A 115,022-nucleotide genomic window follows, 5' to 3' on the forward strand; every position below is an offset into this window, starting at 1 on the left:
TCCAGGTCGGCGAAGTTCTTCGCGTCCAGTACCGGCGACTCCACGCCAGCCTTGATCTGGCTGTCGTAGTCGCGCATCAGACGCAGGCCGACCTTGAACAGCAGTACCAGGGCGATCAGGTTGCAGATGGCCAGCAGGCCCATGGTCACGTCGGCGAAGGCGAACACCGTGCCCAGATCCTGCACCGAACCCCAGAGTACCAGCGCCACTACCAGCACACGGTAGACCATTACCGGGCCGCGCTTCTGGCTGAAGAAGCCCAGGGCGTTCTCACCCAGGTAGTAGTTGTAGATCAGGGTGGTGAAGACGAACAGCAGCAGGGCGACGCTGACGAATACCCGGCCCCACTCGCCGACCACGCTGGCCATGGCGGTCTGGGTCAGGACCACGCCGGACACTTCCATGCCCGGCTGGTAGACGCCGGACAGCAGGATGATCAGTGCGGTGCAGCTGCACAGGATGATGGTGTCGATAAACACGCTGAGCGACTGCACGATGCCCTGGGCCACCGGGTGCTTGACCTCGGCGACGGCGGCGACGTTGGGCGCACTGCCCAGACCGGCTTCGTTGGAGAACAGGCCGCGCTTGACGCCCATGATGATGGCCGCGCCGATGCCGCCGGCAAAGGCCGGTTCCAGACCGAAGGCGCTCTTGAAGATCAGCGCGAACACGGCCGGTACTTCGCCCAGGTTCAGGCCGATCACCACCAGTGCCATGGCGATATAGGAGAAGGCCATGACCGGTACCAGCACGTCGGCGAACTTGGCGATGCGCTTGATGCCGCCGAAGATGATCAGGCCCATTACCACGGTCAGAATCGCGCCGCTGACAAAGGTCGGCAGGCCGAAGGTGTCATGCATCGAGCTGGCCACGGTGTAGGACTGCACGGCGTTGAAGCCGAAGCCGAAGGTCACCAGCAGCAGGATCGACACGACGATGCCCAACCAGCGCTGACCGAGGCCGTGCTCGATGTAGAAGGCCGGGCCGCCACGGTAGGTGCCGTCTGCTTCGCGGCGCTTGTACAGCTGGGCCAGGGAGCACTCGAAGTAGCTGGTGGCCATGCCGACCAGCGCCACGACCCACATCCAGAAGATCGCGCCGGGGCCGCCGAGCATGATCGCCACCGAGACACCGGCGATATTGCCGGCACCGACGCGACCGGCTACGGAAAGCATCAACGCCTGGAACGAGCTGAGCTGACCGGGCTGGTGTTTGAAGGCCTCGCTGAAGATGCGGAACATGCTGCCGAAGTAGCGGAACTGAACGAAACGCGAGGCGATGGTGAAGTACAGACCAAGGCCGATCAGCATCACGATCAGCAGCTTGCTCCAGATCAGATCATTGAGAATATCGAGCATGGCAGGCGAGTCTCTCTCTTGTTGTTCTGGTTGGAAAAATGCGGGAGTCGAATGGTTGAGCAGACGCGTTCGTCGTGCAATTTCGCAGGTCGCGGCGACTTGGTGCGAGTTGATGCTAGAATCGCGTCACTTGCATCATCAGGCCGTGCCATATGTCCGATCACCTCGGCAACAACCTCAAGCTGCTGTGCAGCCACTACCGTTCGATTGCCGAGGTCTGCCGCAAGCTGTCGATCAACCGTGCCCAGTTCAACCGCTACCTCGGCGGGCAGAGCCGGCCCACCGCCTACAACCTCAAGCGCATCTGTGATTTTTTCGGGGTCGAGGAGTACGAGCTGAGCCTGCCCAGCGAGCAGTTCGCCAACCTGATCGGCGCGCGTGCGCCGGGCCAGGCGACGGGCAGTCGCAGCGATGCGCTGATGGAGCTGCTCAAGCCGCTGCGCGCCCATGCCGGCAATCTGTCGCGCTATTGCGGTTACTACTTCGAGTACTCCAACTGCATGTCAGTACCAGGCACGGTGCTGTTGTCCCTGGTGCATTTGTGGGAGGAGGACGGCGACTTTCTGTTCGAGCGCCAGGAGCGCCAGGAGCGTTCCGCCAGCGCCGACGTGCAGGCTGAGGACTGGGTGCGCTGCCGCTACCTGGGTGCCGCGTTCCAGCTGCAGGACCGCCTGTTTCTGTTGGATTACGAGTCACTGACCCTCAACGAGATGAGCCAGACCATCCTGATCCCCAGCTACAAGAGCCGTATCACCCGCCTCAATGGCCTGAAGACCGGTGTCTCCAGCGGCGACCGGCGCAACCCGGCCTGCACCCGCGTGGTGTGGGAATACCTGGGTACAGAGATCAACCGCATCAGTGCCTACCGCCAGGTGCGCCTGTACCGTCCGGACGACCTGCGCATCGACGACGACGTGCGCCAGCGCCTGGCGGTGGCACCGCTGCAGAATGGCCTGTTCGAGATCGAATAGGCCGCAGGGCTATTTTCTCAAATCTTCCAGGCGCTGTTTCTGCTGGCCCTCGGCATCGAAGTTGTCCGCCGCCAGCCAGCGCTGGAAGGCGTCGCGCACTGCCGGCCAGTCGCCGTCGATAATGGCGAACCAGGCGGTATCGCGGTTGCGGCCTTTGCGCACCATATGCTGGCGGAACAGGCCTTCGGCACTGAAACCGAAGCGCTCGGCGGCGCGCAGCGAGCGTGCGTTGGCGGCATCGCACTTCCATTCCAGGCGGCGATAGCCGAGGTCATCGAAGGCGTGGCGGGCGAGCAGATAGATCGCCTCGGTGGCCCCTGGCGTGCGCTGCATGGGCGCGCCGAAGGCGACATGGCCGATCTCGATGCAGCCATCCTGCGGGGTGATGCGCAGGTAACTGAATAGACCCAGGGCTTTGCCGCTGGCGTTGTCGAGCACCGCGTAGAACAGTGGGTCGTGACTGCTGGCGTTGCCGGCCAGCCAGCTATCGAACGCGGCCCGTGAGTTGAACGGGCCGTAGGGCAGGTAGTCCCACAGCGCTGGGTCCGGCCCCTGCAGCGCGGCCCATAGATCGTCGCCGTGGCGTGCCGGGTCGAGTGGTGCCAGGTGCACGAAGCGGCCATGCAGCTCACGCCGGTCGGGTGTCGGGCGCGGCTGCCAGTGGCTGAGGTCGGCGGTCATCAGAAGAGCTTCCTGTACTGGATAAAACCGGAGCGGTCGGCGATGCGATCGTACAGCTGCCTGGCGTTGCTGTTGCTTTCCTGGGTCAGCCAGTGCACGCGGCTGGCACCGGCGGCACGGGCCTGGGCGTAGACGTGCTCGATCAGCAGCCGGCCGATGCCATCGCCGCGCAGGCCATCGGCGACGAACAGATCCTGCAGGTAGCAGTAATCGCCCACCGTCCAGCAGGAACGGTGGTAAATAAAATGCACCAGGCCCACGGCGCGCCCATCCTGCCAGGCCAGTGCGGCATGCATGGGTTCGGCCGGCTCGAGAAAGCGCTGCCAGGTGATTGCGCTGACCTCGGCGGCGATCTCGGCCTGGTAGAAGTCCAGATAGGCCTGCCAGAGTGGTAGCCAGGCGGCGTGATCGGCAGCGGTGACGGGACGAATTTCAATGCTCATGGCGCTTCCTTGGCTAAGTGTGGGTGACTGATCTGTGCGGCCAGTTCGCGGTCGCGGGGATCGAGGCTGGCGGCCAGACCTTCGCGCACGCCGGCCTGGTCGGCCTGGCTGCGGTTCTGGCCGAGCTTCCATTTGCCCTCCAGGCGTTCGATGGGCAGGGCGAAACCGACGATGGCGCGCAGCATGCTGTCGATGTAATCGCGGGGTGCATCGCTGACCGCCCATGGCTGCGGACGTTCGGCTTCATGCAGTGCGCTGAGACGGCTGACCAGCTGCAGCAGGCGCTCGGCGTCATCGAACACCTCGGCGCGGCCATGGGCCTGCACGCTGATGTAGTTCCAGGTCGGCACCACCTTGCCGTGTTCGGCCTTGGCGGCGTACCAGGACGGGCTGATATAGGCCTCCGCGCCCTGGAAGATCACCAGCGCCGGGCTACCGTCTGCCAGGTCGCGCCACTGCGGGTTGGCCCTGGCGAAGTGGCCGTACAGCGTGCCGTAGGGCCCTTCGTCGGCTTCCAGCAGCAACGGCAGATGGCTGGCGAGCAAACCCTGTTTGCCGTGGCTGACCAGCGTCGGCAGGCGGCTGGCGCGCATCTGCTGGTGCAGGGTGGCGAGGTCGTCCTGGCGGAAGGCGGCGGGTGTGTACATGGGCGGGCTCCTGAGCTGATGAGCCATGCTAGGCAAGATATTGGTCTGTTGTAAGATCCACTTTCTGTGACTTCTATGGAGCCAATCGCCATGCCTGTCCCGTCTGCTCCGCCGCTCCCGGTTGATCTGTCCGGCATCCAGCTCGATGCGCAGCAGGGCCTGGCGCGTCAGCTGTATCAGGCGCTGCGCGAACGCATCCTTGATGGCCGCCTGCAACGCCGCACGCGTCTGCCGGCCAGTCGCGATCTGGCGAGCCTGCTGGGTATCTCGCGCAACACTGTGACCCGCGCCTTCGATCAGTTGTATGCCGAGGGCTATATCGAGGGGCGTATCGGTGCCGGCACCTATGTGGCCGAGTTGAGCGGGGCGACGCGGCCAACTCCAGCGCCCCCAGTGCAACTCTCCGGCAGTCCGCAGAGTGCGGCCTTGCAGCTGTTGCAGACGCACCATCTGAACCCGCCATTAAGCGGCGCGCCACGGGCGTTTCGGGTCGGCGTGCCGGCTTTCGATCTGTTTCCCTTCGAGACCTGGGCGCGCTTGTCCGCGCGCTTCTGGCGCAAACCGTCGCCGGCGCGCCTGGGCTATGGCGACCCGGCCGGTGATTGGCAGTTGCGCGAGCTGATCGCCGCCTACCTGCGCAACAGCCGTGGCCTGCACTGCAACCCGGCGCAGATCGTCGTCACCCATGGCGCGCAGCAGGCCATCAGCCTCTGCGCGCAGTTGCTGGTCACGCCTGGCGCGCGGGTGGCCGTGGAGAACCCCGGCTACCGCGCTGCCGGGCATGCCCTGGCGATAGCCGGGGCGCAGCTGTGCGGCGTGGCGGTGGATGATGAGGGCCTGAACACCACTGCGCTGGAGCAGATCGAAGGCTGTCGACTGGTTTACCTGACGCCGTCGCACCAGTACCCGACCGGCGTCACTCTGTCGCTGGCGCGGCGGTTGCAGTTACTGGAGTGGGCCGAGCGCAATGACGGCCTGATCATCGAGGACGATTACGACGGCGAGTACCGCTACAGCGGCACGCCCTTGGCACCCCTGGCCGCCCTCGACCGTCAGGGCCGGGTGCTGTATGTCGGCACCTTCTGCAAGATCACCTTTCCGGCATTGCGTCTGGGCTATCTGGTCTTGCCGCCGGCGTTGGCCGAAGCCTTCGCCCGCCGCCGCGCCCTGGATATGCGCCATTCGGAAATCGGCACTCAGGCAGTGATGGCCGAATTTATCGCCGCCGGGCATTTCCAGCGGCATATCCGTCGTATGCGCAGCGCGGCACGCAGCCGGCGCGATGCGCTGCTGGCCGGTTGGCCTGCGGATGTGCCGGGCTGTGCGCCGCTGCCAACGGTGGAGGCGGGGCTGCATCTTTGCGTGCGGGTGGCCAGCCTGGCCCGCGAGCGCGAGCTGATCAGCGCCGCCGCAGGGGTTGGCGTGGAGATGACCGCGCTCAGCAGTTACTGGCTGCCGGACAGCAGCACGCCGGAAGATCAGCGCGCCGGGCTGGTGCTGGGTTTTGCCGCGGTGCCGGAGGCGCAGATCGCCGAGACCCTTCAGGCGTTGCGAAGGGCCTGGGGCCTCTAAAAGAACTATCGTTTCGCCAACGCCTGCGTGTAGCGCGCCGCGCACACCAGGTAGCAGATACCCGGTTGTCGCTGGTGCGCATGGCGCACCCTACACCGCTACGTCGCAGCCGTTTGCTTAATGATCACTGCCCCAGTGGCCCGATTCAGCACAGCTCAGGGTTTTTCGCGCAGCTGCCGTAGCCTTCGCTGCGCATCTGTTCCAGGGCGGCCTGCAGGCGTTCGACCACTTCGTCGGGGGTGTCCTTGTTCAGCGCCAGGTACAGCTGCGAGGTTTCGAAGCTGAGCAGGGTTTGTAGATCGTCGACGCCCTGTTCGCGGGCGTAGAAGCGCCAGACCGGGTCGGAAGTGGCCCACAGGTCGATCTGCCCGCGTTGCAGTTTGCGGATATTTTCCTGGTCGCGCAGGGCGTTCTGCGGGGTAAAGCCCAGGCGCTCCAGATGCTGGCTGACCGCCGCGCTCTGGTAGGCCCCGATGCGGTAGGCCTTGGCCTGTTCCAGATTGGCCAGTTGCGGGCTGCTGCCCTTACGGCCGACCAGCACGCTCTGGTACTGGGCGATGGGGCCGACCCACTTGAACAGCGGCTTGCGCGCCTCGCTCAGGGAGGTGGAGAACAGGCCGTGGTTGGGCTTGCTCAGGGTCTGCTGGTAGATGCGGTCCCAGGGGAAGCGCAGGGTCAGGCTGTAGTCGATGCCGGCACGCTTGAACATCTCGCGCACGATATCGGCACTGAGGCCTTGGATATTGGCGTCGCGGGCGAAGTTCTTGCCGTTGCTGGCCATATTGAAGGGCGGGAAATTCTCGGTCAGCAACACCATCTTGTAGCCGGGCGGCAAGGCGGCCTGACTCAGGGGGCTGAGCAGCAGGCAGAACAGCAGGGCAGCGAATAAAGGGCGGCGCATGGTCTGGCACTCCGATGGGAGAGGGCCGCGCGAGCCGATGGCCGTGGGCCCAAATAAAAACGCCCGACTCTAGGCCGGGCGTCGGGGCTTAACGCTGATGTGCGGTGTTGCCGATTTCCACATGGTTGCTGGTCACCGGCTTGGCAGCTGGTGCTGGATTCGACCAGACGCCTGGGTCCAGATCCAGGTCGGCGAAGTTCTTCGCGTCCAGTACCGGCGACTCCACGCCAGCCTTGATCTGGCTGTCGTAGTCGCGCATCAGACGCAGGCCGACCTTGAACAGCAGTACCAGGGCGATCAGGTTGCAGATGGCCAGCAGGCCCATGGTCACGTCGGCGAAGGCGAACACCGTGCCCAGATCCTGCACCGAACCCCAGAGTACCAGCGCCACTACCAGCACACGGTAGACCATTACCGGGCCGCGCTTCTGGCTGAAGAAGCCCAGGGCGTTCTCACCCAGGTAGTAGTTGTAGATCAGGGTGGTGAAGACGAACAGCAGCAGGGCGACGCTGACGAATACCCGGCCCCACTCGCCGACCACGCTGGCCATGGCGGTCTGGGTCAGGACCACGCCGGACACTTCCATGCCCGGCTGGTAGACGCCGGACAGCAGGATGATCAGTGCGGTGCAGCTGCACAGGATGATGGTGTCGATAAACACGCTGAGCGACTGCACGATGCCCTGGGCCACCGGGTGCTTGACCTCGGCGACGGCGGCGACGTTGGGCGCACTGCCCAGACCGGCTTCGTTGGAGAACAGGCCGCGCTTGACGCCCATGATGATGGCCGCGCCGATGCCGCCGGCAAAGGCCGGTTCCAGACCGAAGGCGCTCTTGAAGATCAGCGCGAACACGGCCGGTACTTCGCCCAGGTTCAGGCCGATCACCACCAGTGCCATGGCGATATAGGAGAAGGCCATGACCGGTACCAGCACGTCGGCGAACTTGGCGATGCGCTTGATGCCGCCGAAGATGATCAGGCCCATTACCACGGTCAGAATCGCGCCGCTGACAAAGGTCGGCAGGCCGAAGGTGTCATGCATCGAGCTGGCCACGGTGTAGGACTGCACGGCGTTGAAGCCGAAGCCGAAGGTCACCAGCAGCAGGATCGACACGACGATGCCCAACCAGCGCTGACCGAGGCCGTGCTCGATGTAGAAGGCCGGGCCGCCACGGTAGGTGCCGTCTGCTTCGCGGCGCTTGTACAGCTGGGCCAGGGAGCACTCGAAGTAGCTGGTGGCCATGCCGACCAGCGCCACGACCCACATCCAGAAGATCGCGCCGGGGCCGCCGAGCATGATCGCCACCGAGACACCGGCGATATTGCCGGCACCGACGCGACCGGCTACGGAAAGCATCAGCGCCTGGAACGAGCTGAGCTGACCGGGCTGGTGTTTGAAGGCCTCGCTGAAGATGCGGAACATGCTGCCGAAGTAGCGGAACTGGACGAAACGCGAGGCGATGGTGAAGTACAGACCAAGGCCGATCAGCATCACGATCAGCAGCTTGCTCCAGATCAGGTCATTGAGAATATCGAGCATGGGGTCTCTCCCTTTTTTGTATTTATCGGGGGATTAATGGTGATGACGCCGCAGCGCCGCCCGGTTAGGGCGACGCTGGCGGACGGCACGGGTGCTCCGTGTACCGGGAGCCCGAGCAGTCGGTCGGTGGCGAGGGTTGTGCGCCGACACAGAAACCCCGCGATGGCTAATGGCATGCCATAAACCGCCGCAGGAGGATTCGCCAGCGAGCCGACTGAACCGGCTGTCAGGCACTAGGGCAACGGGGGTGGCCCGTTGTCTGGCGGAGAGAGACGACCGGGGTCGAATGCGTTCATGTGTTCACCCTGTGTGGTTATTTTTATTGCCCTGGATGCCGATGGGCATCTCGTTGGCTGCCGGCTCCTGCCGGCGCTGCCGCTGCGCCGGGTTGGCGCAGAAGCCCCGCACAGCCTTGTGCGGGTGTTGCCCGTGAGCAGCGTCGCGTTATTGCGCGTTGTCGCTGTTGTAGATGTCGCGATCCAGCGCCTTCTCGCTGCTGCCAATCAGGGTGGTGGTCATCAGGTCACCGGCGACGTTGACCGTGGTGCGCGCCATGTCGAGGATGCGGTCGATACACAGCGGCATACGCCGCACAAAGCCCAGGGGAAAGGTCGTGCTCTGACTCATGTGGTTCATCCGAATTGTTGTTGTAGATACAGCTGTCTGCGCAGCCGTGAGTGCTGTCGCCGGTCAGGCGAGGGTGGAAAGCACCGCGCCGCACAAAGCGGCGGCGCGGGGTATGACTCGGTTATCAGGCCTTGAGGGGCACCAGGCGCGGCGCGATCATGTTTTCGGGCCGCAGGATGTCGGCCAGGGTGGCGTCGTCCAGCAGGTTCTCTTCGCGGACCAGCTCCAGTACGCCGCGGCCGCTGTCCAGGGCCAGCTTGGCGATGCGGGTGGCGTTCTCGTAGCCGATATAGGGGTTGAGGGCGGTGATCAGGCCGATGGAGTTTTCCATCAGCGCGCGGCAATGCGCCTCGTTGGCGGTGATGCCGACCACGCAATGCTCGCGCAGCATGTCCATGGCGCGCTGCAGCAGACGGATCGAGTCGAAGATCTTATAGGCGATCAGCGGCTCCATGACGTTGAGCTGCAACTGCCCGCCCTCGGCGGCGATGGTCAGGGCCAGGTCGTTGCCGATGATCTCGAACGCCACCTGGTTGACCGCCTCGGGGATCACCGGGTTGACCTTGCCGGGCATGATCGAGCTGCCCGGCTGGCGCGCCGGCAGGTTGATCTCATTGATCCCGGTGCGCGGGCCGCTGGAGAGCAGGCGCAGGTCGTTGCAGATCTTCGACAGCTTGACCGCGGTGCGCTTGAGCATGCCGGAGAACAGCACGAATGCGCCCATGTCCGAGGTCGCCTCGATCAGGTCGGCGGCCGGTACCAGCGGTTGGCCGCTGATGGCGGCGAGACGGTCGACCGCCAGTTGCTGATAGCCCGGGTCGGCGTTGATACCGGTGCCGATCGCGGTGCCGCCCAGGTTGACCTCGGTGAGCAGCTCCGGGGCCAGGCTCTTGAGGCGCGCCAGGTCTTCGCCGAGGGTGGTGGCGAAGGCGCGGAATTCCTGGCCGAGGGTCATCGGCACGGCGTCCTGCAGCTGGGTGCGGCCCATCTTCAGGACGTGGGCGAACTCCTCGCCCTTGGCCGCGAACGCGCCGATCAGGCTGTCGAGGCTGGCCAGCAGGCTGTCGTGGCCGAGCAGCAGGCCGAGGCGGATGGCGGTGGGGTAGGCATCGTTGGTCGACTGCGCCATGTTCACGTCGTTGTTCGGGTGCAGGTGCTTGTACTCGCCCTTGGCATGACCCATGGCCTCCAGGGCGATGTTGGCGATCACCTCGTTGGCGTTCATGTTGGTCGAGGTGCCGGCACCGCCCTGGATCATGTCGACCACGAACTGCTCGTGGAAATCGCCGCGGATGATCCGCGCGCAGGCTTCGCTGATGGCCGCGTGCTTGGCCGCGCTCAGGTGGCCCAGTTCGCGGTTGGCATCGGCGGCCGCCTGCTTGACCATGGCCAGGGCGGTCACCAGTTTCGGGTAGTGGGCCAGGGGCACGCCGGACAGGCGGAAGTTGTGCACGGCACGCAGGGTCTGGATGCCGTAGTAGGCCTCGGCCGGAACTTCGAGGGTGCCAAGCAGATCTTTTTCGACGCGGAAGGATGCAGCAGCGGACATGATGAGTATTATCTCGGAAAGTGCGGCTAATGCCGCGATGCCCCGTAGGTTAGGGCTCCTGGCGCGATGCTGGCCAATGCTGTTAAACGCTGGGTCATGCACAATCGGCATAATGTCGGCGTGACGTCCTGAAGTCGCCGGACGTATAGGCGTAGGGTGGATGAGTAGTAGGGTGGGTTAGCGACGCCGTAACCGATCTATATCCCACATGCGGTTGTGGCGCGGCGCGTAACCCACCAGGCGATCAATCGTGTTGCGCCTGTGGTGGGTTACGCCGCGTCTCAAGTGGCGTGATGTTGGCAATGGCGGCAAGCGGCTAACCCACCCTACGCGCCTCCCACAGTGCCTTGCCTCGAACATCGACCTTGTGGAGACGAGATGAACCTGGAAACCAAATGGCTGGAAGACTTTGTCGCCCTGGCCGCTACCCGCAGCTTCTCCCAGGCGGCGCAGAAGCGCTTCGTCACCCAGCCGGCCTTTAGTCGGCGGATTCGCAGCCTGGAAAACATGCTCGGCCTGACCCTGGTCAACCGCGCCTGCACCCCGGTGGAGCTGACCGAATCGGGCCAGCTGTTTCTGGTCACGGCGCGCAGCATGGTCGAGCAGCTCGGCGAGGTGGTGCGTCATCTGCACAACGTCGAGGGCCAGCAGGGCGAGGTGATGCAGATCGCCGCCGCCCACTCGCTGACCCTGGGTTTTTTCCCGGAATGGATCGCCAGGTTGCGCCGCGAAGGCCTGCCGCTGAATACCCGGCTGGTGGCGACCAACGTCGGCGAGGCGGTGCACTCGCTGCGCGAAGGCGGCTGCGACCTGATCCTCGCCTATTACGATCCGGATGCCGCGCTGCAGATGGACCCGGAGATCTTTCCCTCGCTGCACCTGGGGCGCACCGAAATGCTTCCGGTGTGCGCGGTGGGTGAAGATGGCGCGCCGCTGTTCGACCTCAACAGCGGCCAGAGCGTGCCGCTGCTGGCCTACAGCGCCGGGGCCTTTCTCGGCCGCTCGGTCAACCTGCTGCTGCGCCAGCGCGGGCTGCGTTCCACCACGGTGTACGAAACCGCGATGGCCGACAGCCTGAAGAGCATGGCCCTGCAGGGCATGGGCGTGGCCTGGGTGCCGCGGCTGTCGGTCACCGCCGAACTGAGCCGTGGCGAACTGGTGATCTGCGGCGACGAACAGTGGCAGACGCCCCTGGAAATCCGCCTGTACCGCTGCGCCCTGGTGCGCAAGGCGTCGGTCAGGCTGTTGTGGCGCAAGCTGGAGGGTGTGGTGGGCGCGGCCTAGCTGGCACGTTCGACCACGCCAGGTCCCCAGCCGGCGTTGTGCTGGTCAACGATGTGGAGGGTGGCGGGGGTCAGGTCGTCGCGGGGACTTCCAGGCGGTAACCCATGCCGCGCACGGTATGGATCAGCTTGATCTCGAAGTCGTCGTCGATCTTGGCGCGCAGGCGGCGAATGGCCACCTCGATAACATTGGTGCCGCTGTCAAAGTCGATGCCCCACACCTGGGACGCGATCAGGGACTTGGACAACGCCTCGTCACGGCGGCGCAGCAGCAGTTCGAGCAGCACAAACTCGCGGCTGGTCAGCTCGATACGGTGCCCGCCACGGCTGGCCTTGCGCGAGATCAGGTCGAGTTCGAGGTCGGCCACCGCCAGCCGGGTTTCCTGGGGTTGGTTACCGCGGCGGCGCAGCAGGGTATTGACCCGTGCCAGCAGCTCGGTGAGGGCGAAGGGTTTGATCAGGTAGTCGTCGGCACCCAATTCCAGGCCCTTGACCCGATCCTCGACCAGGTGACGGCCACTGAGCATCAGCACCGGCACCTGATTGCCACTGGTGCGGATGCGGCGCAGCACCTCCAGGCCATCCATACCCGGCATCATCACATCGAGAATCAGCAGGTCATAGCTACTGCTCTTGAGATAGGCCAGCACATTGACGCCGTTGGCCACCGCATCCACGACAAAGCCCGAGGCCATCAGGCTGGTGCGCAGGTAGGCGCGCAGCTCGTTATCGTCTTCGGCAATCAGCAGCTTCATGGTGTAACCCTTAATGCCTATCTCTTACGGACCTGACTCCGCGCAGGCCTAAGCGCTGCCATACCCACATCCTGGTTGCAATGGTGCCCGATCAGCAGGGCAAAGACAGTTGCTCCCCCCGCTATGGGGGCCACAGGGAGCTTACGCCGATGAGTTGCTCCCTCGCTATGGGGCCGCAGGAAGCTTACGCCGATGTAATGATGATGTCAGTTTGATGTCATGGTTCCAGCATTAGACTCGCGCCCCATCACCTTAGCCGAATGATGCCTCAGCGCAACAGCGCGGTTCTGACCACTGTCTTGCATGGCCCGCTGCCCCCCCCCCCGGAACCCTCAACCATGTCCAATACCTCTGCTTTTGGCCTGCGCAAATGGATCTGGCGCGCTTTCCTGCAAAGCGCCCTGATCCCATTACTGCTGGTGGAGACGGTGCTGATTGGCACCTACCTGCTGACCAATAGCGAAATCCGCGATGCTCAGATCGGCCACCTGCGTGAGACGGCGCTGGGCGATCTGCAGACCACGGCCCGGCGCGAGTCCCACATCGTGGGCGAGCAACTGGTGCGGATCGATGCCCTGGCCCGACTCTACACCGAGCTGACGGCCAAGGCCCTGAGCAGTCCGGCTGCGGCGGCAGCCGATAACCTGGCCCTGAGTGCCGAGGGGGTGCGCTACAGCCCAGAGGATCTCGGCGGGGCCGCGGTGTTCTATTCCAATGCCACCCCGGCGGCGCGCCAGGATCTGGACAAGGTCGCCCGTCTGAGCCGCCTCGATCCGCTGATGCAGCAGATTCAGGCGCAGAACCCGCTGGTGGCCAGCATCTACTTCAACAGCTGGGACAGCCTCAACCATATCTATCCCTGGTTCAACACCCAGGAACAGTACCCCCATGACATGGTCATCCCCGACTACAACTTCTACTACCTGGCCGATGCCGGGCGGAACCCGACGCGGGATGTGGTCTGGACCGATGTCTACCTGGATCCGGCCGGCCATGGCTGGATGATGTCGGCGATCGCGCCGGTTTACCGTGGCGATTTTCTCGAGGGGGTGACCGGGCTGGATATCACCGTCAGTGGCCTGCTCAGTCAAATCGGTCAGCTGCAGGTTCCCTGGAATGGCTACGCCATGCTGGTCGGCAAGGACCTGAGCATCATGGCCATGCCGCCGGCCGCCGAGGAAGACTTCGGCCTGGACGAATTGACCCAGCACAGTTACGAGGAGGCCATTCGCCGCGAGCTGTTCAAGCCCGAGGATTTCAACCTTCACCAGCAAGCGGCCACCGGGGACCTGGCCAAGGTCATGGCGCGTCAGCCCGAGGGCGTCGAGCGGGTGTTTTTTAACGGGCGCGCCCATCTGGTGGCTTGGTCCACCATCGCCCAGACCGGCTGGCACCTGCTGACGGTGGTCGAGGAAGCAGATGTGTTTGCTCAGACCAACAGCCTGGCCAGCTATTACCAGCAGATCGGTTATCTGCTGATCGCCGGTCTGGCGCTGTTCTACCTGTTGTTCTTCAGCTTTATGTGGTGGCGCAGTCTGAAACTGAGCCGCCAATTGCAGCGCATGATCGCCGGCATTTCGGCCATGATGAAGGAAATTGGTGCCGGCCATTGGCACCCGGCGCACGCGTCCATGGCGATCCGCGAATTCGAGGAAGTGGCTGAGCATGCCCTGAGCATGGGCGCGCAGCTGGAGCAGAGTGAGCAGGAACGCAGCCTCACCCAGCAACGACTGGAGCTGGTGCTCGACAGTGCCACCGAGAGCCTCTGGGAATGGAACCTGGCCGAGCAGCAGATGCAACTGCGCGGGCGTCTGGTGAATCGCCTGGGGGTTGGCGACCGCTTCAATGACCCTGCGGCCTTTATGCAACTTATTCATCCCGAAGACCGGGAGCAGATCGAGGCCGTGCTGGCTGAGCTCGACCGGGGCAGCCGTGATGACTACCAGACCAAGTTCCGTATCCGCGATGCCTCGGGCCAGTATCACTGGCTGCTCAGTCGCGGCCGGGTGCTGGCGCGTGACCCGCTTACTGGCGTAGTCAGCCAGTTGGCCGGTACCCATATCGACATCGACGACCTCAAGCGTGTCGAGGAGGAGCTGCGCCGGGCGACCCTGCAGGCACAGGAAGCCAGCCGGGCCAAGTCGCGTTTTATCTCCAGTGTCAGCCACGAGCTGCGCACCCCGCTCAATGCCATCCATGGCTTTGCCCAGCTGATGCGCATGGAACGCCAGGCCGGCCTGGCTACTGAGCATGCCGACTATCTGGATGAGATCCTCAAGGCCAGCCAGCACCTTGATCAGCTGGTGGCTGATGTACTGGATCTGTCCGCTGTACAGGCCGAGCGGCCGCAATTGGCCTTGCAGGTGGTGGATGTGGGGCCGCTGATGGCCGAATGTGCCGATCTGGTGCGCCTGCAGGCGCAGGATCAGGGTCTTGCCTTCAACCTCGATCGGCCTGGCCAGCCCGTGCAGGTCATGGCCGACCCCCGACGCTTGCGCCAGGTGCTGCTCAACCTGCTGTCCAATGCACTCAAGTACAACCACCCGGGCGGACAAGTGACGCTCAGCTACCAGGTGGCCGCAGGTCATATCCGTCTGCTGGTGGAAGACACAGGCCTGGGCATTGCACCGGCGCTGCAGGCGCAGTTGTTCGAGCCCTTCCAGCGCCTGGGGCGGGAGAACTCGGCGATCCAGGGTACCGGCATCGGTCTGGCCCTGTGCCGCGAGTTCGCCGAGCTCATGGGCGGTCATATGGGCCTGCACAGTGAGCCGGGCATCGGCAGCAGTTTCTGGATCGAGTTGCCCCTGGCCGAGCAGGCCAACCAGGTGCCTGCTGTGCGAGTGCAGTCCGCCGCCGGTCTGCCACGGCTGTTCTACGTCGAGGACAACCCGGCCAGCCAGTTTCTGGTGCGCAAGGCCCTGGCCGACCTGGCCGAGGTGGAGGTGATCGGCGATGGCCGTGAGGCCCTGTGCAAGCTGCTCAGTAATCCCCCCGAGCTGCTGTTGCTGGATATCAACCTGCCGGGACTCGATGGCATCTCGCTGCTTGGCGAGTTGCGCCGCAGCCCGCAGGGGCGTGCGTTGCCGGTAATCATCCTGAGCGCCATGGATAACCTGCAGCGTCTGCATGAACTGGACTGCCAGGGCCTGCTCAGCAAGCCCCTGGACCTTGAAGAACTGCGCGGCCTGGTAAGCGCTCTGCTGCACGAGACGATCGAACATGCTCAGTGAGTTCCGCTCTGCCAAGGTTGTTGTGATTGACGACATTGCGGCCAATCTACGCCTGCTCGAATCCAGCCTGCGCGCCTGTGGTCTGCGCCAGGTACAGGGTTTCACCGACTCGGCTGCCGGCCTGCAGTGGCTGCAGAGCAACCCCTGGGATTTGCTGTTGCTCGACCTCGACATGCCGCAGCCCAGTGGTTTTGAGATTCTCAAGGCCCTGGCCGGGCGTGATCGCATGCGTCAGCCGGTTATCATCGTCACCGCCTTGGGCGATCCTCAGGATCGCCGCAATGGCCTGGAGCTGGGTGCCAACGACTACATCTGCAAGCCGCTCGACCTGCACGAGCTGCTCTTGCGGGTCAACAGCAACCTGCAACTGAGCAGCGCCCGGCGGGCCTTGCTGGAAGAGCGCGACGGCCTGGAGCACAAGGTGGCTGAGCGCACCCGTCAGTTGGAGGAGAGCTTTCAGGCGGTGATTCGTGGCCTGACCCGTGCTGCCGACTACAAGGACAATGAAACAGGCAGTCACATCATACGGATCGGGGCCTCGGCTGCACGCCTGGCTGAGGCCCTTGGTGAGCCATCCGCCTGGGTTGAGCTGCTGCGCCTGGCTGCTCCCATGCATGATGTGGGCAAAATCGGCATTGCCGATTCGATTCTGCTCAAGCAGGGGCCGCTAACCGCCGAGGAGCGAACGGTCATGTGCCAGCATGCGCAGATCGGTCACGATATCCTGCGCGACGAGGTGCGTTCGCCCTTGCTGGAACTGGCCGCCGAAATCGCCCTCAACCATCATGAGAAATGGGACGGCAGTGGTTATCCGCGAGGTCTGGTAGGGGAAGCTATTCCGCTGTCGGCGAGGATTGTCGCCATTTGCGATGTGTATGACGCTCTGCGTTCGAGTCGGCCTTACAAGCAACCCTGGAGTGCCGAACGGGCCCAGGCCTTTATCCGCGAGCAGGCCGGCCTGCACTTCGATCCGCTCCTGGTGGAAGTGATAAGCAGCCTGTTCGAGGAGTTCGAGGCCATTCAGTGCGGGCTGGCCGAACCGCCCTGCGAACCAGCCGGGCAAACCTGGAGCCACTCTGCCGGCTAGCCAGGCAAGGATGTATCGGCCGTGCCAGCCCCTGGTGAGTCAGCCCCAGGGCTTGGACCTGGGGCGGCCGGCTCAGGTGCCCGACTTGATGGTGTTCCACACCCGGGTGCGGATGCGTTCGACCTTCTGCGGCAGCGGCTGCAGCACGTAGAGGGTTTCTTGGGCTGCGGCGGTGGGGGTCAGGCCGGGGTTGTCGCGGATTTCCGCGCCCACCAGCGACATGCCGTCCTTGTTCGGGTTGGGGTAGCCGAGGAAGTCGGAGATAGGCGCAACCACTTTCGGGTCGAGCAGGTTGTTGAGGAACTCGTGGGCCTCGCTGACGTTCTTCGCGCTTTTCGGGATGGCGAAGGAGTCGTACCACAGCGGCGCGCCTTCCTTGGGCAGACGCCAGTCGACCACCACGCCGTTGCCGGCTTCCTTGGCGCGGTTGGCGAACTGGTAGAAGCTGCCGGAGTAGCCGATGGCCACGCAGATGTCGCCGTTGGCGATATCGGTCATGTATTTGGCTGAGTGGAAGTAGGCGACATAGGGACGGATCTTCAGCATCAGCGCACTGGCCTTTTTGTAGTCCGCCGGGTTGGTGCTGTTGGGGTCCAGGCCCAGGTGGTGCAGGGCGATGGGCAGGATATCGCCGGGCGAATCGAGCATGGCCACGCCGCACTGCTTGAGCTTGCTGATGTTCTCTTCCTTGAAAATCAGGTCCCAGCTGTCCACCGGCGCATCGGCACCGAGCACGGCCTTGACCTTGTCCGGGTTGAAGCCGATCAGTACGGTGCCGTACATATAGGGCACGGCGTACTGGTTGCCGGGGTCGTTGGCGGTCATCAGTTCGAGCAGGCCTGGGTCCAGGTGCTGCCAGTTGGGCAGCTTGCTCTTGTCCAGGGGCTGGAACACCCCGGCCTTGATCTGGGTGTCGAGGAAGGTGTTGGTCGGCACCACCAGGTCATAGCCGGAGTTGCCGGTGAGCAGCTTGGCTTCCAGGGATTCGTTGGTGTCGAACACGTCCCAGGTCAGCTGGATGCCGCTCTTGGCCTGAAACTCCTTGGGCACCGAGGGCAGCATATAGTCGGCCCAGTTGTACACGCGCAGTTCGCGCGGCTTGTCTGAGGTTTGCGCCTGGGCCGCGGTGGCCAGCAGGGTTGCGCCGCAGATGGCGACGGCGAGCAGGTGTTTGATCGTGTTCATCGTGTCTCACCCCTGAATCATTATTGATGGTGTGTTGGCTGCCGTGCTTTGCGCGTGCGGCCTATGCGTTAGCTGCTTCGAACCCTTCCAGCACATTGACCGCGTTGACGCCGATCGCCTCGACCGCATATCCGCCCTCCATGACAAACAGGGTCGGCTTGCCGAGGGCGGCGATGCGCTTGCCCATGGCCAGGTAATCCGGGCTGTCGAGCTTGAACTGGGAGATCGGATCGTCCTTGAAGGTGTCCACGCCCAGCGACACCACAATCACTTCGGCGTCATATTCGGCGATGCGCTGACAGGCTTCATCCAGCGCCGCGCTCCACACTTCCCAGGGGCTGCCCATGGCCAGCGGGTAGTTGAAGTTGCAGCCTTCACCGGCCCCGATACCGTGCTCGTCGGCATAGCCGAGGAAGAACGGAAATTCTTCGGCCGGGTCGCCATGGATCGAGGCGAACAGCACATCGCCGCGCGTATAGAAGATGTCCTGGGTGCCGTTGCCGTGGTGGTAGTCGACATCGAGGATTGCCACGCGCTGCTTGCCCTGGTCGAGAAAAGCCTGGGCGGCGATGGCGGCGTTGTTCAGGTAGCAGTAGCCGCCCATCAGCTCGCCGGCGGCGTGATGGCCCGGTGGGCGGCACAGGGCAAAGGCGCTATGGGCACCATTGGCAATTTCCTGCTGAGCGCTAAGGGCGACTTGCGCGGCGCTGTATGCCGCCTGCCAGGTGCCGGCGGTAATAGGTGCGCCGCCATCGAAGCTGTAATAGCCGAGCTGGCCGTGCAGATCTTTGGGGATCACCTGGCGCAGGGTGCGCGCCGGCCAGGTAAAGGGCAGCAGGTCGCCGCTGCCGTTCTGCGCCAGCCAGCGATCCCAGGCCCCGGCGAAGAAATCCAGGTAGGCGGCGCTGTGGATACGTTCGATCGGCCCGCGGCCGAAATCCTCCGGCGGGCGCACTTCGCCGAGCTGGCGATCCTTGACCCGCGCAAGGATATGGTCGGCGCGTTGCGGTTTCTCGAAACAGGGCATCAGCTGGCCATCGATCAGCTCGCAGCTGCCGTGGTGCAGGTGATGGTCGTCGCTGTAAAAGGTCAGCATGCAGGTGGCTCCCAGGCTTGTTGTTCTGGCAGCCATTGTTCGCCGCTAATGCGCGGTGAAAGAACGCTGATAACGGCCAATAGGGGATCGAAGTGGCCAAAAAAATCGCCGGGAGCGATTTTTAAAGTCGCGCAGCGATGGCCTGTGGGTGGCCGCCATCAATTTCACGCCCAGGGTGGTGCTCTGTAGGAGGCGCTTTAGCGGCGAGCTTTTCCGGGTCGCGGCTGAAGCCCCTCCCACACATGCGCCTCTCTACCATTCAGGCGCGAAACCGGCTGGGCGGCACCCCGCTCCAGCGCTGGAAGGCGTGGCGGAAGCTGGCGGTTTCGCTGAAGCCCAGGTGTTCGGCGATGCGGCAGATTGGCCAGTCCTCCTGGCTCAGGAGGTCTTTCGCCTGTTCGAAACGCAGCTCGTCGAGCAGCTCCTGGTAGTGGGTGCCGAGCTCCTGCAGATGCCGGCGCAGGGTGCGCGGCGAGCAGTGCAGCTGCTGGGCCAGCAGTTCCAGCCCCGGTGGCGTGCTGAGCTGGTCGCCGAGCAGTTGGCGTACCCGCGCCAGCCAGGCCTGGCGGGTAGTGAATTCGGCGTTCTGCTTGCGGCAACGGGCGAGCATCTCGCGGTGGGTCACCGGGTCGGCCAGGGGCAGGCGCTTGTCCAGCCAGGCGGCGGGGAAGGCGAAGGCGTTGCGCCGGGCGTTGAACTGCAACGGGCAGGCGAAGCTCAGCGGGTAGCGGGCGCTGTAGGTCGGTTCGGCATAGCGGAACTGCGCGGCACTCAGCTCAAGGCGCTGGCCGAGCAGGTCGTCGCAGATCAGCTTGAGCGAGGCCAGGCACATTTCCAGGTTGAACACTTCCAGGGCGGCGGCGTGCCGATAGTCGTCGGCGCTGACCCAGGCCAGTTCGCCTTCCACCTGCAGGTCCAGCCTGAAGTAGGTGCCGAGCAGGGCCGGGTACTGCAGCAGCAGCCGCCAGGCGTCACCAAAAGTGGCACTGGAGAGGGCGGCGTAACCAACCATGCCATAGGCCGAGATATGCATGCGCCGGCCCAGTTCGAGGCCCAGGTCGTTGCGCAGCAACAGGGCGTTGGCGCATACCTGCAATTCCTGGGTGCGGGTGATGCGGGTGTCGGCGCAGCCCAGGTCGGCCGCGGCGATGCCGCTGTCGGCCAGCAACTGCTCGGTTAGTTCGGGCTGCTCGGCGAACAGATCGAGAATCAGGGACACCACATGCAGGGTGGTCAGGTGGGCATGCAACATCGGAGATAACCGCAATAGTTCGGAATGCCCGAATGAAGCAAGAACTATGCCGCGGCATCGCAGCGGTCGGGCGTGATTCGGGCCGCTGCGGTTTCAATCATAAGCACGGCGCACTGGCAAAGCCGGAAGTGCGGCAAGCGCTGGACCTGGTCATCGACAAGAAATCGCTGGTGCAGGCCGTCCGTGGCCCTGTTTGGCAGGCGCTCTCAGCGCGTTGGGGGCGTTTTTACAGCTGCATGACCATCCGACCTTCGATCTGCCCGGCACGCATCTGCTCGAAGATGCTGTTGATGTTCTCCAGTTTGTCGGTGTGGTAGGTGGTCTTGACCAGGCCCTCTGCGGCGAAGTCCAGGGCCTCCTGCAGGTCGGCGCGGGTGCCGACGATGGAGCCGGTGATGCTGATGGCCTTGAGCACCACGTCGAAGATCGGCGTGGGGAAATCACCCGGCGGCAGGCCGATCAATGCCACTGTGCCGTGCCGCCGCGCCATGCCAATGGCCTGGCCGAAAGCGCTGTTGGACACTGCGGTGACCAGCACGCCATGGGCACCGCCGATATCGCGCTGGATCACCTCGACCGGGTTTTCCTTTAGTGCATTGATGGTCAGGCTGGCACCGAGTTTACGTGCCAGTTCCAGTTTGGCGTCGTCGACATCGATGGCCGCTACATGCAGGCCCATGGCCTTGGCATATTGCACTGCGACATGGCCGAGCCCGCCGATACCGGAAATCGCCACCCATTGGCCCGGTCGCGCGCCCGTTACCTTCAAGCCTTTGTAGACGGTGACGCCGGCGCAGAGAATCGGGGCGATTTCCGCGAACTCGATATTTTTCGGCAAGATACCGACGAAGTTCGGGTCAGCCAACACGTACTCTGCGTAGCTGCCATTGACCGAGTAACCGGTGTTTTGCTGGCTTTCGCAAAGGGTTTCCCAGCCGGTCAGGCAATGCTCGCAGCAGCCGCAGGCGGTATACAGCCACGGCACGCCGACCCGGTCGCCTTCTTTGACGCGCTTGACGCCGGAACCCACCGCGGCGACATAGCCGACGCCCTCGTGACCGGGGATAAAGGGCAGGCTGGGTTTCACCGGCCAGTCGCCTTCGGCAGCATGCAGGTCGGTATGGCAGACACCACAGGCCTCGATTTTTACCAGGATCTGCCCAGGGCCGGGCAGTGGCACCTTGACCTCCTCGATGCGCAGCGGCTGGCCAAAGGCATGGACGACGGCGGCTTTCATGGTTTGGTTCATGGTGCGATCCTCGCTTGATATACAAAAGAGACAAGCACTGTGTACCGATGAGGACTGCAGGTGTTGTTTCAGCGCAATGTTTTGGCTTGCGTCGGGTAACTCTGGATAAACGGTAGGAGTGGCTGCTCGCCAAGCCTGGCTTTACGGTATACTGCGCGGCCTTTTTCGCACACAAGCCACGCCGGTCATCCCGCGTGGCTTGTTGGTTTTGGACGCGCCGCCACAGCGACGCACACTTTTGCTGCGCCGCGAGGCGCCCGATAGAAGAGGCACGACGATGAGCGCACTGGTTGGCGTGATCATGGGCTCCAAGTCCGATTGGTCCACCCTTAGCCACACCGCCGAGATGCTGGATAAGCTGGGCATTCCCTATGAGGTCAAGGTGGTGTCTGCCCACCGCACCCCGGACCTGCTGTTCCAGTACGCCGAACAGGCTGAAGAACGCGGCATTCAGCTGATCATCGCCGGTGCCGGCGGCGCGGCGCATCTGCCGGGCATGTGTGCGGCCAAGACCCACTTGCCGGTACTCGGTGTGCCGGTGCAGTCGGCGGTGCTTTCGGGGGTCGACTCGCTGCTGTCGATCGTGCAGATGCCGGCCGGTATTCCGGTCGCCACCCTGGCCATCGGCAAGGCCGGTGCGGTCAACGCCGCGTTGCTGGCCGCGAGCATCCTCGGCCACCAGCACCCGCAGTTCCATGTGCGTCTCAAGCAGTTCCGCCAGGAGCAGACTGAGACCGTGCTGGATAATCCGGACCCGAGGGACGCGTAATGAAGATCGGCGTAATAGGTGGCGGCCAGCTGGGCCGCATGCTGGCTCTGGCGGGCACCCCGCTGGGGATGAACTTCGCCTTCCTCGATCCGGCCCCGGATGCCTGCGCCCAGGCCCTCGGCGAGCATATCCGCGCCGATTACGGCGATCAGGATCATCTGCGCCAGTTGGCCGACGAAGTGGACCTGGTGACCTTCGAGTTCGAGAGCGTGCCGGCCGAGACCGTGGCCTTTCTCTCCCAGTTCGTGCCGGTCTACCCCTGCGCAGAATCGCTGCGCATCGCCCGCGACCGTTGGTTCGAAAAGTCGATGTTCAAGGACCTGGGCATCCCCACGCCCGAGTTCGCCGATATCCACTCGCAGGCCGACCTCGACGCCGCGGCCGCATCCATCGGCCTGCCGGCGGTACTCAAGACCCGCACCCTGGGTTACGACGGCAAGGGCCAGAAGGTTCTGCGCCAGCCTGACGATGTAGTCGGTGCCTTTGCCGAGCTGGGCAGTGTGCCCTGCATCCTCGAAGGTTTCGTGCCCTTTACCGGCGAAGTGTCGCTGGTGGCGGTGCGCGCCCGCGATGGCGAGACGCGCTTCTACCCGCTGGTGCACAACCGCCACGACAGCGGCATCCTGGCGCTGTCCATTGCCAGCAGCGATCACCCGCTGCAGGGCTTGGCCGAAGACTATGTCGGCCGGGTGCTAAGCAAGCTCGACTATGTCGGCGTGATGGCCTTCGAATTCTTCGAAGTGGACGGCGGCCTCAAGGCCAACGAAATCGCTCCGCGGGTGCACAACTCCGGGCACTGGACCATCGAAGGGGCCGAGTGCAGCCAGTTCGAGAACCACCTGCGCGCCGTCGCCGGCCTGCCGCTGGGCTCGACCGCCAAGATTGGCGAGAGTGCGATGCTCAACTTTATTGGTGCGGTGCCACCGGTCGAGCAGGTCATTGCCATCGACGACTGCCATCTGCACCACTACGGCAAGGCCTTCAAGGTCGGCCGCAAGGTGGGTCATGCCACCCTGCGCTGCGCGGATCGCGCGACCCTGGACCAGCAGATCGCCGCAGTCGAGGCGTTGATCGCCAAAGGCTGAACGCCACGCAGTATTCATGGCTAAGCTCTTGCGTATGGCCACACCAAGAGCTTCGTCATGAAGTACCTGCTTCTGCTGTGTTTGCTGTACCTGCCGCTCTGCCATGCCGAACAGCTGTTACGCGCCGATTACCGTGAGCGCCCGCCGGAAATGCAGGCCCTCGACGCCCTGCCTGTCGGGCCGCTGATCGAGGTGCTGGATACCGCGGCCCGGCGCGTGGACGCGCGTATCGAATGGCGATACGCACCCTTCGCGCGCAGCCTGGAAGACCTCAAGACCGGGCGCATCGACCTGGTGCCGCGGGTGCTGTTCACCACCGAGCGCACGGCCTATGTGCACTACCTGCCAGCCATCGGCACCCAGCGCAAAAGCATCCGCTTTATCGTCAGACCCGGCCAGGAGACCAGCCTGCGTGACTATGCAGACCTGCGCGAGCGGCTGATCGGGGCCAAGCGCGGCACCGCCTATTTCGAACCCTTCGACAGCGATAAGCTGCTGCGCAAGAGCCTGGCCACTGACGACTACCTGCTCGCCGGGATGTTCCGTGCCGGTCGCCTGGATACGCTGGCGGTGCTGGATGCCGAGGCCATCGAGGCGCAGTTCCACAAGATCGGCTTCAGCGATTACCGCTATGCCGACTACCGCTACGAGCAGTCCATCGGCAATTACTTCGGTGCCTCCCTGCGCCTCTATCAGGGCCAGAAGCAGGCGCTCTACGACCAGCTGGCACAGCAACTGCGGCAGATGCGCGACAGCGGTGAAATCGCCCTGATCTACAATCGCTATGGCGTGACGCCGCCGGGCAGCGTCGAGTAGCTCGGCCACCCGGGTGAACGGCCCGGCACTTGAACGGTCTGATCAACGGTAACTTCAGTACAGCCTATCCCTACTCCGGAGCGACTCGGCATGAGCATTATCGGCACTATTCTTATCGGCCTGATCGTGGGCCTGATCGCACGTTTTCTCAAACCCGGCGATGACAGCATGGGCTGGATCATGACCATCCTGCTCGGCATCGGCGGTGCCATTGCCGCTACCTACGGTGGCCAGGCCCTGGGGTTCTACCAGCCGGGCCAGGCGGCAGGCTTTCTCGGTGCCGTAATCGGGGCGGTGGTTTTGCTGGTAATCTATGGCGCAATCAAAAAGAACTGACCCCAAGCCCTCTGCGACCGCGAGCCTGTCCATGCGCCATCTGTTGTTGCTGCCCCTTGTGCTGATAAGCAGCCTGGCCTGCGCCGAGCTGCCGGAAACCGACTGGCTCGAACTGATGCCGGAAGAAGACCGCCTGGCCCTGGAAACCATGCCGGAAATCAGCCACGAAGGCGCGGAAATGGAGAGCGGCTTCTATATCCCCGGCGGACTCAAACAGCAGACCGCCGACCTTCCCGCGGTGATGTACTCGACCAAAACCGTCCCCGCCTTCGACGGCAAACAGATTCGCCTGGGCGGCTACCCCGTCCCCCTGGAAACCGACGCCGCCGGCCGCAGCACCCTGTTCTTCCTGGTGCCATACCCCGGTGCCTGCATCCACGTCCCGCCACCGCCACCCAACCAACTGGTGCTGGTGCGCTACCCCAAAGGCATCGAACTCGAAGATATCTACGCCCCGCTCTGGGTCAGCGGCACGCTGAAGATCGAACAGGTCAACAACGACCTGGCGGATGCGGCGTATGCGCTGGAGGCGGGGGTGGTTAGGGTGGTGGAGGAAAGCGATCTGTAAGAGTCATGTGCTGGAGTCTTCCGGCACATATTGGTTACTTCTACTGGCCGAGCAAGATGGCAAGCAGAAGAACAATGTAATAGCTCTTCCATGTGTGAGTCATGGACACTCTCCGATTACCTTCAATAGCCGACTCATCACCCGTTCAGAACTAATGCCACTGTCTCCATTGAAACGTTCTATTAGTGGTTTATGCCGAGGTCATGTTTAAACTCTTCTTCCTTAAGTATCTCAAAGGCCGGAGCGGTTATGCTTGCATCATTTCTACATGACTGCGAGAAAACTTTGGCGTTATGTTTCAAAACGAACAATCCGGATTTAAATTCAGGATACTGACCACTTTCGTCGCTTTCAGTTTTTGTTATGTCATACAGATAATAGTCATGTTTACCTATAGTGAACCGAATTCTATTTTCCCCGCCGCCAGGGTATGGGGTTGTGCTTAATTTAAATTTTTCGGTAGAGCCTTCTTCGTTTTCTGGATAGGACAACTCTATCTTTCGGTTAGTGCCGTATTTGTATTTTATATGGATGTTTCCCTCATGCCGCCGCAAGCATAGAGAAGCGGTCTTTTTCTCGGTAAGGCATGTAAATATACTTTCCTCATTGGAGTTGCAGAGACCGTTTCCTTGCGCTGTATTTGTGCCGCTGTTAAGCAGTGTTGATCCTTCTTGGCTGCAAGCAACAGTAGAGGTTGAGGTCAGTAATATGGTTATGGATATTTTTAATAAACGTCTCATGGGGGGGTCTCATAGGCCCATATGGGCTTTTAATTTTTCTAAGCACTCAATGCGTTCGTCATATCCATTCAGGCCGCCATTGATTGCGATGGTAAGACGTTCAGAGTTGTCTGCGTCGGCTATTTTATTGGCATTTACCATTGCCCAATAAACGAACCCTGACTCGACGCCATATTTTATGGTGGTTATGATCAGGTCTGGGTTTTCGACAAAGTCTTTGACGTCACTTGGGGTTGCGCTGTTGTGTATTTCTGTGTATTTTCGGTAATTATTCTTGCCGGTAAGTTGAATAATTCCTCTGCCGCGGAATTTATACCCTTCTTCACTTGCTTCGTCTCCGTTACCCATCCTTGATGAATATACAAAGCTAAGAAGTTTTCTTGGGTTGTTCGCGTATGTCGTTTCGTCTGTCCATAGTTTGTCTCTCAGACGTCCAAGGGAGCATTCGTCCGTTGCCTTGTTGTAATTTTTTTTGCCACCGACACATCCGAATATTTCGCGCATTCGTGTCGCACTATAGTCGCCATCTTCCGATCGAACTCTGAATCCGCTTTCGTGCCCAACCTGAGCCAGAAAGTGAGCAATTCTAATCGGCGTATTAACTTCGTAGGCGACTGCGTATTCGTTGAGGTATGGTAGGATTTCTTCATAATACGAAGAGTCGCTGCTTGGTTTGGTTATTTGCAACATCTCCATTGTTATTAAGTTTGTGTCAGATTTATAAAAGCATCCGATTGTTCCTGTAGGATGAAAATGCCAAGCCACCCCATCCGCTGCAATCCCAGGCTGGCCAGCCAGCTCCTTCCACCAAGATAGCGCCTTAATTCTTCCCTTCTCCGCGACCCAGTCCGAATTGGGGTCTGCGGGGGTGTGGTCCATCAGTTTGTCCAACTGATTCCACTTCCCTTCGTTCCAGAACCACTCGCTTTCGTGCTGGCTGATCAAGAGAGAAAGCTGTTGTGCCAGCCAGGGTTTGCCGAGGGCGGCTTTGAGTTCGGCTGGGGTTAGTTTTTTGTCGCGGGTTCCCTTTTCGTCCGGCAGGTCGATGACGTCGTATAGCTCGCTGAGAATCTCGCCGCGTTCCGCTTCTTCGATAAGCGCGGCGTAGCCTTGAGCTTCTTCTTCAGTGGTGCGCCCGGTGGCGTCCAGGGTTCTTGCCAGGTGGGCATCCAGGGGCAGTTTGTCTTGGATGGTGCTGAAGCCTGGCCATTCCCAGGGCGAGTGACGGCTGACGACCAGGTCTTTTTCCGCTGCCCAGCCGGAGATGTCGTTACCTTTCAGGTCGCCGACGGTGACATACCACCAGTGCACCTTGTCCGGGTCGATGGCTTTGCGTTCGTCGGGCAAACCGTCCCAGGAGGCGGCGGGCAGAATGCGCGCATAGCCGCAGGGCTGGCCTTCGATGCGGGTATGCAAGGGGAAGGCGCTCCAGGCGGCGAGTGCGCCGGCGGTGCTGGTGCGCTGGCCTTGGGTGTTGAGGTTGGAGCGCTCCACCCAGACGGGTTCCCCTACCGCCGCACCGACTTTGCGCCATGGATGGGTCGTGGGGATGGTGCCTGTGTCGTAATCATGGGCGTCGCCGCCCTCGACCGAGTTGAAGTAGACCTTGAGGAAGTCGACCTGATCCGGCATGTCGGCAACGTCGATGCCCATTCTTGCTGCCAAGGTGGCCTTCTGGGTGATGTTTAGCGGATAGGTGGCGTTAGCGTTGTTGAATCTGCCCAGCTCGGTGTTTTTGTCAGCGTTGCAGATGGCGTACTTTCGTACCTTGGCCCAGCGACCGGCTTTGGGTGAATCGCTGCAGATGCATACGTCCGTACCCGTTTCGATTTGCCCATCGGCGGCTGCGGGCTGGATGATCTTTGAACCTTTGTCCACCTTGATCAGGGTTTTCTGTTCGGCCGGTAGCTTCTCCCCAACCGCACGGCTTCGCGCAATAAATGCGGGAACGTCCTCGCTGGTGAATACTTCAAGGTGCAGCATCGCGCGGGGGCGGGCGTCGTCGAAGTTCTGATATTTGCCGAAATGCCCAACCAAATCGCCAGCCTTGATGGGATAGGGCTGGGGCAGCAGATGCACGGTATCGAGCGTGGGGACGGCTTGGCTGGCTTGCAGTGAGGCGAAGTGAACGAAGCCCTGAATGTTGTGAACACTATTGGCCGATAGCGGCGCGATGTCTTGCCCTTCGACGATTTGCTGCAGTTCGCGGTATGCAGCTGTTCCCGCTTTGAGCGAGAACTTGGCCCCTACAGGTAATAGACCGGTTATCAAGCTGCCGCTATTGGCCGCTTTTCTAACATTCAGGCCCGGCTGTGGGGCTAATGTCGCCTCCTTGTCCTTGGCATCGTCCGCAACCAGAAAGGTATCCGCTTCACCAGCCACTGCTTGCAGCTCGCTGGTGTAGACCCAGCCCAATTCTTCGCCCGTTAGTGCAGGGATAGCACTGCCTTCGAGAATGCTAAGTAGCTTGCGCCATGCTGGTGATCCTGCGTCCACATCACCGACTTTGACCTTGGTCCCTTTCGGTAACAGTGCGGTGACCGCGCCATCCTTGGGCGCTGCGCGTACGCGCAACCCGAGCACGCCATCGCTAGCCTTATCGGGCTTTACGCTGTACAGCGTTTCTCCGAAAAACGCTGGCGGGGGCGGCGCATCCGCATTGCTGTAGCTCGCCCAGTCCGCCAGGTGCATATAGAGGCTGTAGAACGTCAATGCGCTGCTAGCAGGAGCCGCCTCTTCGGTTTCGCCTGCCTCCGCGGCAGGAGCGCTGGGCACTGGTGGCAGCTCCAACCTGTGTTTGACCAGCACGAAACTGGTTGAGAATGGCAGGTGTTTGACCGTTGGACCTTCACCGTACTGAGTGGTGGGGTAGCGTTGATCGATGCGGTAGGCGATTACCTCGCCGTCCGCGATGCAATGGATCGCGGACTGATCGAGGCTAGCAGCGGTGCCATCATCGAAGTGGATGCCCCCATGCCAGAGGCCATTGGTGCCCATGGGATAGAAGCCATCTTTGGCCTTGGCCAAAGCATCGTAATAACTCTCGGCAGTAACGCTGCCTTGGCTGGTTTCGCCTTCGGCTGCCGCCTTGGATTTGAACGGATACGCCCAGTTGATCGGTTTGCTGTCTGCCATGATTTTCCGAATCCCTAATCCTTGTTTGCAGGCGTGACGACAGCCCGCGCTTGATCCCTGTTAACCGGAGAAATTGAGCATGCGTTTGCGCTTTGTTGGCGCACTGATCAGTTCGTTCCCTTGCGTCTGCGCCAACACATCCCCGGCTTTATCGCTATCCGCCATCCCTGGCAGCACCGGCGGTTTGATCTTGATACCCGAGCCTTTGCCCGGCGAGCCGCCGGCGTTGATCTTGGCCAGTGGACCGCTGAGGGTGATGCCGCCGGGGTCGAGTTTGATAAAGCTGCCGCCGGCTTTGAGGGTGAGTTCGGTGCCGGCTTCGATGACCATTTTCTGCCCGGCTTTTAGGTGGATTTCGCGGCCGGCTTTGGTCAGTTGGGCGGTGCCGAGTTTGATGTGCTGGTTCTGGCCGACGGTGAGGTGGTCGTCGGGTTTGACTTCGGCCTTGCGCTCGGCTTTTACCGTCAGGTGTTCTTCGGCTTTGAGTTCGGTGTAGCTGTTGGCCTCGACGGTGTCGTGGCGTTCGTTACCGACACGGATCTTCTGGTCGTGCTCGATGTTTTCGTCCCAGTCGCGCTCGGCGTGCAGGTAGATTTGCTCGGCCCCTTTCTTGTCCTCGATGCGCAGTTCGTTGTAGCCGCCACCGCCCGGGCTGCTCAAGGTCTTGAACAGGCTGCGTGTCTTGTTCGCCGGTAGGTCGTAGGGCACGAGGTGTTCGGCGTGGTACAGGCAGCCGGTGACCAGCGGCTGGTCGGGGTCGCCTTCGAGGAAGGTGACCAGCACTTCCATGCCGATGCGCGGAATGGCGATGCCGCCGTAGCCATCACCGGCCCAGCTGTTGGCCACGCGCAGCCAGCAGCTGGTTTTGTCGTCGGCCTGGCCATGGCGATCCCAGAAGAATTGCACCTTGATTCGGCCGTATTCGTCGCAGTGGATTTCTTCGCCGGCGGGGCCGGTGACCAAGGCGCTCTGGCTGCCCAGTACGCGGGGTTTCGGGTGGGCCAGGGGTGGGCGGAAGGGCACGTCCCAGGGGGTGGCGGTGAAGCGGTTGCGGTAGCCTTGGGTGAAGTCGGTGTCGCCGTTCCCCTCACCCCAAAGGGCAGAGGGGGATTGTATGGCGTCGCCTGAGGTAATCGACTCTTCCAGCACTTGCGGTTGTTTGCCCTGGTGGATGACTTCGTGCAGCAGCCAGAGGTCGTTGTAGTCCTGGCGTGGGTGGTCGGAGAGTTCGAGGAAGTGGCCGCTGAGCAGTTTCGGTTGATCGCCACGGCCTTCGGCCAGGCGGTAGTCGGCGCGGTGGCGTTCGAGGTGGCGTTGGCTCAGGTGTTTGCCACGGGTCCGGTCGACGAAGCGGCCGGGGTAGTCGTAGTCCTCCAGGTCCGGCAGCGGTTTGGCCTCGGGCGGGCGATCTTGCTTGAACGCGGCCTCCAGCAGCAGGCGCGGTTGTTCGAAGTCGTAGTCGCGGCGGGTCGTGCGGCTGGTGCGGGTTTCCAGGCGTACGGCGAAGCGTTTGATCACCGGCTCATCGGCGGTCATGCCGTTGTCCTGCAGGTAGGCGGTGGGCTGGCCGAGTTTGCCGAAGGCGCTCTGGTCGTCGCCGAAGACCAGCACATGGCCCTGCTCGCTGTGCTGGAAGTGGTAATGGATACCTTCTTCCTCGCACAGGCGCTGGACGAAGTGCAGGTCGCTCTCGTCGTACTGCACGCAGTAGTCGCGCTTGGGGTAGACCGTCGGGCCGAGCTGGAACTGGTAGGCGTTGGCCTGGATGCCGTGCTCCTCCAGGACCGTTGCGACGATCTGCGGCACCGTCAAGTGCTGGAAGATGCGCTGATTGCTGCGATGAGTCAGGTAGCTCAACTGCGGCACGATGGAGAGGCTGTAGCGGGTCAGGCGCTTGCCGGCCTCACCCTGGGCGACCCGGTAGATCAGCCCGTGAATCCCCAGGCCGTCGGGGCTGAAGGCGAGAAAGGCCGGTTGATGCAGCAGGCTCTGCAGGTCGAGCTGCGGGTTCTCGCTGATCAGTTCCACCTCGAAGCGATAGGGCTGGCTGATTGCCTCGCGGCCGCTGAACTCGAGTACTTGCAGGTCGTGTTCGAGGCCTTCGATGGTCAGGCTGAAGTGGGTTTCATTGGCCGGGTTGAACATGCTGGTTTCCTTGTAAAAAGATCATCCATTGATGCCGCGTATGGCTATTGGCCAAGACCCAGCCAGCGTTGCCAGCGCCCGGCTGGTGGCCGGAGAAACGCCCTCAGCAGCTCGGCGCAGTCCGCGCTGCGCTGGGCCTCGTCGAAGGCCAGGGCGGCGCGCAGGGCCGGCCAGCAGTGCGCCGGCAGCTGCTCCGGGCGTTGCAGCTGCTTATCCAGTTCCATGGCCTTGGCCTGCTTGGCGCTGAGGCGACGGAACGGGTGGCGGCCGCTGGCCAGTTCATACAGCACGCAGGCCAGGGCGTAGACATCGGCCGCGGCGCTAAGCGGCGCGCCGTCGAGCAATTCCAGCGCGGCATAGCGCGGCGTCCAGGCGCTGAAGCGGTTGCGGCACAGCCGTGGCAGGCCGGGCAGCAGGCCTTCCACCGGTTGGCCGAGACCATAATCGAACAGGCGCAGGCCGTCTTCGGCGAGCATCACATTGCTCGGCTTGAGGTCGCCGTGCAGCACGCCGAGGCTGTGCGAATAGCTCAGGGCCTCGAGCAGCGGCAGGGCGATCCCTTGCAGCTCGGACCAGGGCAAACCCGTGGGCCGTTCCGCCAGCAGCTGGTCCAGGGTCAGGCCCTTGAGCAGTTCGAGGATCAGGAAGGCGCGCTGGCTCGGTACGTCCACTTCGAAGCTGAACAGCCGCACCACATGGGGATGATTGAGCCGCGCGGTAAGGGCGAACTCGCTGTACATCAGCGAGTTGGCGTCGGGGTATTCGGCGAAGTCGTCGCTGAGGGTTTTCAGCGCCACGTAGGGCTCGGGGTCACCGAACTGCTCGCGCAGCAGGTCACGGGCGCGATACACCGCGCCCATGCCGCCGACGCCGATCAGGCGCTCGATGCGGTAACGGCCGCCGAGCACTTCCGGCAGTTCGCTGAGCACCGGCCGTGGCGCTTGCGCGGTGGCCTTGGGCGTCGGTCTGGCGGCGGTGGCGGCGAAAGCGAAATAGGTCAGGTCGCTGGCTTCGCTGCTGACCGGCGCGTTGTCGTCGAGCAGACGTTCACTCATCCTCGGTTCCTCATCGGCGGATCACCACCGCGCTCAGGTTGTCCCGCGCCGGTCCGTGGAGGGCCTGCTGGAACAGCCGGTTGAGCGCCAGCAACGGCGACGGCAGGTTGAGTGCGGCCCCCAGTGCGTCGGCGGACAGGCCCTGATAGAGGCCGTCGCTGCACAGCAGAAAGGCATCGCCGGGCAGCACATCCAGTTCGAGTATTTCCAGCTTCAGCTCCTCGCTGGCCCCAATGGCGCGGGTCAGGGCGTGGGCCGCCGGGTGACGGGCGGCTTCGGCGGGGCTCAGCTGCTGCTCGTCGATCAGCTGCTGCAGCAGCGAGTGGTCGCGGCTGAGCTGATACAGCCGGCTGCCGCGCCACAGGTAGCAGCGGCTGTCGCCGGCCCATACGCAGGCGGCGCGATCGTCCTCGATCAGCAGCGCCACCACGGTACTGCCGATCACCGGGTCCGGTTGCGCGGCGGTCACCGTCAGCTCCTGGCCGAGGCGGCGATTGAGGTCGTGCAGGCGCTTGCGCAGCTCGGTCAGGCGCTGCTGCAGGTCACCCTCGCTGGGCTCGGCCAGGTACTCGACGATCAGGCGGCTGGCCAGGGCCCCGTTCTGGTGCCCGCCCATGCCGTCGGCGACCACCCACAGGCCCTGCTCAGGCTGCGCCAGAAAGGCATCCTCGTTGCGCGCACGTACCTTGCCGGTGTCGGTGCGCGCGGCGCTGCGCCAGGCGTTGGCCACTTCTGTCATCAGAGCTTGGCCGGCAGCTTGAAGCCGCGCAGCAGACTGATGTCGAAGGGGTTCGGCGAGCGCTGGCTGTGCAGCAGGTAGTTGGCGTGCAGGCCGCCGAGGTCGGCCTTGAGCATCAGCACGTCGCGGCCGCTGTGGTAGTCCACGCTCATCAGGTCGAGCAGGCGGAACAGCGACCAGGGGCCGGTGTTCTTCTCGATGCCGACCTTGCGCCCGCCGAGCTCTTCGACCACCAGGCTGGTACGGCCTTCGTTGCCTTCGGCCGGCCAGCTGAAGGCAGTCTGCACGATCGGCCCGTGGCGGTATTCCATCTGCTCGCTGCCGAAGCGGAAGTTGGCGCGGCCGAGGCTGGAATCCAGCGAGTAGGGTTCGAGCTTGAACAGCACTTTCGGCTCGTTTGGGTTCTCGGCGAAGAAGCTGCGGCGGATGGTTTGCACATGGCTCATCTGCAGCAGGAACTCGCGCGACAGCGGCATCCCGCGGCCATCGACACGGCGCGGCTGATACTGGCCGGCGCTGCCGCTGACGAAGGGCTTGAGGTAGCCGTCGAAGAAGCGCTCGGCGATGCCCTGGGCCTTGAAGAACTCGCGGAAGTCGGCAATCGCCACGTCGCTCTCGCTGTGCGCGCTGAACGGATAGCGCTGTTTCAGCGAACCGTTATAGGCGGCGTACAGCTCGCTCTTGTAGCGCTGGTTGAGGTAGTGATAGGCATCGCCCAGCACCAGCATCCAGCTGTCTTCGGCGAGCAGGCCGAGCCAGTTGCCGACCGGCTGCGGCAGCCGTGCGGCGCTGCTGCGCAGCTGGTTGATGGCGTCGCGGCGGCCGCTCATGCGCGCCTTGGCCAGTTCGAACGCCGCCTGTTCCGGGGCGCTGGCGTGGGCCAGGCTGGCCAGTTGCAGTTGCAGGGCATCCAGCGCCTGCAGGGTCATCGCCAGTTCCGGGCCGGCCCCACCGTTGTCGTCGAGCAAGCGGTGCAGCGGTTCGAAGCGACGCTCCAGGGTTTTACGGGCGGTGTCCGGCAGGTTCTTCAGCATTGCCGCCTGCGCCTGCTCGGCGGCGGCACCGGCGAGTTTGGCGACTTTACCCAGCTTGCCCTTGGCACCTTCCAGTGCCTCGGCGGCTTCACCCGCGCTGTCCGCGGCTTCGGCCATGCCCTTGAAGCGGGTGTTGTCGCGCACTTCCACCAGCAGTTGCAGCAGCGGCGAGTTGGCCGCGGTGAGGCCGGCCAGTTGCAAGGCACCCTGACCGGCGTTGCCGATCGGTTCCAGGGTCAACTGGGCCAGGGCTTCGCCCCAGTAGTTGGCGTAGTCGCGGAAGTACAGTTGCTCCATTTCCACCAGCAGACGGCCGAGGTCGTTGCTGCTGAGGGTGTCGCCTTCGCCGAGTACCCAGTTGTCGCGCAGCAACTCGCGCACCAGGTCGGCACCCTTGGCGGTGAAGGTTTTCTGGTAGCCGACCTGGGTGTAGAAACCCGGAATTGTGTAGTCGCTACCGGCGAACAACGCGCCTTGCGGACCGAGTTTCTGGCTCAGGCGATAGTCCGGCAGGCTGCGCGCCTGTTCGCGAAGCATGCGGTAGACCACGGTCGCCAGCGACTCGCTGCGCAGCACCTGGCGCGCCTGGGCCACCAGCGGGGCATTGAGCGAGTAGGGCGCGAACGACTCGGACAGCAGGCGCTCGAAGTGCTGATTGAGGCCACGCTGGCCGACGCTGTTGCCGGCATAGCGCAGCGACCAGTCGGCGGCCAGCCATTCCTCCAGGAAGGCCTGGTCGCGACGTTCTTCCAGGTTGAGCATCAGGTAGGCGCGCAGGCTGTTGAGCAGGCGCTCACGGTCACCCAGATTGGCCCGTACCTGGGCTTCCAACTGGCGACCGACGCGCGGCAGCAGCAGGTTTTCCAGCTCGGCGCGGTAGGCGCGCTGCAGGCTCGGGTCGACCTCTTGACCTTGATACAGGCCGCCGCGCTGCAGGTAGGACACCTCATCCACCGGCGGGAACACCTGGGTCGCGGCATAGCTGCTGTCCAGGGCCTTGAGGGTCTGCAGGGCATCGTCCTGTGCGCCGATGCTGCCATGTTGCTGGGTCAGTTGCTGGGCGATCTCGCGCAGCTGCTCGAGGCGCGCGTGGTTGCCGGAGAAACCGCTGGCCCAGACCACGCCGAACACCCCAAGCACCACCAGCGCGGTGGCGTACATGGCGCGCTGGCCCCAGTCGATACGGCGCACTTCCTTCTGGTCGAGGCCGGCCAGATCCGCTTCCGGGAAGATCACCCGGCTTAGCAGATGGTTGATAAAGCGTGCACGGCCGGTGCGGAAGGTCGGCAGGGCGCTGCTGGCCAGGCCGAGGTTGCGGCCGATGCCGCTGGTGCTCGGGTCGAGCTGGTTGTTCAGCTCCGGCGCGCTGGTCAGGTAGAAGCCGCGCAGCTGGCTGGCGCGCTGGTAGCGGTTGCCGCTGAAGGCCAGTTCGCTGAACAGGCACAGGCGTTCACCGATCAGGCCGAGCTGATGGGGGAAGTCTAGGATGCGGCCGCGGCGCTGGGTGTCGCGCTCCTGGTGCATGCGCAGGATCACTTGGCTGTTGAGGCGACGCAGCAGCTCTTCGAACTCCTGGCGGATCACCTGCACATCGGTGGCGTTCTGTTCCTTGCGGAAGCTCGCGCCGAGCACCTGATCGCTTTCCTCGCGCGACAGTTGGTCGAAGAACTCGTCGAAGCCGAGCACCTTGTCGGCCTTGCTCAGCACCAGGTACACCGGCACATCGGCACCGAGGCGCTGGTGAATCTCCTGCAGACGCTGGCGGGTCTGGCGAGCGAGGTTTTCCAGCTCGACTTCGCTGCCGCCCTGGAGCATTTCCACCGGGATATTGACCAGCACGCCATTCAGCGGGCGCGCGCGGCGCTGGCGCAGCAGGCCGAGGAGGAAGTCCCAGGCGCGGCTGTCGATGGCCGGGTCGGGTTGGTTCAGATAGCGGCCGGCGGTGTCGATCAGTACCGCGTGATCGGCGAAATACCAGTCGGCGTAGCGGGTACCGGATACGTCCTTGGTCAGGCGCTGTTGCTCGCCGCGGTTGAGCGGGAAGTCCAGGCCGGAGAAGTCCAGCAGGCTGGTCTTGCCGCTGCCCTGGGGGCCGAGCAGCAGGTACCAGGGCAGCTCGTTGCGCCACTTCTCGCTACGGCCGCGGTACAGGCTGGAACGCTTGAGGGTGTGCAGCGCCTGCTTGAAACGCTGGCGCAGTTCGATCTGCTCCTCGTTGATCAGGCCTTCGCGGCGCAGACGCTCCTGGGCGTCGGCGTCGTCTTCCTCGGCCTTCTTGCGCGCGGTGGCCTTCCAGCTGGCGAACACCATGGCCAGGCCCCAGAGCAGGAACAGCCCGCTGATGGTCAGCAGGCGGCTGGTGGCCGATTCCCAGAACTTGTAATCGTTGACCGCCAGCAGCGGGCCGGCGAACCACACCAGCAGCGCCAGGACCAATACCAGGCACAGGCTCCAGACCCAGGTCTTGCGGAAAAAGGCGGCTAACTTGCCGAAAAAGCTCTTCATTTCAGATCATCCATGAGTGCACCCGCGGACGGGTCGAGTTGCTCGTATGGCTGCAAAATGGTCTCGCGCTGTTCGCCCAGGACCCAGGCGAAGCCGCCATACATCACGGCCAGGCAGACCAGGGTGAACAGCGCCACCAGCCACCAGGGCACGATGCGCACCAGACGCCGGCGGGTGTCCTTCAGGCCCTGCCAGTGCGGCGAGACCTCGCGCGGCACGTCGCCGCGCATCTGGCGGATCTGCCGATAGAGGCTGTCGCGCACCGCTTCCAGTTCGAGCATGCCGCGCGGCAGCACGCGGTACTTGCCCTCGAAACCCAGGGACAGGCACAGGTACATCAGCTCGAGCATCGGCAGGTGTTTGACCGGGTTGCGCGACAGGCGCTCGAGCAGCTGGAAGAACTTCTCGCCGCCGAAGGTTTCGTTGTGGAAGGAGGACAGCAGGCTCATCTGCGACCACTCGCTCTCGTTGCCCCAGGGCGTGGTCACCACGGCCTCGTCGACCACGGTGCAGAGCACGTAACGGGCGGCCATCACCTGGCTGCTTTCCGCGCCTTCGTGCAGGGCGCGGTGCTCGAACAGCTTGATCGCGCTGGCCAGGCGCTGGTTGAGCGCGTGCATGTCTTCGCTGTCGAAGCTGTGCTTCAGGCGCACCACTTCCGAGAGCAGGGTGGCGGCCGCGGCGACCAGCGGGTTGAGGCTGATATTGAAGGTTTCCGCCGGGCGCAGACGGGCGGCGTAGATCATCCGCTCTTCCAGCTGCTCGAATTTCGGCGGCGCGGCGAAGTCGGTCAGCGGGCTGTGCGCCGGGGCATCGCCCTTGCGGTTGAGGATGACGGTCTTGTCGTCCTGGCCGTATTCCATTTCCTTGGTAGTCATCGTCAGTTCCTGATCGCCCAGAATTTCATCTCAAGCCCGGAGAACTCGCCGGACACGTGGAAAGCGAAGCCGCCGGAGCGTTCCAGCTGCGCCAGTTCCTCGGTGCCCAGTTCCAGGGCGAAGTAGGTCTTGCCCGAGTGGAACGGGATCTGCCGGGGTGCCACGGGCATGGGTTTGACCTTGATCCCCGGCAGGTGCAGGTTGACCAGCTGGCGGATCTGCTCCACCGGGCCGACCTTGAGGTGCGCCGGCAGGCGATTGCGCAGCTCTTCGGAGTCGCACTGGGCGCTGGCGGCGAGGACGAAGGTAGAGGTGGCGAGCAGCTTGTGGTCGTGCAGCGGCGACACCTGAATGCCGTACTGACGCTGCTGCAGGAGCATCTCGATGGCGTGCTGTTCGAGCACCATCGACAGCACCTGGCGGATCGCATCCATCAGCTTGCGGAAGCTCAGGCCCTGGTCGCTGTGCAGGTAGCGGCCGTCCAGGCGTGGGCGTTTGATTTCGCTGGAGAAGGTCGCCAGCTCACCGAGCAGGCCCAGTAGTTCGCGGTAGATCTGCTCCGGGTGCACCTGCTCGATGCCCAGGTAATGACGCAGCACCGGCTCGAAGCGGTTGATCAGCTGCAGCATCATAAAGTCGCCGACTTCCGCGCCGCCGACCTTGCCGGTGGCGCGAATCCGTTCGGCGAGGATGTCACCACGGTGGGCGAGCATGCTGATCACTTCCTTGAGGCAGCTGAGCAGGTAGCCGGAAGCCTGGAAGTTGACGTAGGTGGGAATGAATTCCGGGTCGAGACTGATCACCCCGTCCGGGGTGGTATCGAGCACATCGCACAGCTTGAGTTTCACATAGGCCTGGTCGCTCTGTTGCTCGCCGAGCAGCAGGCGGAAGTCCGGGCGGCCGCAGCTGACCTGGCTGGAGGCGCTGTCGCCGGCGTTGGAGTCGGCGATTTCCTCGTCGAAGGCGGTGAAGCGCGCCAGTACGTCCTGCTGCTCCGGGCGGCGGCTCTCGATATGGTTACCGGTGACCAGTGGCAGGGCCAGGTAAATCGGGGTATTGCCGGTGTTTGGTGGCACGTCGAGGGCCAGCGGCTCGCGCTCGGCACCGATATCGAACAGGGTGCCATCGGGCAGAATGCCACTGGCCTTGCTCACCACCAGCTTGCCCATATTAAGGAACTGGCGATCGATCTCCAGCTCGAAAAAGCCCCAGGCGTAGCTGTCGAGCTTCTGCGTGCGGGTCTTCAGCTGGTAGTCGTAGTAACGGTCGTTTTGCTGGAAGTGCTGCGGGCGCAGCAACATGCCTTCCTGCCAGACCACTTTATGCATGGCCATGGCTTATTCCTCTTCCTTGCTGGCGTCATCCTGGGCCTTGATGCCGAGGGCATCGAGGCTCAGCACGCTGCTGTTACGCTCCTGCTCCTGCAGCGGAATCACCACGCGCCAGTTGCTTTCCGGCAGGTCGCGGTAGGCCGCCAGCACGCCGACATAGCGGCTGCCCGGCTGTACCGACAGCTTCATTTCGCGCTGCTCGCCCGGGCGCAGCTCCAGCTCTTCGAGCACCACCATGTCCGGTGACAGGGCTTCTTTCGGGCGCTGGTAGAGCGAGAAGAAATCGGCGGTTTCAAAGGCCACCGGGTGCTTCAGTTCGATCAGGCGCAGCACGATCGGCGAAGGGCGGCCATTGAGGTCCGGGTTGAGCTCGTCGCTGCCGTTGAGGGTCAGGTCGAGCTTGGTCATATCCGAATAGGGCGAAAGCGCCGAGCAGCCGCTCAGGCTGAGCAGGGCGGCCAACAGGGCCAGGCAGGTGAAACGGTGCATGGAGATCATCCTTGAACGTCGTTGTTGAGGGTGGCGATCAGGCGAACCTGTTCTTCATAGGTGTGGGCGAAGTCGCGGGCGAACAGGCGGTCGCTCCAGTCGTCGTTCTGCTCCAGCGCGCTGTGCAGACGGCGGTAAGCGCGCCAGCGGCTGCCGGCGGTGGCGATCAGCGGCTTGCGGCCTTCGCGCTCGAAACGCAGGCTCAGCTGCTCCGGCGACAGTTGCTCGAACATGCCCTTGAGCGCCGCGCGGCTGGCGGCGAGCAGCGCCACTTGGTGCGCCTGCAAGTCACGGAAGCTGCGGCTGATGGTCTGTTCGGCGGACAGCGCGCCGGGCTTGCCGCCACGCAGCAGGGCGGTCAGCGCTTCGCTGTTGTCGGCGCTGTGCTTGAGCGGGTTGTTGCCGGCGCTCTGCACCGTGGTCAGGGCCAGGCGTAGCTCGTTCTTCAGCTCGCTGCGGGTACGCAAGGCCTGCTGCAGGCTGCCGACGCTCTGCTTGAGCAGCTTGGCGCTGTGCAGGGCCAGGGCTTCGCGGGCCTCGTCGTCGAGGTCATCCAGCTTGACTCCGAGGGCCTCGCCGAATTTTTCCCAGAAGGTGGGCGGCAGGCGTGCTGGCGCAGGCACCGGTTTGGGCTGCGGCTCGGGCGTCGGCATCACCAGTTCGGGCACCAGCAGGTTTTCTTCATCGATCTGCGCATAGTCGCGTTGCTGCGCCTGGACGTTATGCGGGTGCAGAATCGCGGTCAGATCATCGACCTGGGCGTACACACGCTCCTGCTGATCGAGGGCGGTCAGCGGGTCGAGGTCGAGAAAGGCGTCATCCGGGATGATGCTGCCGGCCGGCTGCGCACGGCCGATATCGCCAGCAAACAGCGCCGGGTCCTGAATCAGCCGCGCACGAATCTCGAAGTCGCCGAAGCAATACACGCTGCCGTGCTCGATACGCTGCGCCTGGCCCTTGCGCAGGCTGGCACCGCTGTCTTTGAGCTGAATGCCATTGCTGCTGGTGTCGGTGAGAAAGAACGAGCCATCGCGGTAGCTCACCTCGGCATGCCGGCTGGACAGCACACGCTTGCGATCCGGAATCACCCAGTCGCACTCCTCCGCCCGGCCAATAATGCCGCCGGCTTGCTTGAAGGTTTTGGTGGTCAATAGACCTGGCACGAACTGCTGTGCACTGACCACATCGAAGACCAGTTCCATGGTGTTTAACTCCTTGCGGTCAGTTGCCGCGGGTTTGAGCTTGCGGGTCGCCCAGCGGGCGGTATTCGTCGTCACTGAACTTGTAATTGCCGCTGCAGGCGGAGAGGGACAGGGCCAGGGCGAGCAGTGCGGTTGGGTAGAGGCGTTTCAGCATTGGGTGCTCCTTGTATTCAGTGGGCAGAGGGTGAGCAGTGGCTGAGCAATCAATTCAGAGCGCCGTGTGCAGTGGCAGCAGATCGCGGTCTGCAAGGCTGACTTCGATGGCGTTGGCCGCCTGGATATGTGCTGGGTTGCGTACGTCAAAGACCGCATCGCAAACGCTGGCGATCAGTGTTCCAAGCTGTGTCTCTGCGCGAGAGACTGGGAAGAGGCCTGCGCTAGCGGGGAGTGCGTCTTCTGCAATGATTTGCGGTAAGTACAGAATCCAGCCGGCCCCCAGGCGATCCCTGAAGACCTGATGCAAGGCGAAATAGCGGGTAGGCCCAATAGAGGCCATGGTCACAGGCCAAGGCCATGTGCTGATCAGTCCACGCAGTAGTTCAATCAGTGGCTCAAGTTGGTCAAGGCTAGGCAATGATTTGGTTTGCAATGTCAGGGTGCAAGGTGAGCCGGGCATGGTCGACAGGGTCAGGTCGAATGCAGCAGCGCCCTCTTTCTCCAGCCCATTCCAGACTCCCAGGCTGCGCCAATTGCCTACCAAGGCATTGGGCGAGTCTTTTTCGGCCTGTAAGGCGGCGTCTACAAGTGCATGCGTGGCACCGCTTGGCTCGAACGCTTGCAGGGCTATGGATGCCTGTGGCGTATCCGCTGGCGGATGCCATTGATACTCTGGCAATCCATAACGTTTCAGCAGTTGCGCCACCTGCCAAAGGGCATCGGCATGCTCCTGGGCAGTGGGCAGTGAGGTGGTCAGGCGAAAAGCCAGCGATAAATTGATACTGCTCATGGCTGCAAGAAGGTCCGAATGATGGGGGCGGAAACCCGGAAGCGGCTGCTGAAGTGCAAATAACTGAGCTCCTGCATGAAATACCAATGCAGGCTGCTGGGCGGATTGGCCTGTACCACGGCGCTTTGCGCCGCAGCCTGCTGTAAGACTTTGGCCTCGCCGCTGATCTTGAAGAAGAATTTTGGCTGACCATCTTCTGGATCGAAGAATTGGTCATATTTGGCTTTGGCTTCTTGTAGCAGGCACTGAGAAGCCTGGAATCCGTCAAAATCCAACGATGCGAAATTCCATTCGGTAAACGGCGCAAAACCTGTAACTCGCGCTTGGTATTGGCGGGATATGTCAGACATGTTCCATTGGCGCGTAACCAACGAACCGCAATCAGGGGGGCACTCTTTGCATGCCTGACGGGTTGAGGTCTGGCTGGTCGTGGTAGCTACCGATGTGCTTCGCGACTGCGCGGCCGCATCGCTGCGGCGTTTTACTTCTTCATTAACCACCACTCCGCCGCCCGCAGCGGCACCTGCGGTGGCGGCACCCTGAGCGGTTCTGTTGGCAGCAGCGCGGGCAGCTGCACGTGTAGCGCCTTGAACGAGGACGCGTCCTGCGGCACCTAGCAATGGCGGCGCGAGTAATACCAGTGGGCCAGGCATTTAGTGTGCTCCTGAGGCGAGTTGCGCCTGCATGGTGGCTAACAGATCGTTCAGTCGTTGCTCTACGGGTTGTCCGGGCTTACGCAGCCAGGTGTCAACCTGAGGGTCCAGGTAGAAGTCCGGTGCTATGGCTTCGGTATAGAGAAACTGGATCAGTGCGGCCTGATCGCCGAGCCCCAGTTCGCCCGCATGGTCGTTTGCGGCCTGTAAACGGGACAGCAAAGGCTCGTCTTTGAGCGAGGGAATGTCCTGAACAATGGCGTCGCGCACCTGAACCAGAAAGTCATTAGCTTCCAGCTGCTCCAGATGCCGTAATTGTTCTTCACGCAGCCTAAGCATGTTCACCTCCATGGCGCTTAAGTTGCCCATCTTCCAACCAGAACCAGGTGTGGGCGGCGTTGAAAAAACTATGACGCTGCTCCTCGTCCAGCACCTGCTGCAGTTTGCTGAGTACGCGAGGGTCATAGAACCGCAGTAGGGCGCGCTGGCCGTCGGGGAGCTCGGTGTCGAGGCGCGCCTGTAACAGTTGGGCAAGGGTGTTTAATGGTTTTTCAGTGAGCAACCAGATGACGGCCGGCCGTTGCTGACTAAGGTCTTCGAAAACACCAAGCCAGCCGCGATCCTGCTCCAGATCAAACAGCCAGGGACCTGCATCTGCCAGGGCCTCTCCATCGGTATCGCGCAACAGAGGCATATTCAGGCCACGCTGGCTATGCAGCGGAAAACCGCGGTGTTGCTGGTATTGCAGACCATCGACCAGCGCGTAAAGACGCAGTTCTGGATTTATGATTTTGAGCTCATCGCAATGGCTCATCAGAGGAAACATCATGTTCATCCTCGAATCACCAGCGAAGCGCCTGACTTGGCGGCCTTGACCAGGCAGCTGAGGCAGATTCCCGATTCAAACGGCGGGTTGACCAACGCCTGCTGTAACTTGGTTCCCGCCTTATCCGCATCCGCTGCGCCCGGAATAGTGGGCGGCAGAATCGCGATGCCCGAACCCTTACCCGGTGCACCACCTGAATTGATCTTGATGGTCGCGCCGCTCAGGGTGATGCCGCCGGGGTCGAGTTTGAGGAAGCTGCCGCCGCCGCTGGCGGTGAGTTCCATGCCGGCGTCGATGACCACTTTGCTGCCGGCGTAGTAGTGGATTTCCTTACCGGCTTCGACGAATTGGCCGGTGCCGATTTTCACGTGCTGGGTCGTACCGACCGTGAGGTGGTCGTTGCTGCGCGCTTCCACTTTGCGGTCGGCGTGGGTGGTGCGGTGTTCTTCGGCTTGAAACTCGCTGTAGCTGTTGGCTTCGACCGTATCGTGGCGCTGGTTGCCGATGCGGATTTTCTGGTCGTGCTCGATGTTTTCGTCCCAGTCGCGCTCGGCGTGCAGGTAGATCTGCTCCTCGCCTTTCTTGTCTTCGATGCGCAGTTCGTTGTAACCGCCGCCACCGGGGCTGCTCAGGGTCTTGAATACCGAGCGGGTCTTGTTGGCCGGCAGCGTGTAGGGCACCACATGTTCCTTGTGGTACAGGCAGCCGGTGACCAAAGGCTGATCGGGATCGCCTTCGAGGAAGGTCACCAGCACTTCCATGCCGACCCGCGGGATGGCGATGCCGCCGTAGCGGTCGCCGGCCCAGCTGGAGGCGACGCGCAGCCAGCAGCTGGTCTTGTCGTCGGCCTGGCCGTGGCGGTCCCAGTGGAACTGCACCTTGACCCGGCCGTACTGGTCGCAGTGGATTTCTTCGCCCTGCGGACCGGTGACCACGGCGGTCTGGCTGCCGAGCACCTTGGGTTTCGGGTGGTTGAGCGGTGGACGGTACAGCACGTCCCAGGGCGTGGCGCTGAAGCGGTTGCGGTAGCCCTGCTGGAAGCCGTCGCCGGTCTGGGTGTGGCTGGTGACGGACTCTTCCAGCACCTGGGGTTGCTTACCCTGATGGAAGATTTCGTTCAGCAGCCAGAGCTGGTTCCACTCCTCGCGCGGGTGCCCGCTAAGATCGAGGAAGTGGCCGCTGACCAGCAGCGGTTGGTCGCTTTCACCAGTGGCCAGTTCGTAGTCGCTGCGGTGGCGTTCCAGGTTGCGCTTGCTCAGGTGTTTGCCGCGCTGGCGCTCGACGAAGCGGCCGGGGTAGTCGTAATCCTCGAGGTCGGGGGCGAACTCGCTGTTGAACGCCGCCTCCATCAGCAGCTTGGGTTTTTCGAAGTCGTAATCGCGGCGGGTGACGCGGTTGGTGCGGGTTTCCAGACGCAGGGCGAAGCGTTTGACCACCGGGTCCGTGGCGACCAGGCCGCTGTCCTGCTGGTAGGCGGTGGTCGGCAGTTTCGGGAACAGGGTCTGATCGTCGCCGAACACCAGGACATGGCCGTCCGTGCTGTGCTGGAAGTGATAGTGAATGCCTTCTTCCTCGCACAGGCGCTGGATAAAGTGCAGGTCGGATTCGTCGTACTGCACACAGTATTCGCGCTCGGGATAGACGCTCGGGCCGAACTGGAAGGCGTAGGCGTTGCTCTGGATGCCGTGTTCTTCGAGCACCTGGCTGATGATCTTCTCCACCGTCAGGTGCTGGAAGATGCGCTGATTCACCCGGTGCGCCAGATAGGCCAGCTGTGGGCGCAGGGTCACGTGGTAACGGGTCAGGCGCGGCCCGGAGTCGCCCTGGGCGACGCGGTAGATCAAACCATGAATGCCGCTGCCGCCGGGGGCGAAGGCGAGAAAGGCCGGCTGGTGCAGCAGGCTTTCCAGGTCGAGATCCGGACGCTCGCTGATCAGTTCCAGCTCGAAGGCGAACGGCTGGCTGATCGCCTCGCGGCCGCTGAATTCGAGGACCTGCAGGTCGTGGCTGAGGCCTTCGATGCTCAGGCTGAAATGGGTCTGGTTGGCTGCGTTGAACATGCTCTTCTCCTTAAGCCTTACACGTCAGCCGGGCTGATATTCAGCCGCTGCATGCGGTACAGCAGGGTGCGCCGGGGCAGGCCCAGTTCGCAGGCGGCGCTGGTCTGGTTGCCGCGGTTCTTGCGCAGGCAGTCGAGCAGCAGGCTGCGCTCGACCCGTTCCATGCGTTCGCGCAGGTTCATGCCGTTGTCGTCGGGGTTGCTGTCCTGGCGCAGGTTGAAATGCTCGGGCAGCAGTTCGCCGCCTTCGCACAGCAGCACCGCGCGCTCCACCAGGCCTTTGAGTTCGCGCACATTGCCGGGGAAGGCATAGCCGGCCAGATGATCGAGGGTGCGATCGGCCCAGCGGCAAGGATCACGCTGCAGGAAGGCGCTGGCCTTGTCGGCAAAATGCCGGGCCAGGGTGAGGATGTCCTGCTCGCGCTCGCGCAGGGGCGGCAGCTCGATGGGGAACTGGGCCAGGCGGTAGAACAGGTCTTCGCGAAAGCGCCCTTCCTCCACCAGGTTGCGCAGGTGGTGGTGGGTGGCGGCGACGATGCGCACATCGACCTTGTGGGTGGCGGTCGAGCCCAGCGGGCGTACTTCGCCTTCCTGCAATACGCGCAGCAGTTTGGCCTGCAGGCTCAGCGGCATGTCGCCGATTTCGTCGAGGAACAGGGTGCCGCCATTGGCCGCGTCGAACAGGCCCTGGTGGTCGCGGTCGGCACCGCTAAAGGCTCCCTTGCGGTAGCCGAACAGCTCGCTCTCCAGCAGGTTTTCCGGCAGCGAGGCGCAGTTCTGCACCACGAAGGCCTTGCTCCGGCGCAGGCCGCAATCGTGGATGGCGCGGGCCACCAGCTCCTTGCCGGTGCCGGTTTCGCCCGCCAGCAATACGCTGACCGGGTTGTGCAGCACCTTGCCGATCATCTGATACAGCGCGCGCATCGGTGCGCTGTCGCCGATCAGCCCGTAGCCGCTGGCGCAGGGCGCGCTGGAGTAGAGCGTAGGCTGCTCGCTGCGTGGCGTGCGCAGACGCTGCAGCAGATGCAGCTGGGCGATCACGAAGCTGCCAAGGTGGCCGAGCGAGCCGGCGAAACCGAGCAGGTCGCGCGGCGGCTGGCTGGCGAGCAGGAGCAGGCCGTTGACCCGCTTCTGCTCATCCAGCAGCGGCAGGCACAGCAGGCTGCGCCAGGGCTCGCCGGCTTCGGGCAGGAAACCAATCTGGTGCAGGCTGCCGTCCAGTTCGTCGAGGCTCAGCACCTGGTTCTGGCACAGGCAATATTGCAGCAGCTGCTCGCCATCATAGTCGCTGGACAGGCTGGCCCCGGCGCGCGGTTGCAGCAGGCCGTCCTGCCATTCGGCGCTGAGGGTCAGGCGGGTGTGGGTATCGTCCAACAGGTACAGCTGGCTCAGGCCGCAGCCAGAAAGCTGCGCGGCGGCTTCGACCAGGCCGCCGAGCAGGGCCTCGCCACTGGCGGTGCGCGCCAGGCCGGCGAAGCGCTCAAGCAGCGCCTCGGCATAGTGCAGCGGTTGCGGCACCTGATGGAACATCGGCGGCACCTTAAGCGAACTCACAGACCACCGTTCCTTCGCCGTCCAGGGTGGCGTGCACGCGTTGCAGGCTTTCGCCGCTGGCCATGGCATCGAGCAGGCGGTCGACCACCAGCGGCTGCAGGTGCTGGTCGATCAGGTGATCGATCAGGCGTGCGCCGCTGTCGCCGTGGCTGCAGCGTTCGGCGAGGTTTGCCAGCAGCGCGGGGCAGTGGCTGAACTGCAGCTGACGGCGGGCCAGGCGCTCGGCGAAACGCGCGAGCTTGAGACCGACCAGCTCGTTGAGCACGTCGCCGTCGATCGGGTAGTAGGGCACCACGCGCATGCGCCCGAGCAGCGCCGGCTTGAAGTGCTGCGACAGGGTCGGGCGGATTGCCTGTTCCAGATCGTCCGCCGCCGGCCGCTGGCCGCCCTGGCAGAGGCTGGCGATGCGCTCGCTGGCGAGGTTGCTGGTCATCAGGATCAGCGTGTTGCGGAAGTTGATCTCGCGCCCTTCGCCGTCGTTGGCCACGCCTTTGTCGAAGATCTGATAGAAGACGTTCATCACGTCCGGGTCGGCCTTTTCCACTTCATCGAGCAGGATTACCGAGTAGGGTTTCTGCCGCACCGCCTCGGTGAGCATGCCGCCTTCGCCGTAACCGACGTAGCCGGGCGGCGCGCCGATCAAACGGGAGACCGTGTGCTTCTCTTGGAACTCGGACATGTTGATGGTGGTGAGGAAGCGTTCGCCGCCGTACAGCAGGTCGGCCAGGGCCAGGGCGGTTTCGGTCTTGCCGACGCCGCTGGGGCCGACCAGCAGGAATACCCCGACCGGTGCATCGGCGCGGTTGAGGCCGGCGGCGGTGGCGCGCATCGAGCGGTCCAGGGCCTCGATGGCCTGTTCCTGGCCCCGCAGGCGCTGGCGCAGGTCGCTGGCAAAACTCAGCACCTTGCTGTTGTGCTCGCGAGCCAGTTGACTCAGCGGCACGCCGGTCCAGTGGCTGATTACTTCGGCGACCAGGCGCGGGCAGACTTCGAAGCTGACCAGGCGCTCATTGGCCTGGGCGCTGGCCAGTTCGACCTGCACTTCGCGCAGCTCGGCTTCCAGCTGGTGCAGCTCGGTCGCTTGCTCGGTGTTCTCTTCGACGCTCGCCGCACGCGCGCTGGCGCACTGCTTGCGCAGCTCGAGCAGGCGGGTAGCCAGATCGCGCTGAATGGCCCAGCGGGTTTCGATCTGCTCCAGCTCGGCGCGGGCTTCGCTCAGGCGCTGTTCGAGCTGATCGAGGGCGTCGCTATCGATATTCAGGCCGGCTTCCATATCCCGGCCCATGGCCTCGCCCTGGCGCTCGCCTTCGGCGATTTCGCCACGCAGACGTTCCAGGGCTTCCGGCGCGGCGGCCAGGCTGATGCGCACCCGGGCACAGGCGGTATCCAGCACATCGACGGCCTTGTCGGGCAGTTGGCGGCCGGCCAGGTAGCGCGCGGACAGCTCGGCGGCGGCGACCACGGCGTCATCGCGCAGGTAGATGCCATGGCTTTTCTCGTACACCGGGGCGAGGCCGCGGAGGATGGTCACCGCTTCGTCGACCGTGGGTTCGAGCAACTGCACCGGCTGGAAACGGCGGGCCAGGGCGGGGTCTTTCTCGAAGTACTTCTTGTATTCGCTCCAGGTGGTGGCGGCGATGGTGCGCAGCTCGCCTCTAGCCAGTGCCGGCTTGAGCAGGTTGGCCGCGTCGCCGCCACCGGCCTGGCCGCCAGCGCCGATCAGGGTGTGGGCCTCGTCGATAAACAGGATGATCGGTTTGGGCGAGCCTTTGACTTCATCGATCACGCCCTGCAGCCGGCGTTCGAATTCGCCTTTGACGCTGGCACCGGCTTGCAGCAGGCCGAGGTCGAGGCACAGCAGTTCGACGCCCTTGAGCGCGTCCGGCACTTCGCCGGCGGCGATGCGCAGGGCCAGGCCTTCGACGATGGCGGTTTTGCCGACACCGGCCTCGCCAACCACGATCGGGTTGCTTTTACGCCGACGGGCGAGGATGTCGATCATCTGGCGGATCGCCGCGTCGCGGCACAGCACCGGGTCGAGTTTGCCGTCGCGGGCTTGCTGGGTGAAGTTGTGGGTAAAGCGCTTGAGGTTGGATTCGCCACCCGCCGCGGCTTTGCCGGCGGCTTCCTGCGGCTGCTGGGCCATGGCGAAGTCGCGCAGGCGTTCCGGGTTGAGTTTGGCCAGCAGCGCCTGGTAGTGGCTGCCGGCATAACGCATCGGGTTGCGCAGCAGGGCGAGGATCAGCGCAGCCTGGTCGACCTGGTTCTGGCCGAGTTCCAGGTTGGCCACCAGCAGGGCGTCCTGCAGCCATTGCACCAGCTCGGTGGAGAACACCGGGTTGCGTGACTCATTGTGCTCGCCGCGCGGTTGCAGTGCGCGGGCCAGCTCGCTGGCGTCGACTTCGGCGTCCTGCAGGGCGCGGCCGAGCAGGCCGTCCGGGCGCTCGAGCAGGCCGAGCAGCAGGTCTTCGACCAGAATCTTGCTGCCGCCACGCACCACGCAGCGCTCGGCCGCGAGTTCCAGATCGTTCTTGGTGGCGGCGTCGAGGGCCTGTACCAGCTGTTGCAGATCGACGTTGATCATTTCATCAGTCCTTAATGAGTTTTGCTGCCGAGGGTGACCACGCCGTCGGCGTTATCGCGGCCCAGCCAGGTGGTCCAGCCCAGCAGGCAGGGGTTGTCCGCGCCGAGGCGCAATTCGCGTATTTCGTCCTGGCGCAGTTCCAGGCGGATGTCGTAGTCCAGTGGGTCGCGCAGGGTGAAGCGCACCAGTGCGCAGAGCGGCTGGTAGCCGCTGCCGATCGGCAGGAATTCGTGGAAGCGCTGCCAGCCGAGCTGGCGCACATGGATGCGGAATTTGCCGCCGCGGTCACGCACGAACTCGCCGAGCACCAGGCTTTCGCCCAGCTGGCTGTTGGCCAGGCCGAGGCGATTGCGTTGCTCGCCGAGAATCTCCACCTGGCGTTCCAGGCATTGTTCGATATGCAGCGCGGCGTGCTTGAAGTAGTAACGCAGCACCGACTCGATCAGTGCTGCCGAGTGGGCGCGCAGGCTGAGCAGGCCGAGGTAGGGCAGCAGGCGTTTCCAGTTCAGCTCCGAGGCGGCGCGGATCTGCGCGCCGCCGAGGCCGATCAGGGCGAACAGCTGCTCGGAAAAGGGGTCCGCTGCGCCGCTCTGGAAGCGTGCGTGGTAGCGATACTTCTGCCAGGTGGGCAGCAGCAGGCGCTGCAGGCGATTGTTGAACAGGTCGAGAAAGGCTCGGGTCGGATTGCCGTCCTCGCTGTCGCCCAGGGCCTGCTCGCCATAGAAGGCCGGCAACGGCGAGCCGGCCCCGAACAGGCTGACCAGGTTGATGCGCAGGCGTGCGCGTAGCTCGCCGTGCTCTTCGAAGAACTGCACGCGATCGATATCACTGCCGGGAAAACCCATGCTCGGGTTGGCCTGCAGTTCCAGGTGCTGATACAGCGCCTCCTCGTCCAGCTCCGGGTGGGCGGCCTGCAAGCGTTCCAGCACCAGCTGCACGCCCTGGAACAGGCTGTACTCGCGGATGCCACGGCTGAGGCGGCTCAGCCCCGGCTCGGTCGCGGCGCTAGGTTGTTCAGGCGGCGTTGCCGTGGGGATCGCAGTGCTCATTTACACCTCGTAAAGTCGGGTGCGACTCCAAGCCTGTCTGCGTCCGCCGGTGCCATGCCGGCTACCCGCTCGCCTATCTCTGTGCGCAGTTTCATAGCAGGGGCTGCTGCCCCATGCGTGGCGTCCATTGGTACAGCTCTCCCTGGGTGCTCTGCACGCGCAGCTCGTGGTACGAATTCAAGCTGGCGTACAGGGCGAAAAACTCATTGAGCACGGTGGCGAACAGGAACAGATCGCCCTCACCGACATAGCCCTCGGGGTTGATCGTCAGTTGGGTGCGCACCCCGCGCACCGGCAGGCCGCGGTGCAGGCGGTCGACGTGTTGGTGGCTGATGCTTTTCAGGCCGTCGAGCAGGCGTTTGCTGACCTTCTCCGCGTGCTGGTCGTAATAGCGCGGCAGGTCGTAGGTTTCGAGGATCACCTTGAGCGCCTCGACGTTGGCCAGCGACAGGTAGTTCAGCGACATGTTGCTGATCAGCTTCCAGAGGAAATCGCGGTGCAGCGGTGGCGCATAGCTGGGCGTCACCGCGCTGATATTGCGGAAGCTGAGGAACTCCGGAGTGTCCTCGCAGGGCAGGCAGATATCACCCAGGCCGAGCTGACGCGGCAGGTTCTGGTTGGTGCAGGTCAGCTCGATCGACAGGGTTTCGTGCTGGTCGAGGTTGCGCAGACCGAAACTCAGGTAGGTCTCCAGGCCATCGCCGAGCATCGACGGCTGCTGGCGCACGCTGTAATGCGGGCGGGCGTGGGGCACATCGAAGCTGGCGTCGTGCTCGAAGGACTCGAACGGTACGTACTCCTCATAACCCTTGCCGCCGGGCTTCCAGCCGGTCACCCGGTCCACCGAGAACACCCCGCAATGCTCGGAGTCGAGCTCCGAGGGCAGCAGCAGGTACTGATCCTGCTTGCCGTCGAGGCGGATCGGGATGGCGTCGTGGGCGAACAGATTGACCACCGGCGTGCAGTACAGGCGCACGTTATCCAGGGTCGGACGGATGCGCTGCACCCCGGCCTTGTGGATATCGAAGCGCAACTCGATGCCGCGGGCCTGCTTGAGCAGATCCGCCGGCAGACGCTTGAGCGCATCCAGGCCGAGCAGGTCGACGAACAGGAACTTGTCCTGGAAGGCGAAATATTCCTGCAGGTAGCGATAGCCACGGAAGGTGTTGAGCGGGTAGGGGATCAGCGCCTGGTCTTCGTCGAAACCCACCGGCTGCACATTGCTGGCGGGTAGCTGCAGGGTGGCGACGGGCTGTTCGAACGCATCGACCAGGGGCTTGCCTGCGCCATCCAGCAGTACCAGCCGGATACCGCCGAGGTGGCGCAGCAGGCCAAGGTAGAGCAACTGGCTGATATAGCGCTCGCCGGCCAGGTGCAGGCGCAACTGCTTGAGGTCGAGATCGCCCAGGTGGCCATCGGCGCTCATCGCCAGACGCAAGCTGAGCAGCGCACCGTCACCCTTGACCGAGTAATCCAGGCCATTGAGCGCCAGCGGCAGCACCTCGGTGGCGAAGGCCGTGCGGAAGCGACAGGTCACGCCCTGGATCGGCTTGGACTCCACCGGCGTATGGCGCGGCACCGGCAAGGCTGGCCCCGGACGCTTGAGCGGGTCGAACTGCAACATGCTGAACGCCGGCAGCGGGCGCATATAGTTCGGCCACAGCAGGTGCATCAGCGAATGGGTCAGCTCCGGCAGCTCGTCATCGAGCTTCTGCCGCAGGCGCCCGGTGAGAAAGGCGAAACCCTCCAGCAGCCGCTCGACATCCGGGTCGCGCCCGCTCTGCCCAAGAAACGGTGCCAACGCCGGGCTGCGCTCGGCAAAGCGCTTGCCGAGCTGGCGCAGGGCGGTGAGTTCGCTCTGGTAGTAGTGGTTAAAAGACATCTCAGCGGTTCATCCTTGTGGGTGCATCGGGTCAACCGCCAATCAGTACGGTGCCGGAGCCCGCCACCACCACATTGCCATGGCTACCCACGGTGCCAACGGTGGTCGCCGGCTTGCCGTTGATCAGCACTGTCGGGATTACCGCGCTGGCCAGGGCACCGCCGCAGGCCGAGGCGTCGCCCTGGCGGGCGGCGGGCAGGTTGTCGAACAGTACGTTGGGCGAGCCGGCGGCGATCGGGTTGGTGCCATGGCCGGGAATCGGGCAGGCAGTGGGATCGCTGAGGCGGGCGGCGGGTTTACCGGACATGGGGCTCTCCTTAATTGACCTTGACCTGTCCGCTGCCGTCCAGGCGCGCGGAGAAACTGACTTGGCGTTTGCAGCCTTCGACCTGCAGCAGGCCTTCGATGGCAAAGGCCAGGCTCAGCGGGTCGTTGTCGCGGGGCAGGGAAATCACCCGCACATCGCGCAAACGCGGTTCGTACGCTTCGATAAAGCGTTCGATGGCGATACGCGCCTGCTGCAGCGAATCGTGCAGCGACAGGCGCATATCGTTGAGATCGGGCAACCCGTAGTCGGGCAGCGTTTGCACGCTGCCCGCCCGGGTGCTGAGCATTTTCGCCAGGTGGGTCGCCACCGATGCCATGACGGCGACCTCGCGGCTCCAGCCGGCGCGTTGGCTGGCTTCACCGCCGAGGCGTTCGAACAGGCTTCCGTACCCGGCCATAAGGATGCTTACTCCTTGTCCAGCTTGCCGACGAGCGACAGGGTGAAATCGGCACCCATGTACTTGAAGTGCGGACGCACGTTGAGGCTGACGCGGTACCAGCCCGGCTCACCATCAACATCACTGACGATCACCTGAGCGGCGCGCAGCGGACGACGGCTGCGGACTTCGGAGCTCGGGTTTTCCTGGTCGGCGACGAACTGGCGGATCCACTTGTTGAGTTCCAGTTCCAGGTCGGTGCGCTCTTTCCACGCGCCGATCTGCTCGCGCTGCAGCACTTTCAGGTAGTGGGCCAGACGGTTGATGATGAACATGTAGGGCAGCTGGGTGCCGAGCTTGTAGTTCAGTTCAGCGGTCTTGCCTTCTTCGCTGATGCCGAAGAACTTCGGCTTCTGCGCCGAGTTGGCGGAGAAGAACGCGGCGTTGTCGCTGCCTTTGCGCATGGTCAGGGCGATAAAGCCTTCTTCGGCCAGCTCGTATTCACGGCGGTCGGAGACCAGCACTTCGGTGGGGATCTTGGTTTCGATTTCGCCCATGCTTTCGAAGTGGTGCAGCGGCAGGTCTTCCACCGCGCCACCGCTCTGCGGGCCGATGATGTTCGGGCACCAGCGGAACTTGGCGAAGCTGTCGGTCAGACGGCTGGCGAAGGTGTAGGCGGTGTTGCCCCACAGGTAGTGCTCGTGGCTGTTGGCGACGTTCTCTTTGTAGACGAAGGTCTTCACCGGGTTGTCTTCCGGGTCGTAGGGGTTGCGCAGGAGGAAGCGCGGTACGGTCAGGCCGACGTAGCGGGCGTCTTCCTGCTCGCGGAAGCTCTGCCATTTGGCGAACTGCGGGCCTTCGAAGTGATCCTTCAGATCCTTCAGGTCCGGCAGGCCGGTGAAGCTTTCCAGGCCGAAGAATTTCGGCCCGGCAGCGGCGATAAACGGCGCGTGGGACATGCTCGCGACCGAGGCCACGTATTGCATGGTCTTGATGTCCGGAGCGCTCGGGTCGAAGAAGTAGTTGGCGATCAGCGCGCCGACCGGCTGGCCACCGAACTGGCCGTACTCGGCGGTGTAGATGTGCTTGTACAGGCCGGACTGGGTGATTTCCGGGCTGTCTTCGAAGTCATCGAGCAGGTCCTGCTTGGAGGCGTTGATGATCTCCAGCTTGATGTTTTCGCGGAAGTTGGTGCGATCCACCAGCAGCTTGAGGCCGCGCCAGGAGGATTCCAGCGCCTGGAACTCGGCGTTGTGGAGGATTTCGTCCATCTGCCGGCTGAGCTTGGCGTCGATCTCCGCGATCATGCGGTCGACCATGGCCTTTTTTACCGGCTCATTTTCGTTCTGCGGCTTCAGCAACTCTTCGATAAAGGCCGACACGCCACGCTTGGCGATGTCATAGGCTTCGTCGTCCGGAGTCAGCTTGGTTTCGGCAATGATGCGGTCGAGGATGCCGAGGTCGGCGGCGCTGCGACCGCTTTCTACTGCTGCACTAGTGCTCATGAATTAGCTTCCTTGTTAATTGGGATCAGGAGTCCAGCTTGCCTTGGGCGGCCAGGCCGAGTTCGCCGAGTACGCGGTCACGCGAGTCGTCGTCGGCCAGCACGCTTTCGATTGCCTTGCGGAAGGCCGGGGCGTTGCCCAGTGGGCCTTTCAGGGCAACCAGGGCGTCGCGCAGTTCCATCAGTTTTTTCAGCTCGGGGACCTGGTCGACCAGGTTGGCCGGGTTGAAGTCCTTCATCGAGTTGATCTTCAGCTGTACGGCCAGTTCGTCGCCTTCGGCTTCGTCCTGCAGGCGATTGGGTACGCCGAAGGTCAGGTTGAGTTCCTGTTTGGCCAGGACTTCGTCGAAGCTGTTCTTGTCGATGCTGATCGGCTTGCGGTCTTCGATCTTGCGCTCGTCGGCGCGCTGGGTGAAATCGCCGAGCACCATGAGTTTCAGGGGCAGTTCGATCTCTTCCTGGGCACCGCCGGTGGCGGGTTTGAAGGTGACGTTGATGCGTTCCTTGGGGGCTACCGAGCCTTCTTTGGCCATGGTTGTTCTCCTTTGCGTTGATGGCCCGGGGGCCTTTGGGGCGTGCTCAGGGCAGACGACGAGGCGTCACCTGGCCTGAGCGCGCCTACTCCAGCACCACCTCGAGGTCGAGGTGGCACAACCTGCGGTAGATCTCATCCTTGTGTTCGCGCACCGCATGGTTCTGCGGCAGCAGTTCGCAACAGCTGTGCAGCATGCGCAGTACGTCGAGGGCGAGATCGGGTTCCCAGTCGCCGAGGCCGGTGGCCTGCAGCGTCTGGTCCAGCGATTCGAGTTGGGTCTTGGCCAGTTCGTATTTCTTCGCGCTGTAGCACAGGCGCGCCAGAGTCAGTTGCCAGAAGAAGCGCTCGCGGCCGCCGCGCGCCCTGGCCAGGCCGAGCTTGAGCTGTTGCACGGCGCTTTTTAGGCCGTCCTTGCGCAGCTTCGGCAGCACCTCCTGCAGGGCCAGGTCCCAGGCCGGCTGGCTGTCGCCGTCGTGGGTGACCGGGGCGCTGGCGCTGGACGGGGCCTGGAGATGGGGCATGACATGGGAGCTGAGCCAGGCGCGGGTCTGGGCGTCGGCGAAGGCGCTGCCGTCGTGGAAGCGCAGTTCTTCCAGGCCGCTCATGCGCTGTAGAAACAGCGCCAGTTGAATCTCCACTTCGCGCATCGCCTGTTCGGCATCCAGCTCGTGCAGGCACTGCCAGACCAGATGCTGGCCATCGAGCCAGAACGGCGCGCGGGCGATGCTGGCTTCCAGGTCGACCAGCAGGTCGGCGTACTGGCCGTTCTGGTAGCGCTCCTGGTAGCTGGCCAGCTTGTCCGCCGGCAGGCCGCGCAGGGCGGTTATCTGTTCGGCATTGCGTTCCGGCAGGCTGTCGATCGGCAGCCACAGCAGGGTGCGGGCCAGGCGCAGGGCGCGCAGGTCACTGGCCTTCTGCTTGAGCCAGTAGGCGCAGAGCGGTCGCGCCTGGTCCTGCAGGCTGCGCAGGCTCTTGTGCGCTTCCTTTTCGCTTTCGATGGGAGCGCCAGGGGTGAGCATCTGGCTGGCGGCCTGCTTGACCTGGGCAATCGCCGCGCCGACAGAACCGGGCTCCGGCTGACCCTGGCTGGCGCGCTTGACCAGCTCATCCAGGCGGCGGCACAGCGGCAGCAGCAGTGGTGCATCTTCGCCCAGGTGCTCGGCCAGGCAGGCTTCAAGGGCGCGCAGCTGCTCGGCCAGGCTGCGGAACAGCGCCAGTTGCTCGCCAATCGGCACGTGTTCGGCCAGGGCCTGTTCCAGGCGTGGAATCAGCCAGCTGATGGCGGCGGCGCGGGTGCGGGGTTTGCGTGGGTGCAGCTCGGCCCAATGGTTGAGGCACAGGTAGTGCAGCAGGCTGAAACCGGCCTGCAGACCGGGGAAGGATTCGCGCTGGTAAAGACCCCAGATCAGCCAGGCGGCGACGCGCAGATCCTTGGAGTGGGCGCTGAGCAAGATCTCGCTGTTTTCGCGGACCTTTTGCCAGTCAATCGCCGCTGTTTCGTGCAGGGCGGTGGCTTTGCCCAGCTCGTTTTCGAGAACTTCGTATTCGCTGGAATAACGCACGTCATCGCCGGCAAAGTTCCCTTTATCAATAGGGAGTTTGGCCAGCTCTAAATAATGAGCAGTGAGTTTGTTTGAATAGGTCATTCCATGACTCAATGTGTGTGCGCGTACAACTTTGTGAGTTCCGGCCTAGTACAGGTCGGTGATGTTGAAACAGCGCGAGTGCGCAACTTCTTGCGCACTCGGATGTGCAACAACTTGCGCAGATCCCTCGTGAGGTGGGCATCCTAGCCTCATGGGGCAGGGTGGGCAACCATCCAAAGTGTGAAATGTGTATCAGAGGGCGATATTCGACGATTAATTAATGGGACGATAGTTCCTGGAGATTGTGAGAACTAATGCGCAAGTAAATTAATCATGCATTTCATGTAGGGATAGAGCGATCTGACTGTAAGTAATTGCTTACTGGCAAACTAGTGGCACGTCACAGAAGTTGCCTGGATATTGTTGGTTTATGTGCGCCGGGCGGTGTTTTTATCCGGGTCGATTATGCAACGCGAGGGGCGGGGCGTGCATCGGCGTGTATGGCCAAGCGCCAGTGCAATCCGCGGAGCGCTGGCGGCCATACGACCGCCCCCGGATTGCATCCGGGCTACCGAGGCCAGGGGGGCCTGTCAGCCTGGCAACGGTTCCGCCCACAGGCTCAGGTCGAGTTGGTGCTGGGCACCGGGGGCGAGCACCAGCATGTCGTTGAGCAGATTGCCGTGTTCGACGCAGAGCATGCCGGGCCAGGCCGCGTCGTCGAACTGCGACAGGCGGCGAGCCTTGTCGACCCAGGGGGTCCACAGCACCGCCGAGCCTGAGCCGCTGCTGTGCAGCTGAATCCGCCGTTGCCAGGCCGGGTCGCGAATGCTCAGTTGCGCCGGGGTGTCCAGGTAGATGCGGTCGGTCTCGCCGGCAAAGCCCAGTGCGCCGCTCTGCTGGCTTTGCTGCCAGTCTTTCAGGGTTTCGACATAGCGGCAGCCGTGCAGGCCCTCGACCTCGGCCTGGCGAATATCGCCAACCGCGAAGTAGCTGTGCAGCGCCTGGCTGATGGCCAGGGGCGTGTCGCCCAGGTTGCGGTTGCTCAGGCTCAGGTGCAGGCGCTCGTCCAGGCGGATACTCAGCTTGAGTTCGGCGGCATGGGGCCAGCTCGGCAGCGGTTGTTCAAGGCTGTTGAAGACGAACTCCAGGCTGACACTGTCATCCTGGCTGTCGATGCCCAGCAGTTGCCAGTCGAGGCCGCGCACTAGGCCGTGGGCCGGGGCCAGCGGGCCGCCCTGATACAGCGCCTGCACCGCCTGGGGGTTGCGCCGCAGATCGCCGAACCAGGGCCAGCACAATGGCACGCCGCCGCGCACGCTCTGGCCCTGCTTGAATTCGGCCTGCTCGCTGAGCCAGATCAGCGGCCGTTCGCCATGGCGCTGGTAACTGAGGATCTGTGCGCCCTGTTGCGCCACCAGCAGTTCGGCCGCGGCTGTGCGCACGCGCCAGCATGGCAGTTGGTCTATCTCCACCCGCTCGACCAGCGGGCGTTCGGTTCCGTTCATGACTGCGCTCCTCAATTGCTCTTCTTAATGGAAAGTGTGAACCGCTGTGCCGGCAAAGGCCAGACACAGCAGTTCACTGACTTGGCGCATTGTTGCCCGGTTCCCGCTGGCCTAGGCTGATAGCGACTTGTGGAGGGATTGATGGGCAGATCATGGATAGCCGTACCGCTGCTGCTGGGGTTGGCGGCAGGGCTGTGGTGGTGGAATCGGCCGCAGCCGTTGCCGGTGCGCCTGGTCGAGGTGACGCGCGGGCCGGTGGAGAGTCTGGTGGCCAATACCCGTGCCGGTACGCTCAAGGCCTGCCGGCGCACCCTGCTGTCCTTTAATCAGGGCGGCCGGGTCGAGCAGCGTCTGGTCGAGGAGGGCCAGCGGGTGGCGGCCGGCGAGGTGCTGATGCGCCTGCGCCAGGACGAACTGCAGGCGCGCCTGCGCGAGGTCGAGGAGCGTCTGCTGGGCCTGCGCAACCAGCGCGAGCAGCGCTGCCTGCAGGCCGATCTGGAGCGCCGGGATCACCAGCGCCTGGCGCAGTTGCAGGCGCGCCAGCTGGTGGCCGAGGACCGGGTCGACCAGAGTGCCACCCGCGCGCGCCTGTCGGCCCTGGCCTGTAGCGGGGCCGCGGTGGCGATCCGCGAAGCCGAGGCCAGCCTGGCCTTGCAGCGCGCGTTGCTGGATCAGGCCACCCTGCGCGCACCATTCGCCGGGATCATCGCCGAGATCAACGGCGAGGTCGGCGAGTTCGTCACCCCCTCGCCGCCGGGCATTCCCACGCCGCCGGCGGTGGACCTGATCGACGACAGCTGCCTGTATGTCGAAGCCCCGATCGACGAGGTGGACGCCGCCCGGGTCAAGCCCGGCATGCCGGTGCGGATCAGCCTGGACGCCTTTCGCGGCGAGCATTTCGCCGGTCAGGTCAGCCGTATCGCGCCCTTCGTCCGCGACCTCGAGCGCCAGGCGCGTACCGTCGATGTCGAGGTGCGTTTCGACCCGGTGCCGGCCGAGCTGGCCCTGCTGACCGGCTATAGCGCCGATGTGGAAATCCTTCTGCAGCAGCGCCCCGAGGCCCTGCGTATCGCCACCGAAAGCCTGCTGGAGGGCAGCCGGGTGCTGCGCTACGACCCGGCGGCGGGGGTGCTGCGCGAAGTCCAGCTGCGCCTGGGCCTGGCCAACTGGCGCTGGACCGAGGTGCTTGAAGGCCTCAGCGCAGGCGAGCGAATTCTTGCCAGCCTGGAGCAGGAGGGTCTGGCCGATGGCGTCGCGGTGGTACCCGAGGACGAGGCCGGGCCATGATCCGCCTGAGTGCGGTCAGCCGCTGTTTTGTCCTCGGCGATCAGCAGGTCAAGGGCCTGGACCAGGTCGATCTGCGGGTCAGCCGCGGCGAATACCTGGCGGTGATGGGGCCGTCCGGTTCGGGCAAGTCGACCCTGCTGAATATCCTCGGCCTGCTCGATGCGCCGGACAGCGGTGAGTACTGGCTGAACGATGAAGCCACCGCGAGCCTGGACGAGATCCGCCGGGCCGAACTGCGCAGCCGCCATATCGGTTTCGTGTTCCAGTCCTACCACCTGATCCCGCGCCTGACCGCCTTGGAGAATATCGAACTGCCGATGCTCCTGGCCGGTATCGAGCCGGCCGAGCGCCAGCGCCGCAGCGCGCGCCTGGTGGAGCGGCTGAACCTCGGTGACCGGGTTCGGCATCGCCCGGCGGAGCTGTCCGGCGGCCAGCGTCAGCGCGTCGCCATCGCCCGTGCCATGGTCATGCAGCCGGCGCTGCTGCTGGCCGACGAGCCCACCGGCAACCTCGACAGCCATTCCGGTGCCGAGGTGATCCGGCTGCTCGAAGAGCTCAACGGCGAGGGCCTGACCCTGCTGATCGTCACCCACGACGCGGCCCTCGGTGCCCGGGCCCGGCGCTGCCTGCGCATGTGCGACGGGCGCATCATCGAAGATGTGCAACAGGGGCCGGGCGATGCGCGCGGCTGACGCCCTCGGCCTGATGCTCGGGGCCCTCAGTGGGCACCGCTCGCGCAGCCTGATGCTGCTGCTGGCCATGGCCATCGGCGTGGTCGCGGTCAACCTGCTCACGGGGTTGGCCGAAGGTGCGCGGCAGTTCGTCATCGGCGAATTTTCCATGCTTGGGCGCAACACCCTGATCGTCCTGCCGGGGCGCAAGGAAACCACCGGCGGTATGCCGCCTCTGACCGGCCTGGCCACCCGCGACCTGACCCTGGGCGATGCCGAAGCCATCGGCCGCCTGCCCAGCGTACGCAGGGTCGCGCCGCTGCAGGCCGGGCAGGTCGAGGTCAGCGTCGGCAACCGTTCGCGCGAGGCCTTCACCCTGGGTACCAGCCACGAATTTTTCGCCATTCGTCAGCTCGGCGTCGGTCAGGGGCAGATCCTGCCGGTGTTGCCCCTGGACCAGGCCGAAGCGGTCTGCGTGATTGGCGCGACCCTGCGCCGCGAGCTGTTCGGCAGCGGGCCGGCCCTGGGCCAGTGGCTGCGTGCCGGCGATCGGCGCTTCCGGGTGGTGGGGATTCTCGGTGAGCGCGGCGAATCCTTAGGCATGGATTTCGGCGAGATGCTGATCATCCCGGTGGCCAGCGCCCAGGTGCTGTTCAACCGCGAGGGGCTGTTCCGGGTGTTCGCCGAACTGCGCGGGCCGCACTTTATGGTCAGCGGCAAGCGACAGATTATCGACACCATCAAGGCCCGCCACGAAGGCAAGGACGACGTCACCCTGATCAGCCAGGACAGCATGCTGGAGGCTTTCGACGGCATCCTCGGGGCCCTCGGCCTGGCCCTGGCCGGGATTGCCGCGATCAGCCTGCTGGTGGCCGGCATCCTGATCATGAACGTGACTTGGATCGCGGTGAACCAGCGTACCGCCGAGATCGGTCTGCTCAAGGCGCTGGGCGCGCGGCCGGCGCAGGTGCGCCTGCTGTTCGTTGGCGAGGCGGCGCTGCTGGCCCTGGCCGGCGGCCTGATCGGCCTGGGCCTGAGCGAGGCGCTGCTGTGGCTCGGCCGGCAGCTGTGGGAGATTCCTTTGCAGACGCCGGTTTGGGCGCGGATCGGCTCGCTGCTGCTGGCCAGCCTGGCGGCGCTGCTGTTCGCCTGGCTGCCGGCCAACCAGGCAGCGCGCATGGAACCGCTGGCGGCCCTGCGCCCGTCCGGAGCACGCACATGATGCGCTGGCAGGATGGCCTGCGGCTGACCGCCACGACCCTGGTCAGCCGGCCGTTGCGCAGCCTGCTGACCCTGCTCGGGGTGGCCATCGGTATCGCCGCGGTGGCCTTGCTCACGGCCATGGGCGAAGGCCTGCGCCTGTATGTGCTGGATAACTTCTCCCAGTTCGGCACGCGGATCATCGCCATCCATCCGGGCAAGACTCAGACCGGAGGCCTCGGCGGCATTCTCAGCAGCGTGCGCCCATTGAGCCTGAGCGATGCCGACGCGCTCGGGCGTCTGCCCCATGTCGAGGCGGTGGTGCCGATCATCCAGGGCAGCGGCGATATCCAGTACGGGGTGATGAGCCGTAACAGCGACATCATCGGAGGCGGCCATCAACTGGCCGAGGCCTGGAGTTTTCGCGTCGCCCTCGGCCAGTTTCTGCCGGCTGCCCGTGACGGCCGCTCGCCGCCCTATGTGGTGCTCGGCCACAAGCTGCGCGAGGAGCTGTTCGGCGCGGCCAATCCGCTCGGCGAGCCGGTGCGGGTCGGCGGCATGCGTTTCCGGGTGATCGGGGTGATCGAGGAGAAGGGTCAGCTGCTCGGCTTCGACCTGGACGATATCGCCTATATCCCGGTGGACTGGGCGCAGAGCCTGTTCAACCGCGACGGCCTGATGGAGATCAATGTGATGTTCACCGCCGGCATCGGTTCGCAGCAGCTGAGCGAGCGGATTCGCCAGGTGTTGATCGAGCGCCATGGCGTCGAAGACTTCAGCCTGACCACCCAGGACGACATGCTCGCCAGCCTGGATCGCATCCTCGGCACCCTGACCATCGCCATCGCCGCCCTGGGCGGCATCAGCCTGCTGGTGGGGGCGGTGGGCATTCTCACCATCATGACCACCACGGTTGGCGAGCGTACCGCCGAGATCGGTCTGCTGCGCGCCATCGGGGCCACGCCGCGGCAGGTGCTGGGACTGTTTCTCGCCGAGGCGGCGCTGCTGTCCCTGGCCGGCGGGTTGCTCGGCCTGCTGCTGATGGGGCTGCTGATGGCGTTGCTGTATTTCAGCCTGCCCGGCCTGCCGCTTAGCCTGGCCCCGGGGTTTCTGCTGCTGGCCCTGCTGCTCTCGGCGCTGATCGGCCTGCTCGCCGGCATCGCTCCGGCGCGCCGCGCCGCGCATCTGCATCCGGTGGATGCGCTGCGCAGCGAGTGATCGGTTGCGGCTTTCGGCAACCGGGCGGGGCAGCGACTATAGTCAATCGTGCTGAAAAATTAATCTGGATCGTGCAAGGCGTGGATCGGGCGCAATGGAACTGTGCGCTTTAGGCCGCGCCTGAGGCTGGAATCCCATGCTTGCCGCGGAGCCTGACAAGTCCGTTGATGCGCCCGCCGACCTCGGGCTGGCGCTGGTCAAGGCCGGCCGTTTGTCCACCGCCGACTATAACCGGGTGCTGCGCATGCAGGCCGGGCAGGCCGAAGGGCTGTCCCTGGCGACCCTGCTCAATCGCCTCGGCCTGGTTTCCGAGCAGGACATCGCTCAGCAGTGGTCGCAGTTGCTGGGCTTGCCGCGGGTGGCTGCGACCGACTTCCCGGAAACCCCGCTGCTGGCCGATCGCCTGTCCTACCGCTTCCTCAAGGAATGCCGGGCCCTGCCGCTGGATATCAGCGACGGCGCGCTGCGGGTGGCCATGGCCGACCCCGAGGACCGCTTCGTGCGCGAAGCGCTGAGCCTGGCGGCCGGTTATCGGATCGTCCCGCAAGTGGCCCTCGGCTCGGAAATCGACGCCGCCATCGAGCGCATGCATGGCCAGGGCCAGAGCCAGATGGGCGACATCCTCTCGCGGGTCGAAGCCAGCGCAGAGGATGAGGTGGAGGACGTCGAGCAGCTGCGCGACCGCGCCAGCGAGGCCCCGGTGATCCGCCTGGTCAACCTGATCATTCAGCGGGCGGTGGAGCTGCGCGCCTCGGACATCCATGTCGAGCCGTTCGAGAGTCGGCTCAAGGTGCGTTACCGGGTCGACGGCGTGCTGCAGGAAACCGAGGCTCCGCCGGTGCAGCTGTCGCCGGCGGTGATCTCGCGGATCAAGCTGATGGCGCGGCTGAACATCGCCGAACGGCGTCTGCCGCAGGACGGCCGGATCGAGATGCGCGTGCAGGGCAACGACCTCGACATCCGCGTCTCCACGGTGCCGACCATGCACGGCGAGAGCGTGGTGCTGCGCCTGCTCAACCGCGAGAGCGTGGTGCTCGACTTCGCCGCCCTGGGCTTCAGCGCCCAGCCGCTGCAGCGTCTGCAGAGCGTGCTGAAGATTCCCCACGGCGTGCTGCTGGTTACCGGCCCCACCGGCAGCGGCAAGACCACCACCCTGTACACCGCGCTGAACACCCTGAACACCAGCGAGAGCAAGCTGATCACCGTGGAAGACCCGGTGGAGTACCAGCTCGAGGGGGTCAATCAGATCCAGGTCAAGCCGGCCATCGGCCTGACCTTCGCCAATGCCCTGCGTTCCATCGTGCGTCAGGACCCGGACGTGATCATGGTCGGCGAGATGCGCGACCTGGAGACCGCGCGCATCTGCATCCAGTCGGCGCTGACCGGCCACCTGGTGCTCTCCACCCTGCACACCAACGACGCGCCGAGCAGCATCACCCGCCTGCTGGAGATGGGCGTGGAGGACTACCTGCTGACCTCGACCCTCAACGCCGTGCTGGCCCAGCGCCTGGTGCGCATGCTCTGCACGGAATGCCGCGAGCCCTACCAGCCATTGCCGGAAATGCTCCGCGAGCTGCGCCTCGACCGCCTGGCCGGCGACGCCCCGGTGACCCTCTACCGCGCCAAGGGCTGCAGCGCCTGCAACGGCAGCGGCTACCACGGGCGCATCGCCATCATCGAGGTGCTGACCCTCAGCGACGCCATCCGTCGCCTGATTCTCCAGCATGCCGACGCCGGCACCCTGCGCCAGGCGGCTCGCGAGGAAGGCATGTTGAGCATGTACGAGGACGGCTGCCTGAAGGCGCTGGACGGCACCACCAATATCGAAGAAGTGCTGCGCGTCACGCAGGAGGGCTGAGGATGGCGCTCTTTCACTTTCGCGCGGTCAAGGACAACGGCGAGACCCTGGATGGTCAGCTGGAGGCGGCAGACGAGCGGGCGGTGCTCGAGCAGTTGCATGGGCGCGGCCTGATCCCCCTGGAGATCACCACCCGGCGCAGCTGGCAGGGCCTGCTGCAGCTCGACGTCAACCAGTTGCTGCAACGCTCGCAGAGCCCGCGTCAGGTGTTGCAGTTCACCCAGCAGCTGGCCTCGCTGCTGCAGGCCGGGGTACCGCTGGATCGCGGCCTGGAAATCATGCTGCGGGTCAGCGATGACAGCCGCCAGCAGCAGCTGATCGGCCCGATCCAGGAGGGGGTACGCCGCGGCGTGAGCCTGTCGCGGGTACTCGCCGAGCGGCCGGGGCTGTTTTCCACCTTCTATATCAGCATGGTCCAGGCCGCCGAGATCGCCGGCGACCTGGCCGCCGGCCTGGGCAACCTGGCCTATTACCTGGAGCGCAGCAAGACCCTGCGCGACAAGCTGGTGTCGGCGATGATCTATCCGCTGATTCTGCTGCTGGTGTCGGTGGCCTCGCTGCTGATCATCCTCACCTATGTAATCCCGCAGTTCCGCCAGCTGTTCGACGACATGGGGGCCAGCCTGCCGCTGTCGACCTCGCTGGTGATCGGCATTGCCGAGAGCCTGCGCAGCTATGGCGCGTTGCTTCTGCTGGGCATCTGCGCCGGGCTCTGGCTGCTGCGCCGGCTGCTCCAGGAGGCGCACTATCGCCAGGCCTGGGACGCCATGATGCTGCGCCTACCGCTGCTCGGCGGGTTGCGTCAGCGCATCGAGACGGCGCGTTTCACCCGCAGCCTGGGCACCCTGCTCAAGGGCGGCGTACCGCTGCTGCAGGCGCTCGGCATCGCCCGCCAGACCCTCGGCAACCTGCTGATGGCGGAGCAGGTCGGGGTCGCCACGGAAAACCTCAAACAGGGCCGCCAGCTGGCCGCGCCGCTGCTCGCCACCGGGCTGTTTCCGGCCCTGGCCATGCAGATGATCCAGGTCGGCGAGGAGACCGGCCACCTCGACGAGATGCTGCTCAAGGTGGCCGACACCTACGACCACGAAGTGGAAATGGCCATGCAGCGCCTGCTGGCCATCCTCGAGCCGCTGTTGATCGTCGGTCTCGGCCTGATGATCGCCGGCATCATCCTCTCGGTGCTGGTGGCGATCATGAGCATCACGGAAATCCCGATCTGACCGGAGAACCCCATGAACCATCCCTTACGACGCGTCCCCCACCCCCGCTTGGCGGGCTTCACCCTGCTGGAGATCCTCGTGGTCCTGGTCATTCTCGGGCTGATGGCGAGCCTGGTCGGGCCTCAGCTGTTCAAGCAGCTGGGCGGCTCCAAGACCCGTGCCGCGCAGTTGCAGATCCAGGAGCTGGGGGCGGCGCTGGACCTCTATCGCCTGGAACTGGGCGGCTACCCGAGCACCGAACAGGGCCTCGAGGCGCTGATCAGCAAGCCGCGCAATGCCGAGAACTGGAACGGCCCCTACCTGAAGAAGAACGTGATCCGCACGGACCCCTGGAATAATCCCTACCAGTACCGCTCCCCGGGGCAGTTTGGCGACTTCGACCTGTGGAGCCTGGGGGCCGACAACCGCGAAGGGGGCGAGGGTGAAAACCGCGACGTGCGCAGCTGGGAATAGTGTTCCCGGCCAGGGGCGGGGTTGCGGCAGCCAGCGGCTGGCCGGCTTTACCCTGCTGGAACTGCTGGTGGTGCTGGTGATCGCCAGCCTGGCCATCGGTCTGGTCACGCCGGCCCTGCAACGCATGATCCCGGCGGCCGAGCTGCGCAGCGAAAGCCGCGAGCTGCTGGCCCAGGTGCGTTATGCGCGCAGCCGGGCGATTCTCTCCCAGCAGGCGGTGCAGGTCAGTTTCGACGAGCAGGAGCACGGCATCAGGTTCAGTCACGACGACCTGCTGCATCGCCTGCCCGCGACCCTGAGCGTGGAACTGGAGCCGGGCAGTCGGGACGAGACGGACCCGGCGGACGAGCCGCTCGAGGCGATCAGTTTCTATCCCCAGGGCTACTCCTCGGGCGGGGTGATCCGCCTGAGCGCCGCCGACGGCCGCCAGTTCGAGATCCAGGTCGACTGGCTGACCGCCCGGGTGCAGTTGCATGACTAGCCGGCCGCGCGGCTGCCGGGGCTTCACCCTCCTGGAGGTGCTGGTGGCGTTCCTGATTCTGACCGTCAGCCTGGGCATCCTGCTGCGCATCTTCTCCGCCAGTTTCGCCGCGTTGCGCAGCGCCGAGCATTATCAGAGCGCCCTGCTCCTGGCCGAATCGCGCCTGGCGCAGACTCTGGTCGACTTGCGCGCCGACAGCCAGGGCCGCGAGGAGGGGACGCTGCAGCCGCCATATCGCTGGAGCAGCGAGATCGACCGCTTTACCTTCGACAACCAGGAGGGCGGCATCGACTACCGGGTGACACCGCGCCTGGTGCGGGTCAGCGTCAGCTGGGGGCGCAACCCGGCCGAACGGGTCACCCTCAGCACCCTGCGCCTGGTGGAGGAGCCGCGATGAGCCGGGCGTGGCGGAGCGCCGGCTTCACCCTGCTGGAGCTGCTGCTGGCCATCGGCCTCAGTCTGCTGCTCAGCCTGCTGGCCTATGGCGGCCTGCAGCTGGGTATCCGCAGCTGGGAGGCGGTCGACCGTCAGCTGCAGCAGGGCGAGCAGCGCTACCTGAGCCAGCGCCTGCTCCGCCGCCTGCTGGAAAGCCCACAGCTGCAACGCCTGCGCGGGGTCGACGGGCAATTGCAGCTGGCCTTCCAGGGGCGCGCCGATGGCCTGATCTTCTGTGCGCTGTTGCCGGGCCAGGGCGAGCTCGGCGAGCGCTACTGGCTGCAACTGGTCCAGCAGCCCAGCGAGCTGGGGCCGGGCGTAACGCAGTGGCAGCTGCTGCTGCGCTATCTGCCGTTTCAGGAGAACGCGCTGCTGGACTGGCCGCTCCTCGAGGAAAGCCTGAGCCTGGATGGCAAGTCCGAGCTGCTGCTCGAGGGGCTGGAGCAACCGCTGCGTTTTGCCTACTTGGAGCGCCCGCGCGACGGTGAGGCGCGCTGGCTGGACGAATGGCTGGAACAGGCCGAGATGCCGCCGTTGCTGAGCCTGCACAGCGACGCCGCGGCTGCTGCGCCGGGCCTGGCGCTGACCGTGGCCCCGCGGGAGAACCGTCATGCCATCCTGCCGGCCCACTGAGCAGGCAGGGGTCGCCCTGGTCGGCGTGCTCTGGCTGCTGGCCCTGCTGACCCTGATCGGCCTCAACCTGTCTACCAGCAGTCGCATCGAGTTGCAGCTGACCGCCAACCTCAAGGCCGCCGCCGCGGCGGCACATGCCGCCGATGCCGGGGTCAACTGGGCGCAATGGAGCCTGATGCAGGCCAATACCGCCGGCTGGCTGGCCGATGGCAGCACGCGCAGCCTCGAACTGGACGGCCTGCAGATCACGGTCGCGCTGTTCGACGAGCAGGGCAAGATCGACCTCAACGAGGCCGGCGGCGAGCTGCTGCGCGGGTTGTTCCTCGCCGTCGAATTGAGCGACGAAGAGGCCCTGGCGCTGAGCGAGGCGATCCTCGACTGGCGCGACGAAGACGACGAGCGCCGGCCCCAGGGGGCTGAGGTCGACGAGTACCTGGCCGCCGGGCTCAAGCCGCCGGCCAACCGGCCGTTCGAGCGCCTGGGCGATCTGCGTCGGGTGCTGGGCATGAGTCCGGCTCTGTACGCCCGGGTGGCCCCGGCCCTGACCCTGCTCAGCAACAAGGCCGAGGTCAATCCGCTGATGGCTCCGCCTCTGGTGCTGCAAGCGTTGCCGGGGCTCGGGCTCGGGGTCGAGAGTATCGAGCAATATATCGAGGTGCGCCGACGTAATTATGCCGACGGAATTTCGCCGCCGATGCTGGTCGGCGTCGATCCCAATTTGCTTACATTGACCTCTGCAGGATTCAACTATGCTGTGGATATCGAAGTAATGGCCGGTGCCAGATTGCTGTCGCGTCAACGGATATGGCTGGTTCGCCAAGGGCAGGGTGTCACCGCCGGGTTTCGGGTGCTGGATAGCATTCCGCCGCAGTGAGGGCGGGCTAACCAGATCGATGATTGCGACCGCGATCAACAGGGCATTGGCATGGCTTTCTCCTTCCCGCTCAGTCGCCTGAGCACAATCGCTGACGTGCTCAGGAGCAATGCCAGACATTTCTGGACCTGGTGGACCGCGGAGTTGCTCGGCCTGCTGCCCGAGTCCTGGATGCAGCGCCTGCGCCAGCGCGGTGCGACCCTGCTGATCGAACTGGACGGCAACCAGTGTCAGTTGCGTTTTGGCAACTATGCCAGCGCCGAAGTGCTGGCCAGCGCACCCTTCGAGGCCACGGGCGAACTGCCCGCGATGCTCGCCACCCCGCTCAAGGCCCGCGCCGCCAAGGCCGATCAGGTGGTACTGCGGCTACCCGCCGAGCGCGGTCTGCGCAAGGTCGTCAGCCTGCCCGCGGCCACCGAGACCAGCCTGGGCAATGTGCTGCGCTTCGAGCTGGACCGACACACCCCGTTCAGCAGTGAGCAGGTCTATTTCGGTTATCGCATTCTCAAGCGCGAGGCCGACCGGCAGCGCCTGCAGGTGGAGCTGCAACTGGTACCCAAGACCTACCTCGATCCGCTGCTGGCGCAACTGGCCAGTCTCGACGTGCATCCCGGACGGGTCAGCCTGAGCGCGGCGGACGACAGCGAGCCGGCCAGCGGCGGCTGGATCGACCTGCTGCCGGCCTCCCGGCGCGGCCCTCGGGCCAGCTGGCGCAGCAGCCGGACATTGCAGTGGGCGCTGCTGCTGCTCGGCCTGGCGGCGCTGCTCCTGCTGCCGCTGCAGCAGCGTCAGTACAGCGCCGAGCGCCTGCAGCAGCAACTGCTGGAACCCAAGTCCCAGGCCGAACGAGCGGCGGCGGTGCAGAGCGAACTGCAACAGCTGGAAAGCGGCCGGGCATTTCTCGCCCAGCAGCAACTGCGCGCCACCCAGACTCTGCTGTTGCTCAGCGAACTGACTCAGTTGCTGCCCGACCATACCTGGCTGACCCGCTTCGAGATGAATCAGCAGCGGGTGCGTCTGGAGGGCGAATCGGCCGAGGCCTCCAGCCTGATCGGCCTGCTCGAGCGCTCGCAGTACCTGCACAATGTCAGCTTCGTCTCGCCCATCACCAACAACCCGCGTACCCAGCGCGACCGCTTCAGCCTGCAGGCCGAGCATCGTCCGGCCGGGGAACAGCCATGAACAGCCCGCGTCTGCGCCAGCTGCTGGCGTTACTGATCCTGGTTGCGGTGATCGGCCTGTTGCTGGGATTGGTGCTGTTGCCGCTGGCCGAGCGCTGGCGCAGCCACAGCGACAGCATCGCCAGCCTGGAGAACCAGCTCAGCGTCTACCAGCGGGTGGCGGCCAACTTGCCCGAGCAGCAGGCGCGCCTGCAGCAGCTGCGCGAGCACGACCCGGCCGAACCACTGTATCTGCCCGAGAGTCGCCCGGCGCTGGCCGCCGCCGAACTGCAGCAGCGCATCGGCCAGTTGATTGCAGAGAGCGGCGGCCAGGTGATCAGCACGCAGATCCTCAACCGCGACGACGCCTCCGCGCCGTTGCCGGCCGTCGCCCTCAAGGTGCATATGCGCGGCGAGACCGAACAGCTGGTGCGCATCCTCTATGGTCTGGCCTACAGCCGGCCGTTGCTGCTGGTGGACAATCTGCTGGTGCTGAGCAACCCGCGTCTGGACATGCAGCGCATCTACCGCGCCGCCGAGCGCCAGGTGTTGCCGGCTCTGGATGTGACCTTCGAGGTACTCGCCTTTATGCCGCGCAGGTCTGCGCCATGAGACCGCTGCGCAGCCGCTGGCTGCTTCTGCTTCTGCTCCTGCTTTTGTTTCTGCTGCTGCCTGCGCTGGCGCTGCAGGCCGAGGAGACGCTGGGGCCCGACCCCGCGCCTCTGGAACCCCGCGCACTGGAGGATTTCAGCGAAATGTTCGAACGGCCGCTGTTCAGCAATACCCGACGGCCAGCGCGCTTCAGCGATGACAGCGGGCAGAGCCTGGACGAAACGCAACTGCGCGAGACCTGGCGGCTGGCAGGCATCGTACTGCGCAACGAGCGTCAGGTGGCGCTGTTCAGCCAGCGCCAGGGCGAGGCGCGCGAGGAGCTGGAAGTGGGCATGCACCTGGAAGACGAATGGGTCGTGGAGCGTATCGCTGAAGATCATGTGCTGTTGCTGCGTAACCAGACCGCTGTACAGATGTTGCTGCGCGAGCCGGGTGCGTCGCCCGCCAGCAACCTTCCCCCCGCCGTGGATGCGCCCGCGGACCCCCAGGCGGCCCCCGCGGCCCCCGCGGCCCCGGCTGAGTCCGCGCCCGCACCTGCACCCCAGAATGACAACGCCGAACCGAAGCCCAAACAAGGGTGACAAGGAGTACGCGATGAGCAATCCGACACACTTCAGGATCTGGCCACTGGTTTGCCTGCTGCTCGGCGCTTGCGCCACGATGCCCGGCGGCGACCGTGCCACGTTCGACCGCCCCTGGGGCAAAGAACCGCAGTTGGAACCGCCGGCCGAGCGCCAGGCACGGGTCGGTACGCCGGCGGCCAAGGCCGAACTGGACAGCCGCTTCGCCCTCGAACGCAGCGCGGTGGCCTCACGGCCGCCGAGCAGCGCCGAACTCTACCGCGGCTCCGGCAGCATGATCGACCTGGGCCCGGGCCTGGACAGCCCGCCTATCGCCGAGGGCGATATCACCCTGAACTTCCAGGACATCGAGATCGCCGAGGTGGTCAAAATCGTGCTCGGCGAGATTCTCCGGGTCAATTACGTGCTGGACAAGAATGTCAGCGGCAGCGTCAGCCTGCAGACCAGCCGGCCGTTGCAGCGCGACGACCTGTTGCCGATCCTCGAGACCCTGCTGCAGCTCAATGGCGCGGTGCTGGTGCGCAGCCAAGGCCTGTATGAGGTGGTGCCGGTCGAGGCGGCACCGGCGGGGGCCATGGTGCCCCGTCTGAGTCCCCAGGGTCAGCGCGGCTACCAGTTGCTGGTGGTGCCGCTGCGCTATATCGCGGCGGCGGAGATGCACAAGATCCTCGAGCCGCTCAGGCCCAACAAGGGCCTGCTGCAGGTGGACGAGGCGCGCAACCTGCTGCTGGTGGCTGGCAACCAGCAGGAGCTGAACAATATCCGCGATACCGTTCGGGTGTTCGACGTCGACCAGTTGCGCGGCATGTCCGTGGGCTTGTTCCGCCTGCAGGAGGTGGACGCCCGGGTGCTGCTCGGCGAGCTGGATGCGATCTTCGGCGACACCGCCAGTGGGCCGCTGGCCGGGGTGGTGCGCTTCCTGCCGATCGAACGGCTCAACGCGCTGATGGTGATCACCCCCCAGGCCAAGTACCTGGAGGATGCCCGCGCCTGGGTGCAACGGCTCGACCGCGCGGAGAACGCCCAGGGCGCGAGCATGTTCGTCTACCAGGTGAAGAACGGTAAGGCCCCGCGCCTGGCGGAAATTCTCAATGCCCTGCTCGAGGGCCAGAAACAGAGCCGGCCGGAGGATGAAGGCCAGGCCTTGCCGGTACGGCGACCCGCTCCGGTGCTCGAGGGCGAGACCGAGGGCGAAACGCCGACGGCGTTGCCCGAGACCAGCCTCAACGTGCCGGGGGTGGAGGGCAGCAACCTGGAGGTGGGGGCGGTGAGCGTGATCGCCGACGAGGAGAACAACGCCTTGCTGGTGCTGGCCACGCCCGGTGACTACGACAAGTTGCTCAGGGTGATCCGCAAGCTCGACGTGCTGCCGTTGCAGGTGCTGGTGGAGGCCACCATAGTCGAGGTGGCCCTGGAGGACGAATTGCGCTACGGCCTGCAATGGTTCTTCAACAGTAATCTGGACGGCAAGAGCGTGCGAGGTACCCTCGGCCGCTTCCCCCTGGTCACGCCGACCGACCTGACCCCCACCGGTGGTCTGGCCGTCTTCGACGCCGCCGGAGCGCGTTTGCTGCTCGACCTGCTGGCTTCCGACTCGAAGATCAACGTGATCTCCTCGCCGACCCTGATGGTGCAGGACAACCGTACCGCGACCATCCGCGTCGGCGATCAGGTGCCGGTGCGCACCTCGGAAACCACCAATACCAGTGGCGTGATCAACCAGCCCGGCGACCCCTCGGCGCTGGTCACCAGCACCATCCAGTTCCGCGACACCGGCGTGCTGCTGGAGGTCAAACCGCGGATCAACGCTGGCGGCATGATCGCCCTGGAGATCACCCAGGAGGTCAACGACGTCAAGGCCACCACCACCTCGGGGATCGACTCGCCGACCATCACCCAGCGGCGGATCAACACCAGCGTCTCGGTGCTCAGCGGCGAAACCCTGGTGCTTGGTGGCCTGATCAAGGAGAACAACGGGCGGGTCAACGAGGGCCTGCCCTACCTGCGCAATATCCCGGTGCTGGGCTGGGCCTTCGGCAGCCAGGGCAAGTCCTTGAGCCGTACCGAACTGGTGGTGATGATCACCCCAAGCGTGGTCTCGACCCTGGACGAGGCGCGCGACGTCACCCAGGAATACCGCAGCAAGCTCAAAGACATCAGCCTGCCCCAGGATGCCCGGCAGAATCCACCGCGCGAGCTCTAGCAGAGTGCATCGGCCCCTGTTCGACGGGGCCGATACACGGCGCAGGTTGGCGCAACGCCGACCGGCTTATCCCTCTGTAACAGCCTCGGTAATTTCCCTTTGCCCGTGCCGGGCGAGCCTGTGCAACAGCTATCCGGGCTCGCGCCCTCTGCCGTCTGGTTGCCGTGGTGCATGGCTGTAAACAATCGAGAGGCGCTGTCACGCGAGCTGTACAGCTTTTCTTCCGGCCCTGCAGGTGACTGTTTCAAGGCTGTGCCAGCGCTTGCTACTCATCCATTAAAAATCTATTAAAAACAGTTACTTAAGCTGGTGGCACAGTAATTGATAGCCACTCTGCGAGGAGATCGAGGCGTACTCCGGAGCAGGACCCCGCTAGGGCGAAGGCTGGCATTCGGCCGCACACTTTTGGGGACCTAATCACTAGGTATTTCGCCGCACTTCACGCGACGAGTTTCTCCGCCCCACTGGCGCGCCCGCTGGGGCATGGAGGGTCATCATGCGCAATAAGAAACTTCGCAGCGCTCTGCCGCGCTGTCTACTCAGCGCCCTGCTGATGGGAGGGATCGCCACCACGGCCACGGTTCGCGCCGTGGACGGTATAGGCGTCAACGACCTCGCGCTGTTCGAACTCGAGGGTGATTTCACTGACAGTCCCGCCGGCGGTCCCAGCGACTGGGATGCCCTGCATAGCGGTGCCACCCCGGCCAATATGATCACCTTTACCGGCGTACTGCCGGACCCTGCCCCCCAGACCATTTTCTGGAAGGGCGGATCCAAGGACGTCAGCGATGTTTCCGAGTGGTGGTACAAAGAAGGCAGCGTTTCCGACAAGAGCAATATCACCAACGCCTTCGCCGCCGCCTATACCGCCCCGGCCGATGTCTGCGTCAACAACCTGACCGATAACCTGATCGTGGCCTGTACGGCGCAAACCCCCAGGCTGCATGAGCAGGGCGACCTGATCGTGTACTTCGGCATGGATCGTTTCGCCAACAGCGGCGACACCTTCGGCGGCTTCTGGTTCTTCCAGGACCCCGCGGTCGGCCTCGGCGCGGGTAGCAGCGGTCAGTTTACCGGCAACCATGTGGCCGCCACCCTCAACGAGCCCGGCGACGTGCTGGTGTTGGTGGAGTATCCCCAGGCCTCGGGGGCCACGCCGGAGATCAAGGTCTACGAATGGGACCCGAATCAGGTGCGCGGCCCGAACATCGCCCCCAACCTGCATCTGGTCTACAGCGCCAGCCAGGCCGAGTGCGACAACACCGGCAATATCGGCAAACTGGCCTGTGCCAAGGTCAACCTGCAGACCCTTGCCAACCCGCCCTGGGACTACACGCCCAAAGGCGGCAACGCCACCAGCGATATGCCGACTCAGACTTTCTTCGAAGGGGGCATCAACCTGACCGGCATCCTCGGCAGTACCCCGTGCATTTCCTCCTACCTGGCGGAAACCCGTTCGTCCCGTTCGGAAACCGCCAGCCTGGAAGACTTCGCCTTCGGTGGCTTTGATGCCTGCGGTGCCAACGTCAGCAAGTTCTGCGAGTCCGAGATCAGCACCGACGGCGATAGCGTGACCGTGACCTTCTGGGGCGAAGTCAGCAACACCGGCGGCCTGGCCCTGGATATCGAGCTGGAAGACGACCAGGCCAACTCGGTGTTTACCAAGGTCTGCGTCGACGGCAGCGCTGGCGGCGTAGTCGATGGTCGCTGCGACGGCGAAGCCGATATCGGCGGCCTGACTCTAGGTGCTATGGCCAGTTTCAATCTGGGCGGTGGCCAGACCGTGGTCTACGAGGGCGAGTACAGCCTCACCGAGTACGACGAGAACACTGAGTTCGTCGATACCGTGACCATGAGGTTCTACGATCCCGGCACCGGACTGCTGATCGATACGGATACCGCAACCTCCGCGGAGTGCCCACCCACTGGCAACCCGGATATCGAGGTGAGCAAGAACTGCGTCGCCGATGTGACAAACGAGGGGACTCAGGTCGACCGCACCATCTCCGGCACGGTGGAGAACACCGGTAACGTCAAGCTGGAAGGCGTCAACCTGAGCGACAACGTCTACGCTGGAACCATTTCGGCCTGGCTGGATGATGGCGACGGCGTCCTCGATGTCAATGTCGACGCTGCCTTCGTCTTGCCGGGCACTCTGGCCCCAGGAGCCCTGCTGTTCTACAGCTTCGAGCTGCAGGACAGTGGCTTCGCCCACAGCAACACCATCGAGGCCAGCGGTACCAATGTCTTCGACCAGAGCGTGGTCAGCGACAGCGCCAGCGTGGCCTCTTGTGCGCCGGACGTGAACCCTGACCTGAGTATCGTCAAGGACTGTGATCCGGAGGATGCCGGCGTGCGCCTGGTGGCCGAGGGCGGCGTGGTACTGGTCGAGGTGGACAATGTAATAGTGGTGACCAACACCGGCGACGTGGCCCTGGCAGTGACCGTCAGCGATGATCAGGTGCAGGCGCTGGTCGAAGAGGGCAGCACACTATTCACCTGCCCGCCGGCGACTCCCTATGAGTGCACCGGTACTCTGAACCCGGGTGTTGCAGCGACCTTCCGCCAGACTTACCGGCCGGATGGCTTCTCCCTCGGTGCCGGCGATAGCCTGGATCTGCCCAGCAGTCTGTCCTTCGTCAATACCGCCACCGCCACTGGCACCGCCTTGATTGGCGGCGACGAAGTGGCAGCCGGTCCGGTCAGCGCCGATTGCCCGCTGTGCCCGGTACCCGACAGTAATTGATCCGACCCTCGTGTGGCCCTGACAGAGGCAGGGCCATCAACCACAGTCGAAGGGGTGCTCAGGCACCCCTTCGACGTTCCTGCACAGCCCTTTTACCCGCTTTGTTTCGCCCCCTAAACAGCGCTGTGCCTGCGCCCGAAAGTGGCAGAGGCCGATGCCGACTGGTCTCCGCCCGGATTGCCTGCGTTTCGCTCTGCCGGATGTTTCAAATGCTGGACAGCCTTACGCGCGAATGCTCAAGGATATTTCAACAGGCCCTGGCAGATTTGCGAAAAGAATTAAAAAATCAATATATATCAATGGTTTACTAATTTGGCACGGAAATTGGAATCCTGTGGTCGAGAAGACCGCTTGGTCTTCGGGCGGTTCCGGTTCCACCCCCATGACCTATCAGGACGAACGGGAACCCTGTGCAAGCGCTACCTGGCTGCCGAAGGCGGTTGTGGCTATGGCTGTGCCCGGGCGAACCGCGGCACCAGGGCTTGGCGTTGATAGCCGGCAGGCATGCCGGAGCAACGCTTGGGAGCAAAAAAATGTTCACGAATAACTTCCTGCAAACGCTGCTGCGCGTTCTGCTCAGTGCGCTGCTGGTGGGCGGTATGACGATCACGGCGGTCAACGCCGTGGACGGCAATCCACCGGGACTGTTCGAGCTGGACGGCAACACCGTCGACAATGGTGGCGGTGGCGACGACTGGGACGGTCTGTACACCAGCCCGCCCGGCAGTTCGGTCGCCTTCACCACTATCCTCGCCGACCCCTCGCCATTGACCATCTTTACCGGTGGCGGGTCGAAGGACATTCTCGACATCCCCAACTGGGCCCATACCAGTGGCAACGTGCCGGACAAGGACGACATCACCAACGCCTATGCTGCGGCCTATATCAACCCGAGCGACGTCAGCCATGGCGGCGAAGTGCTGCATCAGGCCGGCGACATGATCATCTACTTTGGTCTGGATCGCTTCGCCAACAACGGCGACGCCCATGCCGCCTTCTGGTTCTTCCAGGATGACGTGGGGCTGGGGCCGAACGGTACCTTTATCGGCCAGCATGCGGCCCGTGATGACGCCGCCGGCAAACGGGGCGACCTGATGGTGCTGGTGGAGTACCCGCAAGGGGCCAACGCCGTGCCGGAGATCAAGGTCTACGAGTGGGATCCGCTCGGCCAAGGTGACGTGGTGGCCGACAACCTGAGCCTGCTGTTCAGCTCGACCAACGCCGAGTGCGACGGTAGCGGCAACAAGCTGGCCTGCGCCATCACCAACAAGGCCGACCTGGGGCTGCCCGCCTGGCCATATGCGCCCAAGCTGGGTAACAAGAACCGCCTGCCCCAGGAAAGCTTCTTCGAGGGCGGCATCAACGTCAGCGCGCTGCTGGGTGGCAATGTGCCCTGTTTCAGCAGCTTCCTCGCCGAAACCCGCTCCTCGCGTTCGGAAACCGCACAGTTGAAGGACTTTGTGCTGGGCAACTTCGACGTCTGTGCCATTTCGGTAACCAAGGAGTGCGTGGCCGAGGTCAACACGGAAGATGGCGGTAACAGCATCCTGGTCAACTTCAGCGGTACCGTGACCAACACCGGTGCCTTGCCGCTGAATGACGTGACCGTGGTCGACGATATGGGCACGCCGGACGATGCCAATGACGATGTCGTGGTGTTCGGGCCTGCTACCCTGGCGGCCGGTGAAAGCGCCAACTACTCGGGCGACTACCCGACCATGGCCATTCCGGCCACGGATGTGGTGACAGCTACCGGCCATCGCAACGGCACCTCGGTATCGGATACCGCCGAGGCCACCTGCTCGCCTGACCTAGAGCCGGCACTGGAAGTGACCAAGCAGTGCACCGCAACGGTCAACAGCGGCGGTGACGGCATTGATGTCAGCTATATGGGTACGGTGACCAATAGCGGTAACGTCGCCCTGAAGGACGTCGAGGTGGTGGATGACAACGGCACGCCGGGCGATACCAGCGATGACGTGACCATCCCGATCGGCAATCTGGATGTCGGGGCCTCGGTCGACTACAACGGCGGTTTCGGCGTACTCGGCACCACCAGCTCCACCGATCAGGTGGTGGCCAGCGGTACTGATGTACTCAGCGATACGCCGGTACAGGCCCAAGCCAGCGCCAGCTGCGCTGCCGATACCAACCCGGCTATCGCCGTCGACAAGCTCTGCACGGCGGATATCAATGCCGGCGGTACTGGCATCGACGTCAGCTTCGGCGGCACGGTAACCAACATCGGTGATGTGGTGCTGACCGGCGTGACCGTAGTGGATGACAACGGTACCCCGGGCGATACCTCCGACGATGTCACCGTCCTCGGTCCGATCGACCTGGCTCCAGGCGCATCGGCCGACTACAGCGGCAGCTTCAGTGCCAGCGGTAGCAGTTCGACCGATATGGTCACCGCCAGCGGTAGCGATCTGCTGACCGGCACCCCGGTCTCGGAAACCGCCTCCGCCACTTGCAGTGCGGACATCGAACCGGCCCTGGACGTCGTCAAGCAGTGCACCGACGCGCCGGCCTTCGGCATGCCGATCCTGTTCGACGGTAGCGTGACCAACAGTGGCAATGTGGCCTTGCTCAATGTCATCGTCACCGACGATAACGGCACCCCGGGGGATACCTCGGACGATGTGGTGTTCAACATCGGCGACCTGGCACCGGGCGAATCGGCCAACTACAACGGCAGTTACGATCCCGGCGTAGCCGGATCTTCGACCAACACCGTGGTAGCCACTGCCAGCGATGCCGTGGAAAGCTCGCCGGTCTCCAGCAGTCCAGCCAGTGCCACCTGCGAAGTACCACCGCCCGGTGAGGAAGGTTGCACTCCCGGCTTCTGGAAGAACAGCACAGGCAGCTGGGTTGGCTACAGCCCGAACCAGCTTGTCGGTTCGGTATTCAGCCTGCCTAACGGCGTGCTGAGCAACCAGCTTGGTGGCGATACCTTGCTCCAGGCGCTGGACTACGGTGGTGGTGACAATCTGGTCGGTGCCGCGCAGATCCTCCTGCGTGCCGCTGTGGCGTCGATCCTCAACGCGGCTCACCCGGACGTGGACTTCCCGCGCTCGGCTGCCTCGGTGATCGCCGACGTCAACGCCGCACTGGCCACCAAGGACCGGGCTACCATCCTGGCCCTGGCCACGGCGCTCGACATTGATAACAACCTGGGCTGCGACTTGGCCAACGACAACTCCTTCTGATTGAGGGAGGCCCGGCGTCAGGGACGACCCGGGTACGCTTAGCAACGATAAAGCGCAGGGCTTGGCCCTGCGCTTTTTTGTTGCGTGTTTGCGCGATCTATAGCCGCGGCCTTGGCCGCGAGCCAGGACGCGCCTGGCTCGCCAGCTAGCGGCTTACCTGCTGTTCTTGCCCTTGCCGCCGGTGCTGCCGGTGCTGCCGCCGTCCGAGCCGCCGCTTTGCAGGCCGATAGAGACGGTGGCGCTGGCGCTCAGCTTGCCGTCGCTGATGCTGTAGCTGAACTGGTCGCCGCTCTTGAAGCTCTTGGCCGGGCTGTAGGTCAGGGTGCCGTCGCTATTGAGGGTCACCGAGCCCTTGCTGCCCTGGACGACGCTCACCACCTTGAGGCTGTCGCCTTCCGGATCGCTGTCGTTGCCCAGCACATTGATGGTCACCGGGGCGATGCTGGTCAGCAGCACGCTGTCGTCCTTGGCCAGCGGCGCGCTGTTGCTGGTGCTGACCGGGTTGTCGACCACATAGCTGGCGCTGGCGCTGGCGCTCGTGGTGTTGGCACTGGCGCTGGCGCTGATGCTGTAGAAGCCGTCGACGGCACTGCTCGGCGAGGTGGCGCGCAGGGTCACGCTGGCGCTGGCACCGGGTACCAGGCTGAGGCTGCTGGGCAGGCTGGTGCTCCAGCCGCTGGGCTGGCCGGCGCTGAGGCTGAAGCTGCTGCCGGCGCAGCCGGCGCTGTCCTTGTTGGTCACCGTGACGCTGTAGTCGAAGCTGCTGCCGGCGGCCAGCCAGGTGCTCTGCCCGGGCGTCATGCTGATGCTCGGCGCATTACGGGTGCAGGTCGGCGCAGTGCTGCCGGAAAAGTCGACACTGACCAGGGCCTGGCTGGCGTCTACCCATTCGGTGCTGATGGCCAGGCCCGCTGCCGGGTCGCTGAAGCTGCGCCCGCCGACCAGGGCGGCGTCCTTCATGTCGACGAAGTTGCTGCCGGCGGTCATGTCCAGCAGATAGCCGCTGTTGCCATTGCTCGGGCTGGCCTGGCGGATGGTCACGCCGTTGAAGATGTTGCCCGTGTCCACCACGCCGCGGTCGATGATCTGCGCGTCGAAGCCCAGTGGCTTGCGCAGCTCCACGTAGTAATAGCTGGGCTGGCCGCTGGCATCTACGCCTTTGGCGATCTTCAGGCCCTTGGCCGCGCTGGTCTCTACACTGTTGGGCTGCAGATTGAAGCTGCCGGCGCTGGCGACGTTGATCAGGTTGCCGCTGGACAGCCAGCCCAGACGTTCCTTGTTGAACAGGTTGAAGTGTCCGACCGTGCCTGAGTAACCCATGATGTCGACAGTGTCGCCGTATTCCTGGGTGGCGCAGCTACTGCTCAGAGTGGCGTCGCCGCAGTCCATGGCATGGGCGTGGTGCAGGCCCAGGTTGTGGCCCAGCTCATGGGCCACGGTGCGCTGGATCATGCTGCCGTTGATCCAGGTGCTGGAGGGCAGGGCACCGACCTGGCCCATGCCGGTGTAGCCGCAGGCGTTCTTCGGGAAGAGGTAGACGAAGCGGTCGTAGTTGGCCAGGTTGTAGCCGCCGCTCTGGGCCGCCTGCTTGGCGTATTTCTCGATGGCGAAGCCGTCGCATACAGTGCTGTCGACCGGGATGGTGTACCAGCCGGCGATGTTGCCGGTGAGCCAGGTCTGCTGGCTGGAGTTTTCCTTGAAGAAGTTGCTGACATCACCGAACACCAGGCTGTTGGCCTGGCTGGTGGTCCAGGGCTTATCGCTCGGCTGGTCCTGGAAGTTGACCAGGATCGCCAGGGTGCGCTGCGCACCGGTGGTGTTGGGCATGTCGTAGGCCAGGGTACCGCTGCCGGTGCCGCCGTCGGCCAGCATCAGGCCCTGTTCGTCGTCACTGAGTACCAGATCACCCTGGACGCTGCCCAGCGCATCGCCGGACTCCAGCAGCCAGCCCTGGGCGCGCACGGCCAGGCCGCTACGCCATTCCTTGTTGCGCGTGGCGAAACGCAGTTCGAAGCGCTCGCCGAACGGGGTCTTGAGCAGGTGACGCAGTTTGCTGCCGTCCTCGTAGTCTTCGTAGATCACTTCCAGCTCGCCTTCCAGGTCCAGACGCTGCTCCAGCTTGGCCAGCACCTCGGCGGGCATGCCGCGCTGCTTGTCCTCGGGAATGGTCATCTGCAGCAGTTCGCCAGGGTGCTGTTCGGCCATCTCGCCGAGCAGGGCGCGGCGCTCCTCGGCCTTGGCCAGCAGCTGACGCTGCAGCTGATCGCGTGCCGCCCCGCTGGCGGCCTGCCAGCGCTTGTGCAGCGCCAGTAGTGCCTGGGTCTGCTGGCCCGCTGCCTGGCGTGCGGCGGCGCTGCTGGCGGTCGGTTGCCGCTCGTCGTGGGTCTGATCGTGGCTCTCAGCGCTGGCGGCGTTGGCGCTGTAGGTGAGACCACCGGCGGCGAAAAGGGCCAGGGCGAGGGCGTAGCGGGGCATGGACGTGCGCATGAGGTTCTCCTGAAACAGGTTCAGAAAAGTCCTCTTCACGGCTGTCCATGAGGGAGGTCTCCTTCGGCAGTCCGGCAACCCCGGGGGGGCCCGTAACTTTGCGTCGCCAGGTTGCCCTGGTTATGCCTTTGTCGGGAGAGGAGCTTTCTGTGAGCAGTACTACATGGACGACCGTGGCCGTCCGCTTAAAGCCCCTCGAGCGCCCCGGCTGCTGTAACGTCAGCGGCCGGGTCGGCAAACTTCACTGTTTACTGCACCTTGCAGCGGGGTGTTTCCTGTAACAGTTGCCAGAATCGATCTGTTTATTTTCTGTACAGCTGTTACGGATGCAGAAATTAACACCGGAGCTGTTCATTTTTTATACAAATCATGAATAAAACCCAGAGCTTTGGTTGAAAAACGATCTAGAACTTTTTGCAATAACGGCTGCAGGCTGCATGGCAGAGCCTTTCCGGTAGAAAGTGAGGATTTTCCGGGGTTTACAACCGTTTATCGCAGTGCCGCTAGGTCTTGCGACGGGGTTCGCATTCTTGCGGGCCTGAGTCGCCAGTGTTTTGACCCAATAATCTGTCGTTTTTCACATAAGCTCGGCAGTGAAGCTGATTTGGCGCGTGGTGGCTCTCAGCGCAAAAAAATGCCGCTTCCCTGGCAGGGCGGAAGCGGCATTTTTCTTTTCTGAACGGCTGGGCGGCGGTGAAACGGCATTTCAGGGTCGAGGTGAGACTAGTCGCCGTTGGCCTCGTCCCACAGCTTGATCAGCGGTTGGCAACTGGGGTGTAAGTGATCCAGCAGACGGTATTTGCGGTGCAGCAGGTTCCAGTTCATAAAAGGGGTATCGCTGAACAACGGGAAGGGCAGCGCATCACTTTCAGGGTGCGTGGCAATGGTTTCCTTGACGCCGTTCGCTCTTCTGTCCGGCGTCTGGAAGTCTGTGGCTCTACGACCCTCTGGGGGCATGACATTCTCTCCGCAAGGCAAGATGAAACATGCAGGGAATGCGCCATTTGCCGCGAGGTGGCTATTTCAGGGGGGGCGGCCGTGCAGACCCGGGGCGGCGAACGGGGAGTTGTTCAGCCCCCGTTACAGTGGGCCTGGTCGGGTGTAGACAAGTCCTGACCGGCTACCGTCGCTGCCGCAGGCTGAGCCCCTGGCATCGGCGGGTCGCGGCGGGCATTGTGTGGGCGCTGAGGGCGGTCAACGCACGCCGTATTTGTCCATCATGCGGTAGAGGGTCACGCGTGAGACGCCGAGCAGTTTGGCGGCCTTGGACACATTGTTCATGGCGTGGCTCAGGCAGCTGCGCACCGCCAGTTCCTCGGCGTGGGCGCGGGCCTGCTCCAGGGGCATGACCATGTCCAGGGTTTCGCATTCCTGCAGGCCCAGGTCGGCGGGGGTGATCATGCGGTTCTCGCTCATCACCAGGGCGCGGCGGATGCGATTGATCATTTCGCGCACATTGCCCGGCCAGGCATGGTTGAGCATCGCCCCCACCGCCTGACGGGTGAAGCCGCGGGAGCTGGTGCCGTATTCCTTGCCGAACTTGTGCAGAAAGTAGCGAGCCAGCAGCTCGATGTCGTTGCCGCGGTCGGCCAGGCGCGGCACCAGGATGCTCAGCACGTTGAGCCGATAGTAGAGGTCTTCGCGAAAGCGCCCGTCGGCCACCGCCTCTTCCAGGTTGACGTGGGTGGCGGCGATCACCCGGGCGTTGACCTGGATGCTCTGGTTGCCGCCGAGACGTTCGATGGTTTTCTGTTCGAGGAAGCGCAGCAGGTAGACCTGCATCTGCGGCGGCAGGTCGCCGATCTCGTCGAGGAAGATGGTGCCGTTCTGCGCCGCCTCGACCCGGCCGATCTTGCGCTTGTAGGCCCCGGTGAAGGAGCCCTTTTCGTAACCGAACAGCTCGGCATGGATCAGGGTTTCCGGCAGGGCCCCGCAATTGACCGCGACGAAGGGGCCGTCGCACTGCGGCGAGCGCTGGTGGACGGCGCGGGCGATCATCTCCTTGCCCACCCCGGTTTCGCCGCGAATCAGTACCGGGGCCTCGACCCCGGCCACCCGGCGGATCTGGTCGAAGATGGCGAGGAACTGCTTGCTGCCACCGACCATCTGGAACTCTGTCACCGGCAGCAGGCTTTCTTCTTCCATGTCGCGCAGCTTCGACATGCCCTCCAGATGCCCCAGGGCGTGCTTGAGGTGCTCCAGAGTGTCGTCCAGGGGCAGTGAAAAGTAGTCGTAGAAGTGTTCGTAGATCAGTCGCCGGAAGTCCTGCTTCTCCAGAGCGCTCTGGCGGGTCAGCGCGACCCAGGCCAGGTGCTCGTCGCGATCGAGCAGGCCTTCGATCTCTTCGTAGTGGGTGTCCGGCAGTTCCGGCAGCAGGGCAATGGCGACCCGGTAATTATGGAACTTGAGCATGCCGTAGGCGCTTTCGGCATTACTCGCCCGGTCCAGTACCCAGTCGGGCAACTGCAGGTTGGTAAGCAGTTTGTCGTCACCGGAGAGATCAAGGAGCAAGGCTCTGCGCGGCGAGTCAGAAGTTTGACATGCTGTGGCGGACATCTGTTAAGCCCTTGAAAAAACGCTTATCTCTAATATTACGGCTCTAAATGCAGTGTAGATCAGCCCTGACATTTGGGGCCTTCGGCGACGAAAGGACATACCGTTCGGCGACTTGCCCGGCACCGCTGGAAACTACTGCCTGGGCTTCTATAGTCACAGTAGATTGCGAGGTCCGACGCCATGTATAGCCAATACTTCGGTTTCTCCGAGCTGCCCTTCACCATCGCGCCCAACCCGCGCTACCTGTACCTCAGCGAGCAGCACCGCGAGGCCCTGGCCAGCCTGCTCTACGGCATCAACAGCAACGGCGGCTTCGTTCTGCTGACCGGCGATGTCGGCACCGGCAAGACCACGGTGTGCCGTTGCCTGCTGGAGCAGTTGCCGGAGCATGCCGAAGTCGCCTTTATCCTCAACCCCAAATACAGCATCACCGAGTTGCTGGAGGCGATCTGCGACGAGCTGAAAATCAGCTATCAACACAGCGCTCATCGGATCAAGGGCTATATCGATGCCCTCAACGCCCACCTGCTGGAGTCCCATGCCCGCGGCATCAATACCGTATTGATCATCGACGAGGCGCAGAACCTCAGCTTCGACGTGCTGGAGCAGATTCGCCTGCTGACCAACCTGGAGACCAGTAGCCAGAAGCTGCTGCAGATCATCCTGATCGGCCAGCCGGAACTGCTCGCGACCCTGGCCCGCCCCGAGCTGCGCCAGCTGAACCAGCGCATCACCGCGCGTTACCACCTCAAGGCGCTGTCGCGCGAAGAGCTGAGTGCCTATGTCGCCCATCGGCTGGCGGTGGGCGGTCGCGCCGCGCCGCTGTTCACCCGGGCGGCGCTGCGCCGGCTGCACCGTCTGACCGGCGGGGTGCCGCGGATGGTCAATATCATCTGCGACCGCGCCCTGCTCGGTGCCTATGTGGAGCGCTGCAACCGGGTCGACTGGTGGGTGCTGAACCGCGCCGCCCGGGAGATTCTCGGCCAGGCCGAACGCCGCCCTTCGCGCTGGCGCTGGGCACTGCTGCCGTTGCTGCTGATGGGCCTGTTGCTGGCCGGCTTCCTCCTGCCCGGCGGGCGCGAGCTGCTGGCCCTGATGCGCCCGGCTCCGCCGCCGCTGGTGCAGAGCGACAGCCAGGCGCAGCCACCCCCGCTAGCCGTCGAGGCCATTGCCGAGCCCGAGCCTGAGCCACTGGCCGAACCGCCGGCGGAAATCGTCGAGGCCCAGGTCGTTGCCACGCCGCCAGCGCTGGCCAATCCGGCCGACTGGCAGTGGCCGGACGCAACAGACCTGGCGGCCACCGAGGTGCTGGCCTACCAGAGTCTGTTCCGCCGCTGGGGGCTGGACTTCGACCCGCGCCGGGCCCCGGTGGTCTGCCGCTTCGCCCGGCTGCATCGGCTGGGCTGTCTGCAGCAGGTGGCCAATCTGGATGAGTTGCTCAAGCTCAACCTGCCGGCGGTGATCAACCTGCACAACCGTGGCGGGCAGAGTTTCCATGCCGCCCTGGTGGCCCTCGACGGCCCCGCCGCCAGTGCCACTCTGGAGCTGGCGGGTGAGTTGCAGCGGGTCGATCTGGACGAACTGCGCCTGGCCATGCAGGGCAGCCAGCTCCTGCTCTGGCGCATGCCGCCGGGTTACCGCGAGCCGATCCGCCCGGAGGCCAGCAGCCCGGTGGTGCCCTGGCTGGAGGCGCGTCTGGCGCAACTGCAGGGGCGTGCGGCGGCCCTGCAACCGGGTCAGCACTATGACGAGCCGTTGCAGCTGCAGGTGCTGGCCTTTCAGCATCACTACCAACTGGTCACCGATGCGGTGATCGGACCGCAGACCCTGATCCAGCTCAGTGCGCTGACCGAGCCGGACGTTCCGCTGCTGAGCACTGCCGAAGCAGGCTGGGAGTGAGGCGATGTCCTATATCCTCAATGCGTTGAAACAGTCGGAGAACCAGCGCGGGCGTGGCGAGATTCCGCATATCGATACGCCTCAGGAACTGGCGAGCAGCTACCGCCCGGTGGTGGCGCAACAGCTCTGGCGCTGGTGGGCGCTGCTGGTCAGTGTCGCGCTGCTGATGCTGCTGGGGTGGGGCGTCGCCGGCAAGCTGTGGCTGGCCGAAGACGCCAGGCCGGTGCCCGTGGAAGCCGCAGTGACGGCTGCAGCGCCGCCGCCCGTCGAGCTGCCTGTCGAGGCGGTGGCCGAGACCGAGGTATTCGCCGCCCCCGATCCGCAGGACCAGGTGCCGGGCCTGCAGCAATTGCAGGACGCGGCGGGTCTGCGGGTGCAGTTGGACGACGAGCCGCCGGTACCCGTGCGTGCCCCCGTGCAGCTGCAGTTGCCGGAGCGGGCCGGACGAGTGGCCGCGGCACCGGCCCCTGCGGTGTCCGCCTCGCGCGAGGCCCCGCGGGCGGTGATCCCGCAACGTCGCGAGCTGGATGAAAGCGCACCCCAAGGCGCAGACCTGGGCGATGTCGCGCACTGGAAGAATCTGCCCGGCGCGGTGCAGCAACAACTGCGTGAGCTGGGCATCAATGCCCATGTCTATTCGACGGACAGCAACCTGCGCTTTATCCGTGCCAGCGGCCGCAGCCTGCGCGAGGGCGATCGGCTGAGCGGCGAGTTGCGTCTGCAGCAGATCACCCGCGACGGCATGGTCTTCAGCTATCAGGACGGCAAGTACTGGATGCGCCTGAACTGAGCGTGCGGGCCCCGGGTGCGACGCCAAGCGAGAAAAATGCCGCATGCCCGGTAAGGGCACGCGGCATTTCTCTCAAGTGAGCAGCAGTCAAGCGAACAGCATTGCCCGCAGGGCGGGTGTTGGCCCTATTTGCCGTACACCTGTTCCGGCAGCCAGGTAATCAGCCCGGGGAACTGGTAGGCGATCACCAGCAGGGCAATCTGGATCAGGATAAACGGCAGCACGCCCTTGTAGATGGTGCTGGTGGGCACCGATGGCGGCGTGACGCCGCGCAGGTAGAACAGGGCGAAGCCGAACGGCGGCGTGAGGAAGGAGGTCTGCAGGTTGAGGGCGATCATCACCCCCAGCCAGACCGGGTCCAGCCCCATGGCCAGCAGCACCGGCCCGACAATCGGCACCACCACGAAGGTGATCTCGATAAAGTCGAGGATGAATCCGAGCAGGAAGATCACCACCATCACCAGGAAGAACGCGCCGAGCACCCCGCCCGGCAGCTGGGCGAAGATGTCCTCGATCATCACCTCGCCGCCGAAGCCGCGGAATACTAGGGAAAACAGCGACGCGCCGATCAGGATCAGGAACACCATGGCGCTGATTTCGGTGGTGCCGTAGGCCACCTGACGCAGCTGGCTGAAGTTCAGCTTGCCTTTGTACAGGGCCAGCCCCATGGCACCGACGGCCCCCAGCGCGGCGGCCTCGGTGGGGGTGGCGTAACCGGCGAGGATCGAGCCGAGCACCGCGCCGATCAGCAGCAGCGGCGGCACCAGGGCATTGATCAGCTTGCCCCACTCGATCGGGCCGAGTTCTTCCTGGGGCAGGGCCGGCAGCTTCTTCGGCTGGAAAATCGCTACGCCGATGATGTAGAGGATATACAGGCCCACCAACAGCAGGCCCGGCAGTAGCGCACCGACGAACAGGTCGCCGACCGAAACGGTCTTCGGCGAGAAGATGCCCATCTTCAACTGCGCCTGCTGGTAGGCGCTGGACATCACGTCGCCCAGCAGGACCAGCACGATCGACGGTGGAATGATCTGCCCCAGGGTACCGGTGGCGGCCAGGGTGCCGGTGGCGATGGCCGGGTCGTAACCGCGGCGCAACATGGTCGGCAGCGCCAGCAGGCCCATGGTCACCACGGTCGCGCCGACGATGCCGGTGGAGGCCGCCAGCAAGGCCCCGACCACGCACACCGAGATCGCCAGGCCGCCGCGCAGGGTGCCGAACAGTCGCGACATGGATTCCAGCAGGTCTTCGGCGACCCGGGATTTCTCCAGCATCACCCCCATAAAGACGAACAGCGGCACCGCCAGCATGGTCTGGTTGTTCATGATGCCGAACAGGCGGTTGGGCAGGGCGCTCAGGTAGCCGCCATCGAAGGTGCCGGTGAGGATGCCGATGCCGGCAAACAGCAGCGACACCCCGCCCAGGGTAAAGGCCACCGGGTAGCCGGCCATCAGCGCCGCGCAGATGCTGATAAACAGCAGAATCGCCATCAACTCAGCCATGCGTCACCTCCACAGCTGGGAGACGGCCGGTCAGGATGTAGGCGGATTTGATCAAGTTGGCGATTCCTTGCAAGACCAGGCTGAACACCAGCACCAGGATGATGCTCTTCTGCAGATAGACGAACTTCAGGCCGCCCGATTCGCTGGAGCCCTCCAGGGTCGCCCAGGAGTTGCCGACGTAATCCCAGCTGGCCCAGCCGAGGTACAGGCACACCGGCAACAGGAACAGCAGGGTGCCGAGACCATCGACCAGCGCCTGGCGGCGGCCGCTGAATTTCTGATAGAAGATGTCCACGCGAACGTGGCCATTGCATTGCAGCACCCAGGCGGCGGCACCCATAAACACCAGAGCGTGGGCATAGAGCACCGCTTCCTGCAGGGCGGTCGCGCCGATGCCGAAGCCGTAGCGCAGGATCACCACCACGGCGGTGCCCAGTACCAGAAACAGGGTGAGCCAGGCGCAGGCCTTGCCCAGTCCGGCATTAAAGGTGTCGATTATTTGAGCGAGAGTCAGCGGGAGAGGAGGCTTGTCGGACATATGCAGTCCTTATCGTTATGGGTTATTAAGCAGGAAGGCCGGCGATTCTAGGCGGGCCTGGGTAAATGCGGCAATGGCACTACAACTTTAGTCGTATCCGCTAGGCTTGAGAGTCACTTACCCCTATGTTAGTCGAGCGTGGTGTGGCCGCAGTGATCCTGTGGTCAGACCAATACAACAATAAGGAGCTTTGCATGAAACGTCGTCAAATTCTCGCCGCCGCAGGCGTGGGTCTTGCAGCCACGGCCCTGGCCGGCTGCAAACAGGAAGCCGAAACCGCTGCCAAGCCTCAAGAGGGTGCGCAGGCGCAGACTTTCAACTGGAAAATGGTCACCTCCTGGCCGAAGAACTTCCCCGGTGTTGGTGTCGGTGCCGAGCGCTTCGCCAAGCTGGTCGAGGAGATGAGCAACGGCCGTCTCAAGGTCAAGGTGTATGCCGCCGGCGAACTGGTGCCGGCGCTGGAAGTATTCGATGCCGTCTCCCGCGGCACTGCGGAAATGGGCCACGGCGCGCCTTACTACTGGAAGGGCAAGGTCCCTGCCGCGCAGTTCTTCTGCGCCCTGCCATTCGGTCCCAACGCCCAGGAAATGAACGCCTGGCTGCACCGTGGCGGCGGCATGGAGCTGTGGGAAGAGGTGTACAAGCCGTTCGGCGTGCTGCCGATGGCCTGCGGCAGCACGGGCGTGCAGACCGCCGGCTGGTTCAACAAGGAAATCAATAGCGTCGCCGATTTCCAGGGCCTGAAGATGCGCACCCCGGGCCTGGGTGGTGAAGTGCTGACCAAGATGGGCGGCACCGTGGTCAATATGCCGGCCGGCGAGATCTTTACCGCCATGCAGACCGGTGCCATCGACGCCACCGAGTGGATCGGCCCCTACAACGACCAGGCTCTGGGCCTGCACAAGGCGGCCAAGTACTACTACACCCCGGGCTGGCAGGAGCCGAGCGTACTGTTCGAACTGGACGTCAATATCAAGGCCTGGGAAACCCTGCCGGCCGACCTGCAGGCCATCGTCCGCGCCGCTGCTCGCGATGTGAACGGCGACATGCTCGACGATTACAACGCCAAGAACATGGAAGCCATGGAGCAACTCAAGGGCGAAGGCGTAGAAGTGCGCCGTCTGCCGGATGACGTGTTGGCCAGGCTCAAGGAAGTGGCCGCCGAAGTGGTCGACGCCAGCGCCGCCGCCGACCCGGTGGCGAGTAAGGTCTGGGAGCAGCAGAAGGCCTATCTGCAGCGCCTGTACGACTACGCCGAGTTCAACGAAAAGGATATCTACAATATCCGCGGCTGATTTACCGCCACCAGAAAACGCCGGCCTCGCGCCGGCGTTTTTACACCCGCTGACTCACTTCCCGTCTGTCGCCCGCTATCCGTCTTGCTCTTGGTCTTCGCCTCCTGGCCTGCGCGCCGCCTATCCCTCACCCATGCTTGCGAGTGAACTCCAGCCGCTTGCCGACTGTCTGTCTGCTGTCGGCCCACAGGGTGGTTTGCCTGGCCATTGACCATGCACCGGCCTTATTCCGCCCTGATCGCGTTCCTGTTCAAACAATTCGCCAGGCCGGCTTTTATCGCGCCCGTTCGAGGGTTTTGTTCTATTGCCATGTGAAGATTGCCCTATGTCCCTATTCCGTCAGTCCCCCTTACGTGTTTCCTCGTTGCAGCGTCGTGCCCAGGCTGCCTGGTTGTTTGCTGGTCTGCTGGCGGCGGGTGCCCCGGCCTACGCCGAGGAGGTCGCGAGCAATCAGCGCTGGGTCAGCGACAGCCTCAATACCTATGTGCGCAGCGGCCCGACCGATGGCTACCGCATCGTCGGTACGCTGGTTTCCGGGCAGAAGGTCGAGCTGCTGCGCAGCCAGGGTGATTACAGCCAGGTGCGGGGCGACAACGGCAGTGCCGTGTGGATTCCCAGTCGCGATCTGCAGGATGTCCCCGGCCAGGCCGAGCGCCTGCCGCAGTTGGAGCAGAAGGTGGCCGAGCTCAGTGCCGAGTTGGCGGGTATCGACGACACCTGGAAGGCCCGCGTACAGGGCATGCAGGAGACCCTGGATGCCCGCAAGGCGCTGATCGACGAGGCGCAGACCGCCCGCGCGGCGCTGGACAGCGAGCTGAGCCGGGCACTCTCCGAACTGCGCGAGGTGCAGGCGCAGTTGGGCGAGGAGAACCAGCAGGTGCTGATGCGTTATATGGTCTACGGCGGCAGCATCGCCGGTGCCGGGCTGTTCGCCGGGCTGCTTCTACCGACCCTGCTGCGGGTGCGGCGCAAGCGCAACGATCAGTGGGTCTAAGTGCAGGCGGCGAGCTCTTGGTGCGCACGGCGCACCCTACGGGCAAGTGCAGGTTGAGTATCTGAACCCAGGGCAGCCTGCGGATAGCCAGAAAAAATGCCGATCACCGGCCAGGTGATCGGCATTTTTTCGACCCGCAGGATGGGGCTTACCGGCGTGCCGGCACCGGGCGGGTGCGGCCGCTGCCGTCGATGGCGACGAAGACGAATACCGCCTCGGTGACCTTGCGCCATTCGCTGGACAGCGGATCGTCGCTCCATACCTCGACCAGCATCTGGATCGAGCTGCGGCCCACTTCCACGGTCTGGGTGTAGAAGGACAGCTGCGCGCCCACCGCCACCGGTACCAGGAAGGCCATACGGTCGATGGCCACGGTCGCCACACGGCCACCCGCGACCTTGCTGGCCATGGCGGTGCCGGCCAGGTCCATCTGCGCCACCAGCCAGCCGCCGAAGATATCGCCGAAGCCGTTGGTTTCACGCGGCAATGCGGTGATCTGCAAAGCCAGGTCGCCTTGCGGGATAGGGTCTTCCTGTTCGAAATCGTGCATCGGATAGGCTCGCGGCGCGGTTGTTGTTATTGGCGCAGTGCAGGGTCGTGAAATGGCGACGGTACAACCGCCTTACAGCCCCGCAGGCCCGCAGGATTGCGGGTGTTGCCGAGTATAGCGACTCGACAGTCGTAGGGCGACCATGGCTTATGGCTGGTATGGCGCAGGAATTATTCAGCGTTCATCTAACTGTCATATTGCTTACATAGAGTGGTCACACGGCCTGAAGATACTTGGCCCGGTCAATCCAACACTAGTCTGCTAGGAGTAAGGCATGAAACTTAAGCGTTTGATGGCGGCCATGACTTTTGTCGCCGCTGGCGTCGCCACCGCCACTGCGGTTGCTGCTGTCGATCCGGCTCTGCCGAGCTACACCAAGACCTCCGGCGTATCGGGCAACCTGTCCAGCGTTGGTTCCGACTCCCTGGCCAACCTGATGACTCTGTGGGCTGAAGAGTTCAAAAAGGAATACCCCAACGTCAATATCCAGATCCAGGCCGCCGGTTCCTCCACCGCGCCACCTGCGCTGACTGAAGGCACCTCGAACATGGGCCCGATGAGCCGCCCAATGAAGGATGCCGAGATCCAGGCGTTTGAAGAAAAATACGGTTACAAGCCAACAGCTATTCCGGTAGCCATTGATGCTCTGGCTGTCTTCGTACACAAGGACAACCCGATCAAGAGCCTGGATATCGCTCAGGTTGACGCGATTTTCTCCAGCACTCGTCTGTGTGGCGGTGCCACCGATATCAAAACCTGGGGTGACCTGGGCCTGACTGGCGAATGGGCTGCCAAGCCGATCCAGTTGTTCGGTCGTAACTCGGTATCCGGCACCTACGGTTATTTCAAAGAAGAAGCCCTGTGCAAAGGCGACTACAAGGCCAACGTTAACGAGCAGCCGGGTTCGGCTTCCGTGGTGCAGTCGATCTCCAGCACCATCAACGCCATCGGTTACTCGGGCATTGGTTACAAGACCTCCAGCGTTCGCGCTGTGGCACTGTCGAAGAAAGGCGGCGAAGCCTTCGATGCCAACGAAGAAAACGCCCTGGCTGGCAAGTTCCCGCTGGCGCGCTTCTTCTACGTCTATGTCAACAAAGCACCGAACAAGTCGCTGAGCCCGCTGGATGCTGAGTTCGTCAAGCTGGTGCTGTCCAAGCAAGGCCAGGATGTTGTAGTGAAAGACGGCTACATCCCGCTGCCTAAGAAAGTGATCGACAAAACCCTGAAGGAACTGGGTCTGTAAGATCCGCCTGAGTGGCAAGGACGCCCGAGTAAGTCGCACGCCCGCCTTCGTTTTCGACAGGTGGGCGTTGCTTTGTCAAAGCGCTGTAACTTTTCTGTCATATAGAGCGGCTAGAGTTGGCACCTCGTATAGCGACAGAACTCACTATGGCGCGCTCATGGCTGCGCAGAGACGCTCTTACCTATGAATGACTTGGCTAGTGAAACCATGACCGCCACACCCAAATCCCTAGGGCTGGACTTCAACACCCCGGCCCTGCAACGCAAGCGTCGCATGCGTGCACTGAAAGACCGTATGGCGCGCTGGGCAGTTTCGATCGGCGGTATGGCAGTGCTCGGTGCCATTACCCTGATCTTCTTCTACCTGGCCTATGTCGTGCTGCCGATGTTCCAGGGCGCGAGCATGGACAGCCGCAAGTCGGTGCAGGTTGCTTGGCTGAATGAAGCGGCCGCGCCGCTGCTTCTGACCCTGGAAGAACAGAACCAGATGGCCATGCGCCTGGACCAAAGCGGCAAGGTGCAGTTCTTCGATGCGAAGAAGATGCAGCCTTTAAGCAACGTGCAGCTGCCGATTCCGGCTGGTGCCCAGATTGTTTCTGTTGGCCAGGATCAGCCGGGCAGTAACCGCGTCGCGCTGGGCCTATCCAACGGTCAAGTGCTGGTGTTCGAGCATGCCTACAAGATCACTTATCCCAATGATGTGAAGACCATCAGTCCGAGTGTCGAATACCCGTTTGGTGAAGCGCCGATCGAGCTCGATCCCCAGGGCCGCGAGCTGGATCACATGGGCGTCAGCCTGAACGGCGGTACCCTTATGCTGGCTGGCTCCACCGGCACCGAGCTGCACGTGCTGAGCCTGGGCCGCGAAGAAAACCTGATGACCGGTGAGGTGACCCTCAGTGAAGAGCGCGTTGCGCTGCCGCAGATCGCTGAGCCGATCAAGGCACTGATCATCGACCCACGCCAGATGTGGCTGTATGTCATCAATGGGCGCGCCACTGCTGATGTCTTCGACATGCGTAGCAACAGCTTGAATGGCCGCTACAAACTGCTCGCTGACGGCAAGCTGGAAGTCAGCAATGTAACCGGGCTGTTGGGTGGCATTTCGTTGATGGTCGGCGATAGCAGCGGGGCGATTCAGCAATGGTTTATGGTGCGTGAAGCGGACGGTAAAGCTGAACTCAAATCCATCCGTAGTTTCCAGCTAAGCGACAGTCCGATTGTGCAGATACTGCCGGAGGAGCGCCGCAAGGGCTTTTTCGCTCTGGATTCCAAGGGCAACCTGGGCATCTTCCACAGTACCGCGCACCGCACCCTGCTGGTCGAACAAGTTGCCGATGGCCAGGCTCTGGCTGCTTTGTCACCACGCGCCAACCGGGTATTGATCGAAGCCGATGGTAAGTTGCAGCGTTTGGTGATCGATAACCCACACCCAGAAATTTCCTGGAGTTCGTTGTGGGGCAAAGTCTGGTATGAGAACTACGATGCGCCTGGTTATGTCTGGCAGTCGACTTCAGCCAGTACCGATACCGAGCCTAAGCTGAGTCTCGCGCCGCTGGCCTTCGGCACCTTGAAAGCCGCGTTCTATGCCATGCTCCTGGCCGCCCCATTGGCCATTGCGGCGGCCCTCTACACCGCCTACTTCATGGCTCCGGCGCTGCGGCGCAAGGTCAAACCGGTGATTGAGCTTATGGAGGCGTTGCCGACGGTGATTCTCGGTTTCTTCGCCGGTCTGTTCCTCGCGCCTTATGTCGAAGGGCACCTGCCCGGCATCTTCAGTCTGCTGATCTTTACCCCTATCGGTATTTTGCTCGCGGGTTACCTGTGGAGCCGCTTGCCGGAGTCGATTCGCCTGAGCGTGCCGGACGGTTGGGAGTCCGTGCTGTTGATTCCGATGATCCTGCTGGTCGGCTTTGTCTCGCTGGCGATGAGTGGGCATCTGGAGAACTGGTTGTTCGACGGCAATATGCGCTTGTGGCTGAGCAATGACCTGGGCATCGCCTTCGATCAGCGCAACGCCTTGGTGGTCGGTTTGGCCATGGGTTTCGCGGTGATTCCAACCATCTTCTCGATTGCCGAAGACGCCGTGTTCAGTGTGCCCAAAAGCCTGACCTTTGGCTCCCTGGCCCTGGGTGCAACGCCGTGGCAGACCTTGATCCGCGTGGTGATTCTCACGGCAAGCCCAGGTATTTTCTCGGCCGTGATGATTGGCATGGGGCGCGCTGTCGGCGAAACCATGATCGTGCTGATGGCCACGGGTAACACCGCCATCATGGACATGAACATCTTTGAAGGTCTGCGCACCCTGGCTGCCAACGTGGCAGTTGAAATGCCCGAATCGGAAGTGGGTGGTACCCACTACCGCGTGCTGTTCCTCTCGGCGCTGGTGCTGCTCGGCTTCACCTTTGTCATGAACACCCTGGCAGAACTGGTGCGCCAGCGTCTGCGCGTCAAGTACGCCTCGCTCTAAGGCTCAGGAAGGTATATGTCCGTGAAGCAGAACAACCTGAAAACCTGGTTCAAGAGCGGTACGCCCTGGATCTGGATGAATGCCGGTGCCGTATCGATCGCTGTGATCATGACGCTGGGTCTGATGATGGTGATCGCGGTACGCGGCCTCGGCCATTTCTGGCCGGCTGACCTAGTCGAGGTCGACTATCGGGTACCCGGCCAGGAAGCCAAGGTGATGGCTGGCGAGATCACTCAAATTGAAGAGGTGCCGCGCGCGCGCTTGGCCGCTTCCGGTTTGCCGGTCGACGTTAAGGGCGGCGAGTTCATGACCCGCGAGCTGTTCAAGGTCGGTAACCGCGACATCTACGGTGCGGATTTCACCTGGGTGGTAGGTGAGTGGCTGAGCAATCAGCGCACCCCGGAGCAGTTGACCGCCTTTGAGCGCCGCGAGTGGGGCAATCTCTATGGCTACCTGGTCAACGTCAAGCAGGAAGGTCAGCTGGTTGCCGAGGGTGATGCCAGCTGGGCTGAAATGCAGACGCGAGTCGATCGGGTCGATGATCTGCACGCCAAGCTGGTGCGTGTCGAGAAAAAAGACATTGGCCGGATTAACGCCGGGCTGGAGCGCATCCGCCTGAAAACCCGTCGCCTCGAATTGCAAGGCAAGTTGGACGATGTCGCCCAGGCCGAGCTGGATGCCGAGCGTGCGCAGTGGGATGCCGAGTACAAGGTGCTGGAAACCGAGCTGGTTGCGCTCAATCAGGCGTTCAATCGCGACAGCATCACGGTAAAAACCGTTGAGGGCCGTGAAGTGACTCTGAGTCTGGGCAAAGTGGTAAGGGCCTACCAGCCCAATGCCATGGGTCCTCTGGACAAGCTGAGTTTCTACTTCGCCAAACTGTGGGAATTCGTCAGCGACGACCCGCGTGAGGCCAACACCGAGGGCGGCATCTTCCCGGCGATCTTCGGCACCGTGATGATGACCCTGATCATGGCCGTGATCGTCACTCCGTTCGGTGTGGTAGCGGCCATCTACCTGCGCGAGTACGCCAAGCAGGGCCCGCTGACCCGGGTGATCCGCATCGCGGTGAACAACCTGGCGGGCGTGCCGGCGATTGTCTACGGCGTGTTCGGCCTGGGCTTTTTCGTCTATGTGCTGGGTGGCTCGCTGGACCGCATGTTCTTCCCGGAAGCGGCCCCGGCACCGACCTTCGGTACGCCAGGTCTGATGTGGGCCTCGCTAACGCTGGCCATTCTCACTTTGCCGGTGGTGATCGTCGCCACCGAAGAAGGCCTGGCGCGGATTCCGCGGGCCGTGCGCGAAGGCTCCCTGGCCCTCGGCGCGACCAAGGTGGAAACCCTCTGGCGCGTGGTGCTGCCGATGGCCAGCCCGGCGATGATGACCGGTCTGATCCTCGCCGTGGCCCGCGCCGCTGGTGAAGTGGCACCGTTGATGCTGGTGGGCGTGGTCAAGCTGGCACCTTCGCTGCCGCTGGACGCCAACTACCCCTACCTGCACCTGGACCAGAAGATCATGCACCTGGGCTTCCATATCTACGACGTCGGCTTCCAGAGCCCCAACGTCGAGGCCGCGCGGCCGCTGGTGTACGCCACCGCCCTGCTGCTGGTGTTGGTCATCGTGGTGCTGAACATGGCGGCGGTCTATATCCGCAACCACCTGCGCGAGAAGTACAAGGCGCTGGATCACTAATCATCGCGCCGCGGCCCGCTGGGCCGCGGCGGCATAAAGCATTTGTTAGCGTAGGGAGCATCCCATGCAGCACGAAACACATACACACGGTATCGACATGGCGGCCCTTGGCCGCGACCGCCAGGGCCTGAACATGGCCAATGAGCAAGTAGCCATCGACGTACCAGGCCTGAACCTGTTCTACGGCGACAAGCAGGCGTTGTTCGATGTGCAGATGACCATTCCCAAGCAGCGCGTTACTGCGTTTATCGGGCCGTCCGGTTGCGGTAAGTCGACCCTGCTGCGCACTTTCAACCGGATGAACGACCTGGTTGATGGCTGCCGTGTAGAAGGGGAAATCAACCTCGATGGCCGTAACATTTACCGTAAGGGCGAGGACGTAGCCGAGCTGCGCCGCCGTGTCGGTATGGTGTTCCAGAAGCCTAACCCGTTCCCCAAGAGCATTTACGAGAACGTGGTGTATGGCCTGCGTATCCAGGGTATCAACCAGAAGCGCGTACTCGATGAGGCCGTGGAGTTGTCGCTGAAAAATGCTGCGTTGTGGGACGAGGTTAAAGACCGCCTGCATGACTCCGCCCTTGGCCTTTCTGGCGGCCAGCAACAACGTTTGATCATCGCCCGTACCGTCGCGGTGCAGCCGGAAGTGTTGCTGCTCGACGAACCCTGCTCGGCGCTGGACCCGATCTCGACGCTGAAAGTCGAAGAGCTGATCTACGAACTGAAATCCAAGTACACCATCGTCATCGTTACCCACAACATGCAGCAGGCGGCGCGGGTCTCGGATTACACGGCGTTTATGTACATGGGCAAACTGATCGAGTTCGGTGATACCGATACCCTGTTCACCAACCCGGCGAAGAAGCAGACCGAGGATTACATCACCGGTCGTTACGGCTGATGGCAGAGCCCATCCAAGCACAGACGTTATTCGGTTAATTCAAGGGTTTGCACATGATCAACAAAGAAAACCTTACCCAGCATATCTCCCAGCAGTTCAACGTCGAGCTGGAGGAGGTGCGCAGCCACCTGCTGGCCATGGGCGGTCTGGTCGAGAAGCAGGTCAACGACGCGGTTACCGCGCTGATCGACGCTGACTCCGGTCTGGCTCAGCAAGTGCGCGAGATCGACGACCAGATCAACCAGATGGAGCGCAATATCGACGAAGAGTGCGTGCGCATTCTCGCCCGTCGTCAGCCGGCGGCCTCTGACCTGCGTCTGATCATCAGCATCTCCAAGTCGGTAATCGACCTCGAGCGCATTGGCGACGAAGCCACCAAGATCGCCAAGCGCGCCATCCTCCTGTGCGAGGAAGGCGAGTCGCCGCGCGGCTACGTGGAAGTGCGGCATATCGGCGATCAGGTACGCAAGATGGTGCAGGAGGCGCTGGACGCCTTCGCCCGTTTCGACGCCGACCTGGCGCTGTCGGTGGCGCAGTATGACAAGACCGTCGACCGCGAATACAAGACCGCCCTGCGCGAACTGGTGACCTACATGATGGAAGACCCGCGTTCGATCTCGCGGGTGCTCAACGTGATCTGGGCTCTGCGTTCGCTGGAGCGTATCGGCGACCACGCGCGCAATATCGCCGAGCTGGTGATCTACCTGGTGCGCGGCACCGATGTGAAGCACATCGGCCTGACCCGCATGCAGGAAGAAGTGCAGGGCACCAACAAGGACAGCTAACGCCGCTAAATCGTCTCCGCGGCGAGATAAGGCGTATTTCGGTTGGCCTTTGGCCACCAGCCGCGACTATGCTTAAGGCCATCTGAATGGGAGTGGCCGATGAGCAAAGTCAGCGTGCTGGTGGTGGACGACGCAACCTTTATTCGCGATTTGGTGAAGAAGGGGCTGCGCGACCACTTTCCCGGCGTGCAGATCGTGGAAGCGGTGAATGGGCGCAAGGCCCAGCAACTGCTGGGTCGGCAAGGCATTGACCTGATCCTCTGCGATTGGGAAATGCCGGAAATGTCCGGGCTCGAGCTGCTCAGCTGGTGCCGCGAGCAGGACAACCTGAAAACCGTGCCCTTTATCATGGTCACCAGCCGTGGCGACAAGGACAACGTGGTGCAGGCGATCCAGGCCGGGGTTTCCGACTTTATCGGCAAGCCCTTCTCCAACGAACAGCTGGTGACCAAGGTCAAGAAGGCCCTGCAGCGTGCCGGCAAGCTGCAGGCGCTGATGGCCAGCGCGCCACCGAAGATGCTCAGCAGCGGGGCCTATGCCAATGACTCGCTGTCTGCCCTGACCGCCGGCAAGGCCGAAGTGCTCAAGCCGTCCGCCGCACCCGCGCCTGTGGTCAAGGCGGCCGCTGCTTTCGCCGCTCAACCCGCAGCCGCCAAGACCGCGCCAGCCAGCGGCCGTGGCCAAGGCCAGTTGCGCCTGCCGGGCGGCACCATGGCCTGCGTGATCAAGGCCCTGAGCCTCAAGGAAGCGCTGCTGGTGGTCAAACGCACCGAACTGCTGCCTCAGGTGCTGGAAAGCGCGGTGCTCGATCTGGAGCAGGGCGAGGCGGCGGAAATCGCCCGACTCAACGGCTATCTGCATGCGGTAGTGGCTTTCGAGCCCAAGCCCGACAGCGAATGGCTGCAGCTGACCTTCAGGTTCGTCGACAGCGACCCGCAGAAACTCGACTATATCTCCCGACTGATCGCCCGCGGCACCGCGCAGAAGCACTTCAGCCCGGGGGCCTAGGGCGGGCATGGCGAAGGCCTGTCCGACCGATCGCCAACGACTGCATCACAGCCCGACGGATGCCACCTCGCATGCCCCGGCCGGCGCTGCTAATCTGAACGATCATGGCCAACCAATCATAAGAATCGGGTCGTTATGCTAGGGCGTCTGATATTACTCTGTGGCGTGTTGGTCTTTGCCGGCCAGGCCGGGGCATTGACCATCTACAAGTACACCGATGCCAACGGCGTGGTCACCTACACCGACAAGGCCGCCCCCGGTGCCCAGGTGTTCGTGTTTCGCGACCGCATGGTTGAGCGCCTGGACAACCAGGTGAAGCTGGAAACCAAGAAGCATGAAGCCGGGGAAACCCTGCTGGTGCGCAACGATCTCTACGCTCCGGTGCAGGTCGAATTGCGCCTGGAGCAGCTCGGCAATGTCGTCGGCGCGCCCGGTAAACCCATCAGCTGGGTGCTGCCACCGCGCAGCCATATCCGCCTGGTGACCCTGACCGCGCAGGATGCCGGCAAGCCGCTGCACTACACCCCCAAGCTGCGCTATGCCCTCGGCGATCCGCGCCTGTTGCCGACCCAGAAGAGCTACCCGCTGCCCTGGCGCGGCGGTCCGTTCCGCCTGACCCAGGGGGCCAACGGCAAATACAGCCACTTCACTCCGAAAGGCCGTTACGCCATGGATATCGCCATGCCCGAAGGTACGCCGATTGTCGCGGCCCGTGGTGGTGTGGTGGTGAAGACCGAAAACCAGCAGAGTGGGCGCGGCAACAACCCCTCCGGCAATTATGTGCGCATTCTCCATGACGACGGCACCATGGGCGTCTACCTGCACCTGATGAAGGGCTCGGTCGGTGTGCGCGAAGGCCAGCGGGTCAATAACGGCAGCTTTATTGCCCGGTCCGGCAACACCGGCAACAGCACCGGCCCGCACCTGCACTTCGTGGTGCAGCGCAACGTCGGCCTGGCGCTGGAGTCCATCCCATTCGACTTCGCCCAGCCGGTCAACAGCCTGCCCAACTTTGCGGTGGGCGGCGAGTAAGCCTGCAGCCGGTGCATGGCGCTAACCTGTAGGGTACGCCATGCGCACCGCGCACTCTGGGTTGCTCAATCCAGCCTCAGCACCTTGGCCAGGACGATCTTCGGGCCTTTCATCTTCTTGACGATGATGCGCAGGCCGTCGACTTCCAGCACCTCCTCTTCCTCGGGCATGCGCTTGAGGGTCTCGTAGACCAGCCCCGCCAGGGTTTCCGCCTCGACATGATCGAGATCGACGCCGAGCAGGCGCTCGACCTTGGCCAGCGGTGTGTCGCCGCGCACCAGCAGCTTGCCCGGCTGGTAGGCGAGGATGCCGCGTTCGGCCTTGCGGTGTTCGTCCTGGATATCGCCGACCAGGGCTTCCAGCACATCCTCCATGGTCAGGTAGCCGATCACCTTGCCGTCGGCCTCCTCGACCAGGGCGAAGTGCGAGCCGCCCTGGCGGAACTGTTCGAGCAGGTTGGACAGCGGCATATGCCGGCCGACCCGTTCGATCGGGTGCATCAGCTCCGCCAGTTTCAGTGCCGAGGGCAGCATCTCCAGCAAGGAGAGGTGCAGCAGCAGATCCTTGATATGCAACACGCCGACAAACTCGCCGCTGGTGTCGTCGTAGATCGGGTAGCGGCTGTACTTGTGCCGGCGGAACACGCTGAACACTTCATCCAGGGCCGCCGTCAGCGGCAGGGAGACCAGGTCCTCGCGGGAATTGGCCCAGTCCACAACCTCCAGTTCGCCCAGCTCAACGGCGGAGGCCAGCACGCGCATGTCCTGGTCGCTGGGGTTGCTGCCACGGCTGGAGTGGAGGATCAGCTTGAGTTCGTCGCGGCTGTAATGGTGTTCGTGGTGCGGCCCCGGCTCGCCCTGGCCGGCGATGCGCAGGATGGCATTGGCGCTGGCATTGAGCAGGAAGATCGCCGGGTACATGGCCCAGTAGAACAGGTACAGCGGCACGGCCGTCCACAGCGAGAGCAATTCGGGTTTGCGGATCGCCCAGGACTTGGGGGCCAACTCGCCAACCACTATGTGCAGGTAGGAAATGATCGCGAAGGCGGTAAAGAAGGCGATGCCGTGAACCAGCTTCGGCGACTCGATGCCGATGGCCGCGAGCAGCGGTTCAAGCAGATGGGCGAAAGCCGGTTCGCCGACCCAGCCGAGGCCCAGGGAGGCCAGGGTTATACCCAGTTGGCAGGCCGAGAGGTAGGCGTCCATCTGGTTGTGCACGGTGCGCAGGATATGCCCGCGCCAGCCATGGGCCTGAGCGAGGGCCTCGACCTTGGTGGCGCGCAGGCGAACGATGGCGAACTCGGCGGCGACGAAGAAGCCGTTGAGCAGGACCAGGAAGAGGGCGAACAGGACGAGGCCGAAATCGGCGAAATAGCTGGCGGCGGTGTAACTCGTGGAGGGGTCCATAGGGGGTTCGGTTGACCAATGACGGCTAAGAGTGGCGGCAGACGCCGGGCTTTGCAAGTGGCGCTAAAAGGCTTTCGTCGCGCGGATGAGGGCTTTCTATTCGCCAGCGCGCTGCTTCTGTCTGGTGGATGGATAAAGCGCCATCCACCCTATGGCAGAGCCACGCGGGTGCGCGGCTGGGCTGGTTAGCCGCGACGCACCATCTGCTGGGCGGGGAAGTGGCAGGTAAAGCTGCTGCCCTTGCCCAGGTCGCTGTGGATCTCCAGGCGCGCGCGGTGGCGCAGCAGCACGTGTTTGACGATGGCCAGGCCCAGGCCGGTGCCACCGGTGTTGCTGGCGCGGCTGGAGTCGACCCGGTAGAAGCGTTCGGTCAGGCGCGGCAGATGCTTGGCCTCGATGCCCAGGCCGGTGTCGGTCACCGCCAGGTGTGCACCCTGGTCGTCGGCCCACCAGCGAATGCGGATCTCGCCCTCGTCAGGGGTGTACTTGACCGCGTTGAACACCAGGTTGGAAAAGGCGCTGCGCAGTTCCGTCTCGCTGCCCTTGAGGCGCAGGTGCGGATCGGCTTCCAGGCTGATGCGGTGGTGGCGTTCGGCGGACAGGGCCTGGGCGTCGTTCTTGATCGACAGCAGCAGCAGGTCCACCGCCACCGGCTGGTTGTCCGAGGGGTAGTCGGTGGCTTCCAGCTTGGCCAGCAACAGCAGGTCGTTGAGCAGGTTCTGCATGCGCCCGCCCTGTTGCTGCATCTGCTGCAGGGCACGCAGCCAGCGCGGGTTGACCGCCTCGACGTTGTCCAGCAGGGTTTCCAGGTAACCGGCGATCACCGTCAGCGGGGTGCGCAGCTCGTGGGAAACGTTGGCGACGAAATCCTTGCGCATCTGTTCCAGCTGATGGATGCGGGTGATGTCGCGCACCAGCATCAGGTGCTCGCGGTTGCCGTACTGGGTGATATGAAACTGCAGGCGCAGGCGGTCGCTGACCGGAGAGGGCAGTTCCAGCGGCTCCTGGTAATTGCTGCCTTCGAAATATTCGATAAAGCGCGGGTCGCGCACCAGATTGGTGATCTGCTGACCGCTGTCCTGGGGCGTTTTCAGGCCCAGCAGCTTTTCTGCGGCAAGGTTCCACCATTCCAGGTTGCCGTCGCGGTCGAGCATGATCACCGCGTCCTTCAGCGCCGCGGTGGACTCCTGCACCCGGTCGATTACCGCCTGCAGGCGGCCACGGGCCTTCTGGTCGCGGCGTTGCAGGTGATAGATATTGTCGAACACCTCGCCCCACAGGCCGTAACCGTCGGGCGGCGGCTCGTCGCCCTTGCGGGTGCGCAGCCATTTGTGCAGGCGCAGCAGTTGCTGCAGGTGCCAGCCGAGGTAGCCGGCCAGGCCCAGGGCCATGGACCAGCCGTACTCGCCGGTGATCAGGCCGAGCAGCAGGCAGGCTGCAATCAGAAGCAGCAAACGACGTATAAGGGGCGTGCGCCAGTCTTGATTCAATTAGAACTCATCCGCCAAGCAATCCTTTATGCAGGTCGGCTAAGCGACCTCCAGGCATCCTAAACTGTCTTAGCTCTTGGTGGAGAACCGATAGCCCGTGCCGCGTACAGTCTGCACCAGGTTCTCGTAAACCTCGCCGAGGGCCTTGCGCAGGCGGCGGATATGCACGTCGACGGTGCGCTCCTCGACATACACGTTACCGCCCCAGACCTGATCGAGCAATTGGCCGCGGGTGTAGGCGCGCTCCTGGTGGGTCATAAAGAATTGCAGCAGGCGGTATTCGGTGGGGCCCATTTCGGCCGGCTTGCCGTCGATGGTGACGCGGTGGCTGACCGGGTCGAGCAGCAGGCCGCCGACTTCGATCGGCCCTTCGCTGTCGGTCGGTCCGGCGCGGCGCAGCACGGCTTTCAGGCGCGCCACCAGCTCGCGGGGGGAGAAGGGCTTGGTGATGTAATCATCGGCCCCCACTTCCAGACCCTGGATCTTGTTGTCCTCTTCGCCCTTGGCGGTGAGCATGATGATCGGGATATCCCCGGTCAGCTCGTCGCGCTTGAGCCGGCGCGCCAGTTCGATGCCGCTGGTGCCGGGGAGCATCCAGTCGAGCAGGATCAGATCGGGTTTGCGGTCGACGATGATGGCGTGGGCCTGCTGGGTATTCTCCGCTTCCAGGCACTCGTAGCCGGCCATTTCCAGGGCCACGGCAATCATTTCACGGATCGGTGCTTCGTCGTCGACGATCAGGATGTTCTTGCCAACCATGGTCAAGCCTCGGGTCATCTCGCTGTAATGGTCTGCATTAGATAACGGAATTATTGCAGTGATATGACAGGTGCGCGGCACGAGCCCTCCTGCGCCCTACCCACGCAAGGCGTAGTCCAGCACGATACCGACAAAGATCGCCAGGCCGGCCCAGTGGTTGTGCAGAAAGGCGTTGAAGCAGGCCATGGGTTTGCGGTTGCGGGTCTTGTGGTATTCCCAGGCGAAACAGGCGGCGGCCACGGCCAGGCCGAGGTGGAAGCAGATACCCAGTTCGAAGCGCGCGCCGGCCAGCAGCAGGCAGAGCAGGGCCAGGCCCTGCAGGCTGGCGATAATCAGGCGGTCGGCATCGCCGAACAGGATGGCGGTGGATTTCACCCCGATCTTCAGGTCGTCGTCGCGGTCGGCCATGGCGTAGTAGGTGTCGTAGGCCACGGTCCACAGCAGGTTGGCGATATACAGCAGCCAGGCCTCGGCCGGCAGCTCACCGGTTTCGGCGGTAAAGGCCATGGGCATGCCCCAGGAGAACGCCGCCCCCAGCACCACCTGCGGGTAGAAGGTGTAGCGCTTCATAAAGGGGTAGCAGGCGGCCAGGGCCAGGCCGCCGAAGGACAGCCAGATGGTGGTGGCGTTGGTGAACAGCACCAGTACGAAGCTGGCCGCCACCAGTACGGCGAACAGCACCAGCGCCTCGCGTGGCTGGATCTTGCCGCTGGCCAGGGGCCGCGCCTGGGTGCGTTTGACGTGGCCGTCGAAATTGCGGTCGGCGTAATCGTTGATCACGCAGCCGGCGGCGCGCATCAGGATCACACCGAAGACGAAGATAAACAGGTTCTTCGCGCTCGGCACGCCCTCGGCGGCCACCCACAGCGCCCAAAGCGTCGGCCACAGCAGCAGGTAGATGCCGATGGGCTTGTCCAGGCGCATCAGCTGGACGAAGTCCCAGGCGCGTGGGTGCAGGCGATTCAGCGATTTCAGCAGGCGGGTGTACATCGGGCGCGTCTCCGTGCGGGTTGCGGCGGATTATACGGAGTCGGCGCGCGATCAGGCGATGCGTAGGATGAGCGAAGCGATACCCATGGGCGGTGCGTGGCGCTATTGATGGGTTACACCTGCGGCTAACCTACGCGGCCGCCCATCCTACGGCTCGATACCCGCCGCGCCCCAGAAGGCCGGTAGAAACACCTCGGCCACCAGCACGCCGAGTTCGCCGCGACTGAAGCAGGAGCGCCGCCCCCACAGACGTTCGGCACGGGCCTCGGTGGGCAGCCAGGCGGCCGGGTAGCGGCAGACCTGCATCGCGCCGCGGTCGAAGGCGCGGTCGCTGAACAGCAGCTCGCCGAGAGAGCGGCTACCCAGCTCCGCCAGGTTCAGCCCGGAGCCTTGCAGGGCGCTGCGGGCGGCCACGCTGCGGGCGAACACCCAGGGCTGGTCATGGCCGCGCAGGTACACCTCGCGCACCCAGCCCTGGCTGCCCGGGGCCACGCCGAGGGCGCTGCATTCGTCGCAGCGCAGCGGCTGCCAGCCTTCCTGCAGCGGGGTGACGCTGAAGCCCTGGTGGGACAGGGCGGTCAGCCGCCGGGTCAGCGAATCTTCATTGAACAGCCAGTCGCGCACGGCCGCGGCGGGCGCGGGGTGCAACTGGCCGGCAGTCAGCCAGCGGGGCGGATGGGCGAGGGCGGTGTGGGGCACGGCAGGAAATCACCATGGACTGGAAGCGCGCGAGTCTAGCATGGTCGCTGCCGTCATCCGGCTACCCTGCTATGACCAGCCCTCCAGGCGCATGGTCGCGCGTACCAGGCGCTGCTCTTCCTGCTCGATGTCCCTGAGGTTGTCGCGGATGCTGTTGATATGGTCGCGGGCCGCCCGTTGCGCCTGTTCCGGCAGGCGTTCGATCACGGCGTGGTAGAGCCGCGTGTGCTGGCGGTCGATCTGGCGCTTCTGCAACGGCCGGTGATAGAGGTTGTTGACCGAGGCAAACACCGTGCTGAGCATCAGGTCGGTGAGCGATTGCAGGGTGTGCAGCAGCACCGGGTTGTGCGAAGCCTCGCAGATTGCCAGGTGGAAGGCGTGGTCCAGGCGGGCATGTTCGTGGGCTTCGAAGCCCTCCGGCTGGGCGTGGGCGGCGAGCATTTCCTCGTAGCGCCGGGTCAGCAGGACGAAATCCGCCTCGGTGCCGCGCAGGGCCGCCAGGCGCGCCGACTCGGCTTCCAGCAGGGCGCGTACTTCCAGCAGGTCGAACAGGGTGCGCGGTTGCGAGCTGAACAGGTGCATCAGCGGGCTGGCATCGCGCGTGCCGTTGAGGTTGGCGACCCGCGAATCGCGGCCCTGGGCGGTTTCGATAATGCCGCGCCCGCGCAGCGCCTTGAGCCCCTCGCGCAGCGCCGAACGGGAGATGCCGAGCTTCTCGCACAGGCGGCGTTCCGAGGGTAGGGGCTGGCCGACCTTGAGTACGCCATCGACGATCAGGCGTTCGATCTTTTCCGCGACCACGTCGCTGACCTGGCGGCGTGGCGTACTTGACGCTGTCATAAGCAGACCTCGTTTAACTGGTAGTACCAATTTATTCGGGTTTCCATTGGCCTAGCCAATATAGGCCAGTTAGCCTTGATTTATAAGGGTCTCAGCAGGTAATTGGCGCAAGCCTGGTGAAAATAACTGGTAGGACCAGGTGCGTGAAGAATGGACGGCGACGATGTGCAGGGCTAAACATGCCAGCACACCAGTACCGGGGCACGCGCTGCCCCGGACTTTCTAACAAGAACGACGCTGCCTGAAAGAGCCTGCCATGAGCATTCTGTACGACGAGCGTGTCGACGGCCCGCTGCCCCGGGTCGACAAGCCAGCCCTGCTGGCCGAATTGCGCGCCCAGCTCCCCGATCTGGACGTGCTGCACAGCCCGGAAGACCTCAAACCCTACGAGTGCGACGGCCTCTCGGCGTACCGCACCACGCCACTGCTGGTGGTGCTGCCCGAGCGTCTGGAGCAGGTGCAGAGCTTGCTGCAGATCTGCCATCGGCGTGGCGTGCCCGTGGTGGCGCGTGGGGCCGGTACCGGTCTGTCCGGCGGTGCGCTGCCACTGGAGCAGGGCATCCTGCTGGTGCTGGCTCGCTTCAACAAGATTCTCGAGATCGACCCGGCCGGACGTTTCGCCCGGGTTCAGCCCGGTGTGCGCAATCTGGCGATCTCCCAGGCTGCCGCCCCCTACGGTCTGTACTACGCGCCCGACCCGTCCTCGCAGATTGCCTGTTCGATCGGCGGCAACGTCGCCGAGAACGCCGGCGGCGTGCACTGCCTGAAGTACGGCCTGACCGTGCACAACCTGCTCAAGGTGGAGATCCTCACCGCCAGCGGCGAGCGCATGACCCTGGGCAGCGATGCCTTGGATTCGCCGGGCTTCGACCTGCTGGCGCTGTTCACCGGTTCGGAAGGCATGCTCGGCATCGTCACCGAGGTCACGGTCAAGCTGCTGCCTAAACCGCAGGTGGCCAAGGTGTTGCTGGCCGCCTTCGACTCGGTGGAAAAGGCTGGCCGCGCGGTGGGCGACATCATCGCCGCCGGCATCATCCCCGGCGGCCTGGAAATGATGGACAACCTGGCCATCCGCGCCGCCGAAGATTTTATCCATGCCGGTTATCCGGTGGATGCCGAGGCCATCCTGCTCTGCGAACTGGACGGTGTCGAAGCCGATGTCCAGGACGAGTGCGAGCGGGTGCGTGCCGTGCTGGAGCAGGCCGGTGCCACCGAGGTCCGCCTGGCCCGTGACGAAGCCGAGCGGGTGCGCTTCTGGGCCGGGCGCAAGAACGCCTTCCCGGCGGTCGGGCGCATCTCGCCGGATTACTACTGCATGGACGGCACCATTCCGCGGCGCGAACTGCCGGGCGTGCTCAAGGGCATCGCCGAACTGTCCGCCGAATACGGCCTGCGCGTGGCCAACGTGTTCCATGCCGGCGACGGCAATATGCACCCGCTGATCCTCTTCGATGCCAACCAGCCCGGCGAGCTGGAGCGCGCCGAAGCCATCGGCGGCAAGATCCTCGAACTCTGCGTCAAGGTCGGCGGCAGCATCACCGGCGAGCATGGCGTGGGCCGGGAAAAGATCAACCAGATGTGCACCCAGTTCAACAGCGACGAAATCACCCTGTTCCACGCGGTGAAGGCGGCCTTCGATCCCCAGGGGCTGCTCAACCCCGGCAAGAACATTCCGACCCTGCACCGCTGCGCCGAATTCGGGGCCATGCATGTGCACCACGGCCAGTTGCCTTTCCCCGATCTGGAGCGTTTCTGATGCACGACTTCGATGCCAGCGCGGCGTTGCTGGAACAGGTCAACCAGGCCCTCAACAGTTCAACGCCGCTGCGTATCCAGGGTGGTAACAGTAAGGCCTTCCTCGGCCGCAAGGTGGTCGGCGAGGTGCTCGATACCCGTGCCCATCGTGGCATCGTCAGCTATGACCCGACCGAACTGGTGATCACCGTCCGTACCGGCACGCCGCTGGCCGAGTTGCAGGCGGTGCTGGATGCGGCCGGGCAGATGCTCACCTGCGAGCCGCCGCACCTGGGCGCGACGGCCACCGTTGGCGGCATGCTCGCCACGGGCCTGTCCGGCCCGCGTCGGCCCTGGGCCGGCGCGGTGCGTGACATGGTGCTCGGCACGCGACTGATCACCGGCTTCGGCAAGCAGCTGCGCTTTGGCGGCGAGGTGATGAAGAACGTCGCCGGCTACGACCTGTCGCGCCTGCTGGCCGGCAGCTTCGGCTGCCTGGGGGTGATCACCGAGGTGTCCCTCAAGGTCCTGCCCAAGCCGCGGCAAAGCCTCAGTCTGCGTTTGCAGCTGGATGCCGAGCATGCCCTGGCGAAACTCTCCGAGTGGGGCCAGCAGCCGCTGCCGATCAGCGCCGCCAGTCATGACGGCCAGGCCCTGCACCTGCGCCTGGAAGGCGGCGAAGGTTCGGTGGCGGCGGCCCGTGAACGGCTCGGCGGCGAGCCGCTCGACCCGCTCTACTGGCAGCAGCTGAATGAGCAGGAGTTGCCGTTCTTTCGCGACCCGCGCCCGCTCTGGCGTCTGTCGCTGGCCAACAACAGCCCGCTGCTGACGTTGCCCGGGGAGCAGCTGATCGACTGGGGCGGTGCCCAGCGCTGGCTCAAGTCCAGTGCCTCGGCCGAGGCGATTCGCACCGCGGTGGCGGCGGTTGGCGGGCATGCCAGCTGCTACACGGCCGGTCATTGCGACAGCCCGTTCCAGCCCCTGGCCGCACCGCTGTTGCACTACCACCGCCAGCTCAAGGCGCAACTCGATCCCCAGGGGATCTTCAACCCCGGCCGCATGTATGCAGAGGTTTAGATGCAGACCAATTTGACTGAGCAGGCCAGGGCGCTGGCGCGCGGCGAAGAAGCCGAAAGCATTCTGCGCAGCTGCGTGCACTGTGGCTTCTGCAACGCCACCTGCCCGACTTACCAGCTGCTCGGCGACGAGCTGGATGGCCCGCGTGGGCGCATCTACCTGATCAAGCAGGTACTCGAGGGCAACCCCGTTACGGCCAAGACCCAGCTGCATCTGGACCGCTGCCTGAGCTGCCGCAACTGCGAAACCACCTGCCCGTCCGGAGTGGATTACCACAACCTGCTGGATATCGGCCGCGCCGTGGTCGAACAGGCGGTGCCGCGGCCTTTCGCCGAGCGCCTGCTGCGCGCCAGCCTGCGCCAGGTGGTGCCGCGCCCGGCGCTGTTCAAGGCCCTGACCCAGGCCGGCCTGATGGTGCGTCCGCTGCTGCCGGCGGGGCTGCAGGACAAGCTGCCGCGCCAGGTACGTGCGGCCAGGCCGCGTCCGCCGCTGCGCCACGCTCGGCGCGTGCTGATGCTGGAGGGCTGCGTGCAGCCGGGCCTGTCGCCCAATACCAATGCTGCGGCGGCGCGGGTGCTCGACCGGCTCGGCATCAGCGTCATGCCGGCCGTCGAGGCCGGTTGCTGCGGAGCCCTGGACTATCACCTCAACGCCCAGGAGCAGGGCCTGCAGCGGGCCCGGCGCAATATCGATGCCTGGTGGCCGGCCGTCGAGCAGGGGGTCGAGGCCATCGTGCAGACCGCCAGCGGCTGCGGAGCCTTCGTCAAGGATTACGCCCAACTGCTGGCCCGTGACCCGCTCTATGCGGACAAGGCCAGGCGGGTCAGCAGCCTGACCCGGGACCTGGTGGAAGTGCTGCAGGGCGAGCCCCTGGAGCGCCTCGACATCCAGACCAAGCTGCGCCTGGCGTTCCACTGCCCCTGCACCCTGCAGCACGCCCAGCAGCTCGGCGGCGCGGTCGAGGCGCTGCTCTCCCGGCTCGGTTTCCAGCTCAGCGCGGTGAGCGACAGCCACCTGTGCTGCGGCTCGGCGGGCAGCTATTCGCTGACCCAGCCGGCGCTGTCGCGGCAGCTGCGTGACAACAAGCTCGATGCCCTGGAAAGCGGCCAGCCGGAGGTGATCGCCACCGCCAATATCGGTTGCCAGACCCACCTCGACGGTGCCGGGCGCACCCCGGTGCGGCACTGGATCGAGCTGGTGGAAGAGGCCCTGAGCTAAATATCGAGGTCACGCCCGCCCGGACTGGTTCCGGGCGGCGCTGGCCGTCAATTTCCGGATTGCATCCGGGTTATGCAACGCGAATACGAGGCCTGCCATGCACCACAAAGCCGTACTCAGCCAGATCGAGGTTACCCGCATCATCAATGCCGCCCGCGCCGAGGCGCAGCACAACGGCTGGGCCGTGGCGATTGCCGTGGTCGACGACGGCGGCCACCCGCTGGCCCTGGAACGCCTCGACGGCTGCGCGCCGATCGGGGCCTATATCGCCACCGAAAAGGCCCGCACCTCGGCCCTCGGACGGCGCGAATCGAAAGGTTATGAAGAGATGGTCAACGGCGGGCGCAGTGCCTTTCTCTCTGCGCCGCTGCTGACCGCTCTGGAAGGCGGTGTACCGATCCTGGTCGAGGGTCAGGTGATCGGGGCGGTAGGGGTGTCCGGGGTCAAGGCCGAACAGGATGCCCAGGTGGCCAAGGCCGGCATCGTCGCCCTGTAAACATGCGGCCTGGCCGCCAACCGATTAGGAGAGCGTAATGAGTGATCGTGTGAACTGTCATGGCCTGCAGGTGGCCAGCAACCTGCAGCGTTTCGTCGACAACGAAGTGCTGCCCGGCACCGGCCTGCAGTCCGAGGCTTTCTGGGCTGGTTTTGCGGCCCTGGTGCATGACCTGGCCCCGCACAATCGCGCCCTGCTCGCCGAGCGCGAGCGGCTGCAGGCCGAGCTGGACGCCTGGCACCGTGCCCATCCCGGCCCGGTACGAGATATGCCGGCCTACCGCGCCTTTCTCGAGAGCATCGGTTATCTGCTGACACCACCGGCGCAGGTGCAGGCCAGCACTGCCCATGTCGACAGCGAAATCAGCAGCCAGGCCGGCCCGCAACTGGTGGTGCCGGTGATGAATGCGCGTTACGCGCTGAACGCCGCCAATGCGCGTTGGGGCTCGCTGTATGACGCGCTCTACGGCACCGACGCGATCGGCGAGGAGGGTGGCGCGCAAAAAGGCCCCGGCTATAACCAGGTGCGCGGGGCCAGGGTGATTGCCTTTGCCCGCGCCTTCCTCGATCAGGCCGCGCCGCTGGCCAGCGGCTCCCATGCCGATGCCGTCAGCTACCGGGTGGTCGCCGGCCAGTTGCAGGTCGCGCTGGCCGATGGCACGCTCAGCACCCTGGCGCAGCCGGAGAAGTTCCGCGGCCACCAAGGCGAGGCGGCGCAGCCCAGCGCCATCCTGCTGCAAAACCACGGTCTGCATGTGGAAATCCAGATCGACCCGAGCAGCCCGATTGGCCAGACTGATGCCGCGGGGGTCAAGGACCTGCTGATCGAGGCGGCGCTGTCGACCATTCTCGATTGCGAGGACTCGGTCGCCGCGGTGGATGCCGCCGACAAGCTGCTGATCTACCGCAACTGGCTGGGCCTGATGCAGGGCGACCTCAGCGAGACCCTGGAAAAGGGCGGTCGCGCCATCGTCCGTCGCCTCAACCCGGATCGCAGCTACACCGCCGCCGATGGTTCGGCCCTGACCCTGCACGGCCGCTCGCTGCTGCTGGTGCGCAATGTCGGCCATCTGATGAGCAATCCAGCGATCCTCGATAACCAGGGGCGGGAAATTCCCGAGGGCATCCTCGACGGCGTGATGACCAGCCTGATTGCCCTGCATGACCTCAAGCGCTGCGGCAACTCGCGCAGCGGCAGCGTCTATATCGTCAAGCCGAAGATGCATGGCCCGCTGGAAGTGGCCTTCGCCGACCAGCTGTTCGGCCGTATCGAAGACCTCCTCGGCCTGCCGCGCAACACCCTGAAGATGGGCATCATGGACGAGGAGCGGCGCACCAGTGTCAACCTCAAGGCCTGCATCGCCGCCGCCAGCGCGCGGGTGGCCTTTATCAACACCGGCTTCCTCGACCGTACCGGCGACGAGATGCACACGGCCATGGAGGCCGGGCCGATGCTGCGCAAGGGCGACATGAAGAGCACTCCGTGGATTCAGGCCTACGAACGCAACAACGTGCTGGTTGGCCTCGGCTACGGCCTGCGCGGCCGCGCGCAGATCGGCAAGGGCATGTGGGCCATGCCGGACCTGATGGCCGACATGCTGCAGCAGAAGATCGCTCATCCCCGGGCCGGGGCCAGCACCGCCTGGGTGCCGTCGCCAACCGCTGCGGTATTGCATGCCCTGCACTATCACCAGGTCGACGTGCAGGCGGTCCAGCGCGAACTGGAAAGCATCGACTGCAACGCCGAGCGCGACCGTCTGCTCGACGACCTGCTGACGGTTCCGGTGGTCGCCACGCCCAACTGGAGTGCGGAGGATATCCAGGAGGAGCTGGACAACAACTGCCAGGGCATCCTCGGTTACGTGGTGCGCTGGGTCGAGCAGGGCGTCGGTTGTTCCAAGGTGCCGGATATCCACAACGTCGGCCTGATGGAGGACCGCGCCACCTTGCGCATCTCCAGCCAGCATATTGCCAACTGGCTGCACCACGGTGTGGTCGCGCCGGCCCAGGTCGAGGAGACACTGCAGCGCATGGCCCGGGTGGTGGACGCGCAGAATGCCGGCGATCCGCTGTACCGGCCGATGGCAGCCGATTATGCCGGCTCGGCGGCGTTCCAGGCCGCCAGCGAGTTGGTGTTCAAGGGCCGCGAGCAGCCCAGCGGCTATACCGAACCCTTGCTGCACGCCTGGCGCTTGCGTTTCAAACAGCAAGCCTGAAAGCGGTTCGGCCGCCGTCAAGGGTAGCCCCTAGAGTGGCGGTGGCAGAGTACAAGCGGCCCCGACAGCCCCTGGCTGTCGGGGCCCACGAGCATGAGCGCGGCGGCGGGTGATCCCTGCCGCCGCTGCTCACGGAGCGCGGGGTCCATGCGCTCTCGATGCGTGGCACCGGGTACCTCCCGGAAACTGTGGTTCACAAAAAGAAAAAGGAACCAACCATGAGTCAAACACTGCTGTCCATCCTGGCCTTTGTGCCGCTGGTGCTGGCGGGCGTACTGCTGATCGGCTTTCGCTGGCCGGCCAAATACGCCATGCCGGTGGTTTTCCTGCTGACGGCCATTATCGGCCTGAGCGCCTGGGACATGTCCCTCAACCGGGTCATCGCCTCCAGCCTGCAGGGCCTGATTCTCACCGCGGCGATCCTCTGGATCATCTTCGGTGCGATTCTGCTGCTCAACACCCTCAAACACTCCGGTGGCATCACTGCCATCCGCCACGGCTTTGCCGGCATCACTCCGGACCGGCGGATTCAGGCCCTGATCGTCGCCTGGCTGTTCGGCTGCTTCATCGAGGGTGCCTCCGGCTTCGGCACGCCTGCCGCGGTGGCGGCACCACTGCTGGTCGCTCTGGGCTTCCCGGCCTTGGCCGCAGTGGTCTTGGGCATGATGGTGCAGTCCACGCCGGTGTCGTTCGGTGCGGTCGGTACGCCGATTCTGGTGGGGGTGGGGTCCGGTCTGGACAAGAGCGGGATCAGCGAACAGCTGGTGGCGGTGGGCAGCAACTGGGAGGTGTTCTTCCATCTGATCTATTCGCGGGTGGCCATCACCCACGGCCTGATCGGTCTGCTGATGCCATTGCTCATGGTGATGATCATGACGCGCTTCTTCGGCAAGAATCAGTCGTGGAAGGAAGGCCTGGCCGTGGCTCCCTTCGCCATCTTTACCGCCATCTGCTTCTCGCTGCCCTATATGGCCGCCGGGGTGTTTCTCGGCCCTGAATTCCCTTCGATGATCGGTGCCCTGGTCGGCCTGGCCATCGTGGTGCCGGCCGCCAAGGCAGGATTTCTGCTGCCCAAGCAGACCTGGGATTTCGCCGAGGCGAAAGACTGGCCAGCCGAATGGATGGGCAAGATCGAGATGAAGATCGAGGACGTGGCCGGCAAGTCGCCGGTGTCCGTGCCCATGGCCTGGGCTCCCTATCTGCTGCTGGCGATCTTCCTGGTGCTGTCGCGGATCTTCCCCGAGCTCAAGGCGGCGCTGCTGTCGGTCAGTTTCGGCTGGAAGGACATCCTCGGCGAAACCGGGGTCTCCGGCACCCTGGAGCCCCTCTATCTGCCGGGCGGCATCCTGTGCATGGTGGTGCTGGTGACCGTGTTCCTGCATCGCATGCGCTTCAGCGAACTGGCTGCAGCAGTTGGTGAATCGAGCCGGACCCTGCTGGGTGCCGGGTTCGTGCTGATTTTCACCATTCCCATGGTGCGCATCCTGATCAACTCCGGCGTCAACGGTTCCGACCTGGTGTCGATGCCGGTGGCCATGGCGCAGCTGGTGGCCGACAGCGTGGGCGGCGTGTATCCGTTCTTCGCTCCGACGGTTGGCGCGCTGGGGGCCTTTATCGCCGGTTCCAATACGGTGTCCAACCTGATGCTCTCGCAGTTCCAGTTCAACACCGCCGGCCTGCTGGGGTTGTCCGGGACGATGATGGTGGCTGCGCAGTCGGTGGGTGCGGCGGCGGGCAATATGATCGCGATCCACAACGTGGTGGCGGCCTCCGCCACCGTGGGCCTGCTCGGCCGCGAGGGCATTACCCTGCGCAAGACCATGCTGCCGACCCTCTACTACCTGCTGGCCGCTGGCAGCCTGACCATGCTGGCCAT

Annotated in this window: 94 protein-coding genes, 1 pseudogene and 1 riboswitch (1 of these 96 running past the window's edge); of the genes and pseudogenes, 44 read left to right on the plus strand and 51 right to left on the minus strand. The window is 64.1% G+C overall.

Features of this window, described 5'->3' with window-relative positions; genetic code table 11:
* Positions 1-1,358, minus strand: a 1,358-nt coding sequence (locus WMW70_RS00005; RefSeq protein WP_341435484.1) for an alanine/glycine:cation symporter family protein, incomplete at its 3' end; no start/stop codon positions are given.
* 152 nt (positions 1,359-1,510) lie between these two features.
* On the opposite strand from WMW70_RS00005, the gene WMW70_RS00010 reads away from it, so the two are divergent.
* Entirely contained in the window at positions 1,511-2,329 is an 819-nt protein-coding gene (locus WMW70_RS00010) for a helix-turn-helix domain-containing protein (protein WP_341435485.1), read from the plus strand.
* 9 nt (positions 2,330-2,338) lie between these two features.
* Here the strand turns inward: WMW70_RS00010 and WMW70_RS00015 are convergent, their stop codons facing one another.
* The 3 genes from WMW70_RS00015 to WMW70_RS00025 are packed head-to-tail and all read right to left on the minus strand — an operon-like array spanning position 2,339 to position 4,100.
* Entirely contained in the window at positions 2,339-3,010 is a 672-nt protein-coding gene (locus WMW70_RS00015; RefSeq protein ID WP_341435486.1) for a GNAT family N-acetyltransferase, read from the minus strand.
* On the minus strand, positions 3,010-3,453 hold the full coding sequence (locus WMW70_RS00020) for a GNAT family N-acetyltransferase (RefSeq protein WP_341435487.1): 444 nt from the start codon (positions 3,451-3,453) through the stop codon (positions 3,010-3,012). The genes WMW70_RS00015 and WMW70_RS00020 overlap by 1 nt, the downstream gene beginning before the upstream one ends.
* Positions 3,450-4,100: an FMN-binding negative transcriptional regulator gene (locus WMW70_RS00025; RefSeq protein WP_341435488.1), complete on the minus strand. Its 651-nt coding sequence runs from the start codon at positions 4,098-4,100 to the stop codon at positions 3,450-3,452. The genes WMW70_RS00020 and WMW70_RS00025 overlap by 4 nt, the downstream gene beginning before the upstream one ends.
* 90 nt (positions 4,101-4,190) lie before the next feature.
* Here WMW70_RS00025 and pdxR point away from each other — a divergent pair, with 90 nt between their 5' ends.
* Complete coding sequence (gene pdxR / locus WMW70_RS00030; RefSeq protein ID WP_341435489.1) at positions 4,191-5,672, plus strand: MocR-like pyridoxine biosynthesis transcription factor PdxR; 1,482 nt, start codon at positions 4,191-4,193, stop codon at positions 5,670-5,672.
* Positions 5,673-5,817: 145 nt separating this feature from the next.
* Here the strand turns inward: pdxR and WMW70_RS00035 are convergent, their stop codons facing one another.
* The 4 genes and pseudogenes from WMW70_RS00035 to WMW70_RS00050 form a co-directional block, all read right to left on the minus strand.
* A complete protein-coding gene (locus WMW70_RS00035) occupies positions 5,818-6,573 on the minus strand; it encodes a substrate-binding periplasmic protein (RefSeq protein WP_341435490.1) in 756 nt (251 codons plus the stop codon).
* A gap of 88 nt (positions 6,574-6,661) precedes the next feature.
* Entirely contained in the window at positions 6,662-8,113 is a 1,452-nt protein-coding gene (locus tag WMW70_RS00040; protein WP_341435491.1) for an alanine/glycine:cation symporter family protein, read from the minus strand.
* Between the two features lie 444 nt (positions 8,114-8,557).
* Positions 8,558-8,686 (minus strand): annotated as a pseudogene (locus WMW70_RS00045) (dicarboxylate/amino acid:cation symporter); the annotation flags it as partial.
* Between the two features lie 178 nt (positions 8,687-8,864).
* On the minus strand, positions 8,865-10,289 hold the full coding sequence (locus WMW70_RS00050; RefSeq protein ID WP_341435492.1) for an aspartate ammonia-lyase: 1,425 nt from the start codon (positions 10,287-10,289) through the stop codon (positions 8,865-8,867).
* A gap of 378 nt (positions 10,290-10,667) precedes the next feature.
* Here WMW70_RS00050 and WMW70_RS00055 point away from each other — a divergent pair, with 378 nt between their 5' ends.
* Complete coding sequence (locus WMW70_RS00055; protein ID WP_341435493.1) at positions 10,668-11,573, plus strand: LysR substrate-binding domain-containing protein; 906 nt, start codon at positions 10,668-10,670, stop codon at positions 11,571-11,573.
* A gap of 70 nt (positions 11,574-11,643) precedes the next feature.
* Here WMW70_RS00055 and WMW70_RS00060 read toward each other — a convergent pair whose 3' ends face one another.
* The gene (locus WMW70_RS00060) at positions 11,644-12,327 is read right to left on the minus strand and encodes a heavy metal response regulator transcription factor (protein ID WP_341435494.1); all 684 of its coding nucleotides are present in this window, start codon (positions 12,325-12,327) and stop codon (positions 11,644-11,646) included.
* Between the two features lie 338 nt (positions 12,328-12,665).
* Between WMW70_RS00060 and WMW70_RS00065 the strand changes: the two genes are divergently transcribed.
* Together WMW70_RS00065 and WMW70_RS00070 are read left to right on the plus strand one after the other, a co-directional pair.
* Positions 12,666-15,557, plus strand: coding sequence for an ATP-binding protein (locus tag WMW70_RS00065; protein WP_341435495.1), 2,892 nt, complete (start codon positions 12,666-12,668; stop codon positions 15,555-15,557).
* A complete protein-coding gene (locus WMW70_RS00070; protein ID WP_341435496.1) occupies positions 15,547-16,644 on the plus strand; it encodes an HD domain-containing phosphohydrolase in 1,098 nt (365 codons plus the stop codon). Before WMW70_RS00065 ends, WMW70_RS00070 begins: the two co-directional genes overlap by 11 nt.
* A gap of 72 nt (positions 16,645-16,716) precedes the next feature.
* On the opposite strand, the gene WMW70_RS00075 is transcribed toward WMW70_RS00070, so the two are convergent.
* The 4 genes from WMW70_RS00075 to adhP all read right to left on the minus strand — a co-directional run bounded on the left by WMW70_RS00075 (position 16,717) and on the right by adhP (position 21,426).
* The gene (locus WMW70_RS00075) at positions 16,717-17,829 is read right to left on the minus strand and encodes a polyamine ABC transporter substrate-binding protein (RefSeq protein WP_341435497.1); all 1,113 of its coding nucleotides are present in this window, start codon (positions 17,827-17,829) and stop codon (positions 16,717-16,719) included.
* 61 nt (positions 17,830-17,890) lie between these two features.
* Entirely contained in the window at positions 17,891-18,925 is a 1,035-nt protein-coding gene (locus WMW70_RS00080; RefSeq protein ID WP_341435498.1) for a histone deacetylase family protein, read from the minus strand.
* Positions 18,926-19,184: 259 nt separating this feature from the next.
* Positions 19,185-20,177: an AraC family transcriptional regulator gene (locus WMW70_RS00085; RefSeq protein WP_341435499.1), complete on the minus strand. Its 993-nt coding sequence runs from the start codon at positions 20,175-20,177 to the stop codon at positions 19,185-19,187.
* A 226-nt stretch (positions 20,178-20,403) separates the two neighbouring features.
* Positions 20,404-21,426, minus strand: coding sequence for an alcohol dehydrogenase AdhP (adhP, locus tag WMW70_RS00090; RefSeq protein ID WP_341435500.1), 1,023 nt, complete (start codon positions 21,424-21,426; stop codon positions 20,404-20,406).
* Between the two features lie 277 nt (positions 21,427-21,703).
* Here adhP and purE point away from each other — a divergent pair, with 277 nt between their 5' ends.
* From purE to WMW70_RS00115, 5 genes are all read left to right on the plus strand, one after another.
* The gene (gene purE / locus WMW70_RS00095; protein WP_341435501.1) at positions 21,704-22,195 is read left to right on the plus strand and encodes a 5-(carboxyamino)imidazole ribonucleotide mutase; all 492 of its coding nucleotides are present in this window, start codon (positions 21,704-21,706) and stop codon (positions 22,193-22,195) included.
* Positions 22,195-23,280, plus strand: a complete 1,086-nt coding sequence (locus tag WMW70_RS00100; protein ID WP_341435502.1) for a 5-(carboxyamino)imidazole ribonucleotide synthase — start codon at positions 22,195-22,197, stop codon at positions 23,278-23,280. The genes purE and WMW70_RS00100 overlap by 1 nt, the downstream gene beginning before the upstream one ends.
* 57 nt (positions 23,281-23,337) lie before the next feature.
* Positions 23,338-24,096: a substrate-binding periplasmic protein gene (locus WMW70_RS00105; RefSeq protein ID WP_341435503.1), complete on the plus strand. Its 759-nt coding sequence runs from the start codon at positions 23,338-23,340 to the stop codon at positions 24,094-24,096.
* 90 nt (positions 24,097-24,186) lie between these two features.
* Positions 24,187-24,432 (plus strand): GlsB/YeaQ/YmgE family stress response membrane protein, encoded by a 246-nt coding sequence (locus WMW70_RS00110; RefSeq protein ID WP_341435504.1) that lies wholly within the window; start codon positions 24,187-24,189, stop codon positions 24,430-24,432.
* A gap of 31 nt (positions 24,433-24,463) precedes the next feature.
* On the plus strand, positions 24,464-25,000 hold the full coding sequence (locus WMW70_RS00115) for a DUF3299 domain-containing protein (protein ID WP_341435505.1): 537 nt from the start codon (positions 24,464-24,466) through the stop codon (positions 24,998-25,000).
* Positions 25,001-25,182: 182 nt separating this feature from the next.
* On the opposite strand, the gene WMW70_RS00120 is transcribed toward WMW70_RS00115, so the two are convergent.
* From WMW70_RS00120 to WMW70_RS00245, 26 genes are all read right to left on the minus strand, one after another.
* On the minus strand, positions 25,183-25,740 hold the full coding sequence (locus WMW70_RS00120) for a hypothetical protein (RefSeq protein WP_341435506.1): 558 nt from the start codon (positions 25,738-25,740) through the stop codon (positions 25,183-25,185).
* 9 nt (positions 25,741-25,749) lie between these two features.
* Positions 25,750-28,875 carry a hypothetical protein gene (locus tag WMW70_RS00125; RefSeq protein ID WP_341435507.1) on the minus strand — a complete coding sequence of 1,042 codons (3,126 nt, stop codon included), beginning with the start codon at positions 28,873-28,875 and terminating at the stop codon, positions 25,750-25,752.
* Positions 28,876-28,935: 60 nt separating this feature from the next.
* Positions 28,936-31,020 carry a type VI secretion system Vgr family protein gene (gene tssI / locus WMW70_RS00130; RefSeq protein WP_341435508.1) on the minus strand — a complete coding sequence of 695 codons (2,085 nt, stop codon included), beginning with the start codon at positions 31,018-31,020 and terminating at the stop codon, positions 28,936-28,938.
* Positions 31,021-31,064: 44 nt separating this feature from the next.
* Positions 31,065-32,075: a serine/threonine-protein kinase gene (locus tag WMW70_RS00135; RefSeq protein WP_341435509.1), complete on the minus strand. Its 1,011-nt coding sequence runs from the start codon at positions 32,073-32,075 to the stop codon at positions 31,065-31,067.
* A gap of 10 nt (positions 32,076-32,085) precedes the next feature.
* Positions 32,086-32,814, minus strand: a complete 729-nt coding sequence (locus WMW70_RS00140; protein ID WP_341435510.1) for a PP2C family protein-serine/threonine phosphatase — start codon at positions 32,812-32,814, stop codon at positions 32,086-32,088.
* Entirely contained in the window at positions 32,814-36,353 is a 3,540-nt protein-coding gene (tssM, locus tag WMW70_RS00145; protein WP_341435511.1) for a type VI secretion system membrane subunit TssM, read from the minus strand. Before tssM ends, WMW70_RS00140 begins: the two co-directional genes overlap by 1 nt.
* Positions 36,350-37,231: a type IVB secretion system protein IcmH/DotU gene (icmH, locus tag WMW70_RS00150; RefSeq protein WP_341435512.1), complete on the minus strand. Its 882-nt coding sequence runs from the start codon at positions 37,229-37,231 to the stop codon at positions 36,350-36,352. Before icmH ends, tssM begins: the two co-directional genes overlap by 4 nt.
* A 2-nt stretch (positions 37,232-37,233) precedes the next feature.
* Positions 37,234-38,565, minus strand: a complete 1,332-nt coding sequence (gene tssK / locus WMW70_RS00155) for a type VI secretion system baseplate subunit TssK (RefSeq protein ID WP_341435513.1) — start codon at positions 38,563-38,565, stop codon at positions 37,234-37,236.
* A 3-nt stretch (positions 38,566-38,568) separates the two neighbouring features.
* Positions 38,569-39,051 (minus strand): type VI secretion system lipoprotein TssJ, encoded by a 483-nt coding sequence (gene tssJ, locus WMW70_RS00160; protein ID WP_341435514.1) that lies wholly within the window; start codon positions 39,049-39,051, stop codon positions 38,569-38,571.
* 5 nt (positions 39,052-39,056) lie between these two features.
* Positions 39,057-40,253 carry a type VI secretion system-associated FHA domain protein TagH gene (gene tagH, locus WMW70_RS00165; protein ID WP_341435515.1) on the minus strand — a complete coding sequence of 399 codons (1,197 nt, stop codon included), beginning with the start codon at positions 40,251-40,253 and terminating at the stop codon, positions 39,057-39,059.
* 19 nt (positions 40,254-40,272) lie between these two features.
* The gene (locus tag WMW70_RS00170) at positions 40,273-40,407 is read right to left on the minus strand and encodes a type VI secretion protein (protein WP_341435516.1); all 135 of its coding nucleotides are present in this window, start codon (positions 40,405-40,407) and stop codon (positions 40,273-40,275) included.
* Positions 40,408-40,461: 54 nt separating this feature from the next.
* Positions 40,462-41,199, minus strand: a complete 738-nt coding sequence (locus tag WMW70_RS00175; RefSeq protein ID WP_341435517.1) for a hypothetical protein — start codon at positions 41,197-41,199, stop codon at positions 40,462-40,464.
* On the minus strand, positions 41,196-41,852 hold the full coding sequence (locus WMW70_RS00180) for a Tox-REase-5 domain-containing protein (RefSeq protein ID WP_341435518.1): 657 nt from the start codon (positions 41,850-41,852) through the stop codon (positions 41,196-41,198). Before WMW70_RS00180 ends, WMW70_RS00175 begins: the two co-directional genes overlap by 4 nt.
* Entirely contained in the window at positions 41,853-42,191 is a 339-nt protein-coding gene (locus WMW70_RS00185) for a hypothetical protein (RefSeq protein WP_341435519.1), read from the minus strand.
* Positions 42,184-42,687, minus strand: coding sequence for a DUF4123 domain-containing protein (locus tag WMW70_RS00190; protein WP_341435520.1), 504 nt, complete (start codon positions 42,685-42,687; stop codon positions 42,184-42,186). Before WMW70_RS00190 ends, WMW70_RS00185 begins: the two co-directional genes overlap by 8 nt.
* Entirely contained in the window at positions 42,684-44,738 is a 2,055-nt protein-coding gene (locus tag WMW70_RS00195) for a type VI secretion system Vgr family protein (RefSeq protein WP_341435521.1), read from the minus strand. Before WMW70_RS00195 ends, WMW70_RS00190 begins: the two co-directional genes overlap by 4 nt.
* A 17-nt stretch (positions 44,739-44,755) precedes the next feature.
* On the minus strand, positions 44,756-46,267 hold the full coding sequence (locus tag WMW70_RS00200; protein ID WP_341436525.1) for a sigma-54-dependent Fis family transcriptional regulator: 1,512 nt from the start codon (positions 46,265-46,267) through the stop codon (positions 44,756-44,758).
* 10 nt (positions 46,268-46,277) lie between these two features.
* Entirely contained in the window at positions 46,278-48,875 is a 2,598-nt protein-coding gene (gene tssH / locus WMW70_RS00205) for a type VI secretion system ATPase TssH (protein ID WP_341435522.1), read from the minus strand.
* 11 nt (positions 48,876-48,886) lie between these two features.
* Positions 48,887-49,924, minus strand: coding sequence for a type VI secretion system baseplate subunit TssG (tssG, locus tag WMW70_RS00210; RefSeq protein ID WP_341435523.1), 1,038 nt, complete (start codon positions 49,922-49,924; stop codon positions 48,887-48,889).
* Positions 49,925-50,015: 91 nt separating this feature from the next.
* Positions 50,016-51,806: a type VI secretion system baseplate subunit TssF gene (gene tssF, locus WMW70_RS00215; RefSeq protein ID WP_341435524.1), complete on the minus strand. Its 1,791-nt coding sequence runs from the start codon at positions 51,804-51,806 to the stop codon at positions 50,016-50,018.
* 31 nt (positions 51,807-51,837) lie between these two features.
* Positions 51,838-52,113 (minus strand): PAAR domain-containing protein, encoded by a 276-nt coding sequence (locus WMW70_RS00220; protein WP_341435525.1) that lies wholly within the window; start codon positions 52,111-52,113, stop codon positions 51,838-51,840.
* A gap of 10 nt (positions 52,114-52,123) precedes the next feature.
* Positions 52,124-52,531 (minus strand): type VI secretion system baseplate subunit TssE, encoded by a 408-nt coding sequence (gene tssE / locus WMW70_RS00225; RefSeq protein WP_325505204.1) that lies wholly within the window; start codon positions 52,529-52,531, stop codon positions 52,124-52,126.
* An 8-nt stretch (positions 52,532-52,539) separates the two neighbouring features.
* On the minus strand, positions 52,540-54,015 hold the full coding sequence (tssC, locus tag WMW70_RS00230) for a type VI secretion system contractile sheath large subunit (RefSeq protein WP_341435526.1): 1,476 nt from the start codon (positions 54,013-54,015) through the stop codon (positions 52,540-52,542).
* 25 nt (positions 54,016-54,040) lie between these two features.
* Positions 54,041-54,547: a type VI secretion system contractile sheath small subunit gene (gene tssB / locus WMW70_RS00235; RefSeq protein WP_341435527.1), complete on the minus strand. Its 507-nt coding sequence runs from the start codon at positions 54,545-54,547 to the stop codon at positions 54,041-54,043.
* An 85-nt stretch (positions 54,548-54,632) separates the two neighbouring features.
* Positions 54,633-56,195 (minus strand): type VI secretion system protein TssA, encoded by a 1,563-nt coding sequence (tssA, locus tag WMW70_RS00240; protein WP_341435528.1) that lies wholly within the window; start codon positions 56,193-56,195, stop codon positions 54,633-54,635.
* Between the two features lie 530 nt (positions 56,196-56,725).
* Positions 56,726-57,640, minus strand: a complete 915-nt coding sequence (locus WMW70_RS00245; RefSeq protein WP_341435529.1) for a D-hexose-6-phosphate mutarotase — start codon at positions 57,638-57,640, stop codon at positions 56,726-56,728.
* A 141-nt stretch (positions 57,641-57,781) separates the two neighbouring features.
* On the opposite strand from WMW70_RS00245, the gene WMW70_RS00250 reads away from it, so the two are divergent.
* From WMW70_RS00250 to WMW70_RS00330, 17 genes are all read left to right on the plus strand, one after another.
* Positions 57,782-58,927: an efflux RND transporter periplasmic adaptor subunit gene (locus tag WMW70_RS00250; protein ID WP_341435530.1), complete on the plus strand. Its 1,146-nt coding sequence runs from the start codon at positions 57,782-57,784 to the stop codon at positions 58,925-58,927.
* Positions 58,924-59,619 carry an ABC transporter ATP-binding protein gene (locus tag WMW70_RS00255; RefSeq protein WP_341435531.1) on the plus strand — a complete coding sequence of 232 codons (696 nt, stop codon included), beginning with the start codon at positions 58,924-58,926 and terminating at the stop codon, positions 59,617-59,619. The genes WMW70_RS00250 and WMW70_RS00255 overlap by 4 nt, the downstream gene beginning before the upstream one ends.
* Positions 59,606-60,820, plus strand: coding sequence for an ABC transporter permease (locus WMW70_RS00260; RefSeq protein WP_341435532.1), 1,215 nt, complete (start codon positions 59,606-59,608; stop codon positions 60,818-60,820). The genes WMW70_RS00255 and WMW70_RS00260 overlap by 14 nt, the downstream gene beginning before the upstream one ends.
* Positions 60,820-62,016, plus strand: coding sequence for an ABC transporter permease (locus WMW70_RS00265; RefSeq protein ID WP_341436526.1), 1,197 nt, complete (start codon positions 60,820-60,822; stop codon positions 62,014-62,016). The genes WMW70_RS00260 and WMW70_RS00265 overlap by 1 nt, the downstream gene beginning before the upstream one ends.
* A gap of 136 nt (positions 62,017-62,152) precedes the next feature.
* Entirely contained in the window at positions 62,153-63,874 is a 1,722-nt protein-coding gene (gene gspE / locus WMW70_RS00270; protein ID WP_341435533.1) for a type II secretion system ATPase GspE, read from the plus strand.
* A gap of 2 nt (positions 63,875-63,876) precedes the next feature.
* A complete protein-coding gene (locus WMW70_RS00275) occupies positions 63,877-65,097 on the plus strand; it encodes a type II secretion system F family protein (RefSeq protein WP_341435534.1) in 1,221 nt (406 codons plus the stop codon).
* A gap of 12 nt (positions 65,098-65,109) precedes the next feature.
* On the plus strand, positions 65,110-65,550 hold the full coding sequence (gspG, locus tag WMW70_RS00280; protein ID WP_341435535.1) for a type II secretion system major pseudopilin GspG: 441 nt from the start codon (positions 65,110-65,112) through the stop codon (positions 65,548-65,550).
* Positions 65,519-66,031 (plus strand): GspH/FimT family pseudopilin, encoded by a 513-nt coding sequence (locus WMW70_RS00285; RefSeq protein ID WP_341435536.1) that lies wholly within the window; start codon positions 65,519-65,521, stop codon positions 66,029-66,031. Before gspG ends, WMW70_RS00285 begins: the two co-directional genes overlap by 32 nt.
* On the plus strand, positions 66,024-66,428 hold the full coding sequence (locus tag WMW70_RS00290) for a type IV pilus modification PilV family protein (RefSeq protein WP_341435537.1): 405 nt from the start codon (positions 66,024-66,026) through the stop codon (positions 66,426-66,428). Before WMW70_RS00285 ends, WMW70_RS00290 begins: the two co-directional genes overlap by 8 nt.
* Positions 66,425-67,099 carry a prepilin-type N-terminal cleavage/methylation domain-containing protein gene (locus WMW70_RS00295; RefSeq protein ID WP_341435538.1) on the plus strand — a complete coding sequence of 225 codons (675 nt, stop codon included), beginning with the start codon at positions 66,425-66,427 and terminating at the stop codon, positions 67,097-67,099. Before WMW70_RS00290 ends, WMW70_RS00295 begins: the two co-directional genes overlap by 4 nt.
* Positions 67,077-67,973, plus strand: a complete 897-nt coding sequence (locus WMW70_RS00300; protein WP_341435539.1) for a general secretion pathway protein GspK — start codon at positions 67,077-67,079, stop codon at positions 67,971-67,973. The genes WMW70_RS00295 and WMW70_RS00300 overlap by 23 nt, the downstream gene beginning before the upstream one ends.
* 51 nt (positions 67,974-68,024) lie before the next feature.
* The gene (locus WMW70_RS00305) at positions 68,025-69,155 is read left to right on the plus strand and encodes a PilN domain-containing protein (protein ID WP_341435540.1); all 1,131 of its coding nucleotides are present in this window, start codon (positions 68,025-68,027) and stop codon (positions 69,153-69,155) included.
* A complete protein-coding gene (gene gspM / locus WMW70_RS00310) occupies positions 69,152-69,745 on the plus strand; it encodes a type II secretion system protein GspM (protein ID WP_341435541.1) in 594 nt (197 codons plus the stop codon). The genes WMW70_RS00305 and gspM overlap by 4 nt, the downstream gene beginning before the upstream one ends.
* A complete protein-coding gene (locus WMW70_RS00315; RefSeq protein WP_341435542.1) occupies positions 69,742-70,326 on the plus strand; it encodes a hypothetical protein in 585 nt (194 codons plus the stop codon). Before gspM ends, WMW70_RS00315 begins: the two co-directional genes overlap by 4 nt.
* 13 nt (positions 70,327-70,339) lie before the next feature.
* Complete coding sequence (gspD, locus tag WMW70_RS00320) at positions 70,340-72,529, plus strand: type II secretion system secretin GspD (protein WP_341435543.1); 2,190 nt, start codon at positions 70,340-70,342, stop codon at positions 72,527-72,529.
* Positions 72,530-73,025: 496 nt separating this feature from the next.
* Positions 73,026-75,275 (plus strand): hypothetical protein, encoded by a 2,250-nt coding sequence (locus WMW70_RS00325; RefSeq protein ID WP_341435544.1) that lies wholly within the window; start codon positions 73,026-73,028, stop codon positions 75,273-75,275.
* Positions 75,276-75,808: 533 nt separating this feature from the next.
* The gene (locus WMW70_RS00330; RefSeq protein WP_341435545.1) at positions 75,809-78,484 is read left to right on the plus strand and encodes a DUF7507 domain-containing protein; all 2,676 of its coding nucleotides are present in this window, start codon (positions 75,809-75,811) and stop codon (positions 78,482-78,484) included.
* 153 nt (positions 78,485-78,637) lie between these two features.
* Here WMW70_RS00330 and WMW70_RS00335 read toward each other — a convergent pair whose 3' ends face one another.
* The 3 genes from WMW70_RS00335 to WMW70_RS00345 all read right to left on the minus strand — a co-directional run bounded on the left by WMW70_RS00335 (position 78,638) and on the right by WMW70_RS00345 (position 83,527).
* Positions 78,638-80,971 (minus strand): Ig-like domain-containing protein, encoded by a 2,334-nt coding sequence (locus WMW70_RS00335; RefSeq protein WP_341435546.1) that lies wholly within the window; start codon positions 80,969-80,971, stop codon positions 78,638-78,640.
* Between the two features lie 62 nt (positions 80,972-81,033).
* A riboswitch (cyclic di-GMP riboswitch) is annotated at positions 81,034-81,108 on the minus strand.
* Between the two features lie 586 nt (positions 81,109-81,694).
* Positions 81,695-81,928 carry a hypothetical protein gene (locus WMW70_RS00340; RefSeq protein ID WP_341435547.1) on the minus strand — a complete coding sequence of 78 codons (234 nt, stop codon included), beginning with the start codon at positions 81,926-81,928 and terminating at the stop codon, positions 81,695-81,697.
* Positions 81,929-82,165: 237 nt separating this feature from the next.
* Complete coding sequence (locus tag WMW70_RS00345; protein WP_341435548.1) at positions 82,166-83,527, minus strand: sigma-54 dependent transcriptional regulator; 1,362 nt, start codon at positions 83,525-83,527, stop codon at positions 82,166-82,168.
* 180 nt (positions 83,528-83,707) lie between these two features.
* On the opposite strand from WMW70_RS00345, the gene WMW70_RS00350 reads away from it, so the two are divergent.
* On the plus strand, positions 83,708-85,426 hold the full coding sequence (locus WMW70_RS00350) for an ExeA family protein (RefSeq protein WP_341435549.1): 1,719 nt from the start codon (positions 83,708-83,710) through the stop codon (positions 85,424-85,426).
* Between the two features lie 4 nt (positions 85,427-85,430).
* Positions 85,431-86,216, plus strand: coding sequence for a general secretion pathway protein GspB (locus WMW70_RS00355; RefSeq protein ID WP_341435550.1), 786 nt, complete (start codon positions 85,431-85,433; stop codon positions 86,214-86,216).
* Between the two features lie 125 nt (positions 86,217-86,341).
* On the opposite strand, the gene WMW70_RS00360 is transcribed toward WMW70_RS00355, so the two are convergent.
* Both WMW70_RS00360 and WMW70_RS00365 read right to left on the minus strand, forming a co-directional pair.
* A complete protein-coding gene (locus WMW70_RS00360; protein WP_341435551.1) occupies positions 86,342-87,718 on the minus strand; it encodes a TRAP transporter large permease in 1,377 nt (458 codons plus the stop codon).
* Complete coding sequence (locus WMW70_RS00365; protein WP_341435552.1) at positions 87,711-88,256, minus strand: TRAP transporter small permease subunit; 546 nt, start codon at positions 88,254-88,256, stop codon at positions 87,711-87,713. Before WMW70_RS00365 ends, WMW70_RS00360 begins: the two co-directional genes overlap by 8 nt.
* Positions 88,257-88,450: 194 nt before the next feature.
* Here WMW70_RS00365 and WMW70_RS00370 point away from each other — a divergent pair, with 194 nt between their 5' ends.
* A complete protein-coding gene (locus WMW70_RS00370; RefSeq protein ID WP_341435553.1) occupies positions 88,451-89,551 on the plus strand; it encodes a TRAP transporter substrate-binding protein in 1,101 nt (366 codons plus the stop codon).
* 325 nt (positions 89,552-89,876) lie between these two features.
* Positions 89,877-90,545, plus strand: coding sequence for a TIGR04211 family SH3 domain-containing protein (locus WMW70_RS00375; protein WP_341435554.1), 669 nt, complete (start codon positions 89,877-89,879; stop codon positions 90,543-90,545).
* A 148-nt stretch (positions 90,546-90,693) separates the two neighbouring features.
* On the opposite strand, the gene WMW70_RS00380 is transcribed toward WMW70_RS00375, so the two are convergent.
* The gene (locus WMW70_RS00380; RefSeq protein ID WP_325505236.1) at positions 90,694-91,095 is read right to left on the minus strand and encodes an acyl-CoA thioesterase; all 402 of its coding nucleotides are present in this window, start codon (positions 91,093-91,095) and stop codon (positions 90,694-90,696) included.
* Positions 91,096-91,369: 274 nt separating this feature from the next.
* On the opposite strand from WMW70_RS00380, the gene WMW70_RS00385 reads away from it, so the two are divergent.
* The 7 genes from WMW70_RS00385 to WMW70_RS00415 all read left to right on the plus strand — a co-directional run bounded on the left by WMW70_RS00385 (position 91,370) and on the right by WMW70_RS00415 (position 100,222).
* Entirely contained in the window at positions 91,370-92,338 is a 969-nt protein-coding gene (locus WMW70_RS00385) for a PstS family phosphate ABC transporter substrate-binding protein (RefSeq protein WP_341435555.1), read from the plus strand.
* Between the two features lie 183 nt (positions 92,339-92,521).
* Positions 92,522-94,807, plus strand: a complete 2,286-nt coding sequence (locus WMW70_RS00390; RefSeq protein ID WP_341435556.1) for a phosphate ABC transporter permease — start codon at positions 92,522-92,524, stop codon at positions 94,805-94,807.
* A 15-nt stretch (positions 94,808-94,822) separates the two neighbouring features.
* Entirely contained in the window at positions 94,823-96,499 is a 1,677-nt protein-coding gene (gene pstA, locus WMW70_RS00395; protein WP_341435557.1) for a phosphate ABC transporter permease PstA, read from the plus strand.
* Positions 96,500-96,563: 64 nt separating this feature from the next.
* The gene (gene pstB, locus WMW70_RS00400) at positions 96,564-97,397 is read left to right on the plus strand and encodes a phosphate ABC transporter ATP-binding protein PstB (RefSeq protein ID WP_341435558.1); all 834 of its coding nucleotides are present in this window, start codon (positions 96,564-96,566) and stop codon (positions 97,395-97,397) included.
* A gap of 53 nt (positions 97,398-97,450) precedes the next feature.
* Positions 97,451-98,182 (plus strand): phosphate signaling complex protein PhoU, encoded by a 732-nt coding sequence (phoU, locus tag WMW70_RS00405; RefSeq protein WP_341435559.1) that lies wholly within the window; start codon positions 97,451-97,453, stop codon positions 98,180-98,182.
* Positions 98,183-98,281: 99 nt separating this feature from the next.
* The gene (locus WMW70_RS00410; protein WP_341435560.1) at positions 98,282-99,190 is read left to right on the plus strand and encodes a response regulator; all 909 of its coding nucleotides are present in this window, start codon (positions 98,282-98,284) and stop codon (positions 99,188-99,190) included.
* 135 nt (positions 99,191-99,325) lie between these two features.
* Positions 99,326-100,222, plus strand: a complete 897-nt coding sequence (locus WMW70_RS00415; RefSeq protein ID WP_341435561.1) for a peptidoglycan DD-metalloendopeptidase family protein — start codon at positions 99,326-99,328, stop codon at positions 100,220-100,222.
* A gap of 65 nt (positions 100,223-100,287) precedes the next feature.
* On the opposite strand, the gene WMW70_RS00420 is transcribed toward WMW70_RS00415, so the two are convergent.
* The 6 genes from WMW70_RS00420 to glcC all read right to left on the minus strand — a co-directional run bounded on the left by WMW70_RS00420 (position 100,288) and on the right by glcC (position 106,406).
* Positions 100,288-101,628: a hemolysin family protein gene (locus tag WMW70_RS00420; protein WP_341435562.1), complete on the minus strand. Its 1,341-nt coding sequence runs from the start codon at positions 101,626-101,628 to the stop codon at positions 100,288-100,290.
* 185 nt (positions 101,629-101,813) lie between these two features.
* Complete coding sequence (gene phoR, locus WMW70_RS00425) at positions 101,814-103,118, minus strand: phosphate regulon sensor histidine kinase PhoR (RefSeq protein ID WP_341435563.1); 1,305 nt, start codon at positions 103,116-103,118, stop codon at positions 101,814-101,816.
* 69 nt (positions 103,119-103,187) lie between these two features.
* The gene (gene phoB, locus WMW70_RS00430) at positions 103,188-103,877 is read right to left on the minus strand and encodes a phosphate regulon transcriptional regulator PhoB (protein WP_090379663.1); all 690 of its coding nucleotides are present in this window, start codon (positions 103,875-103,877) and stop codon (positions 103,188-103,190) included.
* Between the two features lie 96 nt (positions 103,878-103,973).
* Positions 103,974-104,867, minus strand: coding sequence for a 4-hydroxybenzoate octaprenyltransferase (ubiA, locus tag WMW70_RS00435; RefSeq protein WP_341435564.1), 894 nt, complete (start codon positions 104,865-104,867; stop codon positions 103,974-103,976).
* Positions 104,868-105,014: 147 nt separating this feature from the next.
* Complete coding sequence (locus tag WMW70_RS00440; protein WP_341435565.1) at positions 105,015-105,566, minus strand: chorismate--pyruvate lyase family protein; 552 nt, start codon at positions 105,564-105,566, stop codon at positions 105,015-105,017.
* Positions 105,567-105,635: 69 nt separating this feature from the next.
* Complete coding sequence (glcC, locus tag WMW70_RS00445) at positions 105,636-106,406, minus strand: transcriptional regulator GlcC (RefSeq protein WP_341435566.1); 771 nt, start codon at positions 106,404-106,406, stop codon at positions 105,636-105,638.
* Positions 106,407-106,662: 256 nt separating this feature from the next.
* Between glcC and glcD the strand changes: the two genes are divergently transcribed.
* The 6 genes from glcD to WMW70_RS00475 all read left to right on the plus strand — a co-directional run.
* Positions 106,663-108,162, plus strand: coding sequence for a glycolate oxidase subunit GlcD (glcD, locus tag WMW70_RS00450; protein WP_341435567.1), 1,500 nt, complete (start codon positions 106,663-106,665; stop codon positions 108,160-108,162).
* Complete coding sequence (gene glcE / locus WMW70_RS00455; protein ID WP_341435568.1) at positions 108,162-109,217, plus strand: glycolate oxidase subunit GlcE; 1,056 nt, start codon at positions 108,162-108,164, stop codon at positions 109,215-109,217. Before glcD ends, glcE begins: the two co-directional genes overlap by 1 nt.
* On the plus strand, positions 109,218-110,435 hold the full coding sequence (gene glcF / locus WMW70_RS00460; protein ID WP_341435569.1) for a glycolate oxidase subunit GlcF: 1,218 nt from the start codon (positions 109,218-109,220) through the stop codon (positions 110,433-110,435).
* Positions 110,436-110,532: 97 nt separating this feature from the next.
* Positions 110,533-110,931 (plus strand): heme-binding protein, encoded by a 399-nt coding sequence (locus tag WMW70_RS00465; RefSeq protein ID WP_341435570.1) that lies wholly within the window; start codon positions 110,533-110,535, stop codon positions 110,929-110,931.
* A 37-nt stretch (positions 110,932-110,968) separates the two neighbouring features.
* On the plus strand, positions 110,969-113,146 hold the full coding sequence (locus WMW70_RS00470) for a malate synthase G (protein WP_341435571.1): 2,178 nt from the start codon (positions 110,969-110,971) through the stop codon (positions 113,144-113,146).
* Between the two features lie 218 nt (positions 113,147-113,364).
* Positions 113,365-115,022: the 5' portion of an L-lactate permease gene (locus WMW70_RS00475; protein WP_341435572.1), read on the plus strand. The gene runs 43 nt beyond the window's last position; only the first 1,658 of its 1,701 coding nucleotides appear in the window; its start codon is at positions 113,365-113,367; its stop codon lies off the right edge, out of view.

Origin of the sequence: Pseudomonas sp. XK-1 (genome assembly GCF_038069885.1) — a bacterium.
GTDB lineage: Bacteria > Pseudomonadota > Gammaproteobacteria > Pseudomonadales > Pseudomonadaceae > Aquipseudomonas.

Excerpts from the sequence above, each read along its gene's own strand:
- tssF (WP_341435524.1), bottom strand. The coding sequence starts at position 51,806 with ATGTCTTTTAACCACTACTACCAGAGCGAACTCACCGCCCTGCGCCAG.
- glcD (WP_341435567.1), top strand. The coding sequence starts at position 106,663 with ATGAGCATTCTGTACGACGAGCGTGTCGACGGCCCGCTGCCCCGGGTC.
- phoB (WP_090379663.1), bottom strand. The coding sequence starts at position 103,877 with ATGGTTGGCAAGAACATCCTGATCGTCGACGACGAAGCACCGATCCGT.
- phoU (WP_341435559.1), top strand. The coding sequence starts at position 97,451 with ATGATCAACAAAGAAAACCTTACCCAGCATATCTCCCAGCAGTTCAAC.
- glcF (WP_341435569.1), top strand. The coding sequence starts at position 109,218 with ATGCAGACCAATTTGACTGAGCAGGCCAGGGCGCTGGCGCGCGGCGAA.
- WMW70_RS00340 (WP_341435547.1), bottom strand. The coding sequence starts at position 81,928 with ATGCCCCCAGAGGGTCGTAGAGCCACAGACTTCCAGACGCCGGACAGA.
- WMW70_RS00020 (WP_341435487.1), bottom strand. The coding sequence starts at position 3,453 with ATGAGCATTGAAATTCGTCCCGTCACCGCTGCCGATCACGCCGCCTGG.
- WMW70_RS00380 (WP_325505236.1), bottom strand. The coding sequence starts at position 91,095 with ATGCACGATTTCGAACAGGAAGACCCTATCCCGCAAGGCGACCTGGCT.
- tssC (WP_341435526.1), bottom strand. The coding sequence starts at position 54,015 with ATGAGCACTAGTGCAGCAGTAGAAAGCGGTCGCAGCGCCGCCGACCTC.
- gspE (WP_341435533.1), top strand. The coding sequence starts at position 62,153 with ATGCTTGCCGCGGAGCCTGACAAGTCCGTTGATGCGCCCGCCGACCTC.
- WMW70_RS00010 (WP_341435485.1), top strand. The coding sequence starts at position 1,511 with ATGTCCGATCACCTCGGCAACAACCTCAAGCTGCTGTGCAGCCACTAC.
- WMW70_RS00080 (WP_341435498.1), bottom strand. The coding sequence starts at position 18,925 with ATGCTGACCTTTTACAGCGACGACCATCACCTGCACCACGGCAGCTGC.
- WMW70_RS00250 (WP_341435530.1), top strand. The coding sequence starts at position 57,782 with ATGGGCAGATCATGGATAGCCGTACCGCTGCTGCTGGGGTTGGCGGCA.
- tagH (WP_341435515.1), bottom strand. The coding sequence starts at position 40,253 with ATGGAACTGGTCTTCGATGTGGTCAGTGCACAGCAGTTCGTGCCAGGT.
- WMW70_RS00065 (WP_341435495.1), top strand. The coding sequence starts at position 12,666 with ATGTCCAATACCTCTGCTTTTGGCCTGCGCAAATGGATCTGGCGCGCT.
- gspD (WP_341435543.1), top strand. The coding sequence starts at position 70,340 with ATGAGCAATCCGACACACTTCAGGATCTGGCCACTGGTTTGCCTGCTG.
- pdxR (WP_341435489.1), top strand. The coding sequence starts at position 4,191 with ATGCCTGTCCCGTCTGCTCCGCCGCTCCCGGTTGATCTGTCCGGCATC.
- WMW70_RS00300 (WP_341435539.1), top strand. The coding sequence starts at position 67,077 with ATGCCATCCTGCCGGCCCACTGAGCAGGCAGGGGTCGCCCTGGTCGGC.
- gspG (WP_341435535.1), top strand. The coding sequence starts at position 65,110 with ATGAACCATCCCTTACGACGCGTCCCCCACCCCCGCTTGGCGGGCTTC.
- WMW70_RS00075 (WP_341435497.1), bottom strand. The coding sequence starts at position 17,829 with ATGAACACGATCAAACACCTGCTCGCCGTCGCCATCTGCGGCGCAACC.
- WMW70_RS00220 (WP_341435525.1), bottom strand. The coding sequence starts at position 52,113 with ATGTCCGGTAAACCCGCCGCCCGCCTCAGCGATCCCACTGCCTGCCCG.
- adhP (WP_341435500.1), bottom strand. The coding sequence starts at position 21,426 with ATGAACCAAACCATGAAAGCCGCCGTCGTCCATGCCTTTGGCCAGCCG.
- WMW70_RS00190 (WP_341435520.1), bottom strand. The coding sequence starts at position 42,687 with ATGAACATGATGTTTCCTCTGATGAGCCATTGCGATGAGCTCAAAATC.
- glcC (WP_341435566.1), bottom strand. The coding sequence starts at position 106,406 with ATGACAGCGTCAAGTACGCCACGCCGCCAGGTCAGCGACGTGGTCGCG.
- WMW70_RS00295 (WP_341435538.1), top strand. The coding sequence starts at position 66,425 with ATGAGCCGGGCGTGGCGGAGCGCCGGCTTCACCCTGCTGGAGCTGCTG.
- WMW70_RS00390 (WP_341435556.1), top strand. The coding sequence starts at position 92,522 with ATGAATGACTTGGCTAGTGAAACCATGACCGCCACACCCAAATCCCTA.
- WMW70_RS00175 (WP_341435517.1), bottom strand. The coding sequence starts at position 41,199 with ATGAGCAGTATCAATTTATCGCTGGCTTTTCGCCTGACCACCTCACTG.
- WMW70_RS00360 (WP_341435551.1), bottom strand. The coding sequence starts at position 87,718 with ATGGCTGAGTTGATGGCGATTCTGCTGTTTATCAGCATCTGCGCGGCG.
- WMW70_RS00055 (WP_341435493.1), top strand. The coding sequence starts at position 10,668 with ATGAACCTGGAAACCAAATGGCTGGAAGACTTTGTCGCCCTGGCCGCT.
- WMW70_RS00100 (WP_341435502.1), top strand. The coding sequence starts at position 22,195 with ATGAAGATCGGCGTAATAGGTGGCGGCCAGCTGGGCCGCATGCTGGCT.
- glcE (WP_341435568.1), top strand. The coding sequence starts at position 108,162 with ATGCACGACTTCGATGCCAGCGCGGCGTTGCTGGAACAGGTCAACCAG.
- WMW70_RS00185 (WP_341435519.1), bottom strand. The coding sequence starts at position 42,191 with ATGCTTAGGCTGCGTGAAGAACAATTACGGCATCTGGAGCAGCTGGAA.
- WMW70_RS00335 (WP_341435546.1), bottom strand. The coding sequence starts at position 80,971 with ATGCGCACGTCCATGCCCCGCTACGCCCTCGCCCTGGCCCTTTTCGCC.
- WMW70_RS00110 (WP_341435504.1), top strand. The coding sequence starts at position 24,187 with ATGAGCATTATCGGCACTATTCTTATCGGCCTGATCGTGGGCCTGATC.
- gspM (WP_341435541.1), top strand. The coding sequence starts at position 69,152 with ATGAACAGCCCGCGTCTGCGCCAGCTGCTGGCGTTACTGATCCTGGTT.
- WMW70_RS00245 (WP_341435529.1), bottom strand. The coding sequence starts at position 57,640 with ATGAACGGAACCGAACGCCCGCTGGTCGAGCGGGTGGAGATAGACCAA.
- tssH (WP_341435522.1), bottom strand. The coding sequence starts at position 48,875 with ATGATCAACGTCGATCTGCAACAGCTGGTACAGGCCCTCGACGCCGCC.
- purE (WP_341435501.1), top strand. The coding sequence starts at position 21,704 with ATGAGCGCACTGGTTGGCGTGATCATGGGCTCCAAGTCCGATTGGTCC.
- WMW70_RS00350 (WP_341435549.1), top strand. The coding sequence starts at position 83,708 with ATGTATAGCCAATACTTCGGTTTCTCCGAGCTGCCCTTCACCATCGCG.
- WMW70_RS00315 (WP_341435542.1), top strand. The coding sequence starts at position 69,742 with ATGAGACCGCTGCGCAGCCGCTGGCTGCTTCTGCTTCTGCTCCTGCTT.
- WMW70_RS00330 (WP_341435545.1), top strand. The coding sequence starts at position 75,809 with ATGTTCACGAATAACTTCCTGCAAACGCTGCTGCGCGTTCTGCTCAGT.
- WMW70_RS00255 (WP_341435531.1), top strand. The coding sequence starts at position 58,924 with ATGATCCGCCTGAGTGCGGTCAGCCGCTGTTTTGTCCTCGGCGATCAG.
- WMW70_RS00410 (WP_341435560.1), top strand. The coding sequence starts at position 98,282 with ATGAGCAAAGTCAGCGTGCTGGTGGTGGACGACGCAACCTTTATTCGC.
- WMW70_RS00170 (WP_341435516.1), bottom strand. The coding sequence starts at position 40,407 with ATGCTGAAACGCCTCTACCCAACCGCACTGCTCGCCCTGGCCCTGTCC.
- WMW70_RS00015 (WP_341435486.1), bottom strand. The coding sequence starts at position 3,010 with ATGACCGCCGACCTCAGCCACTGGCAGCCGCGCCCGACACCCGACCGG.
- tssE (WP_325505204.1), bottom strand. The coding sequence starts at position 52,531 with ATGGCCGGGTACGGAAGCCTGTTCGAACGCCTCGGCGGTGAAGCCAGC.
- WMW70_RS00035 (WP_341435490.1), bottom strand. The coding sequence starts at position 6,573 with ATGCGCCGCCCTTTATTCGCTGCCCTGCTGTTCTGCCTGCTGCTCAGC.
- tssI (WP_341435508.1), bottom strand. The coding sequence starts at position 31,020 with ATGTTCAACCCGGCCAATGAAACCCACTTCAGCCTGACCATCGAAGGC.
- WMW70_RS00325 (WP_341435544.1), top strand. The coding sequence starts at position 73,026 with ATGCGCAATAAGAAACTTCGCAGCGCTCTGCCGCGCTGTCTACTCAGC.
- WMW70_RS00375 (WP_341435554.1), top strand. The coding sequence starts at position 89,877 with ATGTCCCTATTCCGTCAGTCCCCCTTACGTGTTTCCTCGTTGCAGCGT.
- WMW70_RS00465 (WP_341435570.1), top strand. The coding sequence starts at position 110,533 with ATGCACCACAAAGCCGTACTCAGCCAGATCGAGGTTACCCGCATCATC.
- WMW70_RS00120 (WP_341435506.1), bottom strand. The coding sequence starts at position 25,740 with ATGAGACGTTTATTAAAAATATCCATAACCATATTACTGACCTCAACC.
- WMW70_RS00060 (WP_341435494.1), bottom strand. The coding sequence starts at position 12,327 with ATGAAGCTGCTGATTGCCGAAGACGATAACGAGCTGCGCGCCTACCTG.
- WMW70_RS00260 (WP_341435532.1), top strand. The coding sequence starts at position 59,606 with ATGCGCGCGGCTGACGCCCTCGGCCTGATGCTCGGGGCCCTCAGTGGG.
- tssK (WP_341435513.1), bottom strand. The coding sequence starts at position 38,565 with ATGGCCATGCATAAAGTGGTCTGGCAGGAAGGCATGTTGCTGCGCCCG.
- WMW70_RS00365 (WP_341435552.1), bottom strand. The coding sequence starts at position 88,256 with ATGTCCGACAAGCCTCCTCTCCCGCTGACTCTCGCTCAAATAATCGAC.
- WMW70_RS00265 (WP_341436526.1), top strand. The coding sequence starts at position 60,820 with ATGCGCTGGCAGGATGGCCTGCGGCTGACCGCCACGACCCTGGTCAGC.
- WMW70_RS00180 (WP_341435518.1), bottom strand. The coding sequence starts at position 41,852 with ATGCCTGGCCCACTGGTATTACTCGCGCCGCCATTGCTAGGTGCCGCA.
- WMW70_RS00415 (WP_341435561.1), top strand. The coding sequence starts at position 99,326 with ATGCTAGGGCGTCTGATATTACTCTGTGGCGTGTTGGTCTTTGCCGGC.
- WMW70_RS00085 (WP_341435499.1), bottom strand. The coding sequence starts at position 20,177 with ATGTTGCATGCCCACCTGACCACCCTGCATGTGGTGTCCCTGATTCTC.
- tssA (WP_341435528.1), bottom strand. The coding sequence starts at position 56,195 with ATGACCTATTCAAACAAACTCACTGCTCATTATTTAGAGCTGGCCAAA.
- WMW70_RS00025 (WP_341435488.1), bottom strand. The coding sequence starts at position 4,100 with ATGTACACACCCGCCGCCTTCCGCCAGGACGACCTCGCCACCCTGCAC.
- WMW70_RS00125 (WP_341435507.1), bottom strand. The coding sequence starts at position 28,875 with ATGGCAGACAGCAAACCGATCAACTGGGCGTATCCGTTCAAATCCAAG.
- WMW70_RS00195 (WP_341435521.1), bottom strand. The coding sequence starts at position 44,738 with ATGTTCAACGCAGCCAACCAGACCCATTTCAGCCTGAGCATCGAAGGC.
- pstB (WP_341435558.1), top strand. The coding sequence starts at position 96,564 with ATGCAGCACGAAACACATACACACGGTATCGACATGGCGGCCCTTGGC.
- WMW70_RS00345 (WP_341435548.1), bottom strand. The coding sequence starts at position 83,527 with ATGTCCGCCACAGCATGTCAAACTTCTGACTCGCCGCGCAGAGCCTTG.
- ubiA (WP_341435564.1), bottom strand. The coding sequence starts at position 104,867 with ATGTACACCCGCCTGCTGAAATCGCTGAATCGCCTGCACCCACGCGCC.
- WMW70_RS00105 (WP_341435503.1), top strand. The coding sequence starts at position 23,338 with ATGAAGTACCTGCTTCTGCTGTGTTTGCTGTACCTGCCGCTCTGCCAT.
- tssB (WP_341435527.1), bottom strand. The coding sequence starts at position 54,547 with ATGGCCAAAGAAGGCTCGGTAGCCCCCAAGGAACGCATCAACGTCACC.
- WMW70_RS00305 (WP_341435540.1), top strand. The coding sequence starts at position 68,025 with ATGGCTTTCTCCTTCCCGCTCAGTCGCCTGAGCACAATCGCTGACGTG.
- tssJ (WP_341435514.1), bottom strand. The coding sequence starts at position 39,051 with ATGCACCGTTTCACCTGCCTGGCCCTGTTGGCCGCCCTGCTCAGCCTG.
- tssM (WP_341435511.1), bottom strand. The coding sequence starts at position 36,353 with ATGAAGAGCTTTTTCGGCAAGTTAGCCGCCTTTTTCCGCAAGACCTGG.
- WMW70_RS00290 (WP_341435537.1), top strand. The coding sequence starts at position 66,024 with ATGACTAGCCGGCCGCGCGGCTGCCGGGGCTTCACCCTCCTGGAGGTG.
- WMW70_RS00275 (WP_341435534.1), top strand. The coding sequence starts at position 63,877 with ATGGCGCTCTTTCACTTTCGCGCGGTCAAGGACAACGGCGAGACCCTG.
- WMW70_RS00420 (WP_341435562.1), bottom strand. The coding sequence starts at position 101,628 with ATGGACCCCTCCACGAGTTACACCGCCGCCAGCTATTTCGCCGATTTC.
- WMW70_RS00470 (WP_341435571.1), top strand. The coding sequence starts at position 110,969 with ATGAGTGATCGTGTGAACTGTCATGGCCTGCAGGTGGCCAGCAACCTG.
- WMW70_RS00135 (WP_341435509.1), bottom strand. The coding sequence starts at position 32,075 with ATGAGTGAACGTCTGCTCGACGACAACGCGCCGGTCAGCAGCGAAGCC.
- WMW70_RS00140 (WP_341435510.1), bottom strand. The coding sequence starts at position 32,814 with ATGACAGAAGTGGCCAACGCCTGGCGCAGCGCCGCGCGCACCGACACC.
- WMW70_RS00200 (WP_341436525.1), bottom strand. The coding sequence starts at position 46,267 with ATGTTCCATCAGGTGCCGCAACCGCTGCACTATGCCGAGGCGCTGCTT.
- icmH (WP_341435512.1), bottom strand. The coding sequence starts at position 37,231 with ATGACTACCAAGGAAATGGAATACGGCCAGGACGACAAGACCGTCATC.
- WMW70_RS00050 (WP_341435492.1), bottom strand. The coding sequence starts at position 10,289 with ATGTCCGCTGCTGCATCCTTCCGCGTCGAAAAAGATCTGCTTGGCACC.
- tssG (WP_341435523.1), bottom strand. The coding sequence starts at position 49,924 with ATGAGCACTGCGATCCCCACGGCAACGCCGCCTGAACAACCTAGCGCC.
- WMW70_RS00370 (WP_341435553.1), top strand. The coding sequence starts at position 88,451 with ATGAAACGTCGTCAAATTCTCGCCGCCGCAGGCGTGGGTCTTGCAGCC.
- pstA (WP_341435557.1), top strand. The coding sequence starts at position 94,823 with ATGTCCGTGAAGCAGAACAACCTGAAAACCTGGTTCAAGAGCGGTACG.
- WMW70_RS00040 (WP_341435491.1), bottom strand. The coding sequence starts at position 8,113 with ATGCTCGATATTCTCAATGACCTGATCTGGAGCAAGCTGCTGATCGTG.
- WMW70_RS00115 (WP_341435505.1), top strand. The coding sequence starts at position 24,464 with ATGCGCCATCTGTTGTTGCTGCCCCTTGTGCTGATAAGCAGCCTGGCC.
- WMW70_RS00355 (WP_341435550.1), top strand. The coding sequence starts at position 85,431 with ATGTCCTATATCCTCAATGCGTTGAAACAGTCGGAGAACCAGCGCGGG.
- WMW70_RS00070 (WP_341435496.1), top strand. The coding sequence starts at position 15,547 with ATGCTCAGTGAGTTCCGCTCTGCCAAGGTTGTTGTGATTGACGACATT.
- WMW70_RS00385 (WP_341435555.1), top strand. The coding sequence starts at position 91,370 with ATGAAACTTAAGCGTTTGATGGCGGCCATGACTTTTGTCGCCGCTGGC.